This is a genomic window from Pseudomonas sp. KH_046_2, from assembly GCF_057838985.1.
Map to the genome: position 1 here is coordinate 3,274,083 of NZ_CM174480.1, position 110,812 is coordinate 3,384,894.

Annotated in this window: 111 protein-coding genes and 3 pseudogenes (2 of these 114 only partly in view); 65 read left to right on the top strand and 49 right to left on the bottom strand. The window is 59.9% G+C overall.

Features of this window, described 5'->3' with window-relative positions:
• The 3 genes from AC3IX1_RS14695 to AC3IX1_RS14705 form a co-directional block, all read right to left on the bottom strand.
• Window positions 1-342 carry the 5' portion of a DUF6957 family protein gene (locus tag AC3IX1_RS14695; RefSeq protein ID WP_489384697.1) on the bottom strand. 63 nt of this gene lie to the left of the window's left edge, so the window shows 342 of its 405 coding nt (coding positions 1-342); the start codon lies at window positions 340-342; its stop codon lies off the left edge, out of view.
• A 9-nt stretch (window positions 343-351) separates the two neighbouring features.
• Window positions 352-702 (bottom strand): hypothetical protein, encoded by a 351-nt coding sequence (locus tag AC3IX1_RS14700; RefSeq protein WP_489384698.1) that lies wholly within the window; start codon window positions 700-702, stop codon window positions 352-354.
• Window positions 703-790: 88 nt separating this feature from the next.
• Window positions 791-1,585, bottom strand: a complete 795-nt coding sequence (locus AC3IX1_RS14705; protein ID WP_489384699.1) for a metallophosphoesterase — start codon at window positions 1,583-1,585, stop codon at window positions 791-793.
• A gap of 248 nt (window positions 1,586-1,833) precedes the next feature.
• On the opposite strand from AC3IX1_RS14705, the gene AC3IX1_RS14710 reads away from it, so the two are divergent.
• From AC3IX1_RS14710 to AC3IX1_RS14720, 3 genes are all read left to right on the top strand, one after another.
• On the top strand, window positions 1,834-2,307 hold the full coding sequence (locus AC3IX1_RS14710; protein ID WP_489384700.1) for a helix-turn-helix domain-containing protein: 474 nt from the start codon (window positions 1,834-1,836) through the stop codon (window positions 2,305-2,307).
• A gap of 587 nt (window positions 2,308-2,894) precedes the next feature.
• A complete protein-coding gene (locus AC3IX1_RS14715; protein WP_489384701.1) occupies window positions 2,895-3,824 on the top strand; it encodes a LysR substrate-binding domain-containing protein in 930 nt (309 codons plus the stop codon).
• Window positions 3,821-4,180, top strand: coding sequence for an MmcQ/YjbR family DNA-binding protein (locus AC3IX1_RS14720; protein ID WP_489384702.1), 360 nt, complete (start codon window positions 3,821-3,823; stop codon window positions 4,178-4,180). The genes AC3IX1_RS14715 and AC3IX1_RS14720 overlap by 4 nt, the downstream gene beginning before the upstream one ends.
• An 11-nt stretch (window positions 4,181-4,191) precedes the next feature.
• Here AC3IX1_RS14720 and AC3IX1_RS14725 read toward each other — a convergent pair whose 3' ends face one another.
• Together AC3IX1_RS14725 and AC3IX1_RS14730 are read right to left on the bottom strand one after the other, a co-directional pair.
• Window positions 4,192-4,620: a DUF1294 domain-containing protein gene (locus AC3IX1_RS14725; RefSeq protein WP_489384703.1), complete on the bottom strand. Its 429-nt coding sequence runs from the start codon at window positions 4,618-4,620 to the stop codon at window positions 4,192-4,194.
• Window positions 4,617-5,447: an undecaprenyl-diphosphate phosphatase gene (locus AC3IX1_RS14730; RefSeq protein WP_489384704.1), complete on the bottom strand. Its 831-nt coding sequence runs from the start codon at window positions 5,445-5,447 to the stop codon at window positions 4,617-4,619. Before AC3IX1_RS14730 ends, AC3IX1_RS14725 begins: the two co-directional genes overlap by 4 nt.
• 295 nt (window positions 5,448-5,742) lie before the next feature.
• Between AC3IX1_RS14730 and pnuC the strand changes: the two genes are divergently transcribed.
• The 8 genes from pnuC (at window position 5,743) to fapF (ending at window position 11,980) form a co-directional block, all read left to right on the top strand.
• Window positions 5,743-6,306, top strand: coding sequence for a nicotinamide riboside transporter PnuC (gene pnuC, locus AC3IX1_RS14735; RefSeq protein WP_489384705.1), 564 nt, complete (start codon window positions 5,743-5,745; stop codon window positions 6,304-6,306).
• Window positions 6,303-6,827 (top strand): AAA family ATPase, encoded by a 525-nt coding sequence (locus AC3IX1_RS14740; protein WP_489384706.1) that lies wholly within the window; start codon window positions 6,303-6,305, stop codon window positions 6,825-6,827. The genes pnuC and AC3IX1_RS14740 overlap by 4 nt, the downstream gene beginning before the upstream one ends.
• Before the next feature lie 380 nt (window positions 6,828-7,207).
• Window positions 7,208-7,621 (top strand): fibril amyloid chaperone protein FapA, encoded by a 414-nt coding sequence (fapA, locus tag AC3IX1_RS14745; protein ID WP_489388748.1) that lies wholly within the window; start codon window positions 7,208-7,210, stop codon window positions 7,619-7,621.
• 1 nt (window position 7,622) lies between these two features.
• Entirely contained in the window at window positions 7,623-8,201 is a 579-nt protein-coding gene (fapB, locus tag AC3IX1_RS14750) for a fibril amyloid subunit FapB (protein WP_489384707.1), read from the top strand.
• A 64-nt stretch (window positions 8,202-8,265) separates the two neighbouring features.
• A complete protein-coding gene (locus AC3IX1_RS14755; RefSeq protein WP_489384708.1) occupies window positions 8,266-9,132 on the top strand; it encodes a heme utilization protein in 867 nt (288 codons plus the stop codon).
• Between the two features lie 61 nt (window positions 9,133-9,193).
• Window positions 9,194-9,874, top strand: coding sequence for a C39 family peptidase (locus AC3IX1_RS14760; RefSeq protein ID WP_489384709.1), 681 nt, complete (start codon window positions 9,194-9,196; stop codon window positions 9,872-9,874).
• Window positions 9,875-9,900: 26 nt separating this feature from the next.
• Window positions 9,901-10,662, top strand: a complete 762-nt coding sequence (gene fapE, locus AC3IX1_RS14765; RefSeq protein ID WP_489384710.1) for a fibril amyloid subunit FapE — start codon at window positions 9,901-9,903, stop codon at window positions 10,660-10,662.
• Between the two features lie 46 nt (window positions 10,663-10,708).
• Window positions 10,709-11,980, top strand: a complete 1,272-nt coding sequence (gene fapF / locus AC3IX1_RS14770; protein ID WP_489384711.1) for a fibril amyloid transporter FapF — start codon at window positions 10,709-10,711, stop codon at window positions 11,978-11,980.
• 54 nt (window positions 11,981-12,034) lie between these two features.
• Here the strand turns inward: fapF and AC3IX1_RS14775 are convergent, their stop codons facing one another.
• Entirely contained in the window at window positions 12,035-13,360 is a 1,326-nt protein-coding gene (locus tag AC3IX1_RS14775; protein WP_489384712.1) for a sigma-54 dependent transcriptional regulator, read from the bottom strand.
• A 342-nt stretch (window positions 13,361-13,702) separates the two neighbouring features.
• On the opposite strand from AC3IX1_RS14775, the gene AC3IX1_RS14780 reads away from it, so the two are divergent.
• The 3 genes from AC3IX1_RS14780 to nhaB all read left to right on the top strand — a co-directional run bounded on the left by AC3IX1_RS14780 (window position 13,703) and on the right by nhaB (window position 17,124).
• Window positions 13,703-13,969, top strand: coding sequence for a hypothetical protein (locus tag AC3IX1_RS14780; RefSeq protein WP_007970062.1), 267 nt, complete (start codon window positions 13,703-13,705; stop codon window positions 13,967-13,969).
• A 284-nt stretch (window positions 13,970-14,253) separates the two neighbouring features.
• On the top strand, window positions 14,254-15,543 hold the full coding sequence (locus AC3IX1_RS14785) for an NHL repeat-containing protein (protein WP_489384713.1): 1,290 nt from the start codon (window positions 14,254-14,256) through the stop codon (window positions 15,541-15,543).
• Between the two features lie 78 nt (window positions 15,544-15,621).
• Complete coding sequence (gene nhaB / locus AC3IX1_RS14790) at window positions 15,622-17,124, top strand: sodium/proton antiporter NhaB (protein ID WP_489384714.1); 1,503 nt, start codon at window positions 15,622-15,624, stop codon at window positions 17,122-17,124.
• A 101-nt stretch (window positions 17,125-17,225) separates the two neighbouring features.
• Here the strand turns inward: nhaB and zwf are convergent, their stop codons facing one another.
• Complete coding sequence (gene zwf, locus AC3IX1_RS14795; protein ID WP_489384715.1) at window positions 17,226-18,740, bottom strand: glucose-6-phosphate dehydrogenase; 1,515 nt, start codon at window positions 18,738-18,740, stop codon at window positions 17,226-17,228.
• Complete coding sequence (gene gnd / locus AC3IX1_RS14800; RefSeq protein WP_489384716.1) at window positions 18,737-19,717, bottom strand: phosphogluconate dehydrogenase (NAD(+)-dependent, decarboxylating); 981 nt, start codon at window positions 19,715-19,717, stop codon at window positions 18,737-18,739. The genes zwf and gnd overlap by 4 nt, the downstream gene beginning before the upstream one ends.
• A gap of 272 nt (window positions 19,718-19,989) precedes the next feature.
• Here gnd and AC3IX1_RS14805 point away from each other — a divergent pair, with 272 nt between their 5' ends.
• The 3 genes from AC3IX1_RS14805 (at window position 19,990) to AC3IX1_RS14815 (ending at window position 22,461) form a co-directional block, all read left to right on the top strand.
• Window positions 19,990-20,172, top strand: coding sequence for a DUF6026 family protein (locus AC3IX1_RS14805; RefSeq protein WP_347906748.1), 183 nt, complete (start codon window positions 19,990-19,992; stop codon window positions 20,170-20,172).
• Window positions 20,173-20,370: 198 nt separating this feature from the next.
• On the top strand, window positions 20,371-22,107 hold the full coding sequence (locus tag AC3IX1_RS14810; protein ID WP_489384717.1) for a phosphoethanolamine transferase CptA: 1,737 nt from the start codon (window positions 20,371-20,373) through the stop codon (window positions 22,105-22,107).
• Between the two features lie 144 nt (window positions 22,108-22,251).
• Window positions 22,252-22,461, top strand: coding sequence for a hypothetical protein (locus tag AC3IX1_RS14815; RefSeq protein WP_489384718.1), 210 nt, complete (start codon window positions 22,252-22,254; stop codon window positions 22,459-22,461).
• 95 nt (window positions 22,462-22,556) lie between these two features.
• Here AC3IX1_RS14815 and AC3IX1_RS14820 read toward each other — a convergent pair whose 3' ends face one another.
• The 3 genes from AC3IX1_RS14820 to zapE all read right to left on the bottom strand — a co-directional run bounded on the left by AC3IX1_RS14820 (window position 22,557) and on the right by zapE (window position 24,893).
• Window positions 22,557-23,048 carry a GNAT family N-acetyltransferase gene (locus tag AC3IX1_RS14820; RefSeq protein WP_489384719.1) on the bottom strand — a complete coding sequence of 164 codons (492 nt, stop codon included), beginning with the start codon at window positions 23,046-23,048 and terminating at the stop codon, window positions 22,557-22,559.
• A gap of 118 nt (window positions 23,049-23,166) precedes the next feature.
• On the bottom strand, window positions 23,167-23,748 hold the full coding sequence (locus AC3IX1_RS14825; RefSeq protein ID WP_489384720.1) for a DinB family protein: 582 nt from the start codon (window positions 23,746-23,748) through the stop codon (window positions 23,167-23,169).
• Window positions 23,749-23,774: 26 nt separating this feature from the next.
• On the bottom strand, window positions 23,775-24,893 hold the full coding sequence (zapE, locus tag AC3IX1_RS14830; protein WP_489384721.1) for a cell division protein ZapE: 1,119 nt from the start codon (window positions 24,891-24,893) through the stop codon (window positions 23,775-23,777).
• A 158-nt stretch (window positions 24,894-25,051) separates the two neighbouring features.
• Here zapE and AC3IX1_RS14835 point away from each other — a divergent pair, with 158 nt between their 5' ends.
• A complete protein-coding gene (locus tag AC3IX1_RS14835; protein WP_489384722.1) occupies window positions 25,052-26,104 on the top strand; it encodes an aldo/keto reductase in 1,053 nt (350 codons plus the stop codon).
• A 115-nt stretch (window positions 26,105-26,219) separates the two neighbouring features.
• Here AC3IX1_RS14835 and speB read toward each other — a convergent pair whose 3' ends face one another.
• Window positions 26,220-27,179, bottom strand: a complete 960-nt coding sequence (gene speB, locus AC3IX1_RS14840) for an agmatinase (protein ID WP_103393246.1) — start codon at window positions 27,177-27,179, stop codon at window positions 26,220-26,222.
• A 20-nt stretch (window positions 27,180-27,199) separates the two neighbouring features.
• The gene (locus AC3IX1_RS14845; protein ID WP_489384723.1) at window positions 27,200-28,291 is read right to left on the bottom strand and encodes a polyamine ABC transporter substrate-binding protein; all 1,092 of its coding nucleotides are present in this window, start codon (window positions 28,289-28,291) and stop codon (window positions 27,200-27,202) included.
• 101 nt (window positions 28,292-28,392) lie between these two features.
• On the opposite strand from AC3IX1_RS14845, the gene AC3IX1_RS14850 reads away from it, so the two are divergent.
• The 3 genes from AC3IX1_RS14850 (at window position 28,393) to AC3IX1_RS14860 (ending at window position 31,712) form a co-directional block, all read left to right on the top strand.
• Complete coding sequence (locus AC3IX1_RS14850; RefSeq protein WP_489384724.1) at window positions 28,393-29,286, top strand: LysR family transcriptional regulator; 894 nt, start codon at window positions 28,393-28,395, stop codon at window positions 29,284-29,286.
• Between the two features lie 164 nt (window positions 29,287-29,450).
• On the top strand, window positions 29,451-30,557 hold the full coding sequence (locus tag AC3IX1_RS14855) for an enoyl-CoA hydratase/isomerase family protein (RefSeq protein WP_489384725.1): 1,107 nt from the start codon (window positions 29,451-29,453) through the stop codon (window positions 30,555-30,557).
• Window positions 30,558-30,560: 3 nt separating this feature from the next.
• Window positions 30,561-31,712, top strand: coding sequence for an acyl-CoA dehydrogenase family protein (locus tag AC3IX1_RS14860; RefSeq protein ID WP_007970104.1), 1,152 nt, complete (start codon window positions 30,561-30,563; stop codon window positions 31,710-31,712).
• Window positions 31,713-31,889: 177 nt separating this feature from the next.
• Here the strand turns inward: AC3IX1_RS14860 and AC3IX1_RS14865 are convergent, their stop codons facing one another.
• From AC3IX1_RS14865 to AC3IX1_RS14890, 6 genes and pseudogenes are all read right to left on the bottom strand, one after another.
• Window positions 31,890-32,663, bottom strand: a complete 774-nt coding sequence (locus tag AC3IX1_RS14865) for an enoyl-CoA hydratase (RefSeq protein WP_489384726.1) — start codon at window positions 32,661-32,663, stop codon at window positions 31,890-31,892.
• 13 nt (window positions 32,664-32,676) lie between these two features.
• On the bottom strand, window positions 32,677-33,804 hold the full coding sequence (locus AC3IX1_RS14870; RefSeq protein WP_489384727.1) for an acyl-CoA dehydrogenase: 1,128 nt from the start codon (window positions 33,802-33,804) through the stop codon (window positions 32,677-32,679).
• Between the two features lie 143 nt (window positions 33,805-33,947).
• On the bottom strand, window positions 33,948-35,141 hold the full coding sequence (locus tag AC3IX1_RS14875; RefSeq protein ID WP_489384728.1) for an acetyl-CoA C-acyltransferase: 1,194 nt from the start codon (window positions 35,139-35,141) through the stop codon (window positions 33,948-33,950).
• Window positions 35,142-35,153: 12 nt separating this feature from the next.
• Window positions 35,154-35,915, bottom strand: a complete 762-nt coding sequence (locus tag AC3IX1_RS14880) for an SDR family NAD(P)-dependent oxidoreductase (RefSeq protein WP_489384729.1) — start codon at window positions 35,913-35,915, stop codon at window positions 35,154-35,156.
• A 16-nt stretch (window positions 35,916-35,931) separates the two neighbouring features.
• Window positions 35,932-37,596, bottom strand: coding sequence for an AMP-binding protein (locus AC3IX1_RS14885; protein WP_489384730.1), 1,665 nt, complete (start codon window positions 37,594-37,596; stop codon window positions 35,932-35,934).
• Between the two features lie 136 nt (window positions 37,597-37,732).
• Window positions 37,733-38,053: pseudogene (locus tag AC3IX1_RS14890) on the bottom strand (nitrilase-related carbon-nitrogen hydrolase); the annotation flags it as partial.
• Here AC3IX1_RS14890 and AC3IX1_RS14895 point away from each other — a divergent pair.
• Window positions 37,992-38,258, top strand: a pseudogene (locus AC3IX1_RS14895) (type 2 periplasmic-binding domain-containing protein); the annotation flags it as partial. The pseudogenes AC3IX1_RS14890 and AC3IX1_RS14895 sit on opposite strands and share 62 nt — an antisense overlap.
• A 9-nt stretch (window positions 38,259-38,267) precedes the next feature.
• Here AC3IX1_RS14895 and AC3IX1_RS14900 read toward each other — a convergent pair.
• Window positions 38,268-38,522, bottom strand: coding sequence for a hypothetical protein (locus AC3IX1_RS14900; protein ID WP_057400121.1), 255 nt, complete (start codon window positions 38,520-38,522; stop codon window positions 38,268-38,270).
• Between the two features lie 164 nt (window positions 38,523-38,686).
• On the opposite strand from AC3IX1_RS14900, the gene AC3IX1_RS14905 reads away from it, so the two are divergent.
• Window positions 38,687-39,004 carry an ElaB/YgaM/YqjD family protein gene (locus AC3IX1_RS14905; protein ID WP_489384731.1) on the top strand — a complete coding sequence of 106 codons (318 nt, stop codon included), beginning with the start codon at window positions 38,687-38,689 and terminating at the stop codon, window positions 39,002-39,004.
• A gap of 150 nt (window positions 39,005-39,154) precedes the next feature.
• On the opposite strand, the gene AC3IX1_RS14910 is transcribed toward AC3IX1_RS14905, so the two are convergent.
• On the bottom strand, window positions 39,155-40,195 hold the full coding sequence (locus tag AC3IX1_RS14910) for an Ldh family oxidoreductase (protein WP_489384732.1): 1,041 nt from the start codon (window positions 40,193-40,195) through the stop codon (window positions 39,155-39,157).
• A 337-nt stretch (window positions 40,196-40,532) separates the two neighbouring features.
• Between AC3IX1_RS14910 and AC3IX1_RS14915 the strand changes: the two genes are divergently transcribed.
• Window positions 40,533-41,534, top strand: a complete 1,002-nt coding sequence (locus AC3IX1_RS14915; protein WP_489384733.1) for a FecR family protein — start codon at window positions 40,533-40,535, stop codon at window positions 41,532-41,534.
• 55 nt (window positions 41,535-41,589) lie between these two features.
• Here the strand turns inward: AC3IX1_RS14915 and pvdQ are convergent, their stop codons facing one another.
• Window positions 41,590-43,938, bottom strand: coding sequence for a bifunctional acylase PvdQ (pvdQ, locus tag AC3IX1_RS14920; protein ID WP_489384734.1), 2,349 nt, complete (start codon window positions 43,936-43,938; stop codon window positions 41,590-41,592).
• Window positions 43,939-44,187: 249 nt separating this feature from the next.
• Here pvdQ and AC3IX1_RS14925 point away from each other — a divergent pair, with 249 nt between their 5' ends.
• Window positions 44,188-44,559 (top strand): fe2+ zn2+ uptake regulation protein, encoded by a 372-nt coding sequence (locus AC3IX1_RS14925; RefSeq protein WP_489384735.1) that lies wholly within the window; start codon window positions 44,188-44,190, stop codon window positions 44,557-44,559.
• A gap of 8 nt (window positions 44,560-44,567) precedes the next feature.
• Here the strand turns inward: AC3IX1_RS14925 and AC3IX1_RS14930 are convergent, their stop codons facing one another.
• Complete coding sequence (locus AC3IX1_RS14930) at window positions 44,568-44,756, bottom strand: hypothetical protein (protein ID WP_489384736.1); 189 nt, start codon at window positions 44,754-44,756, stop codon at window positions 44,568-44,570.
• A gap of 275 nt (window positions 44,757-45,031) precedes the next feature.
• On the opposite strand from AC3IX1_RS14930, the gene AC3IX1_RS14935 reads away from it, so the two are divergent.
• The 6 genes from AC3IX1_RS14935 (at window position 45,032) to AC3IX1_RS14960 (ending at window position 49,005) form a co-directional block, all read left to right on the top strand.
• Entirely contained in the window at window positions 45,032-45,478 is a 447-nt protein-coding gene (locus AC3IX1_RS14935) for a DUF411 domain-containing protein (protein WP_489384737.1), read from the top strand.
• Window positions 45,478-45,912, top strand: a complete 435-nt coding sequence (locus tag AC3IX1_RS14940) for a YqaA family protein (protein WP_489384738.1) — start codon at window positions 45,478-45,480, stop codon at window positions 45,910-45,912. Before AC3IX1_RS14935 ends, AC3IX1_RS14940 begins: the two co-directional genes overlap by 1 nt.
• 85 nt (window positions 45,913-45,997) lie before the next feature.
• Window positions 45,998-46,951 (top strand): D-2-hydroxyacid dehydrogenase family protein, encoded by a 954-nt coding sequence (locus tag AC3IX1_RS14945; RefSeq protein ID WP_489384739.1) that lies wholly within the window; start codon window positions 45,998-46,000, stop codon window positions 46,949-46,951.
• A 201-nt stretch (window positions 46,952-47,152) separates the two neighbouring features.
• Window positions 47,153-47,695 carry a tetratricopeptide repeat protein gene (locus tag AC3IX1_RS14950; protein ID WP_489384740.1) on the top strand — a complete coding sequence of 181 codons (543 nt, stop codon included), beginning with the start codon at window positions 47,153-47,155 and terminating at the stop codon, window positions 47,693-47,695.
• Window positions 47,696-47,761: 66 nt separating this feature from the next.
• Window positions 47,762-48,244: an RNA polymerase sigma factor gene (locus AC3IX1_RS14955; protein WP_489388749.1), complete on the top strand. Its 483-nt coding sequence runs from the start codon at window positions 47,762-47,764 to the stop codon at window positions 48,242-48,244.
• Window positions 48,244-49,005, top strand: coding sequence for an anti-sigma factor family protein (locus AC3IX1_RS14960; protein ID WP_489384741.1), 762 nt, complete (start codon window positions 48,244-48,246; stop codon window positions 49,003-49,005). Before AC3IX1_RS14955 ends, AC3IX1_RS14960 begins: the two co-directional genes overlap by 1 nt.
• 47 nt (window positions 49,006-49,052) lie before the next feature.
• Here the strand turns inward: AC3IX1_RS14960 and AC3IX1_RS14965 are convergent, their stop codons facing one another.
• Window positions 49,053-50,354: an ATP-binding protein gene (locus tag AC3IX1_RS14965; protein WP_489384742.1), complete on the bottom strand. Its 1,302-nt coding sequence runs from the start codon at window positions 50,352-50,354 to the stop codon at window positions 49,053-49,055.
• Window positions 50,355-50,358: 4 nt separating this feature from the next.
• Window positions 50,359-51,060 carry a response regulator gene (locus AC3IX1_RS14970; RefSeq protein WP_007985461.1) on the bottom strand — a complete coding sequence of 234 codons (702 nt, stop codon included), beginning with the start codon at window positions 51,058-51,060 and terminating at the stop codon, window positions 50,359-50,361.
• Window positions 51,061-51,354: 294 nt separating this feature from the next.
• Here AC3IX1_RS14970 and AC3IX1_RS14975 point away from each other — a divergent pair, with 294 nt between their 5' ends.
• From AC3IX1_RS14975 to AC3IX1_RS15015, 9 genes are all read left to right on the top strand, one after another.
• Window positions 51,355-52,512 (top strand): efflux RND transporter periplasmic adaptor subunit, encoded by a 1,158-nt coding sequence (locus AC3IX1_RS14975; protein ID WP_489384743.1) that lies wholly within the window; start codon window positions 51,355-51,357, stop codon window positions 52,510-52,512.
• A 15-nt stretch (window positions 52,513-52,527) separates the two neighbouring features.
• The gene (locus tag AC3IX1_RS14980) at window positions 52,528-55,626 is read left to right on the top strand and encodes a multidrug efflux RND transporter permease subunit (RefSeq protein ID WP_489384744.1); all 3,099 of its coding nucleotides are present in this window, start codon (window positions 52,528-52,530) and stop codon (window positions 55,624-55,626) included.
• A 192-nt stretch (window positions 55,627-55,818) separates the two neighbouring features.
• A complete protein-coding gene (locus AC3IX1_RS14985) occupies window positions 55,819-56,460 on the top strand; it encodes a DUF1345 domain-containing protein (protein ID WP_489384745.1) in 642 nt (213 codons plus the stop codon).
• The gene (locus AC3IX1_RS14990; RefSeq protein WP_489384746.1) at window positions 56,460-56,591 is read left to right on the top strand and encodes a hypothetical protein; all 132 of its coding nucleotides are present in this window, start codon (window positions 56,460-56,462) and stop codon (window positions 56,589-56,591) included. Before AC3IX1_RS14985 ends, AC3IX1_RS14990 begins: the two co-directional genes overlap by 1 nt.
• 140 nt (window positions 56,592-56,731) lie before the next feature.
• On the top strand, window positions 56,732-57,757 hold the full coding sequence (locus AC3IX1_RS14995; RefSeq protein ID WP_489384747.1) for a LacI family DNA-binding transcriptional regulator: 1,026 nt from the start codon (window positions 56,732-56,734) through the stop codon (window positions 57,755-57,757).
• A 108-nt stretch (window positions 57,758-57,865) separates the two neighbouring features.
• Window positions 57,866-58,648, top strand: coding sequence for a sugar phosphate isomerase/epimerase family protein (locus tag AC3IX1_RS15000; RefSeq protein WP_489384748.1), 783 nt, complete (start codon window positions 57,866-57,868; stop codon window positions 58,646-58,648).
• Window positions 58,641-59,627, top strand: coding sequence for a sugar kinase (locus tag AC3IX1_RS15005; RefSeq protein WP_489384749.1), 987 nt, complete (start codon window positions 58,641-58,643; stop codon window positions 59,625-59,627). Before AC3IX1_RS15000 ends, AC3IX1_RS15005 begins: the two co-directional genes overlap by 8 nt.
• A gap of 103 nt (window positions 59,628-59,730) precedes the next feature.
• On the top strand, window positions 59,731-61,029 hold the full coding sequence (locus AC3IX1_RS15010; RefSeq protein ID WP_477754674.1) for an MFS transporter: 1,299 nt from the start codon (window positions 59,731-59,733) through the stop codon (window positions 61,027-61,029).
• 21 nt (window positions 61,030-61,050) lie between these two features.
• Window positions 61,051-62,028, top strand: coding sequence for a 2-hydroxyacid dehydrogenase (locus AC3IX1_RS15015; RefSeq protein ID WP_489384750.1), 978 nt, complete (start codon window positions 61,051-61,053; stop codon window positions 62,026-62,028).
• A gap of 4 nt (window positions 62,029-62,032) precedes the next feature.
• Here AC3IX1_RS15015 and AC3IX1_RS15020 read toward each other — a convergent pair whose 3' ends face one another.
• The 3 genes from AC3IX1_RS15020 to AC3IX1_RS15030 form a co-directional block, all read right to left on the bottom strand.
• A complete protein-coding gene (locus AC3IX1_RS15020; RefSeq protein WP_489384751.1) occupies window positions 62,033-63,220 on the bottom strand; it encodes a pyridoxal phosphate-dependent aminotransferase in 1,188 nt (395 codons plus the stop codon).
• A gap of 233 nt (window positions 63,221-63,453) precedes the next feature.
• The gene (locus AC3IX1_RS15025) at window positions 63,454-64,596 is read right to left on the bottom strand and encodes a glycerate kinase (protein ID WP_489384752.1); all 1,143 of its coding nucleotides are present in this window, start codon (window positions 64,594-64,596) and stop codon (window positions 63,454-63,456) included.
• 133 nt (window positions 64,597-64,729) lie between these two features.
• Window positions 64,730-65,851: a sugar diacid recognition domain-containing protein gene (locus tag AC3IX1_RS15030; RefSeq protein ID WP_489384753.1), complete on the bottom strand. Its 1,122-nt coding sequence runs from the start codon at window positions 65,849-65,851 to the stop codon at window positions 64,730-64,732.
• 170 nt (window positions 65,852-66,021) lie between these two features.
• Here AC3IX1_RS15030 and AC3IX1_RS15035 point away from each other — a divergent pair, with 170 nt between their 5' ends.
• The 3 genes from AC3IX1_RS15035 (at window position 66,022) to rarD (ending at window position 69,621) form a co-directional block, all read left to right on the top strand.
• Window positions 66,022-67,332, top strand: a complete 1,311-nt coding sequence (locus tag AC3IX1_RS15035; protein ID WP_489384754.1) for an MFS transporter — start codon at window positions 66,022-66,024, stop codon at window positions 67,330-67,332.
• A gap of 196 nt (window positions 67,333-67,528) precedes the next feature.
• On the top strand, window positions 67,529-68,542 hold the full coding sequence (locus tag AC3IX1_RS15040) for an aldo/keto reductase (protein WP_489384755.1): 1,014 nt from the start codon (window positions 67,529-67,531) through the stop codon (window positions 68,540-68,542).
• A 197-nt stretch (window positions 68,543-68,739) separates the two neighbouring features.
• Window positions 68,740-69,621, top strand: coding sequence for an EamA family transporter RarD (gene rarD, locus AC3IX1_RS15045; protein ID WP_489384756.1), 882 nt, complete (start codon window positions 68,740-68,742; stop codon window positions 69,619-69,621).
• A gap of 126 nt (window positions 69,622-69,747) precedes the next feature.
• On the opposite strand, the gene hppD is transcribed toward rarD, so the two are convergent.
• Together hppD and AC3IX1_RS15055 are read right to left on the bottom strand one after the other, a co-directional pair.
• Window positions 69,748-70,824, bottom strand: coding sequence for a 4-hydroxyphenylpyruvate dioxygenase (gene hppD, locus AC3IX1_RS15050; protein WP_458369872.1), 1,077 nt, complete (start codon window positions 70,822-70,824; stop codon window positions 69,748-69,750).
• 251 nt (window positions 70,825-71,075) lie between these two features.
• Complete coding sequence (locus tag AC3IX1_RS15055; protein ID WP_489384757.1) at window positions 71,076-72,020, bottom strand: DMT family transporter; 945 nt, start codon at window positions 72,018-72,020, stop codon at window positions 71,076-71,078.
• 77 nt (window positions 72,021-72,097) lie between these two features.
• Here AC3IX1_RS15055 and AC3IX1_RS15060 point away from each other — a divergent pair, with 77 nt between their 5' ends.
• The 3 genes from AC3IX1_RS15060 to AC3IX1_RS15070 all read left to right on the top strand — a co-directional run bounded on the left by AC3IX1_RS15060 (window position 72,098) and on the right by AC3IX1_RS15070 (window position 75,213).
• A complete protein-coding gene (locus AC3IX1_RS15060; RefSeq protein ID WP_489384758.1) occupies window positions 72,098-72,970 on the top strand; it encodes a LysR family transcriptional regulator in 873 nt (290 codons plus the stop codon).
• 113 nt (window positions 72,971-73,083) lie between these two features.
• The gene (locus AC3IX1_RS15065; protein WP_489384759.1) at window positions 73,084-74,616 is read left to right on the top strand and encodes an EAL domain-containing protein; all 1,533 of its coding nucleotides are present in this window, start codon (window positions 73,084-73,086) and stop codon (window positions 74,614-74,616) included.
• Window positions 74,617-74,850: 234 nt separating this feature from the next.
• The gene (locus tag AC3IX1_RS15070) at window positions 74,851-75,213 is read left to right on the top strand and encodes a histone-like nucleoid-structuring protein, MvaT/MvaU family (RefSeq protein WP_008065377.1); all 363 of its coding nucleotides are present in this window, start codon (window positions 74,851-74,853) and stop codon (window positions 75,211-75,213) included.
• A gap of 164 nt (window positions 75,214-75,377) precedes the next feature.
• Here the strand turns inward: AC3IX1_RS15070 and AC3IX1_RS15075 are convergent, their stop codons facing one another.
• Window positions 75,378-75,896 (bottom strand): DUF4946 domain-containing protein, encoded by a 519-nt coding sequence (locus AC3IX1_RS15075; protein WP_489388750.1) that lies wholly within the window; start codon window positions 75,894-75,896, stop codon window positions 75,378-75,380.
• 144 nt (window positions 75,897-76,040) lie between these two features.
• Here AC3IX1_RS15075 and gloA point away from each other — a divergent pair, with 144 nt between their 5' ends.
• Complete coding sequence (gene gloA / locus AC3IX1_RS15080) at window positions 76,041-76,562, top strand: lactoylglutathione lyase (protein WP_489384760.1); 522 nt, start codon at window positions 76,041-76,043, stop codon at window positions 76,560-76,562.
• Window positions 76,563-76,787: 225 nt separating this feature from the next.
• Here gloA and ahpF read toward each other — a convergent pair whose 3' ends face one another.
• The 3 genes from ahpF to AC3IX1_RS15095 all read right to left on the bottom strand — a co-directional run bounded on the left by ahpF (window position 76,788) and on the right by AC3IX1_RS15095 (window position 80,118).
• Window positions 76,788-78,350: an alkyl hydroperoxide reductase subunit F gene (ahpF, locus tag AC3IX1_RS15085; RefSeq protein ID WP_489384761.1), complete on the bottom strand. Its 1,563-nt coding sequence runs from the start codon at window positions 78,348-78,350 to the stop codon at window positions 76,788-76,790.
• Window positions 78,351-78,477: 127 nt separating this feature from the next.
• A complete protein-coding gene (gene ahpC, locus AC3IX1_RS15090) occupies window positions 78,478-79,041 on the bottom strand; it encodes an alkyl hydroperoxide reductase subunit C (RefSeq protein ID WP_007975937.1) in 564 nt (187 codons plus the stop codon).
• Window positions 79,042-79,179: 138 nt separating this feature from the next.
• Window positions 79,180-80,118, bottom strand: coding sequence for a site-specific integrase (locus AC3IX1_RS15095; RefSeq protein ID WP_489384762.1), 939 nt, complete (start codon window positions 80,116-80,118; stop codon window positions 79,180-79,182).
• A 178-nt stretch (window positions 80,119-80,296) separates the two neighbouring features.
• Between AC3IX1_RS15095 and AC3IX1_RS15100 the strand changes: the two genes are divergently transcribed.
• Window positions 80,297-81,307, top strand: a complete 1,011-nt coding sequence (locus AC3IX1_RS15100; protein ID WP_489384763.1) for a DNA-binding protein — start codon at window positions 80,297-80,299, stop codon at window positions 81,305-81,307.
• On the opposite strand, the gene gorA is transcribed toward AC3IX1_RS15100, so the two are convergent.
• From gorA to galU, 3 genes are all read right to left on the bottom strand, one after another.
• A complete protein-coding gene (gene gorA, locus AC3IX1_RS15105; protein ID WP_489384764.1) occupies window positions 81,304-82,662 on the bottom strand; it encodes a glutathione-disulfide reductase in 1,359 nt (452 codons plus the stop codon). The genes AC3IX1_RS15100 and gorA overlap by 4 nt on opposite strands.
• A gap of 91 nt (window positions 82,663-82,753) precedes the next feature.
• Window positions 82,754-84,277 (bottom strand): MFS transporter, encoded by a 1,524-nt coding sequence (locus tag AC3IX1_RS15110; protein ID WP_489384765.1) that lies wholly within the window; start codon window positions 84,275-84,277, stop codon window positions 82,754-82,756.
• Window positions 84,278-84,637: 360 nt separating this feature from the next.
• On the bottom strand, window positions 84,638-85,477 hold the full coding sequence (gene galU / locus AC3IX1_RS15115; RefSeq protein WP_007975949.1) for a UTP--glucose-1-phosphate uridylyltransferase GalU: 840 nt from the start codon (window positions 85,475-85,477) through the stop codon (window positions 84,638-84,640).
• Between the two features lie 289 nt (window positions 85,478-85,766).
• On the opposite strand from galU, the gene AC3IX1_RS15120 reads away from it, so the two are divergent.
• Window positions 85,767-85,955 carry a hypothetical protein gene (locus AC3IX1_RS15120; RefSeq protein WP_489384766.1) on the top strand — a complete coding sequence of 63 codons (189 nt, stop codon included), beginning with the start codon at window positions 85,767-85,769 and terminating at the stop codon, window positions 85,953-85,955.
• A gap of 53 nt (window positions 85,956-86,008) precedes the next feature.
• Here AC3IX1_RS15120 and AC3IX1_RS15125 read toward each other — a convergent pair whose 3' ends face one another.
• Window positions 86,009-87,214 carry an ISL3 family transposase gene (locus AC3IX1_RS15125; protein WP_489384767.1) on the bottom strand — a complete coding sequence of 402 codons (1,206 nt, stop codon included), beginning with the start codon at window positions 87,212-87,214 and terminating at the stop codon, window positions 86,009-86,011.
• 194 nt (window positions 87,215-87,408) lie between these two features.
• Here AC3IX1_RS15125 and AC3IX1_RS15130 point away from each other — a divergent pair, with 194 nt between their 5' ends.
• A complete protein-coding gene (locus tag AC3IX1_RS15130; protein WP_489384768.1) occupies window positions 87,409-87,690 on the top strand; it encodes a hypothetical protein in 282 nt (93 codons plus the stop codon).
• Window positions 87,691-87,701: 11 nt separating this feature from the next.
• Here AC3IX1_RS15130 and AC3IX1_RS15135 read toward each other — a convergent pair whose 3' ends face one another.
• Entirely contained in the window at window positions 87,702-87,932 is a 231-nt protein-coding gene (locus AC3IX1_RS15135) for a hypothetical protein (RefSeq protein WP_008053025.1), read from the bottom strand.
• Window positions 87,933-88,004: 72 nt separating this feature from the next.
• A complete protein-coding gene (locus AC3IX1_RS15140; RefSeq protein ID WP_489384769.1) occupies window positions 88,005-88,361 on the bottom strand; it encodes a hypothetical protein in 357 nt (118 codons plus the stop codon).
• Between the two features lie 201 nt (window positions 88,362-88,562).
• On the opposite strand from AC3IX1_RS15140, the gene AC3IX1_RS15145 reads away from it, so the two are divergent.
• From AC3IX1_RS15145 to ada, 5 genes and pseudogenes are all read left to right on the top strand, one after another.
• Complete coding sequence (locus AC3IX1_RS15145) at window positions 88,563-88,865, top strand: DUF1883 domain-containing protein (protein WP_007912251.1); 303 nt, start codon at window positions 88,563-88,565, stop codon at window positions 88,863-88,865.
• A gap of 37 nt (window positions 88,866-88,902) precedes the next feature.
• Window positions 88,903-89,070: a hypothetical protein gene (locus tag AC3IX1_RS15150; RefSeq protein WP_347906856.1), complete on the top strand. Its 168-nt coding sequence runs from the start codon at window positions 88,903-88,905 to the stop codon at window positions 89,068-89,070.
• A gap of 117 nt (window positions 89,071-89,187) precedes the next feature.
• Window positions 89,188-89,892, top strand: a complete 705-nt coding sequence (locus AC3IX1_RS15155; protein ID WP_489384770.1) for a 2OG-Fe(II) oxygenase — start codon at window positions 89,188-89,190, stop codon at window positions 89,890-89,892.
• A pseudogene (gene alkB, locus AC3IX1_RS15160) lies at window positions 89,882-90,562 on the top strand (DNA oxidative demethylase AlkB). Before AC3IX1_RS15155 ends, alkB begins: the two are co-directional and overlap by 11 nt.
• Before the next feature lie 86 nt (window positions 90,563-90,648).
• Window positions 90,649-91,713 carry a bifunctional DNA-binding transcriptional regulator/O6-methylguanine-DNA methyltransferase Ada gene (ada, locus tag AC3IX1_RS15165; protein ID WP_489384771.1) on the top strand — a complete coding sequence of 355 codons (1,065 nt, stop codon included), beginning with the start codon at window positions 90,649-90,651 and terminating at the stop codon, window positions 91,711-91,713.
• On the opposite strand, the gene acuI is transcribed toward ada, so the two are convergent.
• Window positions 91,714-92,697, bottom strand: coding sequence for an acrylyl-CoA reductase (NADPH) (acuI, locus tag AC3IX1_RS15170; protein ID WP_489384772.1), 984 nt, complete (start codon window positions 92,695-92,697; stop codon window positions 91,714-91,716).
• Window positions 92,698-92,876: 179 nt separating this feature from the next.
• Between acuI and AC3IX1_RS15175 the strand changes: the two genes are divergently transcribed.
• The 7 genes from AC3IX1_RS15175 (at window position 92,877) to AC3IX1_RS15205 (ending at window position 99,856) form a co-directional block, all read left to right on the top strand.
• The gene (locus AC3IX1_RS15175) at window positions 92,877-95,324 is read left to right on the top strand and encodes an autotransporter (RefSeq protein WP_489384773.1); all 2,448 of its coding nucleotides are present in this window, start codon (window positions 92,877-92,879) and stop codon (window positions 95,322-95,324) included.
• Window positions 95,325-95,425: 101 nt separating this feature from the next.
• Complete coding sequence (locus AC3IX1_RS15180) at window positions 95,426-96,493, top strand: NAD(P)H-dependent flavin oxidoreductase (protein WP_489384774.1); 1,068 nt, start codon at window positions 95,426-95,428, stop codon at window positions 96,491-96,493.
• Window positions 96,494-96,617: 124 nt separating this feature from the next.
• Window positions 96,618-97,385, top strand: a complete 768-nt coding sequence (gene modA / locus AC3IX1_RS15185; protein ID WP_489384775.1) for a molybdate ABC transporter substrate-binding protein — start codon at window positions 96,618-96,620, stop codon at window positions 97,383-97,385.
• Window positions 97,386-98,066 carry a molybdate ABC transporter permease subunit gene (gene modB / locus AC3IX1_RS15190; RefSeq protein ID WP_489384776.1) on the top strand — a complete coding sequence of 227 codons (681 nt, stop codon included), beginning with the start codon at window positions 97,386-97,388 and terminating at the stop codon, window positions 98,064-98,066. It begins immediately after the preceding gene.
• A gap of 3 nt (window positions 98,067-98,069) precedes the next feature.
• Window positions 98,070-99,149: a molybdenum ABC transporter ATP-binding protein gene (gene modC / locus AC3IX1_RS15195; protein ID WP_489384777.1), complete on the top strand. Its 1,080-nt coding sequence runs from the start codon at window positions 98,070-98,072 to the stop codon at window positions 99,147-99,149.
• Window positions 99,150-99,275: 126 nt separating this feature from the next.
• Entirely contained in the window at window positions 99,276-99,497 is a 222-nt protein-coding gene (locus tag AC3IX1_RS15200; protein ID WP_223460652.1) for a hypothetical protein, read from the top strand.
• A 128-nt stretch (window positions 99,498-99,625) separates the two neighbouring features.
• On the top strand, window positions 99,626-99,856 hold the full coding sequence (locus tag AC3IX1_RS15205) for a hypothetical protein (protein ID WP_007975977.1): 231 nt from the start codon (window positions 99,626-99,628) through the stop codon (window positions 99,854-99,856).
• A 270-nt stretch (window positions 99,857-100,126) separates the two neighbouring features.
• On the opposite strand, the gene AC3IX1_RS15210 is transcribed toward AC3IX1_RS15205, so the two are convergent.
• On the bottom strand, window positions 100,127-100,789 hold the full coding sequence (locus AC3IX1_RS15210) for a TetR/AcrR family transcriptional regulator (RefSeq protein ID WP_489384778.1): 663 nt from the start codon (window positions 100,787-100,789) through the stop codon (window positions 100,127-100,129).
• Between the two features lie 177 nt (window positions 100,790-100,966).
• On the opposite strand from AC3IX1_RS15210, the gene AC3IX1_RS15215 reads away from it, so the two are divergent.
• Together AC3IX1_RS15215 and AC3IX1_RS15220 are read left to right on the top strand one after the other, a co-directional pair.
• A complete protein-coding gene (locus AC3IX1_RS15215) occupies window positions 100,967-101,809 on the top strand; it encodes an NmrA family NAD(P)-binding protein (RefSeq protein ID WP_489384779.1) in 843 nt (280 codons plus the stop codon).
• Window positions 101,810-101,901: 92 nt separating this feature from the next.
• Window positions 101,902-102,096, top strand: a complete 195-nt coding sequence (locus AC3IX1_RS15220; RefSeq protein ID WP_489384780.1) for a hypothetical protein — start codon at window positions 101,902-101,904, stop codon at window positions 102,094-102,096.
• Between the two features lie 102 nt (window positions 102,097-102,198).
• Here the strand turns inward: AC3IX1_RS15220 and AC3IX1_RS15225 are convergent, their stop codons facing one another.
• Both AC3IX1_RS15225 and AC3IX1_RS15230 read right to left on the bottom strand, forming a co-directional pair.
• Complete coding sequence (locus AC3IX1_RS15225) at window positions 102,199-102,804, bottom strand: transglycosylase SLT domain-containing protein (protein ID WP_489384781.1); 606 nt, start codon at window positions 102,802-102,804, stop codon at window positions 102,199-102,201.
• 229 nt (window positions 102,805-103,033) lie between these two features.
• On the bottom strand, window positions 103,034-104,560 hold the full coding sequence (locus AC3IX1_RS15230) for a phospholipase D family protein (RefSeq protein ID WP_489388751.1): 1,527 nt from the start codon (window positions 104,558-104,560) through the stop codon (window positions 103,034-103,036).
• A 288-nt stretch (window positions 104,561-104,848) separates the two neighbouring features.
• On the opposite strand from AC3IX1_RS15230, the gene AC3IX1_RS15235 reads away from it, so the two are divergent.
• Window positions 104,849-105,670, top strand: coding sequence for a DeoR/GlpR family DNA-binding transcription regulator (locus tag AC3IX1_RS15235; RefSeq protein ID WP_489384782.1), 822 nt, complete (start codon window positions 104,849-104,851; stop codon window positions 105,668-105,670).
• Between the two features lie 44 nt (window positions 105,671-105,714).
• On the opposite strand, the gene otnI is transcribed toward AC3IX1_RS15235, so the two are convergent.
• The 5 genes from otnI to ltnD all read right to left on the bottom strand — a co-directional run.
• A complete protein-coding gene (gene otnI / locus AC3IX1_RS15240) occupies window positions 105,715-106,506 on the bottom strand; it encodes a 2-oxo-tetronate isomerase (RefSeq protein WP_489384783.1) in 792 nt (263 codons plus the stop codon).
• 21 nt (window positions 106,507-106,527) lie between these two features.
• Window positions 106,528-107,988, bottom strand: a complete 1,461-nt coding sequence (locus AC3IX1_RS15245; RefSeq protein ID WP_489384784.1) for a GntT/GntP/DsdX family permease — start codon at window positions 107,986-107,988, stop codon at window positions 106,528-106,530.
• Window positions 107,989-108,177: 189 nt separating this feature from the next.
• Window positions 108,178-108,816, bottom strand: a complete 639-nt coding sequence (otnC, locus tag AC3IX1_RS15250; protein WP_489384785.1) for a 3-oxo-tetronate 4-phosphate decarboxylase — start codon at window positions 108,814-108,816, stop codon at window positions 108,178-108,180.
• A gap of 8 nt (window positions 108,817-108,824) precedes the next feature.
• The gene (otnK, locus tag AC3IX1_RS15255; RefSeq protein ID WP_489384786.1) at window positions 108,825-110,123 is read right to left on the bottom strand and encodes a 3-oxo-tetronate kinase; all 1,299 of its coding nucleotides are present in this window, start codon (window positions 110,121-110,123) and stop codon (window positions 108,825-108,827) included.
• A gap of 10 nt (window positions 110,124-110,133) precedes the next feature.
• Window positions 110,134-110,812 carry the 3' portion of an L-threonate dehydrogenase gene (ltnD, locus tag AC3IX1_RS15260; RefSeq protein WP_489384787.1) on the bottom strand. 227 nt of this gene lie beyond the right edge of the window, so 679 of the gene's 906 nt are visible here — the last part of the coding sequence; its start codon lies off the right edge, out of view; its stop codon occupies window positions 110,134-110,136.

The following is a 110,812-nucleotide window of genomic DNA, read 5'->3' on the forward strand; positions in this document are numbered from 1 at the left end:
TAGAAGGTAGACGGTGTTCTTGGTTTCAAACATGCAGTCGTAAATGAAAGACACTCCAAAATTACTGCGCACCCACATGCCTGGCTGAAAGCGCCCTCTGCTGTCCACGACTATCTCGTGAGCGAACAGCGTCATGGGAAGCAGACCGAGGTTCGTAAGCTTTTCGTTCTCAGCAGTCGTAACGATGAGGTCGATCAAAATCCACTGCCGAACGATGCAGAATGCTTTGCCTGGATACAGCTTTGATGCCAAGGAAGTCAAGCAATCCTGAGAGCCCTGCCAGCCGACCGATCCCTCCCCAGCTCCGTAGAGGAGCTGGGAGATTTCATCCAAGGTCACCATAGTATTATCTCAAGTTGGATTAGGTTGAGGAACGCTTGTATAGGTCTGCCCCGCCATGGTTACGAATTCGTAGATGGGTGGTTTTTTGTCAGAACTTTGCAATCTGATTTCGGCAAGCGGTTCCATTAGACGTTCATTTTGCCGGTTCATCCAAGGTGGGGAAATGAGGTATACCTTGGTAACAGCAAGAAATTCGGAATCTCCCAAACTGCATATGGTTTGAACCGATTCTGTGTCACTGACGAGGCGCACGTTTGGCCCGAAAACACCATCAAATAAACCTACCCCTTCCACTAAGAAAGTATATTGGTTATGACTAAGATTTACGGATTTCCATAACAGGAGATTTTCATCAGGCATTTTGAATCTGCCTTGCAGCTGACTCTCGTTTGTTCTGAACACAATACAGCTCCTGACTGACAATTTATTTCTTTAGCGCCCATCTGATTCAGATAGTAAGTATTAGATCACTTAAAAAACCAGTCTCTTCGAAGGGGTAGCCCCTTGGATTAGACGCACAGCGAATGCCTTCTATGGTTTTCTCATAACCGACGTGCGTATGCCCATGCAACCAGATGTCTATATTGCATCCTGTAAACTCCTTCCAGTCATTGACATAAGCTGCAGCCAAATGGCCCATCTCATACTTGATTCCAGGCGCACATTCCGGAAAAGGTGCGTGATGGGTTACAACAACCGTTTTACCTTGATACTTTGTTGACAATTGAGAGAGCAACCATTTTTTCGCAAATTGCGATTTTTGCTGGATGTCAGTCGGCATGATTCGGCGGTACTGAGTGCCGGTGCGAATCATTTTGTAGTCATTCATGGAGTCTTTGGCTTTTTTCATAGCTGCAGCGGTATCTCCAGTGGACGAAAAATCAGTCCAGCCAGTCGCACCAAGAAATCTTACGCCATCAATTATTACGTGCTCGTTTTCTAGAACGTGAAGATGAGGGAGAGCCTTCTCACGCATTTTTTGGATTGTGCTGTCAAGGTGGCCTTTGTAGAACTCATGATTACCAGCGATGTATATCACCGGGCATTGAAAGGCTCTGTTCGCCCAATCTACTCCTCTAAACAGTAGATCTATATCACCGGCCAGTACGACGACATCTGCATCATGAGCAACTGGCAAAAATTTATGGAATTCGATATGGAGATCAGACAGCAAGTGAATTCTCAAAATTTCCACCCCTAAAAAACCTATCTGCCCTGTCAATTTATGACTAATGTTTGTCACTCCCCATCCCACACCATGGAGTGGAAAAACGCCAATCAGAAAACTGCGTCACAAGCATCGCGAGTGTGGTGAATGACTTACCCGCTGCCGCCATCTTACGAGAGGAAAAAATAAATCCGTCATTCCGCGTTTCCGAAGGATCTTTTACTGGCCACTCAGCTAGGCCGATCACAATCCCACATAAGGGACTATAATCCATGGCATGAGATTGATCAATATGGCTTTATCCTCGCTTTTGAGGATTCGCCATGGTTATGAGGGAATCACTAGCGGCAGTGCTCCGCCTAGTTCGATCTGCTCGTGGCCTTTCGAAGGAAGACCTTCAAGGTCAGGTTGATCCTAAACATCTGTACAAACTCGAGAACGCCAAAACCGGCGTAACCCTCGATATGTTGAACACAATCTCCTCAGCATTGAATGTCGATCCATTGGCTCTGCTTGTGGCCGCATCATGCTTCGACAAGAAGCTATCTCCTGATGACGCTCTCAAACGCCTCGGCCTGGAGGTCAAAAGTCTCAGCGATCTGGGGGTCGTGAAAGGTTTGTCGGGGCAATTCGCTGACGGCACGCTCCTACCCAGTAAGGCTGGGAAGCGCTCATCTGCTGATAAAGTAGAGGCCGTGCTTCGTTGCCGTACACGGGGGATGACACAGAAAGAAACCTCTGCTGCGCTTGGAATTTCAACTTCAACGGTTAACAGGATCTGGCGAACACCAGGATAAGCGTCAACAGCCAGCCGAGAAAACGACATTTTTTAGTGGACTCGCTTCTGATGAATAAAATGATGATGACCTTTTTTCCTGTGCTTCGTCGCCTCACTCAGACATAGCTCCGTAGCTGCAAAAAGCTACTCAACCGAATCAAGGATCAACGTTCCTCTTCCCTACCGCTTCATTCGTCGCACTTATGTAGCTCTGAAAAGCCTCAATCGGGTTTATCACTCCATATCGGCACCGCCGGAGCAGTTGTTCCAGAGCTCAGTCCCGCCGTACGGAAAACATGTACGAGCCTTTCTGAGCGATGGCAAGAGTAAAATGGTTTCCACGTCTTCGCCGCTTAAGGAGCGTGCTTCGAGTGGGATGCGATCGAAAGTGGCGCCATACTTTTCTACACGAAAACAGTTCAACCAAACCATTGGCAGGAATTTAGACTGGGTAGTCAGGACGATTCGGGCTTGAACTGAATACACAATTCGCGATGCCTGCTATTCCGTGAAACCAATTCGCAATGGAATCCTTTTCCGAGCGTCACGTTTGACAAATTGTCAAAAAAAAAAATAGATTAAAACGTTGATAACACAGGTTTTTGTATGGCTTTGACAGATGGCACCGCTAGGAATCTCTCCGACCTGTATTACTTCGCCAAAGTCGTGGAAGCCGGGGGATTCGCGGCAGCCGGGCGTTTGCTGGGCATCCCCAAGTCCCGATTGTCACGGCGCATCGCCGAGCTGGAAGAGCGACTCGGCGCACGGCTGCTGCAACGCACCACCCGACAGCTGAAATTGACGGCTGTGGGTGAACGCTACCTCAGGCACTGCCAGGCGATGCTGCTGGAGGCGGAAATGGCCGACGAAGCCGTGGCCAGCATGTCCAGCGAGCCCCGCGGGCGTTTGCGGGTGTCCTGCCCGGTCGGGCTGGCCCACGAAATATTGCCGGGGGTGATCAGCGACTTTCTGGAGCGGTTTCCGCAAGTCCAGTTGGAGGTGATGCTGCTCAACCGACGGGTCGACCTGGTGAACGAAGGCATTGACGTGGCCCTGCGTGTGCGGGAACTGGGCGACGAAGACCCGCTGCTGGTCACCCGCCGCCTGCGTCAGGCACAGATGCTGATGGTGGCCAGTCCCGGCTTCCTCGTTGGCCGTGAGATCAACCATCCCGAGGATCTGAAAAGCCTGCCGGTGCTCGGTGCCCTGGAAGCCGACCGCCTGGTGCACATCCGCCTGCTGGATCAAAAAGGCAAAAGTTGTGAACTCGCGCTCGAGGCCCGGCTGGGCATCGATGACTTTATCGTGCGCAAGGCCAGCACCCTCTCCGGCCTGGGTTTTACGATGCTGCCCATGATGTATTGCGAACAGGAACTGGAAAACGGCTCACTGGTGCAGCTGTTGCCCGAGTGGTCGTTGCCCGGTGGCTGGCTGCAAGCGGTCTATCCTCATCGACGCGGGGTCATGCCGGCGGTACGCGCCTGGATTGACCACCTGGTCGAGTCATTCAATGCCTGTGGGGAACGATTGTTATGAAAGCCGGACGGATGAGCGAAGAGGATGTCGCGAAATTCTGCCTTAGCCTGCCCGGAGCACGGGAAGACTATAAATGGGGAGGCGTGCGGGTGTTTTCGATTGCCGGGAACAAGATGTTCGCCTTGCAGGGCCTGCGGGGTGATTCCCTGGCCTTCAAGGTCGACAAGGATCTGTTTCTCGGTCATTGCGACCGCCCGGGGATTCATCCGGCGCCTTATCTGGCGCGCGCCCAGTGGATCATCATGGAAACGCCCTACCCGCTCGGTGGCGAAGAGCTACAAGGATTGCTGCAGCGTTCCCATCAGTTGGTAGTGAGCAGACTGCCAAAGCGCACTCAAGTCGGCCTGTTGCTTTAGGGCGTTCTTTATCAGAACAAGGCGAACAGGTGTGCGCCGAGGAACAGGTGATCGATCCAGAACACCTGATGCATTAGCACGATGACCCAGAACACCAACTGGTAGGAAACTTTGCGGGTTTTGTGCCGAAACGCTTGCTGGGCCAGCAAGGCGCCGGGCCAGCCACCGGCGAGCTCCAGCGCATGCAGGACATTCTCCGGCGTACGCCATTGCTCGGCGCGGGCCTTGCGCTTGTCGCTCCAGTACAGAAAAAACGTCACGACGCTGACGATGCCGTAGGCCGCCAGGGGAATCAACGACACCCCGTGCAGCCATGACGACACCGAACCCGACACCGGCAACGCGCACAGGATTGCAAACACCAGCCACTTCAGCCGTGGATGACGGATCTGTCCCCCGGGCTGGCGCCCGGGGTTATTGCGCGAGCTTGAGTCACTCACGGCTTGACCGCGCTCCAGTCGACCCAGCCGAACTGCCAGGTCGCCAGGATGATCAGACCGAACACAATGCGATACCAGGCAAACGCCGCATAGCTGTGGTTGGCGATGAACTTGAGCAGCCCGCGGACCGCGATCATCGCGAAGACGAACGCCGTGACGAAGCCGATCGCGAACACCGGGAAATCGGACGGAACAAACAGGTGACGGTATTTATAGCCCGAGTACACCGCTGCGCCGACCATGGTCGGCATCGCCAGGAAGAACGAAAACTCGGTAGCGGTCTTGCGCGACAGGCCGAACAGTAACCCGCCGATGATCGTCGAGCCCGAACGCGAAGTGCCCGGAATCATGGCCAGGCATTGGGCGAAGCCGACTTTCAGGGCATCTTTCCAGGTAATGTCATCCACCGTTTCGGCGTGGACTTCATGCTGCCGGCGCTCGGCCCACAACATGACGAACCCGCCCACGACCAGCGCCGTTGCCACGGTGATCGGATTGAACAGGTACTCGTGGATCATGTCGGCGAAGATCACGCCCAGCACCACGGCCGGCAAGAACGCAATCAACAGGTTCGCGGTAAACCGCCGAGCGCTCGGCTGGGTCGGCAGGCCGATGACCACATCGAAGATCTTGCGTCGAAACTCCCATACCACCGCCAGGATGGCACCCAGCTGGATAATGATGTTGAACGCCATCGCCCGCTCGCCCCCGAAGCCGAGCATGTCTGCCACGATGATCTGGTGGCCGGTACTGGAAATGGGCAGGAACTCGGTCAGCCCTTCTACAACCCCAAGTATCAATGCCTGAAAGGCGGTCCAAAGATCCATCAATCCCCCAAAAGGCTATGCGCGCCGGCATGCCCCGTTAGTATTTTTCCAAAGCTTGAATTGCGATCAGCGTAGCTGAAGCCCCGCGCATCAAGGATCACCACGAAACCGTCAAAATCCTGTGAAAAAACAATCCTGATCCGGGTTTACCCGCGCGGGGCCGAAATCCTATCAGACAAGTCCGATTGGCGCTGCCGCGTTATCGCGTACCAATGAAGCCCACCCTGCGCCACGGGATTCCCGACGCCAATCCGGTTACAATCGGCCCCCTCTTCGATTTCACCAAGGAACCTCCATGTCCGGGCTTGAACTGTTTGCCGCCGCCCTCGGTGTCATTGCCGTCTGGCTGACGGTCAAACAGAACCCCTGGTGCTGGCCCATCGGCCTGGTCATGGTGCTGCTGTATAGCTGGATCTTTTTTGAGGTGAAGCTGTATTCGGACATGTTGCTGCAAGTGGTCTATGCCGCCTTGCAGCTTTACGGCTGGTGGCAGTGGACAAGGGCTGGCGAAACGGCCCATGGCCGCGAAGTCAGTTGGCTCGATTCCCGTTCCGTGGCGTTGAGCCTTGCCATCGGCGCACTCGGCAGTCTTTTGCTGGGGGCGGCCATGGCCCACTGGACCGACGCCGCGCAACCCTGGCTCGATGCCGCGCTGACCGGATTCAGCCTGGTGGCGCAGGTCTGGATGGCGCAAAAACGTGTCCAGTGCTGGCCGCTGTGGATAGCCCTGGATGTGATTTTCGTAGGGTTGTTCATCTATAAAGGCCTGTACCTGACCGCCACCCTGTACGGGTTGTTCACCGTTATTGCCGTATTCGGCTGGCGCCAATGGCGCGCCGATCCGGCGTTGCGCGCATGAAAGTCCTGGTGCTTACAGGCCCTGAATCCAGCGGTAAAAGCTGGCTGGCGGCCGAGTTGCAACAGCGTTTCGGCGGGGTTCTGGTCGACGAGTATGTGCGCTGGTTCATTGAGCAGAATCCGCGGGACACCACCCTGGCCGACATTCCTGACATCGCCCGCGGTCAATTGGCATGGGAAGACGAGGCGCGGGCGCAACAACCGTCCTTGCTGATCCTCGACACACACCTGCTGAGCAATATCCTCTGGAGCCAGACCCTGTTTGGCGACTGCCCCGCCTGGATCGAACAAGCGCTACTGGCCCGGCATTACGACTTGCACTTGCTGCTGTCGCCGGAACACGTCGAATGGACGGATGATGGCCAGCGCTGCCAGCCCCGATTGAGTGAGCGCCAGGCATTTTTCGAGCAGACCCTGGCCTGGCTCGAGCGCCACGCACAACCGGTTCAAGTACTGCACGGAGATTGGACAGAACGCCGATCCCTGGCACTGAACGCCGTGGCCCGATTGCTCGGTGCCTGACCGGCCTTTTGGGGCAATTTCCCCACCACCCCCCCTGTCCCTGGGGAAAAGTGTCCGATCCTGAAACACCCTTCCTGCCTCAAACCGCCTGTTTCAGCGCCCTTCACCGCTGGATCATCGGATTTGTTAAGTCATTGATACAACGCCGCTGAAACCCTTGTTCCAGAGCGATTTATCCGCAAATAAGGGCTGCCTGCGCAGGGTTTCGTCTCACCTTTGAAACATTCTCGGCAAAGGCTATCCGGACAATATCCATAAGCCATTGAATCAACACGACATTCAAAAACCGGCACAGCTTTCGCTCTCTCCTTCACAAAGCGGACCAGGGCCAGCCCACATGAGAAGGAAAGACCGTCGTGGGGATACTCGATAAAAAAGCCATGACGTGCCTGCTGCTGATCGCGAGCGCTGCAGGCGCGGTTTTCAGTTTTGACGTTCAAGCCGACGGCAACGGCGTCATCGTGCTTGATCGCACCATTCACCCAACCGCTATCGGTCGCAGCGGCGGCAGAGATCCGAACCCCAATACCCTCAATGCCAACCCATCGGCCCGCGTCACCGGCGAACTCAGCGACGCCGACATTGCCGGGGTTACCACCGGAACGGCCCTTCGCCACAACAACGGGCAAAGCCTGGGTGGCCTGCAAGGTCTCAATGCCGTCACCAACCCCAACGGTATGCCCGGCATGTCCGTCGGCCACGGCGGTGGCAGTGGCAGCGCAATTTCCGGAACCATCAACCGCGCCATGAGCAGCGGTCTCGGTTCACTGGACAGAATGGCGGGAGGCCAATGAGATGAGTCGATCCCTGCTGTTACTAGTCCTGCTCGGCTGCACCCGTGTGATGGCCGATTCGGGCGTCAGTTCGGTGAACAACGCCACCCTCCAGGATTCCGGCACTCAATACCGCGGCAACTTCAACGTCAATCAGGCGGCTGGCGATCAGCAGCAGCAGGCCAACGTCCGCGCGATCGCCATGGGTACCCAAGCCGGTGCAACTACAAGCGTGCAGCAGAAAATCACCACGCCCGCCAATCCGTCGATGGACGCGACGGCCACTATCGGCGGCGCCGCCTTCAGTAATGGCAACGGCGTACTGGGCGTCAACCAGGGCGCCGGGGCGAACAACCAGATGGCCAACGCCATGCGCATCAGCATCAGCGCTGCACCGCAAGCCATCGACGATAGTGCCCTTTCTCAACAGAACGTGGCGTTGCTGCCGAACTTTGGAGCAACTGGCGCCCAAAACGGCAGTCGCCAGGTCGTGACAAGCGACCAGGCCTTCACCGGCAGCCGGGGAGTGATCCAGGTGAACCAGAGTGCCGGGGTGGGGAACCGAATGGCTAACACCCTGAGCATCCGGGTCGCTGACTGACCTCGAAACAGTGCGATTAGGGAAGTACCAACACCTGACCAACTAATGAGCACGGAGAAACATCATGAACCCGACAACTGCTCTCAAACCTCTGGCTTTCGCTCTGGCAGCAGTGATGGCATTCGCAGCACAAGCAGGCAGCCTTGATGATGATCAAGGCAACGGCCAGAGCGATGGCCAGAGCAACAACCATCAGCCTATAGGCCCGACGCTGGAACAAATTCTGCAGATTACAGCAGGCGCCGGGGCCGCCGTGATGGACTCGCAGGAAAGCAGTGACAGCAGCGTATTGAACCGGGACACCAGGAACGACGCTAGAGTCGATAACTCCCTGAACAACTCCAACGGCAACATGGGCGCCAACGTTGCAGCCGGTAACGGCAACCAACAAGACAACGCCGCCGCCCTTGCCACGGCTGACGAAAGCTTCATCTTCGGCACCGCGGTCGCCGTCTCCAGCGCGACTCAGAAGAGCACCGGCAACACCGCCAGGAACCACTCCAACACCAACAACACAACGCTCAATAACGCGGGCAACAGCGGTTCCGGCAACATCGGCATCAACGTGACCACCGGCGAGTTCAACCAACAGAAAAACAACCTGGCGATTGCCGTTTCCGGCGGGCGTGTAGCACTGGCGGCGGCGGCGGCCAACCAAAGCACGTCCGGGCTGAACGTTACCAACAACGCCAACCATGACGACAGCACCCAGACTGATTTCGTAACCGTGGGTGTAATCGGTCTGGCGGGCGTAACCACTCAGCAAGTGATGACGCCAGAAGGCTGGAAACCCCCTGTAACCAACAATGCTTCGATAACGGGCTCGATGAACAACTTCTCCGGCAACGGCGGAGTCAACGTGTCATCGGGTGTGGGCAACCAGCAAAGCAACTCGCTGTCCATCGCCGCGGGCTGCAAGTCTTGTCAATAATCGCGATTGCAATGGAAGCTCCAGCGACGGGTTTTTTCCACAGTCCCAAGGCGTATCGATCATGCGTAAGACTGTCCTTTTCGCCCTGCTCTGCCTGTCTGGCCTGACCCAGGCTGCACAGATGCCGGTTGCCGCCCTGCCGGGTGGCGTGCTGGTGTACAAGCACGTACAGAGTTTGCGTGAGCGCAAGTTCAGCGACATCGTCGAACAGAAAACCGATTTCAGCTGCGGCGCCGCCGCGCTGGCAACGATACTGCGCCAGGCCTATTGGCTCGACGTCGATGAAGAGCACATCATCAAGGGCATGCTGCTCACCGCAGACCAGGACCTTGTGCGTACCCAGGGTTTTTCCATGCTGGACATGAAGCGCTACATAGAACGCATCGGCATGCGCGCCCGGGGCTACAGGATCCCGCCGGAAAGACTCGAAGCCGTGACGATTCCGGTGGTGGTATTGATGGAAATTCGCGGCTACAAGCACTTCGTGGTGTTGCAGCGGGCGGACAAGAACTGGGTCTATATCGGCGACCCGGTACTCGGTCACAAACGCTACGCCCATGATGACTTTGTCAAAGGCTGGAATGGCATCATTTTCGCTATCGTCGGTCCCGGTTACGACAAGACCAATGCGTTACGCAGTCCACCGGAACCGCTGACAGCCAAGAACAAGATGGATAACTTCAACCCGGTCAAAGATGCTGAATTGATGGATTTTGGTTTCATACAGAGCGACTTCTTTTAATCGCCTACAAGATGATAGGGGGCAGGATGCTCCGGGAGCAGCAAATGAAAACCTCGTATTGGGTGGTCGCTGCCTGTCTGGCAGCGACCACTTCAGGTTTTGCTGAAGAGTTCAGACCCATCGAAATCAAGGACCAGGAACTGGCCGAGTTGCGTGGCCGGTATGTGATGCCGGGGCGGGTCATCAGCTTCGGTGTTGTCATGAGCAGTACCTGGCGCAATGCCAGCGGTGACCTGATCGGAGCATCCACCTCGATGCAGCTTCAAGCTGCAACGGTCAAACCCGAGTTCTATGTTTCAACCATCAAGCAATCCGGTCATGGCGGTTCGTCCAGGTCGGGCAGCGGTCACGTGACGGGGGGCGCAGCCCTGAGCACTTCCCGGGGCATAACCCAGGTCACACGGGCCGCAGGCGATGACAACAGCGCAAACAACAACATCGCCATCAACGTCAAGGAGGCCAACACGGCCCCTGCACTGGTGCCGAGCCAGGGCCAGACGCTGATAGCCGGACAAACCATTACCGCCAGCAATGCCGCAGGCAGTGTCGCCGTATCCGCGACCAGCGGCGGTGTTCAGATGGCCATTACCGCCAACAACAACCAGGGCACAAGCCTGCAACAAGTCGCCCAAGGCGGGTTGCTGCAAAACACCCGGTTGCTGGGCAGCAGCAATATGGTCGACAACATGACTCAACTCAACGTAGTGCTCAACAATAATGGCCCGAGTGCGGGTGCATTGGACTGCAACCTCAACCAACTCGCTGCATTACGGACCATGGGCTATTGAACTACGCTGAGTCTGGACCATTGGGCACAAATGGACGGCTTATTCCATGTACCGATCAGTATCACTGCGTGCAGTTGCATGCTTGAGTGCTCTACTACCAGCGGCGATGTTGCAGGCAGCAACTGACCCGGAAATGGCGGCTCTCAAGCAAGAGCTTCTGGAGTTGAAACAACGATACGAAGTACAGCAAAAAGCCTTGGCGGTGCTCGAACAACGGGTCCGCCAGGTTGAGGACCAGCCTGCTTCACCCCCTCCCAAACGCCTGGCCAAGTCGCCAGCGGACCTCAAGGGCAATCCAGCGGGCGCCGCCGGGGGCAGCGGCAGCTCGTATGGTCAATCGCTGGCCAATGACTCGCAACCGGCGCAAAGCGTTTCGAACCTGTATGACGAGGCCAGCGGGTTCTTCGGCGGTGGCAAGTTCAGCTTCGAAACCGGAATAACGTACTCCCGATACGATACCCGCCAACTGGTCCTCAACGGTTTTCTCGCCCTGGACTCGATCTTCCTGGGCGCCATCAACCTGGACCGGATCAAGGCCGACACCTGGACGCTTGACCTCACCGGCCGCTACAACTTCAACAATCGCTGGCAGTTCGACCTGAACGTGCCGGTGGTCTACCGAGAGTCCACGTACCAGTCCGGTGGCGGCAATAGCGGCACCGCAAACGTCACCACCGAAGAGACCGTCAAGGAAGACCCGACCATTGGCGACGTCAACTTCGGTATCGCCTACAAGTTCCTCGATGAATCCGCCAACACGCCGGATGCCGTGGTGACCTTGCGCGTCAAGGCACCTACCGGCAAAGACCCGTTCGGCATCAAGCTGGTTCGGGTGGCCGATAACTCAAACCTGGCCGTGCCCGAATCCTTGCCAACCGGTAACGGCGTCTGGTCGATTACGCCGGGGATCTCGCTGGTCAAGACATTCGATCCGGCAGTGCTGTTCGGCAGCCTGTCCTACACATACAACATGGAAGAGTCTTTCGACGACATCAGTTCCAATCCGGCGGTCGAGACGCCGGGCAAGGTTCGCATTGGCGACAGCTTCCAGATTGGCGCCGGTATTGCCTTCGCCTTGAACGAAAAGATGAGCATGTCGTTCTCGGTCTCCGACCTGGTGCAACGCAAAAGCAAGCTCAAGGAAGATGGCGGGGATTGGCAATCGGTGGTCTCCAGCGATGCCAACGCCGGTTACTTCAACATCGGCATGACCATAGCAGCCACCGACAACCTGACCATCGTGCCCAACCTGTCCATCGGCATGACCGACGATGCCCCGGACTTCCAGTTCAGCCTGAAACTCCCTTACTACTTCTGACTCGAACAAAAAAACCGCTGCAATCGCAACGGTTTTTTGGTTTGCGGCCGGGGTTCAGCGGATCTGGTGCTTGTGCAACAACCGGTAGAAGGTCGGTCGCGACACACCCAATACTTTGGCAGCGACACTCAGGTTATCGCTGTGGCGATTCAATACATCGCACAACGCCTGGCGTTCGGCCCGGGACTTGTATTCTTCGAGGGTGCCCATCGGCGCGGCGATCGTATGCTGACTGATCAACCCCAGATCACGGGCCTCGATCTGCCGGCCTTCGGCCAACACCAGCCCGCGACGAACGCGGTTGGCCAGTTCGCGAACATTGCCTGGCCAGTCGTGCTTGCCCATGGCAATCAACGCGTCTTCGCTGAAACTGCGTGGGCGGCGCCCGGTTTCACGGCTGTAGAAATGGGAGAAGTGGTTGGCCAGCACCGCCAGGTCGCCATAGCGCTCGCGCAGCGGAACGGTCGCCACTTGCAGTACGTTCAAGCGGTAATACAAGTCTTCGCGAAAGCGTTTCTTCCCGATCGCGGCTTCAAGGTCGACGTTCGTCGCCGCCAGAACCCGCACATCCACCGCAATCGGCTGACTGCCGCCGACCCGCTCGATGTGTTTTTCCTGGAGGAACCGCAACAGGTTGGCCTGCAACTCCAGTGGCAGGTCACCGATCTCGTCGAGAAACAGAGTGCCACCGTTGGCGGCTTCTATCCGCCCGATCTTGCGTTGGTGCGCGCCGGTAAATGCGCCTTTCTCATGACCAAACAGCTCGGACTGGATCAAGTGTTCGGGGATCGCCCCACAATTGATCGCGATAAAGGGTTTGCTGTGACGCTGGGACAGACGATGCAGGGTTCGTGCGACCAGTTCCTTGCCAGTGCCGCTTTCACCACGAATCAACACCGGAGATTCGGTCGGAGCCAGTTTGTTCAAGAGTTTTCGCAGTTCACGGACAGGTTTGCTGTCGCCCAGCAATTCGTGCTCGGGCTGGTCGACATGGACCGTACCTTGTCCGCGCAACCGCGCCATGCCAAACGCCCGGCCCAGTGTTACCTGAACCCGGGACACATCGAATGGCAGGGTATGAAAGTCAAAAAACCATTCACAGACAAAATCGCCGACATTTTGCAGTCGCAGCACTTCCTGATTGAGTACGGCTATCCACTCGGTGCCGCTGCGGCTGATCAACTCTTTGACAGCGTCCGGGTGCTCCAGGTGATAGGGCTGCAAGCGCAGCAAGCCCACGTCGCAGGTTCGGTCAGCGGCGTTCTCCAGCGTGCAGCTGTCAACGTCCCAACCGATATCGCGCAATCCAGGGAGCAGGCGATAGCAATCGTCACAGGGGTCCACCACTAATAAACGTCGTAAGGCAGGCGCATCGCTCATGACTGTTCCTTGGCGCCAAATTTACGAAAATTTATTAAAAACAGTCATTTGGCGAACCTGGCTGTAACATTAGCAAGAATTTGACAGGGGCTTGTACCGTTTGACTATAGGCATGCAATGCAACCAGTTATAAGTTGCAATTATGTTAGTCACCTAACGACTCTTTCCTTTCATTCAGCTTTCAATGTCAGGCTCATTCTTGAGTTTGTGAAACAAAGTGAAAATTTCTTTTGATTGTGTGTGACCCAAACCCCGGTTGCGGGCATCAGTACAAGTAACCAGCCGAACGGTAAGCCCAACCTTCGGCACATCACTTGATTGGGCATATAGAGAGAAGACCCCATGAACGCCCCGCTCCGTATCAACGAAGCACTTCTGATTGCCGACCGCGCATTTAAACCATTCAAATGCGTCGCCTGGGCCCCACAAGACGGTAATGGCGAACTCAGCCTGACCGTTATCGACCGCACCAGCACCAGCATTGGCCGCAAGCAGATCCCAAGCAGCGCCTATTCCGATCCCGCGCAACTCGAACTGCTGCTGGAACAGGCTCGCGCCGAATTGAGCGAGGAAGGTTACACACTGCAGTCGTGGTCGATGCCGCACTGATCGTTTTGCGGATTACTCCGGGGTAATCCGCGCCTTTTTCCTGTCTTTAGTTCGCAGGTTTTTCTGACCGTGCGCTACTTGACACTGTTTAATTCTAACTTTGCATGCGCCTGATACTTTGCAGGCTCGCCATTGGATCGAAAAGACACTGTTGTGGCACACAACGACCCTCCGTCTGTTAGTTCTTACCGTTGTGCATCCCTTCATTCAGGGATTGAATATTCTCCTCATCAAGTCGCCACCCAAACTTCTGGATCAGGACGACTCGCAAGGAGATGCGGTGCATGTCAAGCCAGTCCGCTTTTGCCTACCCCGCCACCCGGAACTACGCCGGGGCCCTCGATACGACGTTTGCCTCCAGCGGCAAAACCCAGGTCTATTTCGCCGACAGCCTTTTCAGCCTGGCCAATGGCGTTGCGATCGATGCGCAAGGTCGCTTGCTGGTAGCCGCAAAAGTCGGCATGGCCGATGGCAGTCGCTTTGGCCTGGCCCGCTTGCTGGAGGATGGTTGCGCAGACCTGACGTTCGGCAAACAAGGCAGTGTCATCGGGCAATTCGAACCGGGGTTCGAAGCCATGGGCACCAAGGTCCTGATCCTGCCCGACGGCAATATCCTGCTGGCCGGCCTGCAATACGAAAACACGCACCGCACACTCCCGGCCCTGGCATTGCTGGATCAGGATGGCCGCCTGGTGCAAAGCTTTGGCGATAATGGCCGCCGTGTCGTGCGCTTGCCTGGCGGTCTGTCCCTGGGCATGCGCGATCTCTGGCTGCCTCCTGGCGTGCCGGGTGCAGAAGCCTGCGATGTGGCCGTACAGCAAGACGGCCGGATTCTGGTCCTGGCCAACCATCACTTCGAACTGGCCGATCACGTCGGCATGTTGATACGACTGGATGTCGAAGGCTCGCTGGACTGCTCGTTCAATGGCCGCGGCTTTGTGATGGTCAGGCACCTGCTGATGAATACCTGGCTCGGCAGCCTGACGGTACAACGTGATGGCCGAATCCTGGTCGGTGGATCCATCAATTTTCCCGAGGAGGGTTTGCTGGCACGCTATCACCCGGACGGGCTCCTCGACGACCGTTTTGCCGTGGATGGATTCATGACCTTCAAGGCGCAAGGGCATGGCGCACGGATCAGTCAGGTGGTCCAGCAAAACGAAGGCTCCGTCCTGTGTTTTGGCAGCAGTCGCGAGCCAATGCACTGCCTGACATTCAAAATGCACAGCAACGGCCGACCCGACACTCATTGCAACGGAGGACACCCGCAGCGCCGGGAAATCGGTTACAGCGGATGCCAGTGGACCGCCGCGCAGTTACAGCCCGATGGCGCTGTGCTGACCGCGGGCGCCACCACCGGCGGCGTCGAAGCAGACTTCATTCTCGGGCGATACCTGCCCAACGGCCTTCCCGATCGCCGTTTCGGCAAAGGCAGCGGCTACACGCGTACCCGCCTCGGCCCTAGCCTGGATACCGCCACCTGTGTCGCCGCGCAAGCCAATGGAAACATCGTCGTTGGCGGCTTTTCGCTGCAAGGAAACTACAAGGCGGTCATTGCTCGCTTCCAGGGATAAACACCGGCATTTTTCCTGCGCTTGATCTTCGCGCGCGCTTACGGCAAGTTGCGCGCTTCTCAAGACAAGGAGCAGCCGATGTCCGGTTCAATGGCCCAGGCGTTCGCGCACAACTTTCTCGGGCACTCGCCCCGTTGGTACAAGGCCTGCATCGTCGGTTTCCTCATCCTCAATGCCCTGGTGCTCTGGACCGCAGGCCCGGTGGCTGCCGGCTGGCTGTTGGTGCTGGAGTTCATCTTCACCCTGGCCATGGCGCTCAAATGCTATCCGCTGATGCCCGGCGGCCTGCTGATGATTGAAGCCCTGCTGCTGAAGATGACCACGCCCCAGGCTCTGTACGACGAGTTGCTGCACAACTTCCCGGTGATCCTGCTGCTGATGTTCATGGTGGCCGGTATCTATTTCATGAAGGACCTGTTGCTGTACCTGTTCTCGCGCCTGCTGCTCGGGGTCCGCTCCAAGGCACTGCTGGCCCTGATGTTCTGCTTTCTGTCGGCCTTTCTGTCGGCGTTCCTCGATGCCTTGACCGTGACCGCTGTGATCATCAGTGCCGCCGTAGGCTTTTACTCGGTGTATCACCGCGTTGCCTCGGGCAACGATCCACGTCAGGACAGCGAGTTCAGCGACGACAAACATCTGCCCACCCTGCATCAGGGTGATCTGGAACAGTTCCGCGCCTTCCTGCGCAGCCTGCTGATGCACGGCGCCGTGGGCACCGCGCTGGGCGGTGTCTGTACGCTGGTTGGCGAACCGCAGAACCTGTTGATCGGCCATGAAATGGGCTGGCACTTCGCCGAGTTCTTTACCCAGGTAGCGCCGGTATCCCTGCCGGTACTGGTTGCCGGGCTGGTGACATGCGTCCTGCTGGAAAAACTGCGCTGGTTCGGCTACGGCACGCTGCTGCCGGATAACGTCCGTGCGGTGCTGGCCAACTACGCCGCCGAAGACAACGCCGAGCGCACCGCACGCCAACGTGCAGCGCTTCTGGTGCAAGGCTTTGCCGCATTGATTCTGATTGCCGCGCTGGCGTTTCACATCGCCGAAGTGGGCTTGATCGGCTTGATGGTGATCGTGCTGATCACCGCCTTTACCGGCATCACCGACGAACACCGCCTGGGCACCGCATTCAAGGACGCCATGCCGTTCACCTCATTGCTGGTGGTGTTTTTCGCCGTGGTCGCGGTGATTCACGATCAGCAACTGTTCGCCCCGCTGATCCACTGGGTGCTGACGCTGCCGGCAGACCAGCAACCGGGCATGCTGTTCATTGCCAACGGCCTGTTGTCCGCCATCAGCGACAACGTATTCGTGGCAACCATTTACATCACCGAAGTGAAGCGCGCGTTCATGGCGGGTGAGATGACCCGTGAGCATTTCGAGACACTGGCCATAGCGATCAATACCGGCACCAACCTGCCGAGCGTGGCAACACCGAATGGCCAAGCGGCATTCCTGTTCCTGCTGACCTCGGCGATCGCACCGCTGGTGCGCCTGTCTTACGGGCGGATGGTCTGGATGGCGTTGCCGTACACCGTGGTGATGGGCTTGCTCGGGTGGTATGCGGTGAGCTACTGGCTCTGACACCACCGACCCTGTGGGAGCGAGCTTGCTCGCGATAGCGGTCTGTCAGACACAAGGATGTTGAATGTGCCGCCGCCATCGCGAGCAAGCTCGCTCCCACATTATCCGAGGCGGTGCCAGACGCGACCGTCACGGGTGAGCAGTTCTTCGCCGGCCTTGGGGCCGTTTTCCCCGGCGGCATAGCTCTGCACGCTGGAATCCTGCTGCCAGGCATCCAGGAACGGCTGCACCGCACGCCAGCCGTTTTCGATGTTGTCGGCGCGCTGGAACAGCGTCTGGTCGCCGGTCAGGCAATCGTAGATCAGGGTTTCGTAGCCGGTGGACGGCTGCATCTCGAAGAAGTCCTTGTAGGCAAACCCCAACTCGATGTTGTCCATCTTCAAGGCCTGACCGGGCCGTTTGGCCAACAGGTCGAACCACATGCCTTCGTTCGGCTGGATCTGAATGCGCAGATAGGTCGGCTGCAATTCGTCGACCTCGGTATCACGGAACTGCGCATAGGGCGCCGGCTTGAAACAGATGACGATCTCGGTGTCACGCACGCTCATGCGCTTGCCGGTGCGCAGGTAGAACGGCACGCCGACCCAACGCCAGTTGTCGATCATGACCTTGAGGGCCACATAGGTTTCGGTGTTGCTGTCGGGCGCGACCTTGTCTTCTTGGCGATAGCCCGGCAGCGCCTTGCCATCGATCTCACCCGCGGTGTATTGGCCGCGCACCGAGTTGGCGTGGGCCTCCTCGACTGTCCATGGACGGATCGCGCCAACGACCTTGGCCTTCTCGCCGCGCACCGCATCGGCGCCAAACGCCGCGGGCGGCTCCATCGCCACCATCGCCAGCAACTGGAACAGGTGATTGGGCACCATGTCGCGCAGGGCGCCGGTGTGCTCGTAGAAACTGCCACGGGTTTCCACGCCGACGGTTTCGGCGGCGGTGATCTGCACGTGGTCGATGTAGTGATTGTTCCAGAACGCTTCGAACAGGCTGTTGGAGAAGCGGCTGACCAGGATGTTCTGCACGGTCTCCTTGCCCAGGTAATGGTCGATCCGGTAGATCTGCTTTTCCGTCATCACCTTGAGCAGGCAGGCGTTCAAAGCCTCGGCCGTTTGCAGGTCGGAGCCGAAGGGCTTTTCGATCACCACCCTCCTGAACGCCTCGGGAGTTTCCTCCAGCAAACCGGCGGCACCGAGGCGACGTGCCACTTCACTGAAGAAACGCGGCGCGGTGGCCAGGTAGAACACCGCATTGCCGGTACCACTGTCGGCGATTTTCGCCGCCAGCGCTTGATAAGTGCTGTCGTCCAGGAAATCGCCCTGGACGTAGCTGATGCCTTTGGCGAGTCTGGACCAGACCGCTGGATCAAGGGTGTGGTCACCCTTGCCAGCCATCTCGTTTCGAATGAACTCTTCGAGCTTTTGCGCAAAGCCTTCATCGCTGATGGCGTTGTGGTCAACGCCGATGATCCGCAGTCCATCCCCGAGTAACCCGTTGCGCTTGAGGTTATACAGCGCCGGTACCAACAGACGCTTGACCAGGTCGCCGTGGGCGCCAAACAGAAACAGCGTCGTCGGTGGAGCGGGCTCAGCCTTGGATTTCCTGCGGATCGCATGGGTCATTTTTTCGAGGTCTCCACGTGTCCGCCGAAGCCGAAGCGCTGGGCCGAGAGAACCTTGTCGCCAAAGGTGCCTTGCCCACGGGAACGGTAGCGGGAGAACAGCGAGTTCGACAGCACCGGCACCGGCACCGCTTGTTCCATGGCGGCTTCGATGGTCCATTGCCCTTCACCGCTGTCGGCCACGGACCCGGAGAAACCGTCGAGTTTCGGATCGCTGGCCAGGGCGTCGGCCGTCAGGTCCAGCAACCACGAGGACACCACGCTGCCACGACGCCACACTTCGGCGATGTCGGCGACGTTCAGGTCGAAACGCTGGTCTTGCGGCAGGCTCTCGCTGTTTTTTGTCTTGAGGATGTCGAAGCCTTCTGCAAACGCCTGCATCATTCCGTACTCGATGCCGTTGTGGATCATCTTCACGAAATGCCCGGCACCGGCGGGACCGGCGTGAATGTAGCCACGCTCGGCACGATCGTCGTCGGACTTGCGGTCCTTGGTGCGCGGGATGTCGCCCAGGCCCGGGGCCAGGGTTGCGAACAGCGGGTCGAGGCGTTTGACGGTCTCGGCATCGCCGCCGATCATCATGCAGTAACCGCGTTCCAGGCCCCAGACACCGCCGGACGTGCCGACGTCGATGTAGTGCAGGCCTTTTTCCGACAGGGTCTTCGCCCGGCGGATATCGTCCTTATAGAAGGTGTTGCCGCCGTCGATGATGGTGTCGCCGGCTTCGAGCAAGGTGCTCAGGGTGTCGATGGTTTCTTCGGTCGGCGCGCCGGCCGGCAGCATGACCCAGACCGCACGCGGCCTGGCCAGGCCGGCGACCAGCGCCGGCAGATCGGTGACGCCCGTGGAACCCTCTGTGGCCAGGGCTTCGACAAAGGCGGTATTGCGATCGTAAACAACGGTGGTGTGCCCGTTGAGCATCAGGCGCCGCGCAATATTGCCGCCCATGCGGCCCAGTCCAATAATCCCGAGTTGCATGTGCTGATGCTCCCTACTACAAATAAAAGTGTGTCAAAGGTTATAGCCCAACGCGACTCATGAGGTTAGTCCAGAGCGTTGGCGTGAAGTTTCCGGGCATTGTGCCCGATCCTGATGGATAACGTCGGGAATCAAACCGAAGACACAACGACCATGAAAAATAAAAAAGTTCCCTTTGGGGGCAAAAGAAATCAAAATTGGCGCCGATAGTAGGTCAGCCCCGGATTTCGAGGCGTACCTACAGTTGAGACACGCCATTTGCGAGGTGAGCAATGGGCACAGTACATACCGCACTGCCAGCACAAACCCTTTACGTCACTATCCGTCGCGATGAATTGCGCCAGTTGAAAGACGAACGCGATCAATTGAAACAGGAACTGGCGCAGCTGCGGCTGTTGCTGCAAGCCAATCAAGTGCAGCCCCTGGCTGTGGTGCAGCGCGCCCCACTCGCCTGATTCCCTCCTTTGAAGCGGGAGCAGTCTGCACTGTTTCCGCACCGGCTCACGCCCTGCCGCCCTTGGCAACTCACAAAATTTTCACAATTGTCACACGATAATTACTAGTTTAGGTCGCCCGATTCCGCGCGGCCCTCGTTCGTCGTCCGCGATATCCAAGTCCCGGCGGTGGTAGTGAATTCTCGGCTGGAGCGCTGAATGTCTTGGTTTAAACGCAGCAACACGACTGCGGCAGGTTTCGATTGGGCCGGATTTGTCTGGCTGTTTGTATTCTTCTGGTACTTTTCCGGCATCACCCAACTACTGATCCAGTTGACTGGCACCTCCGGCTTTACCGGATTCCGCCAGGCCTTCGTCATGAGCGCCATCTGGCTGGCGCCGATGTTGCTGTTCCCCCGGCAAACCCGTGTCATGGCTGCCGTGATCGGCGTGGTGCTGTGGGCATGCTCCATGGCGAGCCTGGGCTACTTCTTCATTTATCAGCAGGAATTTTCCCAGAGCGTCATCTTCATCATGTTCGAGTCGAACGTGGCTGAAGCCGGCGAGTACATGACCCAGTACTTTGCCTGGTGGATGGTCCCGGCGTTCCTCGCCCACAGCGCTTTTAGCTATTTCCTGTGGACACGCCTGCGCCCGGTGTACCTGTCCCGTGGCAAGGCGCTGGTCGCGGCTACAGCCCTGCTGTTCGCCGTGGTCGCCTATCCGCTGATCAAGCAGACCCAGCGCACCGGCAGTTTCGCCGCCGGTTTCGAGAAGTTCGAAACCCGCATCGAACCTGCGGTGCCATGGCAGATGGCCGTGGCCTATCACCGTTACCTCGACACCTTGGCCGCAATGCAGGACATGCTGGAAAGCGCCAGCAAGATTCCACCGCTGCACAACCTCAAGGACGCCATGGCCAACACGCCGGCGACCCTGGTGCTGGTGATCGGCGAGTCCACCAACCGTCAGCGCATGAGCCTGTATGGCTATCCTCGGGCAACCACGCCGGAACTGGACAAGCTCAAGGATCAACTGGACGTTTTCGACAACGTCATCACCCCGCGCCCCTACACCATTGAGGCGCTGCAGCAGGTCCTGACCTTCGCCGACGAAGAAAACCCGGACCTGTACCTGTCGACGCCATCGCTGGTCAGCATGATGAAACAGGCAGGCTACAAGACCTTCTGGATCACCAACCAGCAGACCATGACCAAGCGCAACACCATGCTCACGACCTTCTCCGAACAGGCTGACGAGCAGGTGTACCTGAACAACAACCGCAACCAGAACGCCGCCCAGTACGATGGCGACGTGATCGAGCCGTTCAACAAGGCCCTGGCCGACGGGGCACCGCGCAAACTCATCGTCGTGCATTTGCTCGGCACACACATGAGCTACCAGTACCGCTACCCGTCGACCTTCGACAAGTTCCAGGACCGTGACGGTGTGCCTGCCGGTATTCGCGATGACCAGTTGCCGACGTACAACAGCTACGACAATGCCGTGCTGTACAACGATTTCGTGGTGTCCAGCCTGATCAAGGACTACGCCAGGACCGATCCCAACGGCTTCCTGCTGTACCTGTCCGACCATGGCGAAGACGTGTTCGACTCCGTGGGCCACAGTACCCTGGGGCGCAACGAGAACAAGCCGACGGCACCGATGTACACCATTCCGTTCATGACCTGGGCTTCGCCGAAATGGCGCGCAACCCATGACTGGAACCTCGCCGGTGATCTCTCGCGTCCTTACAGCAGCTCGCACCTGATCCACACTTGGGCGGACCTCGCAGGCCTGAGCTTCGACGAACTCGATCGCAGCAAAAGCCTGGTCAGCGACAGCTTCAAGCCCCGGCCATTGATGATCGGCAACCCGTATGAGCGTGAGCAACGGGCGTTGATCGACTTCAGTCTGATGAAGCCGAAGACGCCACCGACGGTCGTCCAGCAGTAATCCTTTCAGGGGCCGGTTCCGGTCCCTTTTTCATGCTCATGAAGTTCATTCCCATTTAACCGAATCGGCGGATAATGCCATTTCGACACTGCTTCATTGATTCATGGACGAAAGGCATCCGACATCTGTAGTGGGAGGCAAACCATGAAACGCACCGCAATGATCCTCGCCGGCCTGATGGCCTTGGGCGCATCCAGCGCTTTTGCCGAAGGCGGAGCCGAACGCATGCGCTATTACTACGAAAGTCTGCGACTGGCCCAGCAACAAGCCCTGGGCCACCCCATCCAAAGCACTGAGTTGCGGGTTCCCGACGATCAAACTGCACAAATGACTGAAACCTACAGACCGAAATGATCCATGGTCTTTTGACTGCGACGCCAGGGTCGCAGAAGACTGTCGGGCGTCCTGATGGACGCCCTTTTTTGACCTGCCGTTTTTTGGTTTCCGAGTTACAGCGCCTTGCTCCAGAACAGCATCCGCCCGTGGGCCGGGTCGAACATGCCGGGGGCGAATCCGGCTTTTTCATAGGAACCCTGGGCCACGGCATTGCCTTCCAGCACTTCCAGGGTCAGCTTGCAGCAGCCACGCTGACGGGCGATGTCCTCGACCTTTTGCAGCATCTTCTGGCTCAAGCCCAGGCCGCGAAATTTTTTCACCACCACCACATCGTGCACATTGACCAGCGGTCGGCAGGCAAAGGTCGAGAATCCCTCGAAGCAATTGATCAGCCCGGCCGGCTCGCCACCGACAAAGGCCAGCACACTGAAGGCGTGGGGGCGCCTGGCAAGCTCTGCCGGGAGTTGCTCCAGTACATTGGCCGGCAACGGCTGGCCGCCCCCCATCGGGTCCTCGGCGTAGTGGTTCAACACCAGACAAATAGCCTCGGCATGCACCGGATTGGTGTAGCTGGCCTGAAGCACAAGAATTTCTGCGGAGTCCATTTCCATCCTCGATCACACATGAAGTAGCCCCCAGCATGTATTTCACGCTGAAGTGCCGGCAGACCATAGCGCGAGCACCGTGGTATCGACAATCGCAACCGAGGAAATCTTTTGGCGCTCAAGCGCCCCAGATCAAGGCTTCGGTCCATCCCAGTTCGGCAAAGTCCTCAGCCCGCAAGCGCGACTCACCGGCGCAGAAAAACTCGTCGAGTTGCGGTGGCTTGACCGAAGTGCCACTGAGCATGGCGTGAACCTGGCCACGGTGATGGATCTGGTGTTCAAACAAATGGGACAGCAGGCGCAGTCGGCTGTCGTATTGCGGGGTGTCGCGGGCGATGGTCACGACTTTACCGAGGTCGGCGTCGCGCATCTGCTCGCAGTAGGCGATCAGCCGGCAGTCGACGCGGGTCTGTTCGCCAACGAGGTGCGGCGCAATGAGACAGGGCTCGTCTTCCTTGAAAAACACCCGGCAATCGGGATGCGGATCGTCGCCGCGCAGTTCGCGCTCCAGGGCGTCCACATAAAACCAGTCACAGGTGAGGATATGGTTGAGGGTGGCGCGGATCGTCGGGAAGAAACTGACCCGGGGTGCACTCAGTTCCTGAGGGCTCAACTGACGCCAGGCCTTGGCCAGTCGGTGATTGGCCCAGGCGTTCTGATAGGCCATGGTCAGCAAATGGTGCGACAGGGGCTGATTCATCTTCGCTGCTCCCGATCAAATCCCGATCAAACTTCGGCAAACCGCTGCAGTTGCATTTCCTGCAATCGACTGAGGGTGCGGCGGAACGGGAATTCCAGATAACCCTCGGTGTAAAGCGATGCCATTGGTACTTGCGCTTCAAGGTACAGAGGCACCTTGCGGTCGTAGCACTCGTCCACCAAGGCAATGAAGCGTCGCACACCGTCGTCATGCACCGACAGCTGCGGCAACTCGCGGTCCCCCGCTTCCACCCGCTCGACACCGTCCTCGGTGCCACGGGCAATGCGCCCGGCACGTTTCTGCGCGCTGAGGTTGGGCACGTCACTCAACAGAATAGCGCCGTAGGTATCGCACAGGGCGATGAAATCCATGGCCGCGAAGGGTTGCTCGCACAGCGCGGCGTAACGGGTCCAGAGCACGGCCGGGCTAGCCTTGATCACCTCAAGGGAACGGTAACCGACCCTGACCGACTCGCTCGATACTGACTGGCCGACGCTCAACAACTGGAATACCTCACCCAAAGCGCCGGGGTTACCGGGCTCGGCCACCCAATAACGTTGCAAACCGGCCCCCGGATGCAGGCGATGGTCTTCCCCGCCATCCACCGCAATCACCTGCATGTGTTGCTTGATCGCCCCGATGGCGGGCATGAAACGGTCGCGATTGAAGCCGTCGGCGTACAACTGGTCCGGCGGAAGATTGGACGTGCAGACCACCACCACGCCCTGTTCGAACATCACTTGGAACAGGCGCCCGAGAATGATCGCATCGCCAATGTCATTGACGAACAGCTCGTCGAAACACAGAACCCGCACCTCTTCGGCCAGTTCACGAGCCAACGCCTTGAGTGGATCGGCGGTACCGGTCAGTTGAAACGAGCGCTGATGCACCCAACCCATGAAATGGTGAAAGTGCTGACGCCGCGCCGGTACTCGCAGGCTTTGGTAAAACTGGTCCATCAACCAAGTCTTGCCCCGCCCCACCGGCCCCCACAGGTACACGCCGGAAATGGACGCGCGGCCTTCGTGCAGGGCCTCGTGGCATTTTTGCAGGGCCCACACGGCATGTTCCTGGGCCTCGTCCTGGACGAAGCCCTTTTGTTCGATGGCATGCTGCCAAGCGCTTAAGGGGGAATCGATAGTCATGGGCGGCAGTATGCCATTGCGCATGAATAACGCGACCAGTGATCGGCGGTTTTATGCAGAAAGGAAAAGCGCCTTGACGCATTAGATTACTAGCATCATATTTAATAAATGTTGCTACAAATCTATTACCCTTGTCGCCATCCCTCTGGAGTCATCCCATGCATTACAAAGTTTTCGGTCGTAAAACCGGTTTGCGGGTTTCCGAACTGGCGTTGGGCGCCGGTAACTTCGGTACCGGTTGGGGCCATGGCGCCGAGCGTAACGAAGCCAGGCGCATATTTGATGGCTACGTGGAAGCCGGCGGCAACTTCATCGATACCGCCAATGGCTATCAGGGCGGGCAGTCCGAGGCCATGCTCAGCGAATTCATCGCCGCAGAACGGGATAGCCTGGTCATTGCCAGCAAATACACCCTCGGGACTACACCGGCGGCCGGCATTTCCCACACTGGCAACAGCCGCAAGAACATGGTGCGCGCCGTCGAAGAAAGCCTCAAACGGCTGAAGACCGAGCACATCGACCTGTTCTGGGCGCACATGAGCGACGGCGTCACGCCCATGGAAGAGATCCTGCGCGGCTTCGACGATCTGGTCAGTGCCGGCAAGATTCATTACGCAGGGCTGTCGAACTTCCCCGCGTGGCGCATCGCCCGCGCCGACCTGCTGGCTGAGGTACGCGGGTTTGCGCCGATTGCCGCGATCCAGGTCGAGTACAGCCTCGCCGAACGCACCGCTGAGCGCGAGCAACTGCCGATGGCCGAAGCCCTGGGCCTGGCCGCGACCTTGTGGTCGCCGCTGGGTGGCGGCTTCCTGACTGGCAAGTATCGCAACAGTGAGGGCGACAACCGTGGGAACAAACTCGGCGTGCTGATCCACGCCGAAAAAAGCGCCCGGGAAACCGCCCTGCTCGACACCTTGATCGAGGTCGCCGCAGAATTGGACGCCAGCCCGACCCACGTGGCCATCGCCTGGCTGCGGGAAAAGGCCAAACGCTCGACCACGGCGCTGATTCCGATCCTCGGCTCCCGGACCCGGGAGCAACTGGACGCGACGTTGGGCGCGCTGAATGTGCAGTTGAGCACCGAGCAACTGGTACGACTGGACGGCGTCAGTGACGTGGCCAAAGGCGTGCCGCACGAATCCATTTCCGGTTCGTCCGCACGGTTCAGCGGCGGTCAGATCCTCGACCTGCCAAGCATTCCGGTGGCCTGACACAAATCAAAACTGTAGGAGCGAGCCTGCTCGCGATGAGGCCCTGCCAGCCAACAGAGATGTTGAAGGCAAGACCGCCATCGCGAGCAGGCTCGCTCCTACAGGGTCAAGCGTATTACTTATCGACCTTGTGTCTGGCCGCATACAGGCACAGCATTTCCATCGCCAATGTCGCCGCCGCCAGTGACGTAATCTCCGCGCTGTCATAGGCCGGGGCAACTTCCACCACGTCCATGCCCACCAGGTTTATCCCGCGCAGGCCGCCGAGAATCTCCAGCGCCTGCACCGTGCTCAAGCCGCCACACACCGGTGTTCCGGTGCCTGGAGCGAACGCCGGATCGAGGCAGTCGATGTCGAAGGTCAGGTACACCGGGTTGTCGCCGACCCGGGCGCGAATCGCCTCGACAATTGCCTCGCAGCCACGGCGATGCACCTGCCGCGCGTCGAGCACTTGAAAGCCCTGGTGATCATCGTTGGTGGTGCGCAAGCCGATTTGTACCGAGCGCGACGGATCGACCAAGCCTTCCTTCGCCGCGTGCCAGAACATGGTGCCGTGATCGATGCGCTTGCCCTCTTCGTCCGGCCAGGTGTCGCTGTGGGCGTCGAAGTGGATCAGCGACAGCGCCCCGTGCTTGCGGGCATGGGCCTTGAGCAGCGGATAGGTGATGAAATGGTCGCCGCCGAAGGTCAGCATCGCCGTGCCGGCGTTGAGGATGTGCTCGGCGTGGGCTTCGATGCATTCCGGCGTCGATTGCGGCGAACCGTAATCGAAGTCGCAATCGCCGTAGTCGATCACTGCCAGGTGATCGAACGGATCAAAGGTCCATGGCCAGTGCCGTTCCCAGGCAATCCCGGCGGAAGCGGCGCGAATGCCGCGCGGTCCGAAGCGCGCCCCTGGACGGTTGCTGGTGGCGGTGTCGAACGGCACGCCACTGACGGCCACATCAACGCCACGCAGGTCACGACTGTAGCGGCGACGCATGAAACTGGTGATGCCGGCGTAGGTACTTTCAGCGGCCGTGCCGTACAGGCTGTCACGGGTAAGGGCTTGATCGTTCTGCATCGGGACGTCCATTGAAGGCTCCTTCTCTTTTGTTATTGGCGGCTACGGAAAGTGGTCCACAGGCGGGTGCGCTGACGCATGTCCTTGAGGCCCATGCTGCGGTCGGCGTACAGCCGCTCCCGCACATCGGCCAACGGGTAGATGTCCGGATCGTTGCGCACCGCTTCATCCACCAGCGGCGTGGCGGCCTGGTTCGCCGTAGCGAAGAATAAGGTGTTGGTCAGTGCCGCGACGGACTCGGGGCGCAACATGAACTCGATAAAGGCGCGGGCGGCTTCGGGGTGCGGCGCGTCCTTGGGAATCGCCAGGTTGTCCTGCCATACGAGGGTGCCCTCCCTGGGAATCCGGTAGGCGATTTCATAGGGTTTGTTGGCCTTGCGTGCCTGGTCGGCGGCCATGCTCGCGTCGCCGTTGTAGGTCAGCGCCAGGCACACGCTGCCATTGGCCAGATCGCTGATCTGCCGCCCGGTGGCGACGTACAGCACGTTCGGCTGTAGCTGATGCAGCAACGCCTCAGCGGCTGACAGATCGTTCTTGTCCGTGCTGTAGGGATCTTTACCCAAGTAGTGCAACGCCAGTCCAATCACCTCCTGGGGAGAGTCGAGAATGGCGATGCCGCAATCCTTCAACTTGCTCGCGTACTCGGGTTTGAACAGCAGATCCAGGCTGTTGAGCGGCACGTCCGGCAAGCGCTGCTTGACCGCCTCGACGTTCATGCCCAAACCCAGGGTGCCCCAGGTGTAAGGCACGCCGTAACGGTTGCCCGGGTCGACAGCGGCGAGTTTTTCCAGCAAGTCCGGATCGAGGTTGGCGTAACCCGCGAGGCCTTCATGGGGAATCGGTTTCAACGCACCGGCCGCAAGCCCCCGGGCCAGCACACTGGAGGACGGCACCACCACGTCATAACCGCTGCCGCCGGTGAGCAACTTGGTCTCCAGTACTTCCGAAGAATCAAAGGTGTCGTAGCGCACATGGATACCCGTCTCCTGCTCGAACCGTTGCAGGGTTTCGGGGGCGACGTAATCGGCCCAACTGTACAGATTGACCACCTTGTCTTCGGCCTGGGCCGATGCGGCCATGGCAAGGAACAGCGCGGGTAAACACAGCTTGAACATGGGAGCCATGACGAACACCTGACCAGAGGAAGTGGTGGCAGGATGCGTCGTCAGATACATTGGTGAAATACCAAGTTAATTAACCTGACTTTATTACGGAGTAATGTTTGATGCTCGGCCAACTCCACGACCTGGATCTGCAATTGTTGCGTCTGTTTGTCAGCGTGGTGGAGTGCGGCGGTTTCAGCGCCGCCCAAGGCGAACTGGGGTTGAGCCAGTCGAGCATCAGCCAGCAAATGGCCAAACTGGAAACCCGCCTGGGCTATCGACTATGCAGTCGTGGCAAGGGCGGGTTCCGGATCACGCCCAAGGGCGAACAATTGCTCAGCGCCACCCGTGGATTGTTCCAGTCCATCGAAGCCTTTCGTCATCAATCCAACGGCGTGGCCGGGCGCTTGATCGGCGAAGTGCGCCTGGGCCTGTCCGAAGCCCTGGATCAATCGGTGCTGCAACGGGTGGCCGAGGCGATCCGGCGCTTCCGCGAACGGGATGAGTCAGTGCGCATCGAACTGATCAGCGCCATGCCCGGCGAAATGGAGCGCTTGCTGCTGCAGCAGCGGCTGGACCTGGCCATCGGCTATTTCTCGCAAGTGCAAAGTGCGTTTGACTACCGCCAACTGTTCATTGAAACCCAGCATCTGTATTGCGCCCCCGGCCACCCGCTGTTCACCAATCCGGCCCCGAACGATCAGGATCTACAGGCCTGCGACCGGGTCGACCATCCCTACCGTTTCCTACGCAGTGACGAACCCTTCCAGGGCAAGTTGTGTTCGGCGCGCTCGGAACAAGTCGAAGGCACCCTCGCCTTCATTCTTTCCGGCAAGCATGTCGGTTACTTGCCCAGCCACTTCGCCCGTGGCTGGGAAGACAAGGGTTTGCTCAGGGCCGTGCGCCGAGGCGACATGAGTTTCGATGTCGCGTTTCATCTGGCCCGGCACCGGGCGCAGGTGGCCGGCGAGGCGCAGAAGGCGTTCGAAGAGGATCTGCTCGCAGCGTTTGCCTGAATTCGTCTTGGTCTAAGCTGTAACAATACCGGACACCGACATGCAAAAATGCACAGACAACCTGCACTTATCCGGGTTGTACAAGGCAAATTTGCGCTGATACGATCCGCCATCGCTCGCGCGCGAGCATCTCGATAAAGAACAATAAAAGCAGGGAGTTAGTGATGACTGCTCAGGTTTTTTCTCCCGGGACTCAGTCCATGGATGCCATGCAAAACGAAGTGCTGGCCGAGGTTCGCAACCACATTGGTCACCTGACCCTCAACCGCCCCGCCGGCCTCAATGCCCTGACCCTGGATATGGTGCGCAACCTGCACCGCCAGCTCGACGCCTGGGCCCAGGATCCGCAGGTACTTGCCGTGGTCTTGCGCGGTGCCGGGGAAAAAGCCTTCTGCGCCGGCGGCGACATTCGCTCGCTGCATGACAGCTTCAAAAGCGGCGACACCCTGCACGAAGATTTCTTCGTCGAGGAATACGCCCTCGACCTCGCGATCCACCACTACCGCAAACCGGTGCTGGCCCTGATGGACGGTTTTGTCCTCGGCGGCGGCATGGGTCTGGTGCAAGGCGCGGACCTGCGCGTGGTCACCGAAAAAAGCCGCCTGGCCATGCCGGAAGTCGGCATCGGCTACTTCCCGGACGTCGGCGGCAGTTACTTCCTGTCGCGCATTCCCGGTGAACTGGGGATCTACCTCGGCGTCAGCGGTGTGCAGATTCGTGCCGCCGATGCGCTGTATTGCGGCCTGGCCGACTGGTACCTCGAAAGCGCCAAGCTGGGCACGCTGGACGAGAAACTCGACCAGCTCGACTGGCACGATACGCCACTCAAGGACCTGCAAGGCCTGCTGGCGAAATTCGCCGTGCAGCAACTGCCCGATGCGCCGCTGGCGACTTTGCGCCCGGCCATCGACCACTTCTTCGCCCAAGCCGACGTGCCGAGTATTGTGGAACAACTGCGTCAGGTCACGGTTGCCGACAGCCATGAATGGGCCGTCACCACCGCCGACCTGCTGGAAACCCGCTCGCCGCTGGCCATGGCCGTGACCCTGGAAATGCTCCGTCGCGGACGCGAACTGCCGCTGGAGCAATGTTTCGCCCTAGAGCTGCACCTGGACCGCCAGTGGTTCGAGCGCGGCGACCTGATCGAAGGCGTGCGCGCCTTGCTGATCGACAAAGACAAGACACCACGCTGGAACCCGCCCACCCTCCAGGCGCTGGACGCCGAACACGTGGCGAGCTTCTTCAGCGAGTTTGACCAGAGCGAGAGCTGAGCCATGCACGATATCGAATTGAGCGAAGAACAAGTCATGATCCGCGACATGGCCCGGGATTTTGCCCGCGGCGAAATCGCGCCCCATGCCCAGGCCTGGGAAAAGGCCGGCTGGATCGATGACGGTCTGGTGGCGAAGATGGGCGAACTGGGCTTGCTGGGCATGGTGGTCCCCGAGGAATGGGGCGGCACCTATGTCGACTACGTGGCCTACGCCCTGGCGGTAGAAGAGATTTCCGCCGGCGACGGCGCTACCGGCGCCTTCATGAGCATCCACAACTCCGTGGGCTGCGGACCGGTGCTTAACTACGGCAGCGAAGAACAGAAGCAGACCTGGCTGGCGGACCTGGCCAGCGGAAAGGTCATCGGCTGCTTCTGCCTGACCGAACCCCAGGCCGGTTCCGAGGCGCACAACCTGCGCACCCGCGCCGAACTGCGCGACGGCCAGTGGGTGATCAATGGCGCCAAGCAGTTCGTCAGCAACGGCAAGCGCGCCAAGCTGGCGATTGTATTTGCCGTGACCGATCCGGATTTGGGCAAGCGCGGTATCTCGGCGTTCCTGGTACCGACCGACACTGCCGGTTTTATCGTCGATCGCACCGAACACAAGATGGGCATCCGTGCTTCCGACACCTGCGCGGTGACCCTGAACAACTGCACCATCCCCGAAGCCAATCTGCTGGGCGAACGCGGCAAGGGCCTGGCCATCGCCTTGTCCAACCTCGAAGGCGGCCGCATCGGCATCGCCGCCCAGGCGCTGGGCATCGCCCGCGCGGCGTTTGAAGCGGCGCTGGCATATTCCCGTGATCGTGTGCAGTTTGGCAAAACGATCAACGAACACCAGAGCATCGCCAATTTGCTGGCCGACATGCACATGCAGTTGAACGCCGCGCGACTGATGATCCTGCACGCCGCACGCCTGCGCACGGCCGGCAAACCCTGCCTGTCGGAGGCGTCACAAGCCAAGCTGTTTGCGTCGGAAATGGCCGAGAAGGTCTGCTCGTCCGCCATTCAGATTCATGGTGGCTATGGCTACCTGGAAGACTATCCGGTGGAGAAGTATTACCGGGATGCGCGGATCACGCAGATCTACGAAGGGTCGAGCGAGATTCAGCGGATGGTGATTGCCCGCGAACTGAAGAACTATCTGGTGTGAAGTCTTGTAGGAGCGAGCTCGCTCGCGATGGAGGTCAACGATGACGCGGGGTACCTGAATCGCCCCGGTGCCCTCAGGTTTTTCGCGAGCAGGCTCGCTCCTACAAGGGATCTCATAAACGCTGAGGTCCAATGTGGGAGCGAGCCTGCTCGCGATGAGGCCCGCAAGAACGCTACGTCACTTATCCTGGAACTCCGCCTCACGCTTGGCAATAAACGCCGCCATCCCTTCCTTCTGATCCTGCGTCGCAAACGCCGCATGGAACACCCGGCGCTCAAAGCGCACGCCTTCGGCCAGGCTCACTTCAAAGGCACGGTTGACGCTTTCCTTGACCATCATCGCAATCGGCAACGATTTCTTGGCGATCAATGCCGCGACTTTCAGCGCTTCATCCAGCAGCTCATCGCTCGGCACAATACGCGCCACGATGCCGCAACGCTCCGCTTCCACGGCATCGATCAAGCGGCCGCTCAGGCACATTTCCATGGCCTTGGCCTTGCCCACCGCACGAGTCAGGCGCTGGGTGCCGCCCATGCCCGGCAACACACCGAGGTTGATTTCCGGCTGGCCGAATCGGGCGTTATCGCCGGCCAGGATGAAGTCGCACATCAACGCCAGCTCACAGCCGCCGCCCAGGGCGAAACCGTTGACCGCCGCGATGATCGGCTTGCGGCGGTTGGCTACACGGTCGCTGTCGCTGAACAGGTCGTCGATGTAGATCTGCGGATAGGTCAGCTCGGCCATTTCCTTGATGTCGGCACCGGCGGCGAAGGCTTTTTTCGAACCGGTCAGGACGATACAGCCAATGTTCGAGTCAGCCTCGAAGCCATCAAGGGCCTGGTTCAGTTCGCTGACGATCTGCGCGTTCAACGCGTTCAGCGCTTGTGGACGGTTGAGGGTGATCAGGCCAACGCGGCCGTGGGTTTCCAGCAAAATCGTTTCATAACTCACAGGGGACTCCTTCTTATAAATTGCGCGAAATGACCATGCGCTGAATATCGCTGGTGCCTTCGTAGATCTGGCAGACCCGCACGTCGCGGTAGATCCGTTCCAGCGGAAAGTCGTTGAGGTAACCGTAACCGCCCAGGGTTTGCAGCGCCGAGGAGCATACCTTCTCGGCCATTTCCGAGGCGAACAGTTTGGCCATCGACGCTTCGACCAGGGCCGGTTGGCCACTGTCGCGCAGGGCGGCGGCGTAGTGCACCATTTGCCGCGCCACGGCGATCTGGGTCGCCATGTCCGCCAGGCGGAACGCCACGGCCTGGTGCTCAATGATCGGCTTGCCGAAACTCTCACGCTCACGGGCATAATCGCGAGCCGCTTCGAAGGCGGCGCGGGCCATGCCCACCGATTGCGAAGCGATGCCGACGCGACCGCCTTCAAGGTTGGCCAGGGCAATCCTGTAGCCTTCGCCCTCCTCGCCCAAACGGTTGGCCACCGGCACCTTCACGTCTTCGAAGAGGATCTGGCAGGTGTCGGACGCATGCTGGCCAAGCTTGTCTTCGACCCGCGCAACGGTGTAGCCCGGCGAATCGGTCGGCACGATAAAGGCGCTGATACCGCGCTTGCCAGCACTCGGATCGGTCACCGCAAACACGATCACCACCCCGGCATTCTGCCCGGACGTGATGAACTGCTTGCAGCCGTTGAGCACGTAATGATCGCCTTCCAGGCGCGCACGGGTTTTAAGGCCGCTGGCGTCGGAACCGGCCTGGGGTTCGGTCAGGGCGAAAGCGCCGAGCATCGCACCGCTGGCCAGCGGTTTGAGGAAGCGCTCCTTCTGATCGTCGTTGCCGTACTTGAGGATCGGCACACAACCCACGGAGTTGTGCACGCTCATGATGGTCGAGCAGGCACCATCACCGGCGGCGATTTCTTCCAGCGCCATGGCGTAGGCCAGGTAACCGGTGTCGCATCCGCCCCACTGCTCTGGCACCAGCATGCCGAAGAAGCCCAGCCCGGCCATCTCGCCGATGGCTTCCTTGGGAAAGCGGTGCTCGCGATCCCACTCGGCGGCGAACGGCTTCAGCCGTTCCTGGGCAAAGTCCCGGGCCATGTCGCGGATTTGTTGTTGGTCGTCATTGGGGATCATGGTGAATCCTTAAAATTTAATTGCCCCCTGTAGGAGCGAGCTTGCTCGCGAAGGGCCTGAGAGCGCCGCATTCATCCAGGCAGAGCTCGTCATCGTTGACGTTCTTCGCGAGCAAGCTCGCTCCTACAGGGACTGCGCAAGTCTTAATACAGGCATTCCACGGCCATGGCCGTCGCTTCACCGCCGCCGATACAAATCGCTGCAACGCCGCGCTTCAGGCCTTTCTGGCGCAAGGCCGAAAGCAGGGTCACCAGAATCCGCGCACCGGACGCGCCGATCGGGTGACCGAGGGCGCAAGCACCGCCGTGCACGTTGAGCTTCTCGTGGGGAATTTCCAGATGAGTCATCGCGGCCATACCGACCACGGCAAAGGCTTCGTTGACTTCCACCAGGTCGACGTCATTGAGCGACCAGCCGGTTTTCTTCATCAACTTCTTGATTGCGCCAATCGGCGCCACCGGGAACAGGCCCGGCGTATCGGCAAATGCCGCATGACCATGGATCACGGCCAATGGCTTCAGACCACGCTTTTCGGCTTCGGAGCGGCGCATCAGCACCAACGCGGCGGCACCGTCAGAGATCGAACTGGAGTTGGCCGCGGTCACCGTACCGCCTTCGCGGAACGCCGGCTTCAACGAAGCGATCTTGTCCAGCCTGGCTTTTGGCGGCTGCTCGTCATTGCTGATCACCACCTGCTCTTTGCCGACCGTCACGGTCAGCGGGACGATTTCGTCCTTGAAGCTGCCGTCCTTGATCGCCTGCTGTGCGCGAGTGGTCGAGGCGATGGCGAACGCGTCCTGGGCCTCACGGCTGAAGCCGTTGGTTTCGGCGCACTCTTCGGCGAAGGTGCCCATCAGGCGGCCCTTGTCGTAGGCGTCTTCGAGGCCGTCGAGGAACATCGAGTCCTGCACCCGACCATGGCCCATGCGGTAACCGGCACGGGCGCGGTCCAGCAGGTAAGGCGCGTTGGACATGCTTTCCATGCCACCGGCGACCACCACGTCGGCACTGCCCGCCACCAGCATGTCATGGGCCAGGATCGCCGCTTCCATGCCGGAACCGCACATCTTGTTCAGGGTGGTGCAGCGGGTCGATTTATCCAGCCCCGCGCCCAGCGCCGCCTGACGCGCAGGGGCCTGACCAAGGCCTGCCGGCAGCACGCAACCGAACAACACTTCATCGACGGCATCACTGGCAACACCGGCACGTTCAACGGCGGCCTTGATGGCGGCCGCGCCGAGTTGCGGCGCGGTCAGGCTTTTCAGTTCGCCCTGAAAACCGCCCATCGGGGTGCGGACGGCGCTGACGATAACAATTGGATCGTTGGAAATAGTCATGACAAATCCTCCTTACTTGGCGGCCATGCGCAAGGCACCGTCGAGACGGATCACCTCGCCATTGAGCATGCTGTTTTCAATAATATGCTTGACCAGCCCGGCATACTCGCCCGGTTTGCCCAAACGCGGCGGGAATGGCACGCCGGCGGCCAGGGAATCGCGGACTTCCTGGGTCATGCCGGCCATCATCGGCGTCTCAAAGATGCCTGGGGCGATCGTCATGACACGAATGCCGAAACGCGCCAGTTCACGGGCCGCCGGCAAGGTCAGGCTGACAATCGCACCTTTGGACGCCGAGTAAGCCGCCTGGCCGATCTGGCCGTCATATGCCGCAGCGGACGCGGTGTTGATGATCACGCCGCGTTCGCCATCGGCATCCGCTTCGGTCTCGGCAATCGCCGCTGCCGCAAGGCGCAGCATGTTGAAGCTGCCGATCAGGTTCACGTTGATCACCTGGCTGAAACTGGACAGTGCGTGCGGACCGTTCTTGCCGAGTATCTTCTCGCCACGCACGATCCCGGCGCAATTGACCAGGCCGTTGAGGCCACCAAAGGCCTTGACCGTTGCCTGCACCGCGGCTTCGGCCGCCGCTTCGTTGCTGATGTCTGCCACCACACTTTGCGCACCCAGGCGCTGGGCCTGGGCTGCAACGGCCTCGGCGTTCATGTCCACCAGCATCACTTTCGCGCCAGCGGCGACCAGCACCTCGGCTGTCGCTGCACCGAGGCCGGAGGCGCCACCGGTGACGATAAAAATCTTGTTCTGGATCTGCATCATTATTTCCCTGGATTCAAGCTGGAAGATTCTTCGCCGCAGCCTCTTGAGCCTTGGCGATTTCCTGGTTGCGCAAGATAAAGCGCTGCAATTTGCCGCTTGGGGTTTTCGGCAACTCGCTGACAAATTCGATTTCACGGGGGTACGAGTGCGCCGCCAGACGCTTGCGCACGTGCTGGCGCAACTCCTCGGCCAACTCGGGGGCGGCGCGGTATTGCGCGCTGAGCACGACGAACGCCTTGACCAGTTCAGTGCGCTCCGGATCGGGCTTACCGACCACCGCAGCCTCAACCACCGCCGGGTGTTCGATCAGCGCACTTTCCACGTCGAACGGGCCGACCCGGTATCCGGAGGTGGTGATCACGTCATCGCTGCGCCCGACGAAGCTGATGCTGCCGTCCGGGTTCCACTCCACGGTGTCGCCACTGAGGTAGTAGTTGCCGACAAAGGCCTTGGTCGGCCCGCCTTCGTAGCCGGCGAACCAGCACATCGGCGACTGGCTGCGGTCGATGGCCAGGATGCCCGGCTGGCCCACGCCGAGCTCCTTGTACTCGTCATCCAGTACCACGATGCGGTGCCCCGGCGAGGCAAAACCGGCGGCGCCCATGTGAATCGGGTGCTCAAGGCCGTGGTGGTTGCACAGCACCATGCCCAGTTCGGTCTGGCCGTAGTGATCGTGGATGACCACGTTGAGGTTATCGGCGAACCAGCGGATCACTTCCGGGTTCAGCGGCTCGCCGGCGCTGCTGACGATACGCAGCTTGCCCTTGATCGATCTGGCGAACTCATCGCCGCCGGCAATCAGCAAACGGTAGGCCGTCGGCGAACCGGTGAGGTTGGTAATCCCGTATTTGTTGATCACTCGGCAGGTGCTTTCGAGGGTGAACGGACCATCATAAAAGGTGATCGGATGGCCCATGGACATTGGCCCCGTGACACCGAAATAAATGCCGTAGGCCCAACCTGGATCGGCGACGTTCCAGAAGGCGTCTTCCGGGCGCAGATCCACCGCATCGCGGGTGTAGCACTGGAACGCAACGATGGCCTTGAGTGGCACCGACAGCGCTTTCGACGGGCCGGTGGTGCCCGAGGTGAACATCAGCAGGAACGGATCTTCGCCGGTCAGCAGCACCGGTTCACAGTCGGCGGAATAGTTGGCCAGTTCGGCCCAGAAACTGAAATCGCCATGCACCAGGCCCTGCCCCTTGGCGCCGGTGACAGTAACGATGGTCGGGCAATCAGCGACTTCGGCGAGTTTCGGCCGGTTCACCCCATCGGTCACCACAACCTTGGCGCCAGAGCTGCTCAGGCGGTGCTCGATGGCCTTGGGGCCGAACGCAGTAAACAGCGGTTGATACACTGCGCCGATGCGCCAGGTGGCGAACACCGTGATCAACAATTCGATATTGCGTGGCAACAGGCCGGCGACCTTGTCGCCCTTCTTCACGCCCTGGGCCAGCAGGTAATTGGCGAAACGCGCGGCCTTGTCCTGCAAGTCGGTGAAGGTGTACGTCGCACCAGTGCCGTCGCGTCCTTCCCAGAACAGCGCGATGCGACCCGGCAAGGCATGCCGGTCACAGCATTCGACACTGGCATTGAGGGCCGTCAGATCGCCTGCGAGCGCGGCATCGACGGTGTGCTGATAATTGAACTGAGCAGTAGCAGACAAGTAATCGCGCATTGCCAGAATCCCTCTGTGTTTTTTATTAGGTTGGGGGAACCGTAATCAACAGGGAAATACTCGCTCTGCGCGGGTTAGCGGGCAATGGTCAAAGTTATCAAGTTGTCTGACTGCTTTGGCCAAAGCCCGCAGGTCATCAGGAGGTGAAGCGCACCCCGGGTTTGGCGCGCTCGTCCACGGTCAGCTCGAACACATCCGGCCGGGCGTAGTGCCCGACCACGTCGTAGTCGTAGCGGGCGCGTACCACACCTCCACGCCCTTGGCGTACATCGCCGTGCGCAGCAGCGGTATCATGTTTTCCCAGCACACCAGCGCACCGACGCGCCCGACCTGGCTGTCGACCACCGGCAAGGTCGAGCCATCGCCCTTGCCCCCAGATCAGCCGTTCGGTGCCGGTGGGCATCAGTTTGCGGTGCTTGGCTACCAGCCCGGCCTGCGGATCGAAGTACAGCGCGGTGCCCCATTTGCTCAAAGGCAGCCGGGCGGTGGCGACCATTCCGGCCCATGCCGCCCAAAGCATCACAACGCTCAGCGGGCTGGCGCTGCTGCCCTGCCCCCTGGCCTTGCCGCGCTACCCGATCGAACTGGGCTGGCGGACCAGCACCCAGCTCGACCCGGTGCTCTTGAAAGTACGCGAGGCGATCATCGCGACCTTCGCCTGATGGCCGATGTTACTTGTTGGCCGCCATCAGGCGGTTGACTTCACTGCGCACCATGTTGGCGAACTCCGGTGGCGACATGCCGTCCAGCTCGGCGCGCACCCATTCCGCCCATTTGCCTTTGCGCTTGGCCCGTTCGCCGAACAACCGCGCGGCCTCGCCCTTGGCTTTGCCCAGGTTGTTTTGCCAGAGTTCGAACAGACGGGATTTTTCGTCTTCAAGCGCCGCGCGCTCGGCGAGGGGTTTGTCGGCCAGATTGAAGCTCATGGGAATTTCCTGCTGCGTAAAATTGGCGACATCTTACACTGTAGGGCGAAATGTCCTGCGCCGGTTTTTCAGCAAGATGGCCTCTCCGGTCAAAACAGCTGCAACTTTTCCGACAGCGACTGACTCCATTGTTCACTGTCCACTTACCTGCAAGGAGTACTTCAATGGCCCGCAAAACCGCCCTGCAAGCCGCCGAAGATCAAATCAAGGATCAAGTCTTCAGCGAACTTCAGTCGCTGATCGAAGAGTCGGAAAAACTGCTGAAAAGCAGTGCCTCACTGGTCGGGGAAGAAGCGGAGACCCTTCGTGGACAAATCGCCCTGAAACTCCAGCAGGCCAGGGATTCGGTGACCATCGTACGCGAACGGGCCCTGCCCGCGGTCGAGGCCACTGAAACCTATATCGGCGGGCATCCATGGCAAACCGTGGCGATTTCCGCCGGGTTTGGTTTGGTGGTGGGGTTGTTGCTGGGCCGACGATAAGTACCGGTAAACACTAAACACTGTGGGAGCGGGCTTGCCCGCGAAGGCGTCATGTCAGCCGGTATCAACATTGCTGACACACCGCTTTCGCGGGCAAGCCCGCTCCCACAAGGGTTGCGTTAATTACCCGCTATTTGCCATTACCTCGAATCACTCCCCCGCCAGCTCCCGCAAGTTCGCCAGCGTCCGGCCATCCAGTTCAATGCCATTGATCTGCGACTTCGCGCGCTGATGATGACGCCGATCCCCCGGTAAACGCTTCAAGCCCACACCGTGCATTTGCCGCACCAGCTCCTGGCTGCGTTCGGCAAAACTCTGCCCCGCCGCTTTGTCCGGATCGATCACGATAAGCAACTGGCCAGTCCAGGGCGTCTTGGCACCAGGGTGGTTCTTCCAGTCGAACTCGAAGGAAAAATTGCCGCCGGTCAGTGCCGCCGCGAGCAACTCGACCATCATCGACAGCGCCGAGCCCTTGTGCCCGCCAAAAGGCAGTAACGCACCGCCCTCAAGAATCGCCTTCGGGTCTGTGGTCGGCTGGCCGAGGCTGTCCACGCCCATCCCTGCCGGCAAGCGTTCTCCCTCGCGTGCGGCAATTTGCACATCACCATGGGCAATGGCACTGGTGGCCAGGTCGAAGACAATCGGCTCGCCACCGGCTCGCGGGGCAGCAAAGGCGATCGGGTTGGTGCCGAACAGCGGCCGGTCGGCGCCGTGGGGCACCACGCAGGTCATGCTGTTGACCACGCTCAATGCCACAAGGCCCTCGGATGCAAAGGGTTCGACATCCGGCCACAAGGCCGCGAAATGGTGCGAGTTACGGATCGCCAGCACCGCAATGCCGGCACTTCGGGCTTTGTGCACCAGTAACTCGCGTGCCGCCGCCAGAGCCGGCTGCGCGAAACCGTTGCCGGCATCGACCCGCACAAACCCTGAAGCCACATCCTCGACCACCGGAACGGCCTGGCCATTGACCCAGCCGCTTTGCAGCGTCGAAACATAACCTGGAATCCGGAATACCCCGTGACTGTGCGCGCCGTCGCGCTCGGCACTGGCGCAGTTTTGCGCCAGCACCCGGGCAACGTCGGCCGAGGTGCCGTGACGCAGAAAAATCTTCTCGAGCAAAGCGCTCAGCGCTTCGAATGACAGGTGTGACGAGATCGCAGTAGACGCGTGATCGTGTGGCGCAGACATCTGAAGCTCCAGACTAATTATTGGAGGGAACAACAGCGTACAAAGACCCGCCGATTAACAACGTGCGGCGAGCGACCTGTCAACCTTTCGCTCAGGGCCGATGAGATGTATCCGTGTCACGAACGCCCACGCCCCGTGCGTTATCTATTTACCACCCGCGTCAACGCACCGGCTTTTAGTCTCGATGCTCAATCCACAGGTGCCGTTACTGCTACCCGACAGCAGGTGTTCCAGAGGCGAAGCGTTAAAAAAAACCACCCATTGATAGTTAAATGCCATGACTGATGTTCTCGCAGACTCCCCCCAAGGTTAGAATGCAGGAAACCAGGAAGGGCCAATGACCGACCACACACCCTCGGAAGCCGAATTCGACGCCATCACCGATGCCGCTGCGCATTGGTGCATGCGTTTACACGCCAATGACTGCACCGAGCAAGAGCGCCAGGCGTTCGAGCAATGGCGGGATGCACATCCGCTCCATGCCTTCGAGTACGAAGCGATGCTGGAGATCTGGGATGTCGCCGGTGACCTGCCCCGTCCCGCGCCTGTCGTGCCACTGGTCCGTACCCAAGTCGAAAACCCGTGGCGCCGCCTGGGAATTGCCGCGGCGATATGTATCCTGGCACTGCCCATGGCCGGTTATGGCGGCTGGCACTTGGGCTGGGTGCCGAACGCGTACCAGCATTTCGAAGCGACCGACAATGTTCGAACGGTCACCTTGAAAGACGGCAGCCAGGTGGAACTGAACCTGGGCAGCGAGCTGACCTACAGCAACTACAAGGATCAGCGGCAAGTCACGCTGGAAAAAGGCGAAGCCTTCTTCAGTGTCAGCCATGACACCCGTCACCCCTTCGTGGTCAAGGCCGCCGAAGGCCGGATTCGCGTGACCGGCACCCAATTCAACGTCTGGATGTATGAAGACCAGGTCAAGGTCAACCTGATCGAGGGTTCGGTACTGGTCAGCAGCAACGCCGACCTGCAAGGCGACGGATTGCGCCTTGACCCGGCGATGCAGGCCAGTTATCGCCACGGCGACTTCACCCCCCGCATCAGCCAGACCTATGACAATGACAGCTCGCTGGCCTGGCGCCAGGGCAAACTGGTGCTCGACGATCTGGCCCTGAGCGATGCGCTGCCCTTGATCAATCGCTACCTGGACAAACCGTTGATGGTGGCTGACCACAGCACCGGCTCGATCCACATCGGCGGCATCTACAACATCAAGGAGATCAACGGCCTGGTGAAGTCCTTGCCGCGGGTCCTGCCGGTCTACCTGACCCGCAACCAGAACGGCAACCTGGTGGTCAACGCGATTCCGCAGTCATCCCCGAAAAGCTGAAAAGGCCGCCACCCTTGCGGGTGCGGCCTTCAGCGTTCATGCAAATCTCCATTCCTTACTGCGCGACCACCTTTGCATCCTGCTGGCGGATCGTCTGCACCTGATAGTCCGGATCGGACAGGATCTGTTGCTCGGTGAAGGGCAGCACGCTCCATTGCTTCCTGGAAAAGGCCTGCGTCTGGTCCCGTGAATACTTCGAGGCAGGGTCGCTGGACAACGAGAACGCCAGCAGCCCTTTGGCCTGTGGTCCGTTTTCGTCAAAGGTCACCACTTGCAGGTAACTCGTACCGCTGACCACTTCGCGCTTGCCATCGCTGCGCGGCACACTCTGGATGGCGTTGTAGACCCCCAGCGCACCCGGTCCGCCGTGGATAGGCGTCTGTTGTCCGCCGCTGCTGACCACCTGGATATCGCCCCAGCGACTGTCCGGCTTGAGGCCTGCCGCCTTGACCTGCTCAGCCGAAGCCAGCATCGCTGCCCGCAGCGCCTTCGCCACCGCCGGGTGATCGACTGCGAGTCCATGCGGGGTATGTTGCGGATCCTGCGGATCGAATGCCACACGCCATAGGTCCGGCACTGGCTCCAATGCCTCCATGACATTCTGGAAATGCACAAAGCCCAGACCGCTGCCCAGGTTGGCATTGCGGTCCCAGGCCTTGAGGCTGGCGCACAGTGGCGCGAGGGTCTTGGCATCGGCACCGAGATCCGCCGCGCAAAATTGCAGCAGGTCCGGCATCACTTGATCCGCCTGATAAACCTGATCGTCCATGACCATGCGTTGCAAGTCCGCTGCTGCGACCTTGCCGGCCTGGGCCAGCGTGCTCAATCGGTCCAGGGCAAAGCGTGAACGCAGCCCCAGTGGCTGGCTGTCCTGGCTGATCAACGGCGAATAGCCGGTCAGCGGTTGCGCCGGGTTGGCCATCCATGCCGAGTCGTTGGAGTGCTGGACAAAGTCCTTGCGCAGCAATTGCGGCAACTTGTCCGCTGCATAGATACCCTCTTGTGGCGCCTGCGGGTCGATGTCCCAGGCACAGGCGCTGTTGGAGCCGTCGAGAATGATCATCTGCAAACCCGCTCGCGGATCGCTGCATTGCGCCAGCTTGTCGACGCTGACGTTGGGCACCACCGAGAGATTCATGTACAGCGTTTGCCCCTGGTCGTCTGCCGCCAGCGTGTTGACCCACGGAATGCCCTGGATCCTGTGCACCGATGCCTGGAAATCCTTGAGGTTTTCCGCGCGGTTCATCGCGTACCACTGCTGCAGAACGCGGTCGTTATCCAGATTGGCGTCACGCAGGCTGTAGGCGTACTGATGATCCCAATCCAGTTTTCCCGGCCATTGCACCACCGGACCGAACTTCGAGCTGTAGACCTCATGGGAAATTGCCCGGACCTGCCCGTCCGCCTGCCTGACATTGACGGTCACGGTCTGCTTGTCCATCGGCAAGGACTGGCCGTCGAGCAGGTAACGGGTGGAATCCTTGGGGTCCAGTTGCAGGCGATACAGCGTGAAATGCCGGGACGAATCCACGGTGTGGGTCCAGGCCAGATGTTGATTGAAACCGATGTTGATCAGCGGCAGGCCGGGCAATGCCGCGCCCATCACGTCCAGCTTGCCGGGAATGGTCAGGTGCATCTGGTAAAAGCGCATGCCGCCCACCCACGGAAAGTGCGGATTGGCCAGCAACATGCCGCGTCCGTTGAAGGAGCGCTCGCTGCCGACCGCGACGGCGTTGCTGCCCCGGTCCAGGGCGAAGCGCTGCATCCGCGTGGCGGCCACCTGGAACGCTGCCTGTGCACTCGACGCCTGGGCCATGGCCTGGGGTGGCGTGGCACCGGCCAGGGCTTCGGCAAACTGGCCGACGCCACCTTCGACCAACAGGCGCCGGGTCAGCTTGACCAGATCCGAGGGGGTGATGTCGCGCACCCATTCGCCCTGACACTGCGGCGGCAAACCCTGGGTCCGACGCTCGCTCAAGGAACGGTTGTACCCCGCCACATAGCCTTCGACCAACTCACGTACTGGCGGGGTCTGGGCCTGCCAGAAACCGGCGACGGCTTGCGGGGTGTTCAGCCAGGTGAAAAACACATCGCTGACCAGGTTCTCACGCTCTTCGACGGTGTACTGATCCGGCCCGAAGTAGCGCGAGCGTTCACCGTTGACCGTAGTGATCTCGTTGGCCAGCAGGCACAGGTTGTCCTGGGCGTAGGCATAGCCGATGCCGTAGCCGAGCCCGCGCTCGTTGTCGGCACGGATGTTCGGCACGCCGAAACCGGTTCGGCGGATGTCGGCGCTCGTTTGCGCAGGCGTATCGCTCGCACTCGCCGCAAGGCTCAGCCCCAGGCTCAACCCCAGAGTCACACCGGCCAGGTTCAACCTGGTTAACTGGCTGGAAATAATCACGCTCGCTCCTGATCGAAAAAACGATGGCCGCAGCTGCGCATATCCATGCGCGCCGAGCCTCCCTGTAGGGACGAAGCTCACCACAAAAATTTAAGGAATTACTGCGCAACGACCCATGGTCTGACAGGTTGATCACGCGATGGTGACAAATTTTCTACATTCGAGTCTTCATGATTCGGGCTGCTCATACGTCTAACCCTGTAAGAGCGCCCATTTTTTCCTGATCAGGCTCTGAAAAGGAGTTTTGCAATGTACAACTCGCAACTGCCAACGGACGGTAGCAACGCGCCAAAGGGTACTTCCATGGGAGTCGGCGTATTCGAGCGGCGTACCGATCGCCACGGCAACGAGCGGATCAGGATCCTGCTCAAAAGCTTTGGCCTTCGAACCAGCCTGATCCGCCTGAAAGTCATCGATGCCCTGCTGACGGCCGCAGAAAGCGACCGCAGCCTTGGCGTGCGCGGCGTGCACAACCAATTGCTGGACCTGGATATTCCCCTGTCCTTTCTCAGCGTGCGTGAAGTGCTCAAGCGCTTGTGCAGCGAAGGCGTGATTGTCCTCAATCCCGACAAGAGCTACAGCCTGCATCCTCAGGCTGCTGCCATCCTGCGCAACCGATGATCGAATGATCAGGGCTTGACCTTGCGGCGCATCACGCCATTGATGACCACCACGACCACCGCCACGCCAATGGCGATGTACTGGAACATTTTTTCGTTGATGACGCCGGTGTTCTGCAACCAGGAAAGGCCAAACATGATCCCCAGCACCACCAGGGAGATCAGAATCGAGTATTTCAAACGTTGCGACTGAGTCATTGCGGGTTCCTGAATCTGAAAATGTGTCCGGTTTGTATCGACACCCATGCCAAGCGCTTACTCTGTTTCGGGGATAAGCGGCTACAGGCGGGGTCTCATGTTACAGCCGATGAAGCGTTTTGGCTTCATTGCGGCGATAACCTCATCTGCCTGACAGCGTTGACCTACCATCATCGAATGGCGGATCTTTGTAGTAATTCGAAACACTCCTTGAATGCCTGGCCGGATAAAATGGTCAAAATGCGTTTTTTTGCCCGTTAGCCGAGACGAATCCCATGCGAAACCCTCTGCGCCTGATCGCCCTGAGCGCCCTGTTTCTTTCCTCCCTGGCCCAGGCCGCCGACCTCATTCCGATCGAGGTTCATCGCGACGCCAATTGTGGTTGCTGCAAAAAATGGATCACCCACCTGGAAGCCAACGGCTTCAAGGTCGAAGACCATGTCGAGGCCAACATGAGCGAGTTCAAGCAACAGCACGGCGTGCCTCCGCGCCTGGCCTCGTGCCATACCGCCTTGATCAATGGCAAATTCGTTGAAGGTCATGTCCCGGCTGACCAGGTCCTGGCCCTGAGCAAGCGCGACGATCTGTTGGGCGTCGCTGCGCCCGGCATGCCCATGGGTTCGCCCGGCATGGAAATGGACGGCATGAGCGATGCCTATCAGGTCATCGGTCTGAAAAAGGACGGCACTGACGTGGTGGTTGCGGACTATCCCGCCCATTGATGTCCGGCGCGTACCTTGGGCTGTTTTTCGCGGCATTCGGTGCCGCCACGCTGCTGCCGTTGCAATCCGAAGCCGTGCTGGTGGGCCTGTTGATCAGCGATCGCTATTGGCTCTGGGCACTGCTGGCGGTGGCAACGTTCGGTAACGTTCTGGGCTCGCTGCTTAACTGGTGGCTGGGGCGCGGGATCGAGCGGTTCCGCGATCGACGCTGGTTTCCGGTGAGCCCCCGACACCTGGAAAAAGCCCGGCTTCATTACCAACGCTACGGCCATTGGTCCTTGCTGCTCAGTTGGCTGCCGGTGATCGGCGATCCACTGACGCTGGTCGCCGGAGTCATGCGCGAGCCCCTGGGGCGCTTCCTGCTGATCGTCACCCTGGCCAAAGGCGCCCGCTACGGCGTGCTGGTCATGGCGACTTTGGGCTGGATGGGTTGAACCATCAAGGGCGGCGGTTGCCTGTGTACTACGATTTCCACAACCTGAAGGTTCCGACCCTGCTTGCGTTGAAGAGGAAAGGCTGATGCCAGTGCAGATTGCAGTGCTTGATGATTGGCAGGATGTGGCGCGGGATGTGGTGGACTGGTCGGCGCTGGATGGCGTCGGCCAAGTGAGTTTTCTCCATGACTACCCCGCCGACAACCAGACACTGGCCGAGCGCCTTGCCGGGTTCGAGGTGATCTGCGTGATGCGCGAGCGCACTCGTTTCGATGAAGACCTGCTGCGCCGGCTGCCGAAACTCAAGCTGCTGGTGACCGGCGGCATGCGCAATGCGGCCCTGGACCTGCAAGCCGCCGCCGCGCTGGGCATTTCGGTCAGCGGTACCGACAGCTACAAACACGCCGCGCCGGAGCTGACCTGGGCGCTGATCATGGCCGCGACCCGCAACCTGGTGGTCGAAGCCAATGCCCTGCGTACCGGGCAATGGCAACAAGGCCTGGGTTGCGACCTGCATGGCAAGACACTGGCCATCCTCGGTCTGGGCAGCATCGGCCAGCGTGTCGCACAATTCGGTCAGGTGTTCGGCATGCGCGTCATCGCCTGGAGTGAAAACCTCACCGCCGAACGTGCGGCCCAAGTCGGTGTGACCCATGTCAGCAAACAGGCACTGTTCGAACAGGCCGACGTACTGTCGGTGCACCTGGTGCTCAGCGAGCGCAGTCGCGGTCTGGTGGACGCCCAGGCACTGGGCTGGATGAAACCCACGGCATTGCTGGTGAACACCGCTCGCGGACCGATTGTCGATGAAGCGGCGCTGATCAAGGCGTTGCAGAAACAACGGCTGGCCGGTGCCGCCCTGGACGTCTTCGAGCAAGAGCCGCTGCCCGCCCACCATCCGTTCCGGACCCTGGCCAATGTGCTGGCGACACCCCATGTCGGGTACGTGAGCCAACAGAACTACCAGCTGTTCTTCTCGCAAATGATCGAGGATATTCAGGCCTGGTCGGCGGGTGCACCGATTCGCTTGCTGGGTTGACACTCCAATGTGGGAGCGAGCCTGCTCGCGATAGCGGTGTATCAGTCGCAATCAACGTTGAATGACACTCCGCTTCGCGAGCAGGCTCGCTCCCACAACGAATAATTGTTCACGCTGCGGTGTTCTCAACACATCACCCATGCACTGCGTCTAGCGAGGCGCGACCTGATCCGGAAACCATGAACCTGTGGAGCAACGCCCATGAATATTCGCTTTGCTGTTCTGATGCCTCCTCTGTTGCTGACCGTTGCGTTGTCCGGCTCCCTCGCCCTGGCCAACGGCGGTGGCGGGGACGACGACGCGCCCATCAGGCCCAACTGCCCGAAAGGTCAGGTGCTCGATAGCAAATCCAAGCGTTGCGTCAGGCAGACCAGCAGCCTGGTGCCGGACGAAGACCGCACCAACTATGCCTATCGACTGGCCAAGGACGGGCGTTATGAAGAGGCCTTGGCCCTGCTCGACACGCTGAATCAGCCAAATACCGCAAAAGCGTTGAACTATCGCGGCTACGCCACGCGTAAACTGGGACGTACCGACGAAGGCATCGGTTATTACCTGCAATCGGTGAAACTCGACCCGCAGTACGCGCAGGTCCGCGAATACCTCGGCGAAGCCTATGTGGTCAAAGGCCGACTGGACCTTGCACAGGAGCAATTGCGGCAGATCGAATCCATCTGTGGCAGCACTCAATGCCAGGAGTACCAGGATCTGGCCGAAGCCATCAACGGCTCATCGAAAACCTGACAACCCGAGCGGACGGAGGTCGCCATCGCCAGCGATCAGGCAATACGAACGGAGCTGAACCAGCATCTGGCGCGTTTATGGCGCTACGGCCTGCTGCTGTCCCGGCAACGGCATGTCGCCGATGACCTGGTGCAGGCCACCTGCGTGCGGGCGCTGGAACGGGCCGGGCAATACGTGCCGGGAACGCGCATGGACCACTGGCTGCTGAGCATTCTGCATTCGATCTGGCTCAACGAAGTCCGTGCCCGGCGGGTGCGCCAGGGTCAGGGCCAGGTAGACGCCGATCAAGCCTTGTCGTTCGATGGTGAATCCGTGGCCCAGACCCACGTGTTGGCGGCACAGGTCATTCGCCGCGTCGATGCGTTGCCCGAGGCCCAGCGCGAAACGGTGTTTCTCGCCTACGTCGAAGGCTTGTCCTACCGCGAAGTCGCCGAAGTCTTGCAAGTGCCCATCGGCACGGTCATGAGTCGCCTGGCCACCGCAAGGGCGAAACTGGCCGAATACCCACCGTTGCACACGGTGCCCACCCCTAACCGAGGAGAACATTGATGAACACGATACCCTCGGACGAACAACTGGTGGCTTACCTCGACAACCAACTCGATACCGAGCAGCGCGCGCGCATCGACGCGGCCATCAGCGCCGACCCGATGCTCGGCCTGCGCCTGCAATGGCTGGATCGCAGTAGCCTGCCGTTCAAGGACGCCTACGATGAACTGGCCCGACAGGCGCCGGTGGATCGCCTGCAAGCCATGCTCGCCACACTGCCCTCAGCCGCCCGCCCCGGGCTCAGTCGACGCTGGTTCCTGGCCGCCGCGGCCGGGCTGCTGGCCGGCGGCGTGCTGGCGGACCGTTTGTTCCTCAACTGGCAAGCGAGCCAGCAGACACATAACTGGCGCGGCCTGGTGGCCGATTACATGGCGCTCTACGTACCGGAAACCCTGGATCACTTGCCCGGCGATGAAGCCGCCCAACGGGCACAACTGCGCACCATCGATGCGCGCCTGGGCCTCAACCTCGCGCCGGCAAAACTGAGCCTGCCCCGTGCAGAGTTCAAGCGCGCGCAAATCCTCGAGTACGACGGTGCGCCCATCGCCCAGATCACCTACCTCGATCCGGTGCACGGCCCCATGGCGCTGTGCGTCACCCGCTCCAACAGCGGCAGCCGCCATTTCGCCCGGGAACAACGGCGCGAGCTGAATATCGTGTATTGGGCTGACATGGAACACGCCTGGATGCTGATCGGGCATCAGCCGATGGCGGATCTGGAGGAGATGGCGAAGACGTTGCGCAGTCGCCTCAGTACCTGAGAAACCTCGGTTCAACGCAGGCGCTGCGCCAGCGCCTGCCAAGCGCGTCAGGCCGACGCCGGCAACCACAAGCGAAACCGCGCTCCACCCAGCGGCGAGGCTTCCACCGTCAGCGTGCCGCCCTGGGCCTCCAGCGCCCGGCGGCTGATCGCCAGTCCCAGTCCGAAACCTCCCGTGGCGCGGTCGCGGCTGCGGTCGAGGCGGTAGAAGGGTTCGAAGATGCGCTCACGCTCGTCATCCGGAATGCCGATGCCGTCATCGTCGACCCAGATTTCACAGCCGTCGGCAGACACCTGTACCCCGATCTGAATACGCTTCTCGCAGTAGCGCATGGCGTTGCGCAGCAGGTTCTGCAAGGCGCGGGCTGTCAGGCGCGGGTCGAGGCTGAAGCGCTCGAACTGGCCGTGGAGCAGCACGTCGATGACGATCTCCGGGGACTCCAGCTCTTCGTCGACGCTGCCGAGAATGCTGTCGATGAACTCATCCAGTGACACCTCGACCTGCTCCGGTAGTCGCGCGGGGTTTTGCAAGCGACTGTAGGACAGTAACTCCAGCACCAGCTCATCAAGTTCACGAATGTGCGCCACCAGGCTTTGCAGGCGCTCGCGGCTGGCCGCCGGCAAGTCGTCAGACAAGGCCAGCGCCAGGCCGAAGTCCAGGCGCGTCAGGGGCGTGCGCAACTCGTGGGACACCGCGTTGAGCAAATCGCGCTGCTGGTTGAGCAGGTTTTCGATGTCGCCTGCCATGGTGTCGAAGACTGTGGCCAGGCTACCAATGTTGGAGCTCGGGGAGATTTGCGTGCGCTCGCCCAAGTGGCCCTTGCCAAAGCGTTCGGCGGCGCCCTTGAGGCGCTCCAGATCACGCCAGTGCGGGCGCAGCCACAACAACAGGCACGCGAGCATGGTCGCGCCGATCAGCACGTTGATGCTCCAGTACAACAGGTTGACGTCCAGCGGGTCCGGTGGCACGACCATTTGCACCACGGTGCGCTGATTCAGCGGCGCAACCGCCAACGTGCGCCAGCCCCAGTCGCCCACGCGCACGACGTTCTCGCCGCGCTGCAAGCGCTGCTGCTCGTCAGGTGTCAGGCTGCTGTCGTCATTGCTGCTGAGCACGATATGCAGAGGAGAAAAGTCCTTGTCCATTTCAGCGGCCAAGGTCGGCCACTGTTCGGCCGGGACCCCGTGGAACTGTTTGACGATCAGTGTTTGCAGCCCTCGCGAGTAATCGAGGTTGTAGGTGACAAAACGCTCCTGGAACACCTTGACCACCAGATCCGGCACCAGGTAAATCGCGGCGCTGAACGAGACGATGGTCACCAGGTACAAACGAAAGAGGATTCTGAACATCGGCTCAGCATTCCCACTCGGATCGACTGAACAGGTAGCCCTTGCCCCACACGGTCTTGATCTTGCGCGCCTCGCCGGCGTGGTCGTCGAACTTGCGTCGCAGCTTGGAAATCGCCACGTCCACCGAACGGTCGGTGCCGTTGAATTCGATGCCGCGCAGGCGTTGCAGGATCTGGTCGCGGCTCAGCACTTCGCCGGCATGCCGGGCCAGCACCACCAGCAGGTTGTACTCGCCGCTGGACAGTTCCACCAACTGCTCGCGCCAGGTCACGGTGCGCTCGGACAAATCGATGCACAGGTTGCCCATCAGAATGCGGTCGTTGGCGGTCTGCGGCTCGCTGAGGCTGCTACGACGCAACAAGGTCCGCACCCGGGCCAGCAGCACCCGTGGCTCGCAGGGTTTGGTGACGTAGTCATCGGCCCCCATTTCCAGGCCCAGGACCTGGTCGTGGCTGTCGTCGCGGGCGGTGAGCATCAGGATCGGCAAGGTCGCCGAATCGGCACGCAGCAGGCGACAGACTTGCAGGCCGTCGAGGCCGGGCAGCATCAGGTCGAGGATCACCAGGTCCGGCGGATTGAGCCGCGCACGTTCGCGCACATGGTCACCGCGACCGATCACGCTGACGGAGTAACCGTTGCGTTCCAGGTAGCTGGCAATCAGTTCGGCGAGGGCGGTGTCGTCTTCGACCAGGAGGATGTTGGGCATGGGGGTGTTTCCAGAAAGTGCTTTGGCGTCTGATCCGGCCTCTTCGCGGGCAAGCCCGCTCCCACAGGGATTTGTGGTGAACACAAATGATATGAACACCACCGGCCACTGTGGGAGCGGGCTTGCCCGCGAAAGCGATCTGTCAGGCGCAATAGAAATCAAGGACTGAAGGATATACGCCCTCACGCACACCTGAGTAAAACCCTTACACAATTTCACACAGCACCAACAAAGCTTCACCGCTACCCTCGCCGTCGCCCAGTAGGATGCTGGGGGTCTTTATTGGGGTATTACATGTCGAAGAATCTGCTTGCCAGGCTCAGCCTGATTGCACTGGCGTTGACACTGGGCGCGTGTGACAAGTCCTCGAATACCGAGGAACAGGCGCCGCTGGCCACGGTTCGCGTCGAAACCATCGAAGCGCGGCCACTGACCATCAGCAGCGAACTGAGCGGGCGGATTGCCGCACCGCGCATGGCCGAAGTGCGTGCCCGCGTGGCTGGCGTGGTCTTGCAGCGCACCTTCCGTGAAGGCAGTGACGTGAAACAGGGCGATGTGTTGTTCCGCATCGACCCGGCGCCGTTCAAGGCTGACCTGGACAGCGCCGAAGCGGCGTTGCGCAAGGCCGAAGCCAACGCGTTCCAGGCCAGACTGCAGGAGCAACGCTACGCCCGGTTGATCGACGACAAGGCCATCAGCGGCCAGGACTACGACAACGCCCGGGCCAACGCACTGCAGGCCGCCGCCGACGTCGCCGGCAACAAGGCTGCGGTGGAGCGCGCCCGGTTGAACCTCAGTTACGCCACCGTCACCGCGCCGATTTCCGGGCGTATCGGTCGCGCACTGGTCACCGAAGGCGCGCTGGTCGGGCAGAACGAAACCACGCCGCTGGCGCTGATTCAGCAACTGAACCCGATTCATGCCGACCTGACCCAGTCCACCCGCGAACTCAACGAACTGCGCCGCGCCTTCCGTTCCGGCCAGTTGCAGCAGGTCGGCCAGGACCAGGCCAAGGCCACGCTGATTCAGGATGACGGCAGCCTCTACCCGCTGCCGGGCAAAATGCTGTTCAGCGACATCACCGTCGACCCGGGCACCGGCCAGATCATCCTGCGCAGCGAGTTCCCCAACCCCGACCTCGACTTGCTGCCCGGCAGTTTCGTGCGCGTACGCCTGGAACAAGCGGTCAACCAGCAGGGCATCAGCGTGCCGCAACGGGCCATCCAGCGCGACAGCGCCGGCATCGCCCAGGTGCTGCTGCTCGACGCCGAACAGCGGGTCGGCCAGCAACCGGTCGAACTGGGCGCCGTGCAGAACGATCGCTGGATCGTCACCGGCGGCCTGAAGGCAGGCGACCGCATCGTCATCGAGGGCCTGCAGCACGCCCGCCCCGGCGAGAAAGTGCAGATCGACGACACCCCTCTTCCACTCGCCCAGGTGACTGGTCAGTAAGCAGGACGCTTTTTTATGCCGCAGTTCTTTATCGACCGCCCGGTGTTCGCCTGGGTGGTTGCCCTGTTCATCCTGCTCGCCGGTGCTCTGGCCATTCCGCAACTGCCGGTGGCGCAATACCCGGATGTTGCGCCGCCACAAATCGAAATCTACGCCGTGTACCCGGGCGCTTCGGCACAAACCGTGGACGAGAGCGTGGTCAGCCTGATCGAGGAAGAGCTCAACGGCGCCGATCACCTGTTGTATTTCGAATCCCAGAGCAGCCTGGGTAGCGCGACCATCAAGGCCACTTTCCAGCCCGGCACCAACCCGGAACTGGCTCAGGTGGATGTACAGAACCGCCTGAAAGCCGTGGAGTCACGGCTGCCGCAAGCGGTCATCCAGCAAGGTTTGCAGGTGGAGAAAGTCTCCTCCGGTTTCCTGCTGCTGATCACCCTGACCTCTAGCGACGGCAAGCTCGACGACGTGGCGCTCAGCGACTACCTGGCGCGCAACGTGATGAACGAGGTCAAGCGTCTGGACGGCGTCGGCAAGGCGCAGCTGTACGGCGCCGAACGGGCGATGCGGATCTGGATCGACCCGCAGAAGCTGCTCGCCTTCAACCTGACGCCGGCGGACGTCAACACCGCTATCGTCGCGCAAAACGCCCAGGTGTCGGCCGGCAGCATCGGCGACCTGCCGACCCGCACCACCCAGGAAATCACCGCGACCATTCTGGTCAAGGGTCAGTTGTCGACCCCCGAAGAGTTTGCCGACATCGTCCTCAAGGCCAACCCGGACGGCTCGACCGTGCGCATCAGCGATGTGGCGCGGGTCGAGATCGGCAGCCAGGAATACCAGTTTTCCACGCGCCTGAACGGCAAGCCGTCCACCGCCGTCGCCGTGCAGCTGTCGCCCGGCGCCAACGCGCTGAACACCGCGACCCTGGTGCGGGCGAAGATGGACGAACTCAAGCGCTACTTCCCGGCGAACGTCGAGTACTCGATTCCGTACGACACTTCGCCTTTCGTCAAGGTCTCGATCACCAAGGTGGTCTACACCCTCGGCGAGGCCATGTTGCTGGTGTTCGCGGTGATGTTCCTGTTCCTGCAAAACATCCGCTACACGCTGATTCCGACGCTGGTGGTGCCGGTGGCGTTGATGGGTACGTTTGCGACGATGCTGGCACTCGGGTTTTCGATCAACGTGCTGACCATGTTCGGCATGGTGCTGGCCATCGGCATTCTGGTGGACGACGCCATCGTGGTGGTGGAGAACGTCGAACGGATCATGGCCACCGAGGGCTTGTCGCCCAAGGACGCTACGCGCAAGGCCATGCAGCAGATCACCGGGGCCATCATCGGCATCACCCTGGTGCTGGTCGCGGTGTTCATTCCGATGGCGTTCATGCAGGGCTCGGTCGGGGTGATCTACCAGCAGTTCTCGCTGTCGATGGCCACCTCGATCCTGTTTTCGGCCTTCCTCGCCCTGACCTTGACCCCGGCCCTGTGCGCGACATTGCTCAAGCCGATTGCCAAAGGCGAGCACCATAAAAAGTCCGGGTTCTTCGGCTGGTTCAACCGCCGCTTCGAGCAACTGACCGAGCATTATCAGGGCTGGGTCGCCTACGCGTTGAAACGCACCGGGCGCTACCTGCTGATCTACGGCGTGCTGCTGATCGGTCTGGGCCTGGCCTTCAGTCGCTTGCCCTCCTCGTTCCTGCCGGTGGAAGACCAGGGCTACACCATCACCGACATCCAGTTGCCGCCGGGTGCGAGCAAGAATCGCACGGTGCAGGTGGCCGAGCAGGTTGAAGCGCACAACGCCGGCGAGCCGGGCATTCGCGACAGCGTGGTGATTCTCGGGTTCAGCTTCTCCGGCAGCGGGCAGAATGCGGCGCTGGCGTTCAGCACGCTCAAAGACTGGTCCGAGCGCGGTAGCGACGATTCGGCCAGCTCGATTGCCGACCGGGCCAACGTCGCCCTCAGCCAGATCAAGGACGCGGTGACCTTTGCCGTACTGCCGCCGCCCGTGGATGGCCTGGGTACGTCCAGCGGATTCGAGTTCCGCCTGCAGGATCGCGGTGGTCTCGGCCATGAGAAATTGATGGAAGCCCGCACCGAGTTACTCGCTGCGGCGGAAAAAAGCCCGATCCTGATGAACGTGCGCGAAAGCGCCCTGGCCGAGGCACCGCAGGTGCAACTGGTGGTCGACCGCAAGCAGGCCAACGCGCTGGGGGTGTCCTTTGCCGACGTCGGCAACGTGCTGTCCACGGCCGTGGGCTCGGCCTACATCAACGACTTCCCCAATCAGGGGCGGATGCAGCGCGTGGTGGTGCAGGCCGAGGGCGACCAGCGCAGCCAGGTGGAAGACCTGCTGAAGATCCACGTGCGCAACACCCACGAAAAAATGGTGCCGTTGTCGGCCTTTGTACAAGCCAAGTGGACCCAGGGCCCGGCGCAGTTGACCCGCTACAACGGCTATCCGGCGATCAGCATTTCCGGTGAACCGACCCCGGGCCACAGCACCGGCGAGGCCATGGCCGAGATCGAGCGGCTGGTGGCGCAAGGTCCGGCAGGCCTGGGCCAGGAATGGACCGGGTTGTCGTTGCAGGAACGTTTGTCCGGCAGCCAGGCGCCGATCCTGCTGGGGCTGTCGCTGTTGATCGTGTTCCTGTGCCTGGCGGCGTTGTACGAGAGCTGGTCGATCCCGACCTCGGTGCTGCTGGTGGTGCCGCTGGGCGTGCTCGGCGCGGTGCTGGCGGTGACCTTGCGCGGGATGCCCAACGACGTGTTCTTCAAGGTCGGGCTGATCACCATCATCGGCCTGTCGGCGAAGAACGCGATCCTGATCATCGAGTTCGCCAAGAGCCTGTACGACGAAGGCCACGACCTGATCGACGCCACCCTGCAAGCGGCACGCCTGCGGTTGCGGCCGATTGTCATGACCTCCCTGGCGTTCATCCTTGGTGTGGTGCCGTTGGCGATCGCGACCGGCGCCAGTTCGGCGAGCCAACAGGCCATCGGCACCGGGGTGATCGGCGGGATGATCACGGCGACGTTGGCCGTGGTGTTCGTGCCGGTGTTTTTTGTGGTGGTGATGAAGCTGGTGCGCAAGCGACATAAATCGCGCTGACCAACACCACAAAAACCCTGTGGGAGCGGGCTTGCCCGCGATGAGGCCGTCACATCCAACAACAATGTTGACTGACAGTTCGCCATTGCGGGCAAGCCCGCTCCCACAGGAATCTCGTTGGTATTGGGATTCTGGTCACAACGTACAACCCTGGGCTAAGGTGTTGGCACAGCCCCAACCCATCGAGCCTCCATGATCTTCCTCCCCCGCACCCACCCTCGCTTGTCCGCCGCCATCCTGTTGGGCATCGCGGTGGGCATTCTGGTTCCGGCCGATTCGCCCATCAGCAAGATCCTCATCGGCTGGAATGCCGGCGTCTGGATCTACCTGCTTCTGATGCTCTGGCTCACCGTGCGTTCGAAAGCGCCTGACGTGAAACGCATCGCCGAAATCGAAGACGAAAACGCCGGGCTGGTGCTGGCGCTGGTGTGCATTGCGGCACTGGCCAGCCTGGCGACCATCGCCTTCGAACTGGCCGGCAGCAAAGACCTGGAAACCACGCGCAAGCTTTTGCATTACGGCTTCACCGCGCTGACCGTCATCGGTTCATGGCTGCTGATCGGGGTCATCTTCAGCCTGCATTACGCCCGGCTGTATTACCTCTGGGACGGCAAGGAGCCGGCGCTGCGTTTTGCCGAAGGTCTGACGACACCCAACTACTGGGACTTCCTGTACTTCTCGTTCACCATCGGCGTGGCGGTGCAAACCTCGGATGTCGGCGTGGCCACGCGGGGCATGCGCAAGATCGTGCTGGCGCAGTCGTTGATCGGTTTTGTGTTCAACACTGCCATTCTCGGGTTTTCGATCAACATCGCGGCCGGTCTGTTCGGCTGATGAGTGCGCAAACGTTCCAGATGTCGCTCGATTTTGCCGATCAGAGCCATCTGGGCCGTTGGTTCGTACGCGCCTACGGCCTGATGGGCCTGCTGTTGCTGGGTTCCGCGTGGTTGAGCGTGTTGGCCTGAGCGCCACTTGTCGTTCATTGTTCGACAATCAAGCATCCGGGGCTTGACGGCGAAATGGTTTTTGGTGTCTTCTGAAACCGGTTTCAGTGCTGTCTCACGAAGCACTCGACCTTATAAATCCAATAAGAAGGTTTCAGACCGTGAACGATTTCTCCGCCGCCCAGCGCAGCCGCGTGACCATGCTCGACGTGGCCGAACACGCCAAGGTCTCCAAGGCCAGCGTTTCGCGGTTCATTGGCGATGATCGTGCCCTGCTCTCCGATGCCACTGCCCAGCGCATCGAACAGGCAATTGCCGAACTCGGCTATCGCCCGAACCAGATGGCCCGCGGCCTGAAACGCGGGCGCACCCGCCTGATCGGCATGCTGGTGGCCGATATCCGCAACCCTTATTCAATTGCCGTGATGCACGGGGTGGAAACCGCCTGCCGCCAGCACGGCTATAGCCTGGTGGTGTGCAACACCGACCGCGACGACGAGCAAGAGCGCCAGCACTTGGCCCTGCTGCGCTCGTACAACATCGAAGGCCTGATCGTGAACACCCTCGGTCATCACCGTGACCAATTGCACGAACTGCACCGGGAAATGCCCCTGGTGCTGGTGGATCGCAAGGTGGAGCACCTTGAAAGCGACATGGTCGGGCTGAACAACCCTGCGGCGGTCGAGATGGCCCTCGCCCATCTTGAAGAGCGCGGTTATCGCGATGTGTTGCTGGTCACCGAGCCGTTCGACGGCACCAGTTCGCGAATCGAGCGGGTCAGCAGCTTCAAGGCGCAAATCGGGCAACGCCCGGCGCTTCGCGGCACGCACATCGAAACCGGCAGCGAACTGACCGCACAATTGAAATCCTTCCTCGACACGCCTGGCCCCGGCCCGAAAGCGCTGTTTTGCGCGAACGGGGTTGCGGCGCTAGCCAGCACCCATGCGTTGCGTGAACTCAAGTGCAACCTGTTCGATAACGTGGGCTTGATCGCCCTCGATGACCTGGATTGGTACCCGTTGGTGGGCAGCGGCATTACCGCCCTCGCGCAGCCGACCACCGAGATCGGCGCCAGTGCTTTCGAGTGTCTGCTCAAGCGGCTGCGCGGGGATGACGGGGCGGTGCGGATGCTGGACTTTTCGGCGCGGTTAATTGTTAGAGGGTCGACCCTTGGAAATTCTCGGTGAATGTTCCGGCCTCTTCGCGAGCAAGCCCGCGAAGAGGCCCGGAGGAACACACCACTCCCTGGTATTTTTTTGAAAAAAAATGAAACCGGTTTCAGAGGTACAAAAACAATGAACAAACCAGCTGTTTCCATCAGCCTGTCCAGCTACGGCGCCGACCTTGTGCGTCAACGCGGCCAGGGCAGCTTCATCGAGATTCTCGCCGCCGCCGGCGCCACGCGCATTGAGTGGCGCGAAGAATTACTGACCATCGAGGACCCCGCTCAACTGGCCGACGCCACTCAGGCAGAAGGCCTGGAGAGCGTGTATTCATCACCAATGGAGCTATGGCTGGCCGGGCAATCCAGGCCCAATCCAGAACTGATCACGGCCCTGCAACGTGCCCAGGCGTTTGGCGCCAAATGGCTGAAGGTGTCGCTGGGTTATTTCACCGACAACAGCGATCTGCAAAGCCTCGCCCGAGCGCTGGGCGACAGCGCCGTGCAGTTGCTGGTGGAAAACGACCAGACCCTGCACGGCGGCCGCATTGAACCCTTCCAGCGTTTTTTCGCGGACGTCGAGCAGCACAAGCTGCCGATCAAAATGACCTTCGATATCGGCAACTGGCACTGGCAGGACCAGTCCGCCGCCAGCGCCGCGCGGTTGCTCGGTCGTCACGTCGGTTATGTGCATTGCAAAGCGGTCACGCGCCGTGCCGACGGCAAACTGGTCGCCATCCCGCCCGCCGTCAGTGACCTGCAACATTGGGAACACCTGCTGCGGCACATGGCCCAAGGCGTTATGCGGGCCGCGGAATATCCACTGCAAGGCGATGACCTGGTGCAACTGACCACCGAGCACGTCGCCGCTCTCGCCCACCTCGGCCAATCGCAGCTGGAGAGTGCTCATGTCTGAGATCGATATTCTGTCCTTCGGCGAAACCATGGCGATGTTCGTCGCCGAGCAGGCTGGTGACCTGGCCAGCGTCGGCGCTTTCCACAAACGCATTGCCGGAGCTGACAGCAACGTCGCCATTGGCCTTTCCCGGCTGGGCTTCAACGTGGCATGGCTGAGCCGTGTCGGTGCTGATTCGTTGGGCCGGTTCGTTGTCGACACCCTGGAAAAAGAAGGCCTGGATTGCCGCCACGTCGACATCGACACCGCCCACCCGACCGGTTTTCAACTCAAGTCCCGCACCGACGATGGCAGCGATCCGGTGGTCGAGTACTTCCGCCGTGGTTCGGCGGGCAGTCACCTGTCGCCGCACTCGATCGTGCCCCAATTGCTCAAGGCCCGACACCTGCACGCCACCGGCATTCCCCCGGCGCTGTCGGAGTCGGCGCGGCAGATGTCGTTCGAATTGATGACCCGCATGCGCGAGGCCGGGCGCAGTGTGTCCTTCGACCCGAACCTGCGCCCGAGCCTGTGGGCCAGCGAGCAACAAATGATCACCGAGATCAACCGCCTCGCCGCCCTCGCCCATTGGGTACTGCCGGGGTTGAGCGAGGGTCGCTTGCTGAGCGGTTTTGAAGATCCGGCCGACATCGCCGCGTTCTACCTCGACCAGGGCGCCGAAGCCGTGGCGATCAAACTTGGCCCGCACGGGGCGTTCTACCGTACACATCTTGATCAAGGTTTCGTGGCTGGCGTACCGGTGCAAACGGTGGTCGATACGGTGGGTGCCGGCGATGGTTTTGCCGTCGGCATGATCAGCGCGCTGTTGGAAAACCACAGCGTTGTCGAAGCCGTGAAGCGTGCCAACTGGATTGGTAGCCGGGCGGTGCAGAGCCGGGGGGACATGGAGGGGTTGCCTACCCGACCTGAAATGGCCAGCGAGTTCGAGGCCGTCATCGCGAGCAAGCTCGCTCCCACATTGGATCGTATTCCAACGTAACTCCCCTGTAGGAGCGAGCCTGCTCGCGATGAGGCCAATAAAGGCACCGAATATTCAAACCGTTACCTGCTGCGACAAAAACAACAAGCTCAGGAGCACCACCATGAAAACCGCAACGCTCGCCACCCGCCGCTGGTGGTACATCATGCCCATCGTGTTCATCACCTATAGCCTGGCGTATCTGGATCGCGCCAACTATGGGTTCGCCGCCGCTTCCGGCATGGCGGCGGACCTGATGATCACACCAGGCCTGTCGTCGATGCTCGGCGCGCTATTCTTCCTCGGCTACTTTTTCTTCCAGGTACCCGGCGCGATCTACGCGCAGAAACACAGTGTGAAGAAGCTGATTTTCGTCAGCCTGATCCTCTGGGGCGGCTTGGCGACGTTGACCGGGATCGTCTCCAACGCCTACTGGCTGATCGTCATCCGCTTCATGCTCGGCGTGGTCGAAGCGGCAGTGATGCCGGCGATGCTGATCTACCTGTGCCACTGGTTCACCCGCGCCGAACGCTCGCGGGCCAACACCTTCCTGATCCTCGGCAACCCGGTGACCATGCTGTGGATGTCGGTGGTCTCGGGCTATCTGGTGCAGCACTACAGCTGGCGCTGGATGTTCATCGTCGAAGGTTTGCCAGCGGTGCTCTGGGCATTCATCTGGTGGCGCCTGGCCGATGATCGTCCGTCACAAGCCAAGTGGCTCAACGACCAGGAAAAGCAGGATCTGGAAAGCGCACTGGCCGCCGAACAGGTCGGCATCAAGGCCGTGAAGAACTACGCCGAAGCGTTCCGCTCACCCAAAGTGATCATCCTGGCCCTGCAGTTTTTCTGCTGGAGCATTGGCGTGTACGGTTTCGTGTTGTGGCTGCCGTCGATCCTCAAGGCCGGCGCGCAGATGGACATGATTCAGGCCGGCTGGCTGTCGGCGCTGCCGTACCTGGCGGCGGTGATCGGCATGCTGCTGGTGTCCTGGGGTTCGGACAAGCTGCAAAAACGTAAACGTTTCGTCTGGCCGCCACTGCTGATTGCCTCGATTGCCTTCTATGGCTCCTACGCGTTGGGTGCCGAACACTTCTGGTGGTCCTACACCCTGCTGGTGATTGCCGGCGCCTGCATGTACGCGCCCTACGGACCGTTCTTCGCGATCATTCCGGAGATCCTCCCGGCCAACGTCGCGGGCGGTGCCATGGCGCTGATCAACAGCATGGGCGCCCTCGGTTCGTTTGGCGGTTCCTATCTGGTCGGTTACCTGAACAGCTCCACCGGCTCGCCCGGCGCCTCGTACCTGTTGATGAGCGGCGCGCTGATGTTCTCGGTGCTGCTGACCATTTTCCTCAAGCCCGGCGCCAGCGATCGGGAGCGACCCACGGCCACGGTAACGCGCACTGCCACGGCACATTCCTGAATCGAAGTTGAGATCCCGAAGATGAAAAAGCAGGTCGTCCTGTACAAGAAACTCTCGCCGCTGCTGATGGCTCGGCTGCACGAGCAGACCGAAGTGACGCTGATCGAAAGCCTGGATGCCGAGGGCCTGGGCAAACTGCGCGATGCCCTGCCCCGCGCCCACGGCTTGCTGGGTGCCAGCCTGAAACTGGATGCCGAACTGCTCGATCTGGCACCCAACCTTGAAGCCATTGCCAGCGTCTCGGTGGGTGTCGATAACTACGACATCGATTACCTGACCGAGCGGCGCATCCTGCTCAGCAACACGCCGGATGTATTGACAGAAACCACCGCCGACACGGGTTTCGCGCTGATCCTGGCGACCGCCCGGCGTGTGGTGGAACTGGCGAACCTGGTTCGCGCCGGCCAATGGAACCGCAACATCGGCCCTCCACATTTCGGCAGCGACGTGCACGGCAAAACCCTGGGCATCATTGGCATGGGGCGCATCGGTGAGGCCCTCGCGCAGCGCGGGCATTTCGGGTTTGGCATGCCGGTGATTTATCACAGCCAGTCACCGAAACCGGCGGTGGAGCAGCGGTTCAATGCGCACTATCGAAGCCTGCCGGAGCTGTTGCAACAGGCCGATTTCGTTTGCCTGACGTTGCCGCTGACCGCTGAAACCGAAGGGCTGATCGGCGCAGAACAGTTCGCCCTGATGCGTCCCGAGACCATCTTCATCAATATTTCACGGGGTAAAGTGGTGGACGAAGCAGCGCTGATTGAGGCCTTGCGTGCGGGCCGGATTCGCGCGGCGGGGCTGGATGTATTCGAACGCGAACCGTTGAATCAGGACTCGCCCTTGTTGCAGTTGACCAACGTGGTGGCGACACCTCACATAGGCTCGGCCACCCATGAAACACGGGAGGCCATGGCCAGATGCGCGGTGGATAACCTGTTGGCGGCGCTGGCGGGTGAACGGCCGGCCAATTTAGTCAACGCTCAAGCGTGGAAGGCTTGAGGGATCAGGCGCGGCGCGCGACCAGCAAATCCGCCGCGCATAACGCAATGCGCCGACAGGCATCGGCCAGTTTGCGCTGGTCCACCACCAACCCGATCCGGATATGCCCCGCCGCACTCGGCCCGAACGCTTCACCGGCCAGCACCGACACACCATAGTCTTCCAGCAGTCGCTCGGCGAAGCGCTGGGCCGACAAACCGGTCTGGCGCACATCGACCATTACGAACATCCCGCCATCCGGGCGAATCGGCCTGAGGCCCGGACATTGACCCAGACTTGCACACACCAGGTCACGGCGCTGGCGATACTCCTCGCGCATCATCGCCACTTCGGGCAGGTCTTCATCCAATGCCAGTTGCGCGGCGTTCTGCACGAAATCCGGAATGCCGAACAGCATGCTCAACGACAGGTTCACCAGATGCTCGGCCATGGGTTTGGGCCCGATCACCCAACCCACCCGCCAGCCGCTCATGGCGTGGGACTTGGACAGGCTGTTGATCGTCGCCGTACGTTCGGCCATGCCCGGCAGACTCGCGGGGCTGATGTGCTCACCCTCGTACAGCAGATCGCTGTAAACCTCATCGCTGATCAGCCACAAATCGTGGCGAATGCACAGCGCCGCCAGCTCTTGCCAGACCTGCAACGACAGACTGGCGCCGGATGGATTGTTCGGACTGTTGAGCAGAATGGCGCGTGTTTTTGCCGTGATCCGTGCCGCGACATCCGCCGGGTCAACGCGAAACCCGTTCTGCGGGCACACTGGTACCGGGACCACTGTGGCCGCGCAAGCGCCGATCACGCCTTCATAGGTCACGTACATCGGTTCGGCGACAATCACTTCATCGCCCGGATCGAGCAGGCATTGCGCCACCGAATACACCGCGCACTGTGCGCCCGGAAAGACAATCACATGTTCGGCATCCACCATCTGACCACTGCGTTGCCGATGCCGGCGGGCAATGCTGTCGCGCAGCCCTCGACTGCCGCGCACTTCAGGATAGTGCGTATCACCGGCCAACAGGCTGGCAATGGCGGCCTGGACGATGGGTTGCGGCGTATCGAAGTCCGGGTCGCCAATTGACAGCAGCAGGACGTCGACGCCCTGTTCGCGCAATTGCAGCGCTCGATCGTGAATCTGCCAGGCCGCCGCTCCGTCACCGGCGATTCGTTGGGTCAAGGCTGAATAGCGCATGTCTGTCTCCTGTCGCGCGGGTGCTCCCAGCCACAACCCTATCTCAAATCACGAAACGCGCCACCATGGCGTTCAAATCCACCGTCAAACTGCCATCGAGGCTTCTGTGGCGAGGGGGCTTGCCCCCGTTCGGCTGCGCAGCAGCCGCAATACGTATACGGGATTTACTCGGCAAAAAGCGGGACTGCTTCGCAGTCCAACGGGGGCAAGCCCCCTCGCCACAGAAAAAAACCTCAGCCGCAGCGAACAGCCATCCGCCAGACACGAGCGATGTCCGTCGCCCGTTCACGCAGCAAACGCGGCGCCTCGGCACAGGCCTGCTCCAGGGTCATCGGCCCGCTCGCCAGGGCAAACGCGGCGTCGATGCCATGTTCATAGAGCACCTGATAACCATCGCCCAGGGTGCCGGCGATGACGATGACGGGCACGTCGTGCCGGCTGGCGACACGTGCCACCCCAAACGGCGTCTTGCCGCGCAGGGTTTGCGCATCGAAACGCCCTTCACCGGTGATCACCAGATCGGCGCCTACAACCGCCTCGGCCAAGCCCACCAGTTCAGCAACCACCTCGACCCCGGCCTTGAACTGCGCGCCCAGAAACGCTTTGGCGGCAAACCCCAGGCCACCCGCCGCGCCGCTGCCCGGTTCGTCGCGGACGTCGTTGTTCAAGGCTGTCGCGCAATGGTCGGCAAAGTGCCCCAGCGCCTTGTCCAGTTGCTCGACCTGCACCGGCGAGGCGCCTTTTTGCGGGCCAAAAATCGCCGAGGCGCCGTGGGGGCCGCACAACGGGTTATTGACGTCGGCGGCGATGTCGAAGCGTACCTGCGCCAGACGCGAATCCATGTCGCTCAGGTCGACGCGGGCCAGTTGCGCAAGGGCAAGGCCGCCCGGTGACAGCGCCTGCCCCTGAGCGTCGAGCAATTTCACCCCCAGGGCCTGCATGGCACCGGCGCCGCCGTCATTGGTCGCGCTGCCGCCAATCGCCAGGATCACCCGTTGTGCACCGGCATCCAGCGCGGCGCGGATCAATTGCCCGGTACCGAAGGTGCTGCTGATGCACGCATCCCGTTGCGCCACCGGGACCAACTGCAAACCGCTGGCCTCGGCCATTTCGATGATCGCGGTGTGGCTCTGCGGCAACCAGCCCCAAGCGGCATCCACCGAGGCCCCCAGTGGTCCGCGAACCATGGTGCGGCGCAGTTCGCCTTCGCACGCGGCAAGAATCGACTCGACAGTCCCTTCCCCGCCGTCGGCCATCGGGCATTTGATCAATTGGGCATCAGGCCAGACCTGCGCCAATCCCAAGGCAATGGCGTCGGCCACGCCTTGAGCGCTGAGGCTGTCCTTGAACGAGTCGGGGGCGATCACGATTTTCATGGGGATTCTCCAGTTCCAATGCCCACATGCTGCCAGCCACCATGAACAATAACGCCGGTCCGCTGCACAAGCGGTTGTGAGGATTATTGTTCATTTCCACAAAACCCTGTGGCAGACGAGCGACCTGTGGGGTTCAGGGATTGGTGTCTGTCTGGGGAAGCAGTTGCACGCCCAGGTACAGCGCGAGCATCCCATCGAGTCGCAATGGATCTACCCCGCTAAGTTCGGCAATCCGCTCCATGCGATAACGCAGACTGTTGCGATGAATCCCCAGTGCATCGGCGCAGGCCTGGCTCTGGCCGTCGTGTTCGCACCAGCTGCGCAGGGTTGCCAGCAACTGACCGTTGTTGTCCTTGGCAATGACCTTGCGCAGCGGGTTGAGCAATTCGTCGAGGGCGTCGTCGTTGCGGTGGCGCCAGAGCATCACCGGCAGCCGATAGCGGTTCAGCGTCAGCAATCGGGAGCGCGGCAACACTTCGCGCCCGTAGGCCAGCAAGTCACCGACCCGGCGATAGCAGCGACGCAACCCCGCCAGTCCGTCGGCTTGTCCACCCACGGCAATGCGCAGGATGTTCCAGCCCAGGCCGTCGAGCTTGTCCAGCAAGCGCTCGTTTTCGACTGTCTGGTTCGCCGGCCGGCACCAGAGCAACGAGGTCTTGGCCGAGCTCACGCACCAACTGTCGGGGTGACGGCTCGTCAACCAGGCGCTGAGTGCTTCGACGGTTTGCCCTGGGGCGTGCTCCAGGCCCAGTTCGAACAGGTACGGCACCCGGGTCATCTGTGGCTTGAGGCCCAGCTGCTGCGCTTCATCGACCAGTCGCGGAGCATCCCCGGCTTCGCTGAGCAACAACGCCAGCAGATCATCGCAGCGCTGGCGCCGCCATTGCTGTTCGGCCTGCTGATTGCGCTGGCCCACCAGCATTTCGGCGGTCATGCGCACCAGCTCGGCGTAGGTGCGCAGTTGCTCCGGTTCGCCGGTGATGCCCAGGACGCCGATCAGGCGCTGGTCGAGCATCAACGGCAGGTTGATGCCCGGCTGCACGCCCTTGAGATGAATCGCCGTCTGCGCATCGATCTCCACCACCCGGCCATTGGCCAGGACCAGTTGCGCGCCTTCATGTCGAGTGTTGACCCGCTCTGGCTCGCCGCTGCCCAGGATCAAGCCCTGGCTGTCCATGACGTTGACGTTGTACGGCAGGATAGCCATCGCCCGGTCGACGATGTCCTGGGCCAGGTCGTGATCGAGTTCGAACATGCAAGTGATCCTTGAAGACAGTGATGGAACGGGTTGTTCACCCGCACAGGCCTTGGTTGCAAACCCTGTGCTCAGGCACAAAGACAGCCACCCTGAGGGTGGTCGAGACTCTGGGGGCGATCAACGTTACCCTTTGCATCGCAAAAAATCATAATAAAGAGAGAGCCGCCATGACACAGAGCGCCGTAGCGTCCGACGCCATCGCTGACGACAAAAACGCCGTCTACAAGCGCATCACCCTGCGTTTGATCCCCTTCATTTTCATCTGCTACCTGTTCAACTACCTCGACCGGGTAAACGTTGGGTTTGCCAAACTGCAGATGCTCGACGCGCTGAAATTCAGCGAGACTGTATACGGCCTCGGTGCCGGCATCTTCTTTATCGGCTACGTACTGTGCGGCGTACCGAGCAACCTGGCGTTGACCAAATTCGGCCCCCGGCGCTGGATCGCGCTGATGATGATCACTTGGGGCACACTGTCGACCTGCCTGCTGTTCGTCACCACACCGACCGAGTTCTACACCTTGCGCCTGTTCACCGGCGCGGCCGAAGCCGGATTCTTCCCGGGCGTGGTGCTGTACCTCTCGCAGTGGTTCCCGACCTTCCGCCGTGGCCGCATCATGGCGCTGTTCATGTCGGCGATCCCGGTATCCGGCCTGCTCGGCAGTCCGTTCTCGGGCTGGATTCTCAACCACTTCGCCGCCGGCCAAGGCGGTCTCGCCGGATGGCAGTGGATGTTCCTGCTGCAAGGCATTCCCACCGTCATCCTCGGTGCGCTGGCTTACTTCCTGCTCAGCGACAGCTATGCCAATGCCAAATGGCTGACCCCCTTCGAGCGTTCGGTGCTGGAAGCCGACCACGCCGAAGATCTGGCGAACAAGCCGAAAACCACCACCGATTCGCTGCTGGCGGTGTTCAAGAACCCGGCGATCTGGGCCTTCGGCCTGATCTACTTCTGCATCCAGAGTGGCGTGTACGCGATCAACTTCTGGCTGCCGTCGATCATCAAGAACCTGGGCTTCAGCGACAACCTGGTGATCGGTTGGTTGAGCGCGATTCCGTATCTGCTGGCCGCCGTTTTCATGTTGATGGTCGGCCGCTCGGCGGATCTGCGCAAAGAACGCCGCTGGCATTTGGTGGTGCCGATGTTGATGGGGGCGCTGGGGCTGCTGATCGCTGTGAACTTCGCCGCCAACCCGGCCATCGCGATTCTCGGCCTGACCATCGCCACCATGGGCGCCCTTACCGGCCTGCCGATGTTCTGGCCGGTGCCGACCGCCCTGCTCAGTGCGGGTGCCGCAGCTGGCGGCCTGGCGCTGATCAACTCCATGGGACAGATGGCCGGCTTCCTCAGCCCGTACCTGGTGGGTTGGGTCAAGGACAGCACAGGCTCGACCAATGCGGCGCTGTACCTGCTGGCGGGTGTGATTGTCTGCGGCAGTTTGCTGGCGTTGCGCATGACCCGTACCCTGCGCGCCTAAGCACCGCAAATCACCTGTGGGAGCGGGCTTGCTCGCGAAGGCGGTGTATCAGACGACATTTACGTTGACTGACACTCCGCCTTCGCGAGCAAGCCCGCTCCCACAGTTTGATCTGCGGTGTTCGATATTTCAGTTTGATCCCTGCAGTTGTTCTGGTATCTGATTGAGGCTTTCCCACTGGTAAAAGGATTTGCTCATGAGCTACCGCACGCTGGGTCATTCGGGTCTGCAGGTGTCCACCCTGACCCTGGGCACCATGATGTTCGGCGAACAGACCAGTGCCGAAGATTCCCTGCGAATCATCGACAAGGCCTGGGACCAGGGTATCAACTTCATCGACACCGCCGACGTCTACACCAATGGCCGTTCCGAGGAAATCGTCGGCGAGGCCATCGCCAGCCGCCGCCATGAATGGGTGCTGGCGACAAAGGTCGGCTTCGGTCCCGTGGACGGCGTGCCCAACCGCAGCGGCTTGAGCCGCAAGCACATTTTCAATGGCCTCGAGGCCAGCCTGACGCGCCTGGGCACCGACTACCTCGACATCTATTACCTGCACCGCGAAGACCACAATACGCCGCTGGAGGTCACGGTATCGGCCATTGGCGACTTGATTCGCCAAGGCAAAATCCGTTATTGGGGCTTGTCGAACTACCGTGGCTGGCGCATCGCTGAAGTCATTCGTGTGGCCGACAAACTTGGCGTTGACCGGCCGGTGATCAGCCAACCGCTGTACAACATCGTCAACCGCCAGGCTGAAACCGAGCAGATCACCGCGGCGCAAAATTACGGTCTGGGCGTTGTGCCCTACAGCCCGCTGGCGCGCGGGGTGCTCAGCGGCAAATACGCGCCGGATGTGAAACCCGACGCCAACAGCCGTGCCGGACGCCAGGACAAACGCATCCTGGAAACCGAATGGCGCGTCGAATCCCTGCGTATCGCCCAGCAAATCCAGCAATACACCCAGGAACGCGGCGTCGGCATCGTCGAGTTCGCGATTGCCTGGGTGCTGAACAACAGCGCCGTGACCTCGGCCATTGTCGGGCCGCGCACCGAAGCGCAGTGGGACGCCTACACTAAGGCGCAGGCGGTGAAGATCACGGCCGAGGACGAGGCGTTCATCGATTCGCTGGTGACATCGGGGCATGCGTCGACACCGGGGTTCAATGATGTGAGCCATTTTGTGTCGGGGCGCAAACCGCGCACTCCCTGAATCAACACAGAACCCATTGTAGGAGCGAGCCTGCTCGCGATAGCGGTACTACATTCAACAGAGATGTTGGATGACAGATCGCTATCGCGAGCAGGCTCACTCCTACAATTGGACTGAGTTGATTGATTGGTCAATATTCTTCCCGGAAACCCCGTATCCTCCGCCCCCCGTTTCACCTTCAACCTCGCGAGGACAGCTTGTCTAAAGGTATCGCTCTATCGGTTTCAGCCTCGGTGCTGTTTGCCGTCATGTATTACTACACGTCGCTGCTCACCCCCTTGAGCGGCGTGGAAATCTTCGGTTGGCGCATGCTGCTGACGGTGCCGTGCATGACCGTGTTCATGGTGGTGTCCGGGGAGTGGAAGCGCGTGCTGGAGATCGTTCGGCGCGCCATGGCCAATCCGAAACTGACAGGCGCGCTGATCGCCTCCTCTGCCCTGCTCGGCGTGCAATTGTGGCTGTTCATGTGGGCGCCGTTGAACGGCTACAGCCTCGACGTATCCCTCGGCTATTTCCTGCTGCCGCTGACCATGGTCTTGACCGGCCGCCTGGCCTACGGCGAACGCCTGTCTTACCTACAAAAAGTCGCCGTGGTGTTCGCCTGCCTGGGGGTGGTCAACGAGGTGTATCAGGTCGGTGGTTTTTCCTGGGCGACCTTGCTGGTCTGCGTCGGTTATCCGACCTACTTCGTCCTGCGCAAACGACTGGCGGCGGACAATCTCGGTGGTCTGTGGCTGGACATGGCATTGACGCTGCCGGTCGCCTTCTGGTTCGTCCAGAGTGGCGCGCAAGGTTTTGGTGTGTTTGAACAGCATCCATGGTTGTCGCTGTTGATCCCCATGCTCGGCGTGATCAGCGCGTCGGCACTGGTGGTCTACATCATTGCCAGCCGCCTGCTGCCGTTCAGCCTGTTCGGCTTGTTGAGCTACGTCGAACCGGTGTTGCTGCTGGGAGTGGCGTTGCTGCTGGGAGAAAGCATCAAGGCCGGCGAATGGCTGACCTACATCCCGATCTGGATGGCGGTGCTGGTGCTGGTGTTCGAAGGGTTCAAGCATCTGGTTCGGCAGCGCCGACCTTAAGCACACACAAAACAATTGTAGGAGCGAGCCTGCTCGCGATGGCGTCTTCAGCCACAACATAGATATTGGCTGACAGATAGCTATCGCGAGCAGGCTCGCTCCTACAGTTACTACATCTGCAAGGATTTAGTCGGTGGAAAGAACACCACGACGAACCTGGTCACGCTCGATGGATTCGAACAGCGCCTTGAAGTTGCCTTCGCCGAAACCGTCGTCGCCCTTGCGCTGGATGAACTCGAAGAACACCGGGCCCATCAGGGTTTCCGAGAAGATCTGCAGCAGCAGACGCTTGTCGCCCGACTCGGACGAACCGTCCAGCAAGATGCCCCGCGCCTGCAGTTCGCCCACCGGCTCGCCGTGGTTCGGCAAACGGCCTTCGAGCATTTCGTAGTAGGTTTCCGGTGGCGCGGTCATGAAGCGCATGCCGATGCTTTTCAGGTGGTCCCAGGTCTTGATCAGGTCTTCGGACAGGAACGCAACGTGCTGGATGCCCTCGCCGTTGAACTGCATCAGGAACTCTTCGATCTGCCCGGCGCCCTTGGACGACTCTTCGTTCAGCGGGATGCGGATCATGCCATCGGGTGCGGTCATGGCCTTGGAGGTCAGGCCGGTGTATTCGCCCTTGATGTCGAAGTAGCGGATTTCGCGGAAGTTGAACAGCTTCTCGTAGAAGTTGGCCCAGTAGGCCATGCGACCGCGATACACGTTGTGGGTCAGGTGATCGATGATCTTCAGGCCGGCACCGACCGGGTGGCGGTCCACGCCTTCGATAAACACGAAGTCGATGTCATAGATCGAGCTGCCTTCGCCGAAACGGTCGATCAGGTACAGCGGCGCACCGCCGATGCCCTTGATCGCCGGCAGGTTCAGTTCCATCGGGCCGGTTTCGATGTGGATCGGCTGGGCGCCGAGTTCCAGGGCACGCTTGTAGGCTTTTTGCGAATCCTTGACGCGAAACGCCATGCCGCACACCGACGGGCCATGCTCGGCCGCGAAGTACGAGGCCACGCTGTGGGGTTCGTTGTTGAGGATCAGGTTGATCGCGCCCTGGCGATACAGGTGCACGTCCTTGGAACGGTGGGTCGCCACCTTGGTGAAGCCCATGATCTCGAAGATCGGCTCCAGGGTGTTCGGGGTCGGCGATGCGAGCTCGATGAATTCAAAGCCCATCAGGCCCATTGGGTTTTCGTATAAATCTGCCATGGTCGGCGCCTCATCATTTTTTTATCAATTAACAAAGGTTAGTTGTAAGCAATGCTGAGACCGGTGGGTGGCGCACAGGAGATGCCCCGCACACTGCGGGCGAGAAAGTCACCGTAGATCAGTTGAAACCCGAATATCTTCATTGTCGACCCAAGGCTCTTGCGGGCGAGGCTTCTGCTGCCAGAAGACGATTATTATTGTATGCGTAACCCGATTCTACACAGCGTAAATCAGTTTGTCCGCCTTCTGTATCAAATCCCCTTTTTCCATGCCCGCGCAAGGGGTTTGTTGCAGAGGAAAATCCCCGCCAGTATCAGCCCGCCACCCAGGCACATGGCCAGCGTCAGCGGCTCATCCAGCAGCAGCGCGCCAAGGATCACCGCCGTTAACGGGTTCAAGGCAATGAACACCCCGGAACGGGTCGCGCCGATTTTGCGAATGCCGTCGTAATAGCCAATGTACGCCAGCGCCGATCCCAGCACGCCCAGGTACAAAAGGCTCATCCATTGCTGCGCACCGAGCTGGGCGATCGCGGCGACACTCACCTCACCGCGTACGATGCAGGTGATCCAGAGCATGACGGTGCCCAGCAGGATCGACCAGGTCACGGTTTGCACCGGTCCCAGGCTGTGGTTCAGCTCTTTGGAGCACAGCGAGTAGACACCCCAGCCGAGGACGCAGCCGAAAATCAGCAAGTCGCCGAGCCAGGCATCGGCACCGCCGGCCAGTAGTTGCGGGTCACGACTGACGATCACCATGCTCGCACCCGCCATGCAGATCGCAATGCCGACGACTTTGGCCCGGTTCAAACGCTCCTTGAACAGCAGCCAGGACGCCAGGCCGATCACCGCCGGATTCAGCGCCACGATCAAGGACGCCCGTGAAGCGTTGATGTAATGCAGTCCGTAAAAGAAGCACAGGTTGTAGAAAAAGATTCCGAAAAAGCCAAGCAAAAGCAATTGCAGCCATTGCCGGGGGCTGGGCCGGGCCAGCGGTGTCCGCGCCATGCGTATAAACAGCAGCAACGCCACGCTGGCCAGCAAAAACCGCAGGCTGGCTGCCAGTAACGGGCTGAGGCCGCCGGCCAGATAGCGCCCGGCAACGAAGGTGCCACCCCACACCATGGTGACCGCCGCCAGTTTCAGATAGACCGGCAGATCCGAGGGTTTTGACAGGCTTTGCTCGCAGATCGTCATGGATTCCAGGACCGGATAGTGGAGAGATGCCGTATCATTCGGTTAATACCCAGTCATCGTAAAATGAGCAAACACTCATGACCCTCACTCAACTGGAGATTTTCTCCCTGGTGGCCGAACTCCAAGGCTTCACGGCCGCGGCCAATCGCCTGGGTATTTCCCAGTCGGCGGTGTCCCATGCGTTGAAGTCCCTGGAACTGGAGCTGGGTGTCGAGTTGTTGCGCCGTCATCAATCCCGGGTCGAATTGAGCGACATTGGCCATCAGTTGTTGCTGCGCGCCCGGGCGATGCTCGGCCTGGCCAACACCCTGCGCCAGGAAGCGGCCGACGCGAGGGGCATGAAACGCGGCACGCTGCGCATCGGCTCCTTCGGCCCGACCTCATCGATCAAATTGCTACCGTTGATTCTGCAGCAGTACCGCGCTGCCCATCCCGGCATCGAGGTGCATATCGACGAAGGCCCTGACCGTCAGGTGCTCCAGTGGCTGGAGGAACGGCGGATCGACATCGGCTTTGTGGTGTTGCCCGAGGAGCGTTTCGACACGGTCTCGTTGATCGAAGACCAGATGGTCGCGCTGCTGCCCGCCGGCCACCCGCTGACGGCTCACGACAGCCTGAGCCTGAAAGACCTGTGCGACTTCCCGTTCGTACTGACCGAGGCCGGTTCTTCGGAGCTGGTTTCACGCCTTTTCACGGCGGCCCGACTGACGCCCAACATCCGTTATCGATGCTCGCAGTTGATCAGCACCCTGGATGTCGTCGCTCGTGGCGACGGGGTGACGGTGGTTGCCGAAGGTTCATTGCCCGATCAGATTGACCGTCGCTGGGTGAAAAAACCGCTGTCGCCGGCAGTGTTGCGCCAGGTCGGCCTGGCCGTGCTCGATCGACGCCAGGCATCACCCGCGACGCTGGCCTTTATCAAGTTGGCCGAAAGCCTTGACTTGCGTTAAGCGGCATAACCGCCAACGGCCAACTATCATGGCCCATACCCGAACTCTTCATGGAAGGCGTTTTTGCCCTGCCATCAATTGAGAGCCTTACTACTTCGTGACAGGACTCGCGAATGCCGCTGAAAGCCAAATCCCGCAGTCGCAGCAAAAGAATTGCGGTCACCCTGATCAGTGGATTGCTCCCGGTACTGCTGGGGGCCGCCATTCTTTACATGCAAGCAGGGCGTGCGCTCAAACAAGACACCAGACAAACCGCCGAAGAAGCGATTCGCCAGTTTGACCTGATGCTCGACAACACCGCCCAGGCCGCCCGTGAATTGCTGCCGTTGGCGGGTCAAAGTTGCGCTGACGCCAAACTGGCGCTGCGCGAGCAGGTCACTCGCCGCCCCTTCGTGCGATCAACCAATCTGGTGTGGGACAACAACCTCTATTGCAGCTCTCTGTTCGGCGACTACCAGGAGACGGTCAACCCCGGTGACTACACCCAGGGCGCCTTATGGCTCATGAGCGGCAATCCGGTAACGCCCAACACCGCCCTGCTGGTGTATCGCCTGAGCGAAGGAAAAAAAGGCGCGCTGACGACCCTCGATGGTTATCACTTGAGCAATATCCTGCGCCTGATCGGCCGCAAGACCTTGCTGTTGCTGCAAGTTGGCCCGGACTGGTTGTCCGCCGACGGCAAGTTTCATACCGGCACTGCGCCTGAGTTGCCCGTTGCGCAAAGTCGCTTGACCTCCGGGCACTATGCGTTTGCCGTGGAAGCCGGTTTCCCCAAAGGCGAAACCTGGCGATACATGAGCAGCGAATATCCGCCGCTGTTCAGCCTGCTGGTTTTCTTCGGCGTGATTGCCGGGGCAATCGGTCACTTCCTGCAAAAGCGCTCATCGTCACCCACCTATGAAATGCAGCGGGCGTTGGAAGCTTCTGAGTTCATTCCGTATTTCCAGCCCGTAGTGCATGGCGACAGCAAAAGCTGGTCCGGCGCTGAAGTGCTGATGCGCTGGCAACATCCGAAGGAAGGCCTGGTGCGTCCGGACCTGTTCATTCCGTTTGCCGAGCACTCCGGGCTGATCGTACCGATGACCCGCTCGCTGATGCGACAAACCGCCGCCCTGCTCGCACCGCAATCGGCCAGCTTCAACAAACCCTTTCACATAGGCATCAACATCACCGCCAGCCATTGCCAGGACCTGGAACTGGTCAAGGATTGCCGCGAGTTCCTCGATGCATTCGAGCCGGGGTCGATCCATCTGGTACTGGAACTGACCGAGCGTGAACTGATCGAGCCCACGGCCATTACCCTGCAACTGTTCGAGCAACTTCGCGAACTGGGCGTGAAAATCGCCATCGACGACTTCGGCACGGGCCACTCAAGCCTTGGCTACCTGCGGCAGTTCAATGTCGATTTTCTGAAAATCGACCAGAGTTTTGTCGCCATGATCGGCGTCGATACACTCACTAGCCACCTCCTCGACAGCATCATCGAACTGGCGGTCAAACTCGACCTTGCCCTGGTGGCCGAAGGTGTCGAAACCCGCGAGCAGAGTGATTACCTGAGCGTTCACCAGGTCAACTTCCTGCAAGGTTATCTGTTCGGCAAACCCATGCCAGGCGCGGAATTCATTAGTGCATTAAGCGACCATTAACTCGCAAATTTAATCGCCAAAACAAACGATTAGCCGCACCAAATTGAATCAAAACACTACTGACGTTACATGAAGAAAAAGACAGGATTTACTCTTGGCCAATTAACTACTACAATTTTTCATGCCTGCGCTAAATTGGCAGGTGAGCCACTATCACCGAGTCGCTTCAAGGCTCTTGGCTTATAGCTTTGTTTGCGGTTGGTATCAGCCAAACACACTATTGGAGTAAAGATATTGTCCAGACTCGCTGAATTTCGTGCAGCCGAAAAGGCCCTTCAAGAACAGCTCAAGCAGTTGGAATCCCTGAAGAACGATGCCGGGCTCAAGAAAGAAATCGAATTCGAAGAAAAGCTCCAGGGCTTGATGAAAACCTATGGCAAGAGCTTGCGCGACATCATCGCCATTCTCGACCCTAACCCGGCAAAATCCGGCCTGCAGCAGGCAGCGCCCAAAACCCGCCGCGCCCGTGTGGTCAAGGTTTATCAGAACCCGCACACCGGCGAGCTGATTGAAACCAAGGGCGGCAACCACCGCGGCCTGAAAGCCTGGAAAGAACAGTACGGTGCAGCCACCGTTGATTCCTGGCTGCGCGGCTAACTCTCGCGGCGACAAAAAAAGCCCTGCTTGTGCAGGGCTTTTTCATGGGCTATCTAAAACCCAAAGGCGGAAACCGCACAACTACCTGACTGCCACCAACTTTGTGCTTAATCCATTTGGATATCTAAAATTTTCTTCATGCATCGAAAAAGCACTGTCGCGTACTAAAGTTTCAAGCTGTTACGGGCAGCGTCTATTTCATCCTGGCTCGCCTTATAAGCCTCGGCCTGCCCTGCGTAGGAAAGAACATAGGCCTTATCGGCATCCACCGCGGCCACCAATGTTTGCGAAAGCACATGCCTGCCGTTTTGCGTGATGGTGCAGGTTGTTTCCAGCGCAGCCAATCGACTCAACGTAGTCGCATGAATTCGCGTGCAGACACTTTGATACCCTCCCTGAAAGAAGTCTTTTTGAACCGACTTGCGCATCTCCAGCAATACGCCTTCGAGGTTTACCTGATGATCGCTTTGCACCGGACTCATGGTCAGTTCCATCACCATGAGCGGCGATCCATCCTGATCATTTTTCACTGCCCGCTGGCGACTGACCCCCGACGCCGATTCAGGCACTTCTTCGACCTGCCAGCCTTGCGGCCAGGTCACTACTGGCGCATCGGCGCGAGCAACGCCAGCCAGCGAAAACACGCTCAGCAGGATGAACAGCAGGTTACGGAATCGAATCATTGCAATGGGCACTCAAGGATCAAGCCGTAAAGTCTGGGCCCAGGCCGGCTGTCAGGCAATAGCCGACTGTTTGGGTTTGGTGATGTCCGAAGCCTTGCGTATCATTGTCGTCATTCGTTAGCCCACATATTTCCCGGAGGGCCCATGAGCCTGCACGAATTGAACACCTTCCCCGGCGTCACCGCCCAACCGGACGCCGCCACGCAGAAATTTGTCTTCAACCACACCATGCTGCGGGTCAAGGACATCACCAGGTCCCTGGACTTCTACACACGCATCCTGGGTTTTACCCTGGTGGAAAAACGCGACTTTCCGGAAGCCGAGTTCAGCCTGTATTTCCTGGCGCTGGTGGACAAGAACCAGATCCCGGCCGACGCCGCCGCGCGCACCGAGTGGATGAAATCGATCCCCGGCATCCTGGAGCTGACCCACAATCACGGCACCGAGAGCGATGCTAATTTCGCCTACCACAATGGCAACACCGACCCCCGTGGTTTCGGCCACATCTGCATCTCGGTACCGGACATCGTCGCCGCCTGCGAGCGCTTTGAAGCACTGGGCTGCGATTTTCAGAAGCGCCTGAGCGATGGCCGCATGAAGAGCCTGGCGTTCATCAAGGATCCGGACGCCTACTGGGTCGAGATCATTCAACCTGCTCCACTGTAAACCCGCCACAAATCCCACATTTTTTGATGTACTTACAACACAAAACCCCATGATCACTCATGGGGTTTTGTGTTTTCAGCGCCGGCGGCCGATGCCCCTTGTAGGAGCGAGCTTGCTCGCGATAAACCTGAGAACGCCGCAAGGCACCTGCTAACCAGCGTTATCGTTGACGACCATCGCGAGCGAGCTCGCTCCTACAGGGTTTTGTGTTTTCAGCGCCTGACTTTATGCCGGGGCGGAAGTCCGGATCAAGTGATCGAAAGCGCTCAGCGAAGCCTTGGCGCCCTCACCCACTGCGATCACGATCTGCTTGTACGGCACGGTGGTCACGTCGCCGGCGGCGAACACCCCCGGCACCGAGGTTTCACCTCGAGCGTCGACGATGATCTCGCCACGGGGCGACAACTCGATGGTGCCTTTGAGCCAATCGGTGTTGGGCAACAGACCGATCTGCACAAAGATCCCTTCCAGTTCCACGTTGCATAATTCGTCGCTCTGACGATCCTTGTAGCGCAGGCCGTTGACCTTCTGGCCGTCGCCGGTGACCTCAGTGGTTTGCGCACTGGTGATCACGGTGACGTTCGGCAGGCTGTGCAACTTGCGCTGTAATACCGCATCGGCACGCAACTGCACATCGAACTCCAGCAGCGTGACATGGGACACGATACCGGCCAGGTCGATGGCCGCTTCGACGCCGGAGTTGCCGCCGCCAATCACCGCCACGCGCTTGCCCTTGAACAGCGGGCCGTCGCAGTGCGGACAGTACGCCACGCCCTTGTTGCGGTATTGCTGCTCGCCCGGCACGTTCATTTCACGCCACCGCGCACCGGTCGCCAAAATCACAGTCCTGGCTTTGAGCTTCGCGCCGCTGGCGAAGTGGACTTCGTGCAACTCACCTTCTTTGCCAGTTATCAATTTGTCAGCGCGCTGCAGATTCATGATATCCACATCGTACTGCTTGACGTGTTCTTCCAGGGCCACGGCCAGCTTCGGCCCTTCGGTTTCCTGCACCGAGATGAAGTTCTCGATGGCCATGGTGTCCAGCACCTGCCCACCAAAACGTTCGGCCGCGACACCGGTACGGATGCCTTTACGGGCCGCGTAGATGGCCGCCGAAGCACCGGCCGGGCCACCGCCGACCACCAGCACGTCAAAGGCATCCTTGGCGCTGATCTTCTCGGCCTGGCGTTCGATGCCGCTGGTGTCGATCCTGGCGAGAATTTCTTCCAGGCCCATGCGGCCCTGACCGAAGTTCACGCCATTGAGGTAGATGCTCGGCACCGCCATGATCTGGCGCTCATCGACTTCGACCTGGAACAGCGCGCCGTCGATGGCGACGTGGCGAATGTTCGGGTTCAGCACCGCCATCAGGTTCAGCGCCTGGACCACGTCCGGGCAGTTCTGGCACGACAGCGAGAAGTAAGTCTCGAAGCTGAACTCGCCTTTGAGCGAGCGGATTTGTTCGATCACTTCGGCACTGGCTTTGGACGGGTGACCGCCGACCTGCAGCAAGGCCAGCACCAAGGACGTGAATTCGTGGCCCATCGGGATGCCGGCGAAACGCAGGCTGATATCGGCGCCCGGGCGGTTGATCGAGAACGACGGTTTGCGTGCATCGTCGCCGTTATCGAGCAAGGTAATTTGGCTGGAAAGACTGGCAACGTCTTTCAGCAGTTCGAGCATTTCCTGGGATTTCGCACCGTCATCGAGGGAAGCAACGATCTCGATCGGCTGGGTGACCCGTTCCAGGTACGATTTCAACTGGGCTTTAAGATTGGTGTCCAACATACGGGCGATTTCCTTGAATTCTTGAGACAAAAAAACGCCCGAGCGAATCTCGCCCGAGCGTTTTTATTGGGCGGTGCAGCTTGCTTAGAAGGTGCGGAAGTCCGCCCTGATGAAGCGCGTCACAGACTTAGATCTTGCCGACCAGGTCCAGGGACGGAGCCAGAGTGGCCTCGCCTTCTTTCCACTTGGCAGGGCAAACCTGACCTGGGTGAGCAGCGACGTACTGGGCTGCCTTGATCTTGCGCAACAGTTCGGAAGCGTCACGGCCTACACCGCCGTCGTTCAGTTCAACGATCTTGATCTGGCCTTCCGGGTTGATCACGAAGGTGCCACGGTCAGCCAGACCGGCTTCTTCGATCAGCACGTCGAAGTTGCGGGAGATGGCGTGGGTCGGGTCGCCGATCATGGTGTACTGGATCTTGCCGATGGCTGGCGAAGTGTTGTGCCAGGCAGCGTGGGCAAAGTGGGTGTCGGTGGAAACGCTGTAGATCTCGACGCCCAGCTTCTGGAATGCGTCGTAGTTGTCAGCCAGGTCTTCCAGCTCGGTCGGGCAGACGAAGGTGAAGTCTGCCGGGTAGAAGAACACTACAGACCACTTGCCTTTCAGGTCCGCATCCGAGACTTTTACGAAGTCGCCATTTTTGAATGCGTCAGCTTTGAACGGTTTAACTTGGCTGTTGATGATAGGCATCGTTGACTCTCCGTCAGGGGTTAAGAAGTTGATGGAGAGAACTTTACCCACTCGACGAACGGAAGGCTCATTGGCAAACCTGATGCTGCTGATTGGCTTTCGCTATTAGCCAGCGGTATTAATAGAAGAAAACGGTATCTAGGGTGACACGGGCTTTTCCGTGATGCGCGCCATGCCGAGGAAAGGGCTGGCTTCGATGTAACGCATGGCTGACTTCATGTCCTTCCAGCCCACATAACTCATCAGCGACTTCAAATCCCAGCCACTTTGATGCGCCCAGGTGGCAAAGCCGCGGCGCAAGGAGTGACTGGTGTAAAGCTCGCCGGCAATACCTGCTCGCGCCAACGCCTGACGCAACAACGGGATCACGCTATTGGCGTGCAACCCCTCCTCGCCCAGATGCCCCCAGCGGTCGATGCCACGGAACACCGGCCCACGCACCAGTGCCGCCTCGGTAATCCAGTCAATATAAGCCTGCACCGGACACAAGCGTTGCAAGGCCGGCGTCTGATAGGTCTTGCCGAGGTTGTCGCGATCACTCTTGCTGCGCGGTAGATAGAGACTGATGCCGGAACCGGCGCTGGCCTGCACGTGTTCCACTTGAAGCCGGCACAACTCATCGCTACGAAAGCCGCGCCAGAAACCCAGCAGGATCAACGCCATGTCGCGCCTGGCCCGCAGCAAACCCGGTCGGTCGCCTTTGGCCCTGGCGGTTTGCACTTCTAGCTCCAGGCAACTGACCACCTGCTCCAGATGCTGAAGCTGCAAGGGTTCGGCTTGTTTTTCCTGGGCCGGGTGCAGCGCGCGGATGCCCTTGAACACTTTGCGCACCACCGGCGCCTTGGTCGGATCGGCAAAGCCCTGACTGTTGTGCCACTGCGCCAACGCAGACAAGCGCAACTTCAGGGTATTGATCGACAACACCCCGGCATGCGCCACCAGATAACGCGCCACGCTGTCGCCGGTGGCCGGCAGAAAACCGCCCCATGTCACCTCAAAGTGCTCGATGGCCGCGCGATAGCTGCGACGGGTGTTGTCGCGCGTTGCAGCTTGCAGGTAACGATCCAGCTCGGTCATGGGGTCAACTCTTGAATTCATACCGCTTTGACGGGTCAAAAAACGCGACATGGTGCATCACACGGGGTAATACCAGTATATCCCGTGTTAGTTACATTCAACATTTAACTTTATCGATTGAATGGTACAATGTGTATTTACGTGGTACGTACCACATCATCAAAACCCGGGAGATCTCATGGCACGCGGCGGTGTAAATAAAGCGGTGGTTCAAGCCGCTCGGTTGGCGATCCTCGCCCGCGGCGAAAACCCCAGCATCGATGCCGTACGCATCGAAATGGGCAATACCGGCTCGAAAACCACGATTCATCGCTACCTCAAGGAGCTCGATGACAGGGTCGAACCTGTCGAAGCGCCGACGGAACCAATCGACGACGAACTGATGGCTCTGGTGGCGCGGCTCGCGCAACGACTCAAGGAGCAGGCGCAAGAGCCCATCGACCAGGCCCGTACGCAGTACGAGGAACAACGCAAGGCGCTGGATAACCAGCTCAGCGAAGCGCAAGAGGCCAATAGCGAACTGCACCAGCAATACGAATTTCAAAGCCTGGCGCTGACTCAGGAATCCGAGGTTCTGCAAGAAACTCGCGCCATGCTGCAAACGGAGCAGACCCGCAACGCCGGACTCAACCAGGCGCTGGCCGATTTCGAATTGCGCTTGAAAGACAAGGACGAGCAGATCCGCTCCCTTGAAGAAAAACACCTGCACACCCGCGACGCGCTGGAGCACTACCGCAATGCGGTCAAGGAACAGCGCGAACAGGAAATGAGTCGCCATGAAGGCCAGGTGCAACAGCTACAGATGGAACTGCGTCAGGCACAACAAAGTGCGCTGGTACGCCAGGATGAAATCACCCAGTTGCACCGCGACAATGAACGCTTGCTGACTGAAAACCGCGGCACGTTGCGCGAGCTGAGCTTGCTGCAAGAACAGCTCAAGCAAAGCAATACTCGCCAGGATCAGTTGCTGGAACAGGCCACCCGCGTCGACGGCGAGCGCACCCTCCTCCAGGAACGCCTGCGCGTCGCCCTGCTGGAAAGCCAGGCACTCAAACAGAACGTCGATGAGCAGTCGCAGCTCAACAGGTCACTGGAAATGGATTTGGCCAAGACCCGGGCGGATCTGGAAGAACGCGTACGTCTGGCCGCGACCCTTGCGGCAGCGGCAGACGCAGCGAAGGACGCTTAACCGGCGACCGGCGTACGCATGGTGACGAACTCTTCGGCGGCCGTCGGGTGCACGCCGATGGTTTCGTCGAAGTCGCGCTTGGTGGCGCCGGCCTTCAAGGCAATCGCCAGGCCCTGGACGATTTCACCGGAGTCCGGGCCAACCATGTGACAACCCAGGACCTTGTCGGTCCCGGCCTCCACCACCAGCTTCATCAGCGTGCGCTCCTGGCATTCAGTCAGGGTCAGCTTCATCGGCCGGAAGCGGCTTTCGAAGATCTGCACCTCGTGGCCGGCTTCGCGAGCCTCTTCCTCGGTCAAACCGACGGTGCCGATGTTCGGCAGGCTGAACACCGCCGTCGGGATCATCTTGTAATCCACCGGACGATACTGCTCGGGCTTGAACAGGCGTCGCGCCACCGCCATGCCTTCAGCCAGGGCCACCGGAGTCAGCTGAACGCGGCCGATCACATCGCCCAGCGCCAGGATCGACGGCTCGGCGGTTTGGTACAGCTCGTCGACCTCGACAAAGCCTTTCCTGTCGAGTTTGACTTCGGTGTTTTCCAGCCCCAGATTATCCAGCATCGGACGACGCCCCGTGGCGTAGAACACGCAATCGGCTTCCAGTTGGCGACCATCCTTGAGCGTGACTTTCAGACTGCCATCGGCCTGCTTGTCGATGCGCTCGATGTCCGCGTTGAATTGCAGGTCCATGCCGCGCCTGGTCAACTCTTCCTGCAAATGCTTGCGCACGGAACCGTCGAAGCCGCGCAGGAACAGTTCACCGCGGTACAGCAGCGTGGTCTCGGCGCCCAGGCCGTGGAAGATCCCGGCGAACTCCACCGCAATGTAGCCACCACCCACCACCAGCACCCGCTTGGGCAGCTCTTTGAGGAAGAACGCCTGGTTGGAACTGATGGCATGCTCGTGCCCCGGAATCTCCGGAATCTGCGGCCAGCCGCCGGTGGCGATCAGGATATTTTTGGCGCTGAAGCGCTCGCCATTGATCTCGACCTGATGTGGATCGACGATCTTCGCGTGACCTTCATGCAAGGTCACGCCGCTGTTGACCAGCAGGTTACGATAAATGCCATTGAGGCGATTGATCTCGCGGTCCTTGTTGGCGATCAATGTCGGCCAGTCGAACTGCGCTTCATCCAGGCTCCAGCCAAAACCGGAAGCCTGCTCAAAGTCCTCGGCGAAGTGGGCACCGTAGACCAGCAATTTTTTCGGCACACAGCCGACGTTCACACAAGTCCCGCCCAGGTAACGGCTCTCGGCCACGGCGACTTTCGCACCAAACCCGGCAGCAAACCGCGCAGCCCGCACACCGCCGGAACCGGCACCAATCACATAAAGGTCAAAATCGTAGGCCATTTTCAATCTCCTCGGCAGGCCAACAGCATACCTGCGGACGGCCGCTGAGCAAGCATTGTGCTGAAATGCGCGGCCCAATCTTCGTTTTCGATCAATGCCCCTCTGCAGATTGCGTTTTCGATGTCCGCAGAGTGCGCCAAGCAATCAAAATCGCCATGAGTGCCAAGCTGAACGTCACCCACGAAACCAAACCGATTCCACCTTCGAATGCCCTTCCCGCCTGCGCCATCAATTCCCTTGCTTGATCACCCGACAAGTCTGCCGCCACATGATAGGCGCCAGACAGCGTCTCACTCGCCAGCATCATCTGCACTTCGCTCAGGAACCCCGGAAGCTGCAATGCACCGCGATAGTAGGCAGTGACGACACCGCCGAGCACTGTCGTCCCCAAAACTACACCTACTTCATAGGCCGTTTCGCTAATGGCAGACGCGGCGCCCGCCTTTGCCGGTGGTGCGGCTGACAAAATCACATCATTGGATACCGTCGCAATCGCGCCCACGCCAATGTTCAGCAAGGCAAAAGCCACCACTAGAACGGTCAGGCTACTGCCCATGCTGGCGACCAGCAAAAACGCCGCTCCTGCAAACGCCATCAAAATCGGTATCAGCACATGCACCTGTAATCGCTGTGCGACAGGCACGACCGCCATCCCCACTACAATCGCCATGACCTGACCAGGAATCAACGCGAGGCTAGCACTCAAGGGCGACATCTGAAGAACGATCTGCAGGAACTGAGTGGTAAAGAATACGAAGCCGACGAGAAACGCGAGACTCATCAAATTGATCGCGACAGAGCCGCTAAAGGTGCCACTGCGGAACAGAGTCAGGTCCATCAGCGGTACTGGCAGACGTAACTGTCGACGCACAAACATCCAGCCCGCAACTGCGCCTACTGCAAATGCCGTCAGCGCCGTCCAGTCGATACCATTACTGGCGCTGTGCTTAATGCCATAAACAAGGGCACCAAGGGCTACCATCGATTGCAGGATGCTTATGGGATCCAACGGTCCTGAAGCATCTCGCTCGGATTCGGGCAACAACAGAGGCCCCAACACTAGCAGTGGCACCAATACGGGCACCGCCAACAGGAAAATCGACCCCCAACTGAAGAGTTCCAGCAACACCCCACCCACCAAAGGACCGAGTGCCGAGCCAACCGTCAACGTCGTTGCCCAGATCGCGACAGCTAGTCTGCGTTCTTCTCGGTCCTCGAACACCGAACGTATCAACGCCAACGTTGAGGGCATCAGCATTGCACCGAAAACGCCCATACAAGCTCGCCCGGCAATCAGTTGCGCGGAGGTATCGGAATACGCCGTCAGCACCGAGATAATGGCAAAACCCAAAGACCCGACCAGCAACAACTTACGATGCCCGACCCGATCTCCCAGACTACCCATCGACACCAGCAACCCCGCCAATACCAGCGAATAAGCATCGATCATCCACAACTGCTGACTAGCACTCGGACGCAGGGCCTCAGCAATCTTTGGTAACGCGAATCCAAGCACCGTATTGTCAATTGTTACCAGCAATACGGGGAGCATCAGTACGCTTAAGCCTAACCAACGCCTTGATTTGCGTTGGGTCTCGCCCACAGTTAACGCCATCTACGAAATTCCTTTTACTCATAAAAACCAAGGCAGCTTCCTTGCCCCCGCGAGTCGATCTCTATACACATTCGGGTAAAGATTTGGCCAGTAAAGCAACGAGCCTGCCGATCATCACATTTAATACAAACGTTACTAAAAAGCCGCAAACTCATTTCCCCACTGTAGCCAGACAATCAGGAATTTCTCTCGAAAACTCCGGAAATGGATGTCAGGCAATACTTACTTTTCGCTAATTTGAGTGGATTCAGCCCGCACAAAAGCAAACGCCCCGAACGAAGTCGGGGCGTTTGTTTGATCCCTCACCTGTGTTTTTTACACAGAGCGAAGTTCGATTTCCAACACGAGCAACTCAGGCTATCAGTAAGCCTTGCCCGTCTTGTAGAAGTTCTCGAAGCAGAAGTTGGTCGCGTCGATGTAGCCTTCGGCGCCACCGCAGTCGAAACGCTTGCCCTTGAACTTGTAGGCAATTACGCAACCATCCTGCGCCTGTTTCATCAGGGCGTCAGTGATCTGGATCTCGCCACCTTTGCCTGGCTCGGTTTGTTCGATCAGGCTGAAGATGTCCGGCGTCATGATGTAGCGACCGATGATCGCCAGGTTCGACGGGGCATCTTCCGGCTTTGGCTTCTCGACCATGTTGCGCACACGGTACAGATCGTCACCGATCAGGTCGCCTGCAATCACGCCGTACTTGCTGGTTTCTTGCGGGTCTACTTCCATGATCGCGACGATGGTGCAGCGATACTGCTTGTACAGCTTGACCATCTGCTTCAGTACGCCATCACCTTCCAGGTTGACGCACAGGTCGTCCGCCAGTACCACGGCGAACGGTTCGTCGCCGATCAGCGGACGACCGGTCAGGATCGCATGACCCAAACCTTTCATTTCAGTCTGGCGAGTGTAAGAGAACGAGCACTCATCCAACAGGCGGCGGATGCCGACCAGGTATTTCTCCTTGTCGGTGCCCTTGATCTGGTTTTCCAGCTCGTAGCTGATGTCGAAGTGGTCTTCCAGGGCGCGTTTGCCGCGACCGGTGACGATGGAGATTTCGTTCAAGCCGGCATCCAGTGCTTCTTCGACGCCGTACTGGATCAGTGGCTTGTTCACCACCGGCAGCATTTCTTTGGGCATGGCTTTAGTCGCTGGCAGGAAGCGAGTACCGTAACCGGCTGCTGGGAACAAGCATTTCTTGATCATAAAAGTCCTTGAAAGGGCTGTGTGTACGAGTTTCGGCGCAGTCTAATCAGGCGGCGTGCACCTTACAATGCCCCGCGCTGGCTAACCGATGTCAACATAGAGAAATATTCTTGCCGATAGTTCCCTGCGGGTGTGCGCAGGTCTCTGCACAGCCTCTTATGCATAGCAGAGACTTGCGCAAATGCACGGCTTTCTACCGCCCTGAATGAAGCACCATACGCCCATCGGCACCCGTTGAGTGCGTTTGGCGGTATCATGGCGCGATTGAACCAGACAACGAGGCAAATAGATGTCGGAAGCAAAAAGCGTCAACGGATTCCTGATCAATAAGGGGAAAGACGGTCAATGGTGGGTGGCCAGCGTCGCTGGTGAAAATATCGCCGGACCTTTCCCTTCCGAAGCCCTGGCTATCGAGGTGGCTTCGGTGCTGGAACTTGAGCATCCGGAACCCAAGCGACGCGGCAAGGACAAGAGCTGATCGGCGTACGAGGCGAAAAGCCCTGCCACTGCGCAGGGCTTTTTTATGGTTCTTCACGGATTACCGGGAAAGACGCTCTTGATCTTCATGAAAAAGAATTCGCTGTCCCGGTAACCGTACGCCATCCGCTTGATGACCTTGATTCGATTGTTGATGCCTTCCAACTGGCCCGTATGCATCGGCCAGCGAACCCGGCTGACGATGCCCCGCCAGTAACCCTTCAGTCGTTTGGCAAACTGGATCAGAGGCGGTATTTCGCTTTCATGCGCATGGCGCAGCCATTGCTGCCAGGCTGATCGCCAGCCCCAGGCGGTGCTCGGTGTCCAAAGCGTTTTGAGTTCAGCCTTCATCAAATAGACCGTCATTAACGCTTGGTTGGCCGCCAGCAGATCCTCCAAACGCACCTGTTGCTCCGGCGTTTTCAGGTTCTGCGGGTTGCGCAGCAACAGCCATCGCGCTTGCTTGATGACCTTTCGGGCAGGCTTGTCATGACGTAGCCGATTAGCTTCATCGACGCGGACTCGATCAATCACCTCTCGGCCATATTTGGCCACCACATGGAAGAGGTCGTAGACCACGCGCGCTTTTGGGCAGTGCTGACGAACCTCCAGGTCAAAAGCGGTGTTCATGTCCATCGCCACCGCTTCGATGCGAGCGCAACCCTCTGGGCCCAGCTCTTCGAAGAATGGCCTGATCGCCGCACGGCTGCGACCTTCGCCAATCCACAGCACTCGCCGGGTATCGGCGTCCAGCACGACGCTGGCGTAACGATGACCTTTGAACAGCGCGAATTCGTCCATTACCAGGCGCCGTGGCTGCGCCTTTGGCAAAACACTCAGCGCCGCTTGCAAGGCTCGACGCTCCAGCAACCGCACACTGTCCCAATGCAGCCCGAACAGTTGAGCCACGTGTTTTGTGGGCAGGCGCTCGCAGGTTTGAATGACGGCCTCGGCCAGGCGGCGTGTCATGCGGGCATAGCGATCCAGCCAACTGACCGCTTCCATGCGTTTGCCACAGTCGCGACACCCGACACGTCGGAGCAACACGCTGAGGCGCACTGCTCGGCCGAGAATGGGCAAATCACGAATGACTCGCTGGCAGTACTCATGCGTGGTTGAACACGGTTGTTGGCAGCCGCCACAGGAAGGAAACCGGGTGGCGTGAGGCATCAGGTCGATCTGTAGCGTATCGCCATCGGGCTTGATCGTAACGACAGAAAAGCCCTCCCAAAAGGGAAGGAAAGTATTAATATCACGCATAAGAACGCCGGTTTGTTAGATGTGTTTGCTCGCACGAACATCATCAATCAAATCGGCGTTCTTGTTTCTGTGTTTCCCGGGATTCCGTGAAGAACCTTTTTTATGAATGCATGCAATGAGTGACCCTTGGCTTATAACCTTTTGCCTGCGACGCTGTCTCAGCCTTAGCCCACCCCTTTGACGACGACCACGCCATGAAAAAATGCTTGCCCCTGATCGCGATACTGGCCCTGAGCGGCTGCGCAACGTCGAAAGAAACCTACCTGGGCAACGGACAGCAAGGCCTATCGATTGACTGCTCCGGGGAAGCCAACTCCTGGGCGGCGTGCTACGAAAAGGCCGATGCATCCTGCGCGGGCACCGGCTACAAGATTGTCGGGACCGATGGCACGCCCGCGCTCAAGGAGAGCGAGAAGACCCTCGGCGCCGATGTCGGCAACTACAAGAGCCGCAATGTCGTGGTGATCTGCAAGTAAGGCGCTGCGCCCTACATGTGGATTTCGGCGAATTTGATTCCGAGCCCGCGCACGGTATCGATCAGATCGTCAAGGCGGCTGAAGGATTCGACTTCATCATTGTCATCCACCAGGAAATAGCTGCGCCCGGCGCTTTTCTTGAAAAACACGATCCATTCCCCCAGCTCCGCCGGATTCTGAATCACATGGGTGGCAGAGATCAAACCCTCTGCATGGCGCTCCCGGACCTGCTCTCGCTTCATGTTCGACTCCAGAAATAACGATGCCGCCTAAGCAGGGCTTGGGCGGCATCGGTGCTGATGGTCGATAGTCTATCAGCCGGAAATGCACTCGTTTGCAGCATTCTGTACGTCCTTTGGCCGCACCGGGACATTGGACATGCTCTCGTGCAGCTTGATGCTGCTGCCGCCGGAGCGTTCTTCAATGTCAAACACGGCAGACGGCCCCGCGGAAAACTTGAGCGGCACGATCACACGCAAGCCATCCTTGTGCGGCTGGATCTGCAAGGCGCCACGGCTATCGGCCAGCTTTTCGCTCAGGCATTGCGCGTACTCATGGGGTTTCTTGCCGGAAATCACGTTCATCGTCGGCAAGGACTCGTTGATGTCCGAGACGTTCGCGCAACCACTGATCGTCAATGCCATCGGCAACAACCACAAACCCCACTTCATACTAAACCTCCGATAAAGACCCTCGGACAGCGCAACTGCGATTTTTCTCCGAGACAATCTGCTTTATCGCTCATCAAACGTGAAATTAGCGTTTTTAATTGTCAAAGTGGCCGGATAATAAGGCCTTCGGGCTGATAAACTGCGCCAATCGCCCATGCTATCGTTTTGATTTTGTAGAAAAAGCCCTTCTGGAGGCGCCTCATGAAATTTATCCATCAGCGCGAGCACCTCAATGAAGACGACATCGTCGTCATTCAATGCTCCCAAATGTGCAACATCCGTTTGATGAACGACGCCAACTTCCGCAGCTTCAAGAATGGCGGCCGTCACACCTACCACGGTGGAGCATTCGACACGTTTCCGGCCCGCATCACGGCCCCGAGCACCGGTTTCTGGAACATCACGATCGACACCGTCAACCGCCGTGCTATCAGCGTGACGCGCAAACCCACGCTGACTCACTCGATCAAAATCATTCGCCGTTCCAGCACTAAACTGAGCTGACCAGCGAACCCGAAACACCAGACAGGCAGATACAACCGTGGCCCAAACGACCAAGTACGTCATCAAATACAAACTCAACGGTGAGCGCCGCTTCGAGTTTGCCCAGCTTGAAAACGGCACCCCGGAAGAAGCCAAGGCGGCACTGGATGCCATTCATGGGCAGGACGACGTCATCAGCGACATCAGCGTCAGCAAAGCGCTGTAACACGATCCGGAGCGACAAAGGACGTCGCCGCCCGCTCGCAGTTCAACCGCAAGCAGCGGAGTGCCAGCTTCATCCTTGCCGTGCAGACTGGCCACCTCCATGACAAGAGGCCCGGCAATGAGCGCGCAATATCTGGACAGGCTGGACTGGCCCCGACTGGAACAGCAACTTGATCAGGACGGTTACGCCGTCATCCCGTCACTGTTGAGCCACAAGGCTTGCGAGCAGGTCAGCGCCTTGTACCCTCGAACCGAACTCTTTCGCTCGCACGTGGTGATGGCTCGTCACGGGTTTGGTCGAGGCGAGTACAAGTATTTCAGCTACCCGCTGCCGGAACTTGTGGCCCGCTTGCGCGGCGCGCTCTACCCGCGGCTGGTGCCCATCGCCAATCGCTGGCATGAACAAATGGGCTTGCCGGAGCGTTTTCCTGAAACCCATCCAGCGTTCCTCGAACGCTGCCATGCCGCTGGTCAGAACCGTCCGACACCCTTGTTGCTGCAATATGGTCCGCAGGACTACAACTGCTTGCATCAGGACTTATACGGTGAGCAGGTTTTCCCGCTGCAAGTGGCGATTCTTCTGTCAGAGCCCGATCAAGACTTCACCGGCGGCGAATTTCTCCTGACCGAACAGCGCCCGCGAATGCAGTCGCGCCCGATGGTCATCGGCCTGAAGCAAGGTGACGGGTTGATCTTTGCGGTCAATCAACGGCCGGTCAAAGGGACTCGCGGTTACTACCGCGTGACCCTGCGTCACGGCGTGAGTCGCCTGCACAGCGGCAAACGGCATACCCTTGGAATCATCTTTCACGATGCGTCATGAGCCCATGAATCCGCTGACTTTCGATCTGTTTGCCGATGCTGAACCCGAGCAACAGCCCAGGCGCGAGCAGATCGGCGAACAGTCCTACGTGCTCAGAGGCTTCGCCCTGCCCTGGCTGGAGCGCTTGCTGCCTGCCCTGGATTAAGTGCTGGCGGCCGCACCGTTTCGGCAGATGGTCACACCCGGCGGTTTCACCATGTCGGTCGCCCTGAGCAGTTGTGGCACATTCGGCTGGACCACAGACCGCAGCGGTTATCGGTATACCCGCGACGATCCACAAACCGGCCGGCCCTGGCCAATGATGCCCGAGGTGTTTTTCCAACTGGCACAAGCGGCGGCGCTGGCAGCGGGTTTCGCCGACTTTGCACCGGATTCCTGCCTGATCAACCGCTACATCCCCGGAGCAAAAATGTCATTGCATCAGGACAAGGACGAACATTCCTACGCAGCCCCCATCGTTTCGGTGTCCCTGGGTTTGCCGGCGATGTTTCTGTTCGGCGGTTTTGCACGCAGCGACAAAAGTCAGCGCGTTCCCCTGTTCCATGGTGACATCGTGGTCTGGGGTGGCGTGGATCGCCTGCGTTATCACGGTGTGTTGCCAATCAAGGATGGCCATCATCCGAAGCTGGGCGAGCAACGCATCAACTTCACCTTCCGTACCGCCGGATAAGACTTAGAATTTGACCGCAAGCGCCGGAGTGTGTGGGAATTGCCCCATGGTTAATGTGCAGGCAACCCCTCAATGGACGTGACGCCATGACAACCCAATCGACCAAGATCACCATCGAAAACGATCCGCGCTGGGCCGCCGTGGTCGCGCGCGATCCCAAGGCAGACGGGCAGTTCGTGTATGCCGTGAAGACCACCGGCATCTACTGCAATCCCAGCAGCCACGCGCGTTTGCCCAAGCCCCACAATGTCGAATTCTTCGATAGCGCCGAACAGGCCCGAGCCGCGGGTTATCGTCCGAGCAAGCGTGCGACCAAAGATCAGAGCGAACTCGCCGCGCAACATGCCGCCACCGTGGCCGCCGCGTGCCGCCAGATCGAAAGCGCCGAAACGCTGCCTGCGCTGGGCGAATTGGCCGAGGCGGCGGGCCTGAGCAGCTTTCACTTCCATCGCGTGTTCAAAGCCGTCACCGGCCTGACGCCCAAGGGTTACGCCGATGCCCATCGCTCACGCAAGGTTCGCGAACGGCTGGCAGACGGCGGCTCGGTGACCGATGCCCTGTATGACGCCGGCTTCAACTCCAACAGCCGATTTTATGAAGCGGCAGACCAACTGCTCGGAATGAAACCCGGTGACTACCGCGCCGCTGGCCAAAACAATGACATTCGTTTTGCCGTCGGCCAGTGTTCGCTGGGCGCGATTCTGGTGGCGCAGAGTGAGCGCGGCGTTTGCGCGATCCTGCTGGGCGATGACCCGCATCAACTGGTCTGTGATCTGCAAGACAAATTCCGCCGCGCCAACCTGATTGGTGCCGATCATGAATTCGAGCAATTGATTGCCAAGGTAGTCGGCTTTATCGAGGCGCCGGCCATTGGCCTTGATTTGCCGCTGGATGTACGCGGCACGGCATTTCAGGAGCGAGTCTGGCAAGCGCTGCGGGAGATTCCCGCTGGCAGTACTGCCAGCTACGCCGATGTCGCCCAACGTATCGGTCAACCAAAAGCCGTTCGCGCCGTGGCTCAAGCCTGCGGCGCGAACAACCTGGCAGTAGCGATCCCATGCCATCGCGTGGTGCGCAGCGATGGCAATCTGTCGGGCTATCGCTGGGGAGTCGAGCGTAAACGCCAGTTGCTGGAACGCGAGTCGCAGTGATCAGCGATTCACATCCACCACCACGCGCCCGCGCAACTGCCCGGCCAGCAAGCGCGACGCGGCTTCAATGGCTTCGCTCAAACCTATTTCGTGACTGATCAGCGGCAACAGGTTGAAGTCCAGATCCTTGGCCAGGCGATTCCAGGCCTCCACGCGCTTGGCTTTGGGCTGGGTCACGCTGTTGATGCCGGCCAGGGTCACGCCGCGCAAAATGAACGGCGCAACGGATGCCGGAAAGTCCATGCCCTGGGCCAGACCGCAGGCCGCGACGGTGCCATTGGCCTTGGTGCTGGCGCACGCGTTGGCCAGGGTGTGGCTGCCGACCGAGTCGATGACGGCCGCCCAGTGCTCCCTGGCCAACGGCTTGCCCGGCTCGGACAAGGTCGCGCGATCGATGATTTCGCTGGCCCCCAGTTGCTTCAGGTAGTCGTGCTCCGAGGTGCGTCCGGTGGACGCAACCACCCGGAAGCCGAGCCTGCTCAGCAAAGCGATGGCGAAACTGCCGACGCCACCGTTGGCGCCGGTGACCAGGACTTCGCCCTGCCCGGGCGTTACGCCATTGTGCTCAAGGGCAAGAATACACAGCATGGCCGTGTAGCCCGCCGTACCGATGGCCATCGCCTGGGCCGCGGTAAATGCCTTGGGCAGCGGAATCAGCCAGTCACCGTTCAGGCGAGCTTTCTGCGCCAATCCTCCCCAATGCCCTTCACCCACGCCCCAGCCATTGAGCAGGACTGCGTCACCGACCTTGTAGTCCGGATGCCCGCTGACTTCGACGACACCCGCCAAGTCGATGCCCGGAACCATCGGGAATTTGCGCACCACCGGGCTGCTGCCGGTGATCGCCAGGCCATCCTTGAAATTCAGCGTGCTGTAGGCAACGCGCACCGTGACATCGCCCTCGGGTAACTGATCGTCCTGGATCTCTTGCAGTGTGGCCCGGTAACCGCTGTCGTCTTTGTCGATCAAAATGCCTTTGAACATTACGGCCTCTCAATGGAATCAGTCTGGTGGTGGTGCAATTGAAATAACACATGGCAACGGATTGCCGTACGCGACTTTAAGCCAACCAGGCAAACCGCCGGGCATTTTGATTGACGGCGGCTATGCTTTTTCGCAACCCTGAAGTGCCGCAACAGACTGTCTTGTCGATGGAGCTGACTATGCCTCAACTGCGTTTACTCACCATTTTACTAATGCTCTGTTTGGCCCCACTCGGCGGCGTCCAGGCCGCAGCAGAGCAACCCGCCCAACCTCCCGCGAATCAGGCGATTGCCTCCCCCAGCTGGCCACAGGTGCTGGCTGCCGGCGACACCAAATTGACCATCTACCAACCGCAACTGGACAGTTGGGACGGTTACACCCTGAATGCGCGGGCTGCCGTGGAGGCCACGGACACCGATGGCAAATCCACCTACGGCATCGTGCAGTTCAGCGCCCATACCCTGGTCGACAAGGCCACCCGCTGGGTGGCGCTCGATCAGTACACCATCACCAAGGCCGATTTCCCCGACAGCGCAACCAAGGCTGACAGCTGGATCGCTGCGGTAAAGCAAGACGCCGAGAATCGCACGAAAACCATTTCCCTCGACCAACTCGAAGCCGCGCTCGGCGTCATCGCCGCCGAGCAAAAGTCCAACAGCGAGCCGCTGGAAAATACCCCGCCGACCATTATTTCGTCCGAGGTGCCCGCGCTGCTGGTGTACATCGATGGCGAGCCTGCCTATCGCCCCGTCGATGGCACCTCACTGCAGCGAGTGATCAACACCCGGCCGTTGCTGCTCAAGGATGCGCAGGGCAAACATTACCTGCACGTGTTCGATGGCTGGATGGTGGCAGACAACCTGGGCGGACAATATGCGCCATTGCCCTCGCCCTCCGCCGAGCTGGAAAAAGCCAAGAAAGCTGCGATCCAGGGCCGACAGGTAGACCTGCTGACAGGCCAGAGCGATCCGAAGGACAAGATACCGACGCTGGCCAAGCCGCCGATTCCGCAGATCTATATCGCCACAGTGCCGACCGAACTGATCGTCACTGACGGCGCGCCGCAATGGCAGCCGATCCAGAACACCAAGCTGTTGTATGTGACCAACACCACCGGGCATATTTTCAAGGAAATCGGTGACCAGGACAGTTACGTGCTGATCTCGGGTCGCTGGTTCCGCGCCGGTGACATGAAAGGCCCCTGGACCTTTGTCGGTGCAGACAAGTTGCCGGCGGACTTCGCCAACATTCCCGATGACAGCCCCAAGGAAAACGTAAAAGCCTCGATGGCCGGCACGCCCCAGGCCAAGGAAGCGGCGATTGCAGCGACCATTCCACAGACCTCGGCGATCAAGAAAAGCCAGGTGAAAATGAGCAAGCCGACTTTTGACGGTGAGCCGCAACTCAAGGCCATCAAGGGCACGCCCCTGCAATACGTGGTCAACAGCCCGATGCCGATCATCATGGTCGATGCACAAAGCTGGTACGCGGTGGAGAACGGCATCTGGTTCGTTGCCACCTCGGTGCAAGGCCCCTGGACGGTCGCCTCTTCGGTACCGGCGGAGATCTATTCGATTCCTCCCAGCTCACCGATGCACTACGTCACTTACGTGAAAGTCTACGAAGCCAGTGGCGATACGGTCGTCGTTGGTTACACGCCGGGGTACCAGGGCTCGACGCTGGACCCTGACAGCGGTGTGGTGGTGTATGGCACCGGTTATCCCTATACGCCGTGGGTAGGCAGTGTCTGGTACGGCCCGCCAGTAACCTATGGCTTTGGCGTGGCGATTCGCTACACGCCCTGGACAGGCTGGACGTTCGGCTTCGGTTTCGGCTGGAGTTGGGGCGGCAGCACGGTCGCCGTGGGTTGGGGTTGGGGCGCCTATCCGTGGTGGGGCAATTACGGTTGGGGTTATGCCTGGGGGCCGCATCTGTACCCGGCGCCAATGCCTTGGGGCGGTGCCGCTTACGGCTATCATGGCGGCGCCGTCGCCTGGGGCCCCGGTGGCTGGGCCGGCACGACCGGCAACATCTACCGCCAATGGGGCGACCGCGCTTCGGTCAGCCGCTACGGTGGTGGTTACAACGCCTGGACCGGCAATCGCTGGGCCGGCCAGGTTGGCGCCTCCTACAACTCGCGTACCGGCATCGCCGCGGCAGGCCAGCGCGGCGCGGTACATAACGTCTACAACGGCAACTATGCCGCTGGCCGCAGCGGTGCGGCCGTGGGCCCTGACGGCGGGGCCATTGCCGGCCAGCATGTGACCGCTGGCAACGTCCGCACCGGCACCCAGGTCACCGCCAATCGCGGGGCCGTCTACAACCCCAATACCGGCAACACCACCCAGTACGGCGGTATCCATGATCGCAACGGCGGCGTGGCGCACGTCGGCGACAACGTGTACGCCGGCCATGATGGCAACGTTTACAAGAGGACCGATAGCGGCTGGCAATCGATGGTCCAGGGCGGTGCAACCCGTCTCGATTCGGCCAACACTGCCCAGGTCCAGAATCTCAACCGGGAATACGATGCGCGCTCCTTCGGTAATGATCGCTTCAACAGTTATCACGACTCGTCCCGCTTCATGAATCACTCCTTCGGGGGTGGCGGCTTCCACCGACGCTAAAGCCTTACCTGCTGAAAAGACGACTGGCCTTGCGCCAGTCGTTGCGTTACAAATCCTGTTCTACCGTCCCTGCCCGGATCCAACGTCGGAGAACACAGCGCATGAACCAATGGCCAGATACCCGCATTCTTGACCTGCTCGGGATCGAACTGCCGATCATTCAGGGGCCGATGGCCGGTGCCACAAACTCGTCCATGGTGATCGCCACCTGCAATGCCGGCGGCCTGGGCTCGATGCCAGCGGCAATGCTCAGCACGGATCAACTGCGCGAAGAGCTCAAAACCATCCGCCAACACACCCGGCGCCCGATCAACGTCAACTTCTTCTGTCATCAGCCTCCTGCTGCGGATGAGCAACGCGCACAGGACTGGAAAAACCTGCTGCAACCCTACTACCAGGAACTCGGCGCCGACTTCGATGCGCCGACGCCGGTGTCCAACCGGGCGCCGTTCGATAACGCGGCCTGCGAAGTGGTCGAAGCGTTTCGCCCTGAAGTAGTGAGTTTTCACTTTGGCCTGCCGGAAAAATCCCTGCTCGACCGGGTCAAAGCCACCGGTGCGAAAGTGCTGTCCTCGGCCACCACCGTCGCAGAAGCCGTGTGGCTGGAGCAGCACGGCTGCGATGCAATCATTGCCATGGGCTACGAGGCCGGGGGCCATCGCGGGATGTTTCTCAGCGACGACCTGAGCAGTCAGGTTGGGACTTTCGCCTTGGTGCCCCAAGTCGTCGATGCGGTGAAGGTACCGGTGATTGCCGCTGGCGGCATCGCTGATGCACGAGGCGTCGCGGCGGCCTTCATGCTCGGTGCTTCGGCGGTGCAGGTGGGTACGGCGTACCTGTTCACGCCTGAAGCCAAGGTCAGTCCGTCTCATCACAAAGCCTTGCGTACCGCCAGGGAAAGTGAGACAGCCGTCACCAACGTGTTCACCGGTCGCCCGGCCCGGGGCATCCTCAATCGGGTAATGCGTGAACTGGGCCCCATGAGCGCCAAGGCCCCGGCCTTCCCCCTTGCCGGTGGCGCGCTGATGCCGTTGCGGGCCAAAGGTGAAGCGGACTTCAGCAACCTCTGGGCCGGCCAGGCCTTTACCCTTGGGGTCGAATTGACCAGCGAGGCACTGACTCGAAAGCTGGCTGAAGAAGGATTAGCGAGGCTGCTAGGTCGCTCCTGAGCATCAGTTTCGTTAAAATTGTATACAATTCTGCGGCAACACATTCCGTTCAAAGGCAATTCGCTATATATTTATGTACATAACGATTTACCCCTACCGCAATTGCCTTTGACGGAGCCGTTTCATGACCATTCGTGCCTCACGTTTTGCCCCGACCTGCCTGGCGAGCCTTCTCGCCGTATTCGCCTTCGGCTCAGCCCAGGCGGACGAAGTCCAGGTGGCTGTCGCCGCCAACTTCACCGCGCCCATCCAGGCCATTGCCGCTGATTTCGAAAAGGACACCGGGCATAAACTGGTCGCATCCTTTGGCGCTACCGGCCAGTTCTACACCCAGATCAAAAACGGCGCGCCGTTCGAAGTGTTCCTCTCGGCAGACGACAGCACCCCGAAAAAACTTGAAGCCGAAGGCGACTCCGTCAAGGGTTCGCGCTTCACCTACGCCGTCGGCACCCTGGCGCTGTGGTCGGCCAAGGAAGGCTACGTCGATGCCAAAGGCGATGTGCTGAAAAAGAACGAGTTCCAGCACCTGTCCATCGCCAACCCGAAAGCCGCGCCTTATGGCCTGGCGGCGACCCAGGTACTGGCAAAAGAAGGCCTGAGCGACAAGGTCAAGGACAAGATCGTTGAAGGCCAGAACATTTCCCAGGCCTACCAATTCGTCTCCACCGGCAACGCCGAGCTGGGTTTTGTCGCACTGTCGCAGATCTACAAGGACGGCAAGATTACCAGCGGTTCGGCCTGGATCGTTCCCGCCAGCCTGCACGACCCGATCAAGCAAGACGCCGTGATTCTCAACAAGGGCAAGGACAACCCGGCCGCCAAGGCGCTGGTTGACTACCTCAAGGGGCCGAAAGCGGCAGCTGTCATCAAGTCCTACGGTTACGAAATCTAAATGTCGCTATCGAGTGCCGATCTTTCCGCCATCTGGCTGACCCTGAAACTGGCGTCCCTGACGACCGTCATCCTGCTGATTGTCGGCACTCCGATTGCGTTATGGCTGTCGCGCACCCGTTCCTGGCTGCGCGGCCCGGTCGGGGCGATTGTCGCCCTGCCCCTGGTGCTGCCACCGACGGTGATTGGTTTCTATCTGTTGCTGGCCCTCGGCCCTCACGGGTTCCTGGGCCAGCTCACCCAGTCACTCGGCCTTGGCACCCTCACTTTCAGTTTTGCGGGGTTGGTCATCGGTTCGGTGTTGTATTCGATGCCGTTTGTGGTCCAGCCGCTGCAAAACGCTTTTTCCGCGATTGGCACGCGCCCGCTCGAAGTGGCCGCGACCTTGCGGGCCAATGCCTGGGACACCTTTTTCAGCGTGACCCTGCCCCTGGCCCGCCCCGGGTTCATTACCGCGGCCATTCTCGGCTTCGCCCACACCGTCGGCGAGTTCGGCGTGGTGCTGATGATCGGCGGCAACATTCCCGAGAAGACCCGCGTGGTCTCGGTACAGATCTACGATCACGTCGAAGCCATGGAATATGCCCAGGCCCATTGGCTGGCCGGGGCGATGCTGGTGTTCTCGTTTGTCGTCCTGCTGGCGCTGTATTCCAGCCGTAAAACCAAAGCGGGCTGGAGCTGATCGATGATTCAAATGCGTCTGAACCTGCGTTATTCGGGCTTCGCCCTGGACGTCGACCTGCAACTGCCGGGCCGTGGCGTCACGGCGCTTTACGGCCACTCCGGCTCGGGCAAGACCACTTGCCTGCGCTGCATCGCCGGCCTGGAACGGGCTGATCAAGGCTATGTCCAGATCAACGATCAAGTCTGGCAAGACAGCGACAACCGGATCTTCGTCGCGCCGCACAAACGCGCGCTCGGCTACGTGTTCCAGGAAGCCAGCCTGTTTCCTCATCTGTCGGTGCTGGCCAACCTCGAGTTCGGCCTCAAGCGCATCCCCAAGCTGCAGCGCCGGGTCGACATGGCCCACGCCACCGAGTTGCTGGGCATCGGCCATTTACTGGACCGGCACCCACAGCACCTTTCAGGCGGTGAGCGACAGCGCGTCGGCATCGCCCGCGCCTTGCTCACCAGCCCGAAACTGCTGTTGATGGACGAACCCCTGGCGGCGCTGGATGCCCAACGCAAAGGTGAAATCCTGCCCTACTTGCAACGCCTGCACGACGAACTCGACATCCCGGTGCTGTACGTCAGCCACTCCCAGGATGAAGTCGCGCGGCTGGCCGACCATATCGTGTTGCTCAGTAACGGCAAGGCACTGGCCAGCGGCCCGATCGGCCAGACCCTGGCACGCCTCGACTTACCGCTGGCAATGGGGGATGACGCCGGTGTGGTGATCGAAGGTCGCGTCAGCGCCTATGACGCCGACTATCAATTGCTCAGCCTGCAACTGCCCGACACCGCCCTCGACATTCGTGTGCCGCATACGCCAATGGACGTGGGCCAGGCGCTGCGCTGCAAGGTCCAGGCCCGGGATGTGAGCCTGAGCCTGGACAATGCCGGGCACAGCAGCATCCTCAATCGCCTGCCGGTCACCGTGGTCAGTGAAATGAACGCCGACAACGCCGCCCACGTGCTGATTCGCCTGGACGCCGCCGGCACGCCACTGCTTGCGCGGATCACGCGATATTCCCGCGATCAACTGAACATCCATCCTGGCCAGCCACTCTGGGCACAAATAAAAGCGGTTGCGGTGCTGGCGTAAATCCGAAGGCACGACTGCACCGGGCAGAGGTCAGCGCCTGAACCGACGAATTGACCTGCCTATTTTTTGCACGATCAGCAATGACTTCTATAGTTGAACTGAACACGAATCCGCTGCGGAGACGCCATGGAAGACATTTTCGTCGTGAAGCGTTGCAACAAGATCATCATCCATGGCCGCCGTGAAGGTGAAATTGACCACCTGCCACCGGATGCCGCGGTCTGGTACCGCATCGCCGATACCCGCACCCAGGGCTTCATCGGAGATGGCTACGAGGTTGAAGAGGACGCCGTGCGTGTTTGCCGTCAGTTGAACGCTAAATCACAAGTGACAGCCCGACAAAGTTGAGGAGTGTCACCCTTTTTTCACGGGTCTATACTGAAATGGCTGAAGGATCAGTAACCCATTCGGCAGAAAGCTCGCTCCCGGCGGGCTTTTTGCTGCCACACCAGGTTTCTTGAACGGAGGTGTCTCCCATGTCCGAAAAAGAGTCCATCACCACCCTGCTCACCTTGCTGGACTCCCGTCAGGCCCGCCTGGCCGCCGCCTGCAAGGAAATCGCCGACTGGGTCGATCATCAAGGCGGACACCCCACCGCCCTCAGAATTCGTGATCGCCTGAACGACATCGAGAAGGACACGCCGCTGATCCGGCACACGCTGTCGTCTCTCCAGCCTGTCGACCGGCCTCTGCCTCGGTTCAGATGATCCGTCACGGATTCGCGGTGCGAGGACAGGCCCGATTCGGGCAGCATGATCGGTGACACTGACGTCTCCGAACCTTTGGCTGCCTGCTGGATTTCCATCCTTTCTCACAACCCGGCCTGGAACCGGGATTTTTTGTTGCGCAAAACCAATCGAACGTCCCCGCTCCCGTGGAGTCAACCGCTCACGCGTCACGAAGGAGACGTTCCAATGATCACTCATTGCAACGTCAGCGGGCGCCTTGCCTGCGGTCACACATGAACAGAGACCTCATTACTTGTCGACGCCCCTGTGCACCGGCTCCATGATCTCGCGCAGGGACATGCGCTTGAACGCCTCGACCAGTGCTCGTCCCTCCTGCGGTGCACAAGTGACAGCCAACCGCATGGTTGCCTCGCCCAGGTGCCAGATCAAAAACGCGGACTCCTCGACCTGTTGCTCGTCGCAGTCGGGATACACACGAAGCATCGCCTGGGACAGCAACGCTCCGGCAACCCGACTCTCCTCCAACTCCAGCTGCAATAACTGCTTGTCGGCCTGCATGCCGGACCAGATGTCACGCATCACCGGTGTCGCCATCACTATCTCGTAATACAAATCGAGCAACTGCGAATAGGCCGCCTGCAAACCCCGGGCATCCTCGACGGCCTCCATTGCCTCTGCAATGCAACGACGGCTCTCAGCGTTATAGCGCTCGGCCAACGTGCGGATGACGGAACTCTTGTCGGGAAAATACTGATAAAGGGAACCGATCGAGATCTCGGAGCGCTCGGCGATTTCACTCATCTTGAGTTGATCGCTGCCCTTGTCCGCGATCAATTGAGTCGCCATCGCCAAAATCCGCTCCTGACGATTGCGGCTGCGCTGTTGCGTGGGATTGCGTCGAACCGCTTCTGCAGCAGGCTGTTCGAGGGTTTCAGAGGTTTTTTTGCGCACGAGTGAATTCCCGATCAAAAACGTGACATGTACTCACCTTAGCATCGCCACTCCCTACGCCCAACAACAGATGCCACACGTCGGGGAATTCGATCCGATGGGTTGACGGTAAAACATGAGCATCTATCATCTTTACAACATGAGCATCACTCACATTAACCGATGGAGATGAACGCGATGAAAACTGCCCAACCAATCACGCTGGTCCTCGGCGCCACCGGCAAAACCGGACGGCGCATCACACAACGACTCGAAGCCGCCGGCATGCCCGTTCGGCGGGGTTCGCGCGACGCCAATCCTCCCTTCGACTGGGAAGATCGATCGACTTGGGACGCCGTGATCGATGGCGTTCATTGCGTCTACATTTCCTTTCAACCTGATCTCGCCGTTCCGGGCGCCGTTGAGACCATCCAGGCGTTCACCGACCTGGCGGTGAAAAGCGGCGTCCGCAAACTGGTCTTGTTATCCGGACGTGGCGAAGTTGAAGCAGAACAGGCCGAACGCGTCGTACAGGACAGCGGGATTGACTGGACGATTCTGCGGGCCAGTTGGTTCTGCCAGAATTTCAGCGAGGCACACTTTCTTGAACCCATTGTGCAGGGAGAACTCGCACTCCCCGTCAGCCAGGTCGCCGAGCCCTTTGTCGATGCAGAAGACATCGCCGAGTGTGCCGTCGCCGCACTGACTCAACCCGGGCACACTGGCCAGCTCTATGAACTGACCGGCCCGCGGGCGTTGACCTTCGCTCAAGCCGTGGCCGAGATTGCCCGCGCCACCGGTCGCAACATCGAGTTCGTGGCCGTACCTCCGGACGCCTATCGACAGGCAATGGAACAGGAACAACTTCCCCCGACGTTGATCGATCTGGTGTTGTATCTCTTCACAACTGTGCTGGACGGGCGCAACACACCCGTGGCCGATGGCGTTCAGCGGGCGCTGGGACGCCCGGCGCGCGACTTCGGCGACTACGTACAACGCACTGCCGCTACGGGCATCTGGGGCGATGGCAGTCCGACGTAAAGCAGTGGCGGGAACCCGCTTCGTCGACTAGGGTTTTTGGCGTATCGAAGTGCGGCGCTTTTATTGGCAGGAGCCTGATTAAGGAGGAACCCATGTCACTCAATCGTAGTGCCGAACAAACCTACCGCCAGTGGTCGACCCCGATCCTGTTGGAACTCAAGGAACGAGAACATCAGATGGACCCGTCAGACCGCCAGGCATTGGAAAACGTACTATTGGAAAGAAGGCTGATCGATACCGGCAACCCGGCCGGCAGCGATCGCCGCAAGGCAGACCCGGCGTCCTGAAGCATCAGGCGACCACGATCAAGATAGAAATAATGGAACAGAAACAAACAAGGGCTTTCATCCGCTTTCGCTTGCAAGCCCTTGATCCTCGATGATGCCGCGCTAAAACCACCCACTACGATCATCATCCAGTTCCTGGCGACACTGCTTGAGCTGGGCGCTGTAGATCTCTGACTGCTTTTGCACTTTCTGGGCAACCTGCATCAGCCAAGGTTTACTGCGATAGGAATCGCGGCTGAAGCCCCCTCGCCCCTCGTGATAAGCCAGGTACTGATTGTAGGTGTCCCATTTGGAGATTCCGAGCTGACGCTGGGTGCCAGTGGTGTACCAACCGATAAACATGATCGCGTCGTCGAAACTGTCACGCGAACCACCGTTGCCCGTATTGTCCTTGTATTCACCCCATACCGGGTCTTGAGCCTGCGCATAACCGTAGGCCGAACTGACTCGCCCCCAGGGGATTACCCAGAGCAGGTAGTCACGAGGCGGCAATGCGTCCGCCACGTAGCTGCTTTCCTGCTTCATGATCGCCATGGCCACATGCAGAGGCGTCCCATATTCACTCTGCATTTGCAGCGAGTCCTCATACCAGTCGGGATACTCACGGTAGATACTGCAGAGATTGCCTTGATCTTTTGGCGGCATAGTCGTGCAACCCGTTAAAAACATGATCAACAAAGCCAACAGCAGAACTTGTCCTTGTTTCATTCATTACCCTCAAAGGTAAGGGCATAAGTACCCTCCATTTACTGCAAAGAGCCTGAGTCAGGCAGGTGCAGGCAAAAACGTCAGAAGACATCCAGCTCGACCGCGTCACCCTTATCGAAAGGCTTCTTTGTAAGTCCCTATTGCACGGCGACCTGACGCAAGCCCCGAGCTCTCATTGAATGCTCACAGCTGTAGGCGTAGGAACAGAGACTGTACGCCGGGTTTCGATCTAGAGCATTTTCTCCAGGCCGATCTTGTCGCTGAGCCAGGCCTTGAAGCTGCGCCATGTGCCGCCGGGTTCCTTGCGCAAGGTCTGCTGGCGACCGTCGTCCTCGGTGAGCCAGACGATTTCGCCGTTTTCCAGTCGGGCCTGGTAACTCATGGCCGGCGCCATGCCCTCAAGCGCCAACTGACGCACTTGACCGGCCAGTTCGGGACTATCGACCAGCACTCCGGCTTCAGTGTTCCAGAACACTGAACGCGGGTCGAAATTGAATGAGCCGATGAACACTTTCTGCTTGTCCAGGATCATGGCCTTGGTGTGCAGGCTGGAGTCCGAGCCACCACTGAAACCAAACGAAGAGCTGCGGCCGGGATCGTCCGGCTGGCGCCGCAGCTCATAGAGTTTCACGCCATGTTCGAGCAGAGTCTTGCGATACGGTGCATAGCCGCCATGCACCGCCGGCACATCGGTGGCTTCCAGTGAGTTGGTCAGCAGACGCACATCGACGCCGGCATCGGCACGCCCCAGGAGATAGTCCATGCCCGGCTTTTGCGGGACGAAATAGGCCGAGATCATGATCAGCTCGTTATTGACGCCATCGAGTTCAGGCCGCAACTGCGTGGCCATCAGTAACGCGCGGGCCGGTTCGCCGTCGGCCAGGACCTTGCTCGGAGCGTCCCACATTGCCTTGTTATGAGCCCAGATCAGCTGATTGCGCCAGGTCTCGAACTGCGGTTGAGTCTGGTAGGTCATGAGATGGTTGTACAACACCTTGCTCTCGATACGTGAGGTCTGGAGCGATTGCTCCAGGCGTTGACGGCTCTGAAGCAAGTCTTCGGCGGTTGGCTTGTTGAACACGAAATCACTGATCGGCTGACTCAGGGCGCTGTTCCAGTACTGATCGAAGCTGTGTCCCAATTGCTCGGCGACCGGGCCGATGCACAGCAGGTCCATGTCGGTGAAATTGAGATCGGGCTTGGCGTCGAAATATTCATCCCCCAGGTTGCGTCCGCCGACGATGGCTGCGCTGTTGTCGGCCAGCCACAGTTTGTTGTGCATGCGTCGGTGTTGCTGGGAAAGATCAAGCAGACGGCCCATGGTTCGGGTGACCACTGTGCTGCGCCCCAGATGCAATGGGTTGAACACACGGATATGGATGTTCGGGTGTACGGCCAGGGTAGCGATGACTTCTTCCTGGCCGTCGCTGGCCGTGTCATCGAGCAAGATGCGTATCCGTACGCCGCGGTCGGCAGCCAACAGCATTTCGAGCACCAGTGCCCGGGTGCTGAGACCGTTATGCACGATGTAGTACTGCAGATCGACGGATTTTTGCGCATTGCGGATCAACTCGGCGCGCGCCCGGAATGCTTCACTGCTGTTGGGCAGCAAGCGAAAACCCGAGCGCCCCTCGTGCGCGGCGGCCTGAGCCTGGATCGAGCGCCCGAAAGCCGAATCGCCGGCGGGTATCGCCTCGCTGAGTTCGTGGGGCAAGCGCGTGGTGGCGCAGCCAACGAGCAGCAGCGCGAACAGCATGGCGCAGAGGAACCGGGACAGGGGCAAGGGCTGGTTCTCAACCTCGACGGGTGTAGTTTTGCACTCGGCATCCAGCCAGTACTGGCTGCCGAGAACATGCAGCCCTCGATAATCCGCACGACTTATTCCAGTAAAGCCCGTTTCATGCAGCGTGTCGAAATTTTACGGCGACTGGGCCCAGAGTATGAAACCGCCCCGGTACCTCGTCGCGCTACTGATCCGGCGGCAGATTCGCTACTATGTTTACCCGCCTTTCCTGTCTGCGGATCTCTTCATTCTGGAGCCCGAATGCCTAGTCAAAAGGACATCGCCGCCGAAAGCGGCGCACCGATGATCCCTGAACAGCGCCGTGAGTTGATGCTGCGACAGTTGCGCAAGCATCAGGTGCTGAGCGTTCATCAATTGATGGAAATGTTCGACTGTTCGCACATGACCATACGCCGCGACATTGCGTTGCTGGAGCAGGAAGGTCGCGCTTACTCGGTAACGGGTGGAGTGCGGATCGCCAGCCAGTTGCACAGCGAACCCAGCCATCAGATCAAGGCGGTGGTCGAGTTGCCGCAGAAGCAGGCCATGGCCAGGCTCGCTGCCCGGCTACTGCATGCCGACATGACGATTTACCTGGATGCGGGAACCAGCACGCTGGAAATCGTCCCCTATATCAAGGCGCTGTCCGGCATGACTGTGGTGACTAATGACTTCGGTATTGTCCAGGCACTGATCGAAGCCCCCCATGTCACGGTGATCCATACCGGCGGGCAACTGGATCACTCCAATCAATCGTGCGTGGGCGGTCTGGCGGTTGCGACCTTGCGTCAGGTCGTCACCGATATCGCCTTCATATCGACCAGTTCATGGGATTTGCGTCGCGGCCTCACCACGCCTTCGGCGCTGAAGGTGGAGGTCAAGCAAGCCGCGATGCAATCGGCTTCGCAAGTGGTGCTGGTGGCCAGCAGTTCGAAATACGGCACCTTCAGCATGTACAGGATTGCCGGACTCGAGCAGTTCGACATCATTCTCAGTGACGACGCATTGACCTCTGCGGCGGCCGATGGCATCCGCAAGCAGGGTGTCGAACTGTTGCTGCCGGCTGACAATACGCCGGCGTGAAACGACGGGCTCCTGCATCCAGCGGAGCCCGTCGCCGCCCTCCTCTATAGCGCCTGGCGTGCTTTCCAGTCGCGCAACCACTGCAAGCCGGCAGAGGTATTGCCTCGTGGCCGATATTCACACCCAACCCAGCCGTCATAACCCAATTGGTCGATCAGCTCGAACAGATAGGGGTAATTGACTTCCCCCAGGTCCGGTTCATGCCGATCCGGCACGCCGGCGATCTGGATATGGCCGATTCCGTCGAAGTCCCGACGCAGTTTAGTCGCCAGGTCACCCTCGACGATTTGGCAGTGGTAGCAGTCGAACTGAACCTTCAGGTTACTGGCGCCCACTTCCTTGCAGATAGCCTGGGCCTGATCCTGGCGGTTGAGGAAAAAGCCTGGCATGTCCCGCGTATTGATCGGTTCGAGCAATACGGTAACGCCTGCCTTGGCCGCCTGGGCGGCGGCGTAGGCGAGATTCTCCAGGTACACGCCGTGATGCCGAGGGCGATCGCTTTCCGATGGCAACAGCCCGGCCATGACATGGATGCGTGAATTGCCCAATACGCTGGCGTATTCCAGGGCACGATCAAACCCGCTACGAAATTCACTCTCCCGACCGGGCAACGACACCGTGCCCCGCTCCCCCGCAGCCCAATCACCGGGCGGCGCGTTGAACAGTGCCTGCACCAGGCCGTTGTCGCTCAAGCGTTGCTTGAGTTCTTCAGCGCTGTAGTCGTAGGGAAACAGATACTCCACCGCTTCGAAACCGTCAGAGGCAGCGACGGCGAAGCGATCCAGAAACTCATGTTCCGGGTAGAGCATGCTGAGGTTGGCTGCAAAACGAGGCATGGTAGCTCCTGAGATAAAGGGTTAGACAAGGGGCCAGATCAGCAGGGTAATACAGAAACCCAAGGTGCCGAGCAAGGTGGTCATCACCGTCCATGTGCGCAGACCGTCGGCCACGTTCAGGCCTGACAGCTTGGTGAAGATCCAGTAACCGGCGTCATTGATATGGGACATGGCCAACCCGCCACCGCCCATGGCCAGGCACAGCAGCGCCATGTGGTTCGGGGTGAGATCGAGGGTCGCAATCAGCGGGCTGATGATGCCGGCAGTGGTCACCAGCGCCACCGTGGTCGAGCCTTGCACCGCGCGCAACAGCATGGTCAGCAGAAAGCCCAGGGCCAGCACCGGCAGACCCGTGGTGCGCAGCATGTCGGAGACCACGGCGCCGATTCCGGTATCCACCAGCACCTTGCCGAATACGCCACCGGCGCCGGCAATCAGGATCACCATGGCGACACCGGGCAAGGCCGAACCGATCACGTCTGATACCTGAGTTCGGCTCCAGCCCCGACGCGAACCCAGCAGCCAGGCACACAGCAAGGTGTCGATCAGCAGCGCCACCAGCGGCGCACCGAGCACGGTCATGATGCCGCGCAGAGTCGATTCGGCAGGCAGCAACGAGGTAGACAGCGTCCCCAACAGAATCAGAATGATCGGAAGCAGGATCAGGCTGACGATCAGGCCAAAACCTGGTGCCGGTGCCGGCGGCAATTTGGAAACGATGCTGCTGGTCGACTCTTCCAGGCCCATGTGTGATACGGCTTCAGCCGCTCGCTCAGCGCTGATGTCGTGGCCATTGGACCAGGCCGCCAGATCCTCGTTGGTGACATGCGGGCCATAGACCTCGGCACGAATGTCGTCGGTCATCGGGTACGCCCGACGGGTCATGCGCCCGGCCACGCGGTAGCCGACATAGCAAAGGAACGCGGTGATCGGCAACCCGAACATCAGCACGCGGCCCAGGTCCGCGCCCAATTGACTGGCAGCGGCGACTGCACCCGGGTGTGGCGGCAGAAAGGCGTGCACAGTCAACAACGCAGCACACATCGGCAACGCAAACACCAACAGCGGCTTGCGCGCACGCCGGGCAATGCCATAGGCCAGCGGCATGAGGATGATCACGCCGACCTCGAAGAACACCGGCACCCCGACCATGAAGCCGGCAATCGTCAACGCCAGGGGCGTGCGCCGGTTGCCGAAGCGGGTGATCAGCGTCTTGGCCAGCGCCTCGGCACCGCCGGAAAGCTCGATGATCCGCCCGATCATCGCGCCCAGGGCAATGATGATTGCGATATGACCCAGGGTCTTGCCCATGCCGCCTTCAATGGTGGCGACCAGATCGGCCGGTTTCACCCCGGCCACCAGCGCCACCAGAATGCTCACCAGCATCAAGGCCACGAAAGGCTGAAACTTGTACTTGAGCACCAGGAACAACAACAACGCGATGCCTGCCCCAGCGGTAATCATCAGGATTAACGGGCTCATTTCACAAACCCTCCACGCCGGGCAAATGAAAGGGTACTGCCACTGGATCTGAACATGCCGCAATGAAGGTGAGTCATGCTTGGATTTCCTGTTGTTATTGTTTTTTCAGGCAAGCCGGGGCCGTCGAGAGTCCCTGTGCGTCTCCCGGGCAGAGCCTGCGTTATCGATCTGTCGTGTTAAGGCAGCGCTTTACCAGTGCGCACCAAAGGTTGCTCGCAGTTCGTCCAGCGCCAACTGATCGAGCGGTTCAGGCTTGGGATTGCTCATCAGCCAGAGCCGCGCGGTTTCCTCGAGCTCTTCCAGGGCGTAGCTGGCCCTGGAGACCGAACTCTCCCAGACCACCGGGCCCAGCCGTTCGAGCATCACGCCGCGAACGCTGTTGGCCAGCAGCGCGACCTGTTCGGCAACCTTCGGTGAACCGGGTCGCTGGTAGGCAATCAACGGGATATGCCCGACTTTCATGACCTGATACGGCGTCAGCGGCGGCAGAATGTCGTCCGCCTGCCAGACACCGGCCAACGTCAACGCCACCAGATGGGTGGAGTGGGTATGCACCACGCCACCAACATTCGGGTTGCGGTCGTAGACCTGGCGATGCAACGCCAGGGTCTTTGAAGGCTTGTCGCCGGACACCCACTCACCCGCCAGGTTTACCTTGGCGATGGTTGCCGGATCGAGACGCCCGAGGCAGACATCCGTCGGTGTGATCAACCAGCCGTCGTCCAGTCGCGCGCTGATGTTACCGGCGCTGCCAACGGTGTAACCGCGTTGGTACAGGCTGCGGCCAACCTCACAGATTTCTTCGCGCAGGGCGTTCTCGTTGCTCATTGCGCAGCTCATTGTGCACCCCCGGCCTGGGCGAGTTGGTTCAAGGCTTTACTGAAGAAATCCCGGCCACCGAAGTTGCCCGATTTGAGTGCCAACGCCAAAGGTTCCTCGGTACTGCTGACGGTCGCCGGTACACCCGGATCAATCTGCGCGCCGATCTGCAACAGCTGTACACCCAGCGCCTGGACCACAGCACCCGAGGTTTCTCCGCCGGCGATCACGAAGCGGCGCACGCCACTCTGGAGCAAGCCTTGGGCGATTTCGCCGAAGGCGTTTTCCACCAGGCTACCGGCCTGCTCGACGCCCAGTTGCTGTTGCACCAACTTGACCTCTTGCGGTGAGCTGGTGGCGTAGATCAATACGGTTTGCCCGTTATCACGGGCGAAGGCCAAGGCTTGCGCCACCACCGGTTTTCCCTGCGCCAGGGCCAACGGATCGATCCGCAAAGCCGGACGGCCGGCTTCGAGCCAGGCCGCCACTTGCCCATTGGTGGCGATCGAAGCGCTGCCGGCCAACACCACTTCCCCGCCGGACACCGCCGGGAGTTTCGAGGCGTCAAGGTCGCGCAACTTGCCGGCGCGACGGAAGTTTTCCGGCAGGCCCAGGGCCAACCCCGAACCACCCGTCAACAGCGGCAGATCGGCGCAGGCCGTACCGAGTGTGTACAGATCGCTGTCCGACAACGCATCAGCGATGGCCATGCCGACACCTTGAGCCCTCAGCTCGGCGATTCGCGCCTGCACCTGCTCAGCGCCACGGGCAATCGTGTCGTAGCGCAACAGACCGACATTCAGACGGGTCTGCGATTGCAGCACGCGAACCAGGTTGGCATCGGTCATCGGCGTCAACGGGTGGTTCTGCATGCCCGACTCGCTGAGCAGTTCATCCTGCACAAACAGGTGACCGCGAAAGATCGTCCGGCCATTTTCCGGGAATGCCGGGCACGCAAGGGTAAAGTCGCTACCCAGTGCGGCCAGCAACGCTTCGCTGACCTGGCCGATATTGCCGGCCGCGGTGGAGTCGAACGTCGAGCAATATTTGAAAAAAATCTGCTCGCAGCCTTGCTCGCGCAGCCAGGCCAGCGCGGCAAGGGACTGCTCGACTGCTTCGGCGACCGGCGTGGTACGCGACTTCAGGGCAATGACGATCGCATCGGCATCAAGCCCGGCCGCGACTTCCGCGCTTGGAATGCCAATGCTTTGCACGGTGCGCATACCGCCGCGTACCAGCATGTTGGCAAGGTCCGTGGCGCCGGTGAAATCGTCGGCGATGCAGCCCAGCAGCGGGCGTGCGGTGGAGGTAGTCATGGGGTGTTCCTCAAACAGGCTCAGGCTTGGCGGTTGGCAATTCGATGCCCGGGAAAATCTTGATCACCGCCGAGTCGTCCTCACGGCCGAAGCCGGCACTGGATGCCTGCATGAACATCTGGTGAGCGGTGGCCGACAGCGGCAACGGGAATTTGCTGGCCCGGGCGGTATCCAGAACCAGGCCCAGGTCCTTGACGAAAATATCCACGGCGGACAACGGCGTGTAGTCCGCCTTGAGAATGTGCGGCACGCGGTTTTCGAACATCCAGGAATTACCGGCGCTGTGGGTGATCACCTCATACAGCGCATCGGCATCGACCCCTTCACGCAGACCCAGCGCCATGGCTTCGGCAGAAGCGGCAATATGCACCCCGGCGAGAAGCTGGTTGATGATCTTGACCTTCGAACCCAGGCCATGGACGTCACCCAGGCGATACACCTTGCCGGCCATGCCAGTGAGGATCAACTCAGCCTTGGCATAGGCGTCGGCCGGGCCCGAGGTCATCATGGTCATTTCACCAGCGGCAGCCTTGGCCGCGCCACCGGAAATCGGTGCATCCAGATACAGCAACCCCAGCGCGGCCAGGCGCTGGCCCAGGTCCACCGCGTAAGTCGGAGCGACTGTGGCGCAGCCGATCACCAGGCTGCCCGGCCGCAGAGCGGCCACGGCACCACCCTCACCAAACAAT

What these genes read in the sequence shown, in the direction of transcription:
- speB (WP_103393246.1), bottom strand. Translation starts at nt 27,179, where the DNA reads ATGGACGTCCCGATGCAGAACGATCAAGCCCTTACCCGTGACAGCCTG.
- AC3IX1_RS15125 (WP_489384767.1), bottom strand. Translation starts at nt 87,214, where the DNA reads ATGCGTGATATTAATACTTTCCTTCCCTTTTGGGAGGGCTTTTCTGTC.
- AC3IX1_RS14975 (WP_489384743.1), top strand. Translation starts at nt 51,355, where the DNA reads ATGTCGAAGAATCTGCTTGCCAGGCTCAGCCTGATTGCACTGGCGTTG.
- AC3IX1_RS15020 (WP_489384751.1), bottom strand. Translation starts at nt 63,220, where the DNA reads ATGCGCTATTCAGCCTTGACCCAACGAATCGCCGGTGACGGAGCGGCG.
- AC3IX1_RS14945 (WP_489384739.1), top strand. Translation starts at nt 45,998, where the DNA reads ATGCCAGTGCAGATTGCAGTGCTTGATGATTGGCAGGATGTGGCGCGG.
- AC3IX1_RS14855 (WP_489384725.1), top strand. Translation starts at nt 29,451, where the DNA reads ATGACTGCTCAGGTTTTTTCTCCCGGGACTCAGTCCATGGATGCCATG.
- galU (WP_007975949.1), bottom strand. Translation starts at nt 85,477, where the DNA reads ATGATCAAGAAATGCTTGTTCCCAGCAGCCGGTTACGGTACTCGCTTC.
- AC3IX1_RS15235 (WP_489384782.1), top strand. Translation starts at nt 104,849, where the DNA reads ATGCCTAGTCAAAAGGACATCGCCGCCGAAAGCGGCGCACCGATGATC.
- AC3IX1_RS15205 (WP_007975977.1), top strand. Translation starts at nt 99,626, where the DNA reads ATGTCCGAAAAAGAGTCCATCACCACCCTGCTCACCTTGCTGGACTCC.
- AC3IX1_RS14970 (WP_007985461.1), bottom strand. Translation starts at nt 51,060, where the DNA reads ATGCCCAACATCCTCCTGGTCGAAGACGACACCGCCCTCGCCGAACTG.
- AC3IX1_RS15220 (WP_489384780.1), top strand. Translation starts at nt 101,902, where the DNA reads ATGTCACTCAATCGTAGTGCCGAACAAACCTACCGCCAGTGGTCGACC.
- AC3IX1_RS15155 (WP_489384770.1), top strand. Translation starts at nt 89,188, where the DNA reads ATGAGCGCGCAATATCTGGACAGGCTGGACTGGCCCCGACTGGAACAG.
- AC3IX1_RS14860 (WP_007970104.1), top strand. Translation starts at nt 30,561, where the DNA reads ATGCACGATATCGAATTGAGCGAAGAACAAGTCATGATCCGCGACATG.
- gnd (WP_489384716.1), bottom strand. Translation starts at nt 19,717, where the DNA reads ATGCAACTCGGGATTATTGGACTGGGCCGCATGGGCGGCAATATTGCG.
- fapA (WP_489388748.1), top strand. Translation starts at nt 7,208, where the DNA reads ATGACGTGCCTGCTGCTGATCGCGAGCGCTGCAGGCGCGGTTTTCAGT.
- AC3IX1_RS15075 (WP_489388750.1), bottom strand. Translation starts at nt 75,896, where the DNA reads ATGATTCGATTCCGTAACCTGCTGTTCATCCTGCTGAGCGTGTTTTCG.
- AC3IX1_RS14965 (WP_489384742.1), bottom strand. Translation starts at nt 50,354, where the DNA reads ATGTTCAGAATCCTCTTTCGTTTGTACCTGGTGACCATCGTCTCGTTC.
- ada (WP_489384771.1), top strand. Translation starts at nt 90,649, where the DNA reads ATGACAACCCAATCGACCAAGATCACCATCGAAAACGATCCGCGCTGG.
- ahpC (WP_007975937.1), bottom strand. Translation starts at nt 79,041, where the DNA reads ATGCCTATCATCAACAGCCAAGTTAAACCGTTCAAAGCTGACGCATTC.
- AC3IX1_RS15110 (WP_489384765.1), bottom strand. Translation starts at nt 84,277, where the DNA reads ATGGCGTTAACTGTGGGCGAGACCCAACGCAAATCAAGGCGTTGGTTA.
- AC3IX1_RS14720 (WP_489384702.1), top strand. Translation starts at nt 3,821, where the DNA reads ATGAAAGCCGGACGGATGAGCGAAGAGGATGTCGCGAAATTCTGCCTT.
- AC3IX1_RS14760 (WP_489384709.1), top strand. Translation starts at nt 9,194, where the DNA reads ATGCGTAAGACTGTCCTTTTCGCCCTGCTCTGCCTGTCTGGCCTGACC.
- AC3IX1_RS14780 (WP_007970062.1), top strand. Translation starts at nt 13,703, where the DNA reads ATGAACGCCCCGCTCCGTATCAACGAAGCACTTCTGATTGCCGACCGC.
- AC3IX1_RS14700 (WP_489384698.1), bottom strand. Translation starts at nt 702, where the DNA reads ATGCCTGATGAAAATCTCCTGTTATGGAAATCCGTAAATCTTAGTCAT.
- AC3IX1_RS15095 (WP_489384762.1), bottom strand. Translation starts at nt 80,118, where the DNA reads ATGACCGAGCTGGATCGTTACCTGCAAGCTGCAACGCGCGACAACACC.
- AC3IX1_RS14715 (WP_489384701.1), top strand. Translation starts at nt 2,895, where the DNA reads ATGGCTTTGACAGATGGCACCGCTAGGAATCTCTCCGACCTGTATTAC.
- AC3IX1_RS14805 (WP_347906748.1), top strand. Translation starts at nt 19,990, where the DNA reads ATGGGCACAGTACATACCGCACTGCCAGCACAAACCCTTTACGTCACT.
- AC3IX1_RS14905 (WP_489384731.1), top strand. Translation starts at nt 38,687, where the DNA reads ATGGCCCGCAAAACCGCCCTGCAAGCCGCCGAAGATCAAATCAAGGAT.
- AC3IX1_RS15140 (WP_489384769.1), bottom strand. Translation starts at nt 88,361, where the DNA reads ATGAAGTGGGGTTTGTGGTTGTTGCCGATGGCATTGACGATCAGTGGT.
- AC3IX1_RS15055 (WP_489384757.1), bottom strand. Translation starts at nt 72,020, where the DNA reads ATGACGATCTGCGAGCAAAGCCTGTCAAAACCCTCGGATCTGCCGGTC.
- AC3IX1_RS14785 (WP_489384713.1), top strand. Translation starts at nt 14,254, where the DNA reads ATGTCAAGCCAGTCCGCTTTTGCCTACCCCGCCACCCGGAACTACGCC.
- pnuC (WP_489384705.1), top strand. Translation starts at nt 5,743, where the DNA reads ATGTCCGGGCTTGAACTGTTTGCCGCCGCCCTCGGTGTCATTGCCGTC.
- nhaB (WP_489384714.1), top strand. Translation starts at nt 15,622, where the DNA reads ATGTCCGGTTCAATGGCCCAGGCGTTCGCGCACAACTTTCTCGGGCAC.
- fapF (WP_489384711.1), top strand. Translation starts at nt 10,709, where the DNA reads ATGTACCGATCAGTATCACTGCGTGCAGTTGCATGCTTGAGTGCTCTA.
- AC3IX1_RS15180 (WP_489384774.1), top strand. Translation starts at nt 95,426, where the DNA reads ATGAACCAATGGCCAGATACCCGCATTCTTGACCTGCTCGGGATCGAA.
- AC3IX1_RS14820 (WP_489384719.1), bottom strand. Translation starts at nt 23,048, where the DNA reads ATGGACTCCGCAGAAATTCTTGTGCTTCAGGCCAGCTACACCAATCCG.
- AC3IX1_RS14915 (WP_489384733.1), top strand. Translation starts at nt 40,533, where the DNA reads ATGACCGACCACACACCCTCGGAAGCCGAATTCGACGCCATCACCGAT.
- ahpF (WP_489384761.1), bottom strand. Translation starts at nt 78,350, where the DNA reads ATGTTGGACACCAATCTTAAAGCCCAGTTGAAATCGTACCTGGAACGG.
- AC3IX1_RS15230 (WP_489388751.1), bottom strand. Translation starts at nt 104,560, where the DNA reads ATGCTGTTCGCGCTGCTGCTCGTTGGCTGCGCCACCACGCGCTTGCCC.
- AC3IX1_RS15225 (WP_489384781.1), bottom strand. Translation starts at nt 102,804, where the DNA reads ATGAAACAAGGACAAGTTCTGCTGTTGGCTTTGTTGATCATGTTTTTA.
- acuI (WP_489384772.1), bottom strand. Translation starts at nt 92,697, where the DNA reads ATGTTCAAAGGCATTTTGATCGACAAAGACGACAGCGGTTACCGGGCC.
- AC3IX1_RS14960 (WP_489384741.1), top strand. Translation starts at nt 48,244, where the DNA reads ATGAACACGATACCCTCGGACGAACAACTGGTGGCTTACCTCGACAAC.
- AC3IX1_RS14885 (WP_489384730.1), bottom strand. Translation starts at nt 37,596, where the DNA reads ATGCGCGATTACTTGTCTGCTACTGCTCAGTTCAATTATCAGCACACC.
- AC3IX1_RS14810 (WP_489384717.1), top strand. Translation starts at nt 20,371, where the DNA reads ATGTCTTGGTTTAAACGCAGCAACACGACTGCGGCAGGTTTCGATTGG.
- AC3IX1_RS14935 (WP_489384737.1), top strand. Translation starts at nt 45,032, where the DNA reads ATGCGAAACCCTCTGCGCCTGATCGCCCTGAGCGCCCTGTTTCTTTCC.
- AC3IX1_RS15175 (WP_489384773.1), top strand. Translation starts at nt 92,877, where the DNA reads ATGCCTCAACTGCGTTTACTCACCATTTTACTAATGCTCTGTTTGGCC.
- modA (WP_489384775.1), top strand. Translation starts at nt 96,618, where the DNA reads ATGACCATTCGTGCCTCACGTTTTGCCCCGACCTGCCTGGCGAGCCTT.
- AC3IX1_RS14875 (WP_489384728.1), bottom strand. Translation starts at nt 35,141, where the DNA reads ATGACTATTTCCAACGATCCAATTGTTATCGTCAGCGCCGTCCGCACC.
- otnK (WP_489384786.1), bottom strand. Translation starts at nt 110,123, where the DNA reads ATGACTACCTCCACCGCACGCCCGCTGCTGGGCTGCATCGCCGACGAT.
- fapE (WP_489384710.1), top strand. Translation starts at nt 9,901, where the DNA reads ATGCTCCGGGAGCAGCAAATGAAAACCTCGTATTGGGTGGTCGCTGCC.
- gloA (WP_489384760.1), top strand. Translation starts at nt 76,041, where the DNA reads ATGAGCCTGCACGAATTGAACACCTTCCCCGGCGTCACCGCCCAACCG.
- AC3IX1_RS15145 (WP_007912251.1), top strand. Translation starts at nt 88,563, where the DNA reads ATGAAATTTATCCATCAGCGCGAGCACCTCAATGAAGACGACATCGTC.
- AC3IX1_RS15100 (WP_489384763.1), top strand. Translation starts at nt 80,297, where the DNA reads ATGGCACGCGGCGGTGTAAATAAAGCGGTGGTTCAAGCCGCTCGGTTG.
- AC3IX1_RS14990 (WP_489384746.1), top strand. Translation starts at nt 56,460, where the DNA reads ATGAGTGCGCAAACGTTCCAGATGTCGCTCGATTTTGCCGATCAGAGC.
- AC3IX1_RS14910 (WP_489384732.1), bottom strand. Translation starts at nt 40,195, where the DNA reads ATGTCTGCGCCACACGATCACGCGTCTACTGCGATCTCGTCACACCTG.
- AC3IX1_RS15025 (WP_489384752.1), bottom strand. Translation starts at nt 64,596, where the DNA reads ATGAAAATCGTGATCGCCCCCGACTCGTTCAAGGACAGCCTCAGCGCT.
- AC3IX1_RS15000 (WP_489384748.1), top strand. Translation starts at nt 57,866, where the DNA reads ATGAACAAACCAGCTGTTTCCATCAGCCTGTCCAGCTACGGCGCCGAC.
- AC3IX1_RS14835 (WP_489384722.1), top strand. Translation starts at nt 25,052, where the DNA reads ATGCATTACAAAGTTTTCGGTCGTAAAACCGGTTTGCGGGTTTCCGAA.
- AC3IX1_RS14880 (WP_489384729.1), bottom strand. Translation starts at nt 35,915, where the DNA reads ATGCAGATCCAGAACAAGATTTTTATCGTCACCGGTGGCGCCTCCGGC.
- AC3IX1_RS14755 (WP_489384708.1), top strand. Translation starts at nt 8,266, where the DNA reads ATGAACCCGACAACTGCTCTCAAACCTCTGGCTTTCGCTCTGGCAGCA.
- AC3IX1_RS14710 (WP_489384700.1), top strand. Translation starts at nt 1,834, where the DNA reads ATGGTTATGAGGGAATCACTAGCGGCAGTGCTCCGCCTAGTTCGATCT.
- AC3IX1_RS15245 (WP_489384784.1), bottom strand. Translation starts at nt 107,988, where the DNA reads ATGAGCCCGTTAATCCTGATGATTACCGCTGGGGCAGGCATCGCGTTG.
- AC3IX1_RS14815 (WP_489384718.1), top strand. Translation starts at nt 22,252, where the DNA reads ATGAAACGCACCGCAATGATCCTCGCCGGCCTGATGGCCTTGGGCGCA.
- AC3IX1_RS15130 (WP_489384768.1), top strand. Translation starts at nt 87,409, where the DNA reads ATGAAAAAATGCTTGCCCCTGATCGCGATACTGGCCCTGAGCGGCTGC.
- hppD (WP_458369872.1), bottom strand. Translation starts at nt 70,824, where the DNA reads ATGGCAGATTTATACGAAAACCCAATGGGCCTGATGGGCTTTGAATTC.
- zapE (WP_489384721.1), bottom strand. Translation starts at nt 24,893, where the DNA reads ATGACTATCGATTCCCCCTTAAGCGCTTGGCAGCATGCCATCGAACAA.
- AC3IX1_RS15040 (WP_489384755.1), top strand. Translation starts at nt 67,529, where the DNA reads ATGAGCTACCGCACGCTGGGTCATTCGGGTCTGCAGGTGTCCACCCTG.
- AC3IX1_RS14825 (WP_489384720.1), bottom strand. Translation starts at nt 23,748, where the DNA reads ATGAATCAGCCCCTGTCGCACCATTTGCTGACCATGGCCTATCAGAAC.
- AC3IX1_RS14850 (WP_489384724.1), top strand. Translation starts at nt 28,393, where the DNA reads ATGCTCGGCCAACTCCACGACCTGGATCTGCAATTGTTGCGTCTGTTT.
- AC3IX1_RS15060 (WP_489384758.1), top strand. Translation starts at nt 72,098, where the DNA reads ATGACCCTCACTCAACTGGAGATTTTCTCCCTGGTGGCCGAACTCCAA.
- gorA (WP_489384764.1), bottom strand. Translation starts at nt 82,662, where the DNA reads ATGGCCTACGATTTTGACCTTTATGTGATTGGTGCCGGTTCCGGCGGT.
- AC3IX1_RS14980 (WP_489384744.1), top strand. Translation starts at nt 52,528, where the DNA reads ATGCCGCAGTTCTTTATCGACCGCCCGGTGTTCGCCTGGGTGGTTGCC.
- AC3IX1_RS15215 (WP_489384779.1), top strand. Translation starts at nt 100,967, where the DNA reads ATGAAAACTGCCCAACCAATCACGCTGGTCCTCGGCGCCACCGGCAAA.
- AC3IX1_RS15005 (WP_489384749.1), top strand. Translation starts at nt 58,641, where the DNA reads ATGTCTGAGATCGATATTCTGTCCTTCGGCGAAACCATGGCGATGTTC.
- AC3IX1_RS15200 (WP_223460652.1), top strand. Translation starts at nt 99,276, where the DNA reads ATGGAAGACATTTTCGTCGTGAAGCGTTGCAACAAGATCATCATCCAT.
- AC3IX1_RS14950 (WP_489384740.1), top strand. Translation starts at nt 47,153, where the DNA reads ATGAATATTCGCTTTGCTGTTCTGATGCCTCCTCTGTTGCTGACCGTT.
- AC3IX1_RS15030 (WP_489384753.1), bottom strand. Translation starts at nt 65,851, where the DNA reads ATGTTCGAACTCGATCACGACCTGGCCCAGGACATCGTCGACCGGGCG.
- AC3IX1_RS15010 (WP_477754674.1), top strand. Translation starts at nt 59,731, where the DNA reads ATGAAAACCGCAACGCTCGCCACCCGCCGCTGGTGGTACATCATGCCC.
- AC3IX1_RS15015 (WP_489384750.1), top strand. Translation starts at nt 61,051, where the DNA reads ATGAAAAAGCAGGTCGTCCTGTACAAGAAACTCTCGCCGCTGCTGATG.
- AC3IX1_RS14940 (WP_489384738.1), top strand. Translation starts at nt 45,478, where the DNA reads ATGTCCGGCGCGTACCTTGGGCTGTTTTTCGCGGCATTCGGTGCCGCC.
- AC3IX1_RS15135 (WP_008053025.1), bottom strand. Translation starts at nt 87,932, where the DNA reads ATGAAGCGAGAGCAGGTCCGGGAGCGCCATGCAGAGGGTTTGATCTCT.
- AC3IX1_RS14845 (WP_489384723.1), bottom strand. Translation starts at nt 28,291, where the DNA reads ATGGCTCCCATGTTCAAGCTGTGTTTACCCGCGCTGTTCCTTGCCATG.
- AC3IX1_RS15065 (WP_489384759.1), top strand. Translation starts at nt 73,084, where the DNA reads ATGCCGCTGAAAGCCAAATCCCGCAGTCGCAGCAAAAGAATTGCGGTC.
- AC3IX1_RS14730 (WP_489384704.1), bottom strand. Translation starts at nt 5,447, where the DNA reads ATGGATCTTTGGACCGCCTTTCAGGCATTGATACTTGGGGTTGTAGAA.
- AC3IX1_RS14925 (WP_489384735.1), top strand. Translation starts at nt 44,188, where the DNA reads ATGTACAACTCGCAACTGCCAACGGACGGTAGCAACGCGCCAAAGGGT.
- otnI (WP_489384783.1), bottom strand. Translation starts at nt 106,506, where the DNA reads ATGCCTCGTTTTGCAGCCAACCTCAGCATGCTCTACCCGGAACATGAG.
- zwf (WP_489384715.1), bottom strand. Translation starts at nt 18,740, where the DNA reads ATGACCCATGCGATCCGCAGGAAATCCAAGGCTGAGCCCGCTCCACCG.
- AC3IX1_RS15035 (WP_489384754.1), top strand. Translation starts at nt 66,022, where the DNA reads ATGACACAGAGCGCCGTAGCGTCCGACGCCATCGCTGACGACAAAAAC.
- AC3IX1_RS14985 (WP_489384745.1), top strand. Translation starts at nt 55,819, where the DNA reads ATGATCTTCCTCCCCCGCACCCACCCTCGCTTGTCCGCCGCCATCCTG.
- AC3IX1_RS14900 (WP_057400121.1), bottom strand. Translation starts at nt 38,522, where the DNA reads ATGAGCTTCAATCTGGCCGACAAACCCCTCGCCGAGCGCGCGGCGCTT.
- AC3IX1_RS15120 (WP_489384766.1), top strand. Translation starts at nt 85,767, where the DNA reads ATGTCGGAAGCAAAAAGCGTCAACGGATTCCTGATCAATAAGGGGAAA.
- fapB (WP_489384707.1), top strand. Translation starts at nt 7,623, where the DNA reads ATGAGTCGATCCCTGCTGTTACTAGTCCTGCTCGGCTGCACCCGTGTG.
- modC (WP_489384777.1), top strand. Translation starts at nt 98,070, where the DNA reads ATGATTCAAATGCGTCTGAACCTGCGTTATTCGGGCTTCGCCCTGGAC.
- AC3IX1_RS14870 (WP_489384727.1), bottom strand. Translation starts at nt 33,804, where the DNA reads ATGATCCCCAATGACGACCAACAACAAATCCGCGACATGGCCCGGGAC.
- AC3IX1_RS14775 (WP_489384712.1), bottom strand. Translation starts at nt 13,360, where the DNA reads ATGAGCGATGCGCCTGCCTTACGACGTTTATTAGTGGTGGACCCCTGT.
- otnC (WP_489384785.1), bottom strand. Translation starts at nt 108,816, where the DNA reads ATGAGCAACGAGAACGCCCTGCGCGAAGAAATCTGTGAGGTTGGCCGC.
- AC3IX1_RS14930 (WP_489384736.1), bottom strand. Translation starts at nt 44,756, where the DNA reads ATGACTCAGTCGCAACGTTTGAAATACTCGATTCTGATCTCCCTGGTG.
- modB (WP_489384776.1), top strand. Translation starts at nt 97,386, where the DNA reads ATGTCGCTATCGAGTGCCGATCTTTCCGCCATCTGGCTGACCCTGAAA.
- AC3IX1_RS14740 (WP_489384706.1), top strand. Translation starts at nt 6,303, where the DNA reads ATGAAAGTCCTGGTGCTTACAGGCCCTGAATCCAGCGGTAAAAGCTGG.